Source organism: Agrobacterium sp. CNPSo 2736, assembly GCF_004005385.1.
GTDB lineage: Bacteria > Pseudomonadota > Alphaproteobacteria > Rhizobiales > Rhizobiaceae > Agrobacterium > Agrobacterium leguminum.
The window spans coordinates 114054-222890 of sequence record NZ_RZTX01000007.1; the positions used below are offsets into that span (position 1 = coordinate 114054).

General features: G+C 57.8%; 128 protein-coding genes and 3 tRNA genes (2 of these 131 running past the window's edge). 65 read left to right on the forward strand and 66 right to left on the reverse strand.

Annotation, left to right across the window (positions count from 1 at the left end; translation table 11 throughout):
- Positions 1-188 carry the beginning of an L-serine ammonia-lyase gene (locus tag EM858_RS14060; protein WP_059760254.1) on the reverse strand. 1216 nt of this gene lie to the left of the window's left edge, so the window shows 188 of its 1404 coding nt (coding positions 1-188); the start codon lies at positions 186-188; the stop codon falls past the left edge of the window.
- Between EM858_RS14060 and EM858_RS27120 the strand changes: the two genes are divergently transcribed.
- Both EM858_RS27120 and EM858_RS14070 read left to right on the forward strand, forming a co-directional pair.
- Positions 187-453 (forward strand): hypothetical protein, encoded by a 267-nt coding sequence (locus tag EM858_RS27120; RefSeq protein ID WP_162935857.1) that lies wholly within the window; start codon positions 187-189, stop codon positions 451-453. The genes EM858_RS14060 and EM858_RS27120 overlap by 2 nt on opposite strands.
- A 392-nt stretch (positions 454-845) precedes the next feature.
- Positions 846-1196, forward strand: coding sequence for a hypothetical protein (locus tag EM858_RS14070; protein WP_127756956.1), 351 nt, complete (start codon positions 846-848; stop codon positions 1194-1196).
- Positions 1197-1205: 9 nt separating this feature from the next.
- On the opposite strand, the gene EM858_RS14075 is transcribed toward EM858_RS14070, so the two are convergent.
- Together EM858_RS14075 and EM858_RS14080 are read right to left on the reverse strand one after the other, a co-directional pair.
- A complete protein-coding gene (locus EM858_RS14075) occupies positions 1206-1970 on the reverse strand; it encodes a phosphodiester glycosidase family protein (protein ID WP_127756957.1) in 765 nt (254 codons plus the stop codon).
- A gap of 106 nt (positions 1971-2076) precedes the next feature.
- Complete coding sequence (locus EM858_RS14080; RefSeq protein WP_003495552.1) at positions 2077-2238, reverse strand: entericidin A/B family lipoprotein; 162 nt, start codon at positions 2236-2238, stop codon at positions 2077-2079.
- A 192-nt stretch (positions 2239-2430) separates the two neighbouring features.
- Here EM858_RS14080 and EM858_RS14085 point away from each other — a divergent pair, with 192 nt between their 5' ends.
- Entirely contained in the window at positions 2431-3207 is a 777-nt protein-coding gene (locus EM858_RS14085) for a formyl transferase (protein WP_127757060.1), read from the forward strand.
- Positions 3208-3298: 91 nt separating this feature from the next.
- The gene (locus EM858_RS14090) at positions 3299-4219 is read left to right on the forward strand and encodes a methylenetetrahydrofolate reductase (protein WP_127756958.1); all 921 of its coding nucleotides are present in this window, start codon (positions 3299-3301) and stop codon (positions 4217-4219) included.
- Between the two features lie 54 nt (positions 4220-4273).
- On the opposite strand, the gene EM858_RS14095 is transcribed toward EM858_RS14090, so the two are convergent.
- Complete coding sequence (locus EM858_RS14095) at positions 4274-5212, reverse strand: LysR family transcriptional regulator (RefSeq protein ID WP_020810641.1); 939 nt, start codon at positions 5210-5212, stop codon at positions 4274-4276.
- 126 nt (positions 5213-5338) lie between these two features.
- Between EM858_RS14095 and EM858_RS14100 the strand changes: the two genes are divergently transcribed.
- Complete coding sequence (locus tag EM858_RS14100; protein WP_127756959.1) at positions 5339-5557, forward strand: hypothetical protein; 219 nt, start codon at positions 5339-5341, stop codon at positions 5555-5557.
- A gap of 271 nt (positions 5558-5828) precedes the next feature.
- The gene (locus EM858_RS14105; protein ID WP_020810639.1) at positions 5829-6869 is read left to right on the forward strand and encodes a GlxA family transcriptional regulator; all 1041 of its coding nucleotides are present in this window, start codon (positions 5829-5831) and stop codon (positions 6867-6869) included.
- 241 nt (positions 6870-7110) lie between these two features.
- Here EM858_RS14105 and EM858_RS14110 read toward each other — a convergent pair whose 3' ends face one another.
- Positions 7111-8586 (reverse strand): NAD(P)H-hydrate dehydratase, encoded by a 1476-nt coding sequence (locus EM858_RS14110; RefSeq protein ID WP_127756960.1) that lies wholly within the window; start codon positions 8584-8586, stop codon positions 7111-7113.
- Positions 8587-8944: 358 nt separating this feature from the next.
- Here EM858_RS14110 and EM858_RS14120 point away from each other — a divergent pair, with 358 nt between their 5' ends.
- From EM858_RS14120 to hspQ, 4 genes are all read left to right on the forward strand, one after another.
- Positions 8945-9283: a P-II family nitrogen regulator gene (locus EM858_RS14120; protein ID WP_003515720.1), complete on the forward strand. Its 339-nt coding sequence runs from the start codon at positions 8945-8947 to the stop codon at positions 9281-9283.
- A 71-nt stretch (positions 9284-9354) separates the two neighbouring features.
- On the forward strand, positions 9355-10764 hold the full coding sequence (gene glnA / locus EM858_RS14125) for a type I glutamate--ammonia ligase (RefSeq protein ID WP_003523416.1): 1410 nt from the start codon (positions 9355-9357) through the stop codon (positions 10762-10764).
- A gap of 95 nt (positions 10765-10859) precedes the next feature.
- Positions 10860-11780, forward strand: coding sequence for a DMT family transporter (locus tag EM858_RS14130; protein ID WP_127756962.1), 921 nt, complete (start codon positions 10860-10862; stop codon positions 11778-11780).
- A gap of 89 nt (positions 11781-11869) precedes the next feature.
- Positions 11870-12199, forward strand: coding sequence for a heat shock protein HspQ (gene hspQ / locus EM858_RS14135; protein ID WP_003523419.1), 330 nt, complete (start codon positions 11870-11872; stop codon positions 12197-12199).
- Positions 12200-12291: 92 nt separating this feature from the next.
- Here hspQ and EM858_RS14140 read toward each other — a convergent pair whose 3' ends face one another.
- A complete protein-coding gene (locus EM858_RS14140; RefSeq protein WP_003523420.1) occupies positions 12292-12948 on the reverse strand; it encodes an invasion associated locus B family protein in 657 nt (218 codons plus the stop codon).
- Between the two features lie 307 nt (positions 12949-13255).
- On the opposite strand from EM858_RS14140, the gene EM858_RS14145 reads away from it, so the two are divergent.
- From EM858_RS14145 to EM858_RS14165, 5 genes are all read left to right on the forward strand, one after another.
- Positions 13256-15103: an extracellular solute-binding protein gene (locus EM858_RS14145; RefSeq protein ID WP_127756963.1), complete on the forward strand. Its 1848-nt coding sequence runs from the start codon at positions 13256-13258 to the stop codon at positions 15101-15103.
- Positions 15104-15148: 45 nt separating this feature from the next.
- The gene (locus EM858_RS14150) at positions 15149-15817 is read left to right on the forward strand and encodes a DsbA family protein (protein WP_127756964.1); all 669 of its coding nucleotides are present in this window, start codon (positions 15149-15151) and stop codon (positions 15815-15817) included.
- Positions 15818-15868: 51 nt separating this feature from the next.
- A complete protein-coding gene (locus tag EM858_RS14155; RefSeq protein ID WP_127756965.1) occupies positions 15869-16801 on the forward strand; it encodes a DMT family transporter in 933 nt (310 codons plus the stop codon).
- 126 nt (positions 16802-16927) lie between these two features.
- Entirely contained in the window at positions 16928-17755 is an 828-nt protein-coding gene (locus EM858_RS14160) for an oxidoreductase (RefSeq protein ID WP_127756966.1), read from the forward strand.
- Between the two features lie 85 nt (positions 17756-17840).
- Complete coding sequence (locus EM858_RS14165; RefSeq protein WP_127757061.1) at positions 17841-18779, forward strand: AraC family transcriptional regulator; 939 nt, start codon at positions 17841-17843, stop codon at positions 18777-18779.
- A gap of 97 nt (positions 18780-18876) precedes the next feature.
- Here the strand turns inward: EM858_RS14165 and EM858_RS14170 are convergent, their stop codons facing one another.
- The 3 genes from EM858_RS14170 to EM858_RS14180 all read right to left on the reverse strand — a co-directional run bounded on the left by EM858_RS14170 (position 18877) and on the right by EM858_RS14180 (position 23472).
- Positions 18877-19215 carry a hypothetical protein gene (locus EM858_RS14170; RefSeq protein WP_127756967.1) on the reverse strand — a complete coding sequence of 113 codons (339 nt, stop codon included), beginning with the start codon at positions 19213-19215 and terminating at the stop codon, positions 18877-18879.
- Between the two features lie 443 nt (positions 19216-19658).
- On the reverse strand, positions 19659-23156 hold the full coding sequence (gene mfd / locus EM858_RS14175; RefSeq protein WP_127756968.1) for a transcription-repair coupling factor: 3498 nt from the start codon (positions 23154-23156) through the stop codon (positions 19659-19661).
- Between the two features lie 4 nt (positions 23157-23160).
- Positions 23161-23472 (reverse strand): succinate dehydrogenase assembly factor 2, encoded by a 312-nt coding sequence (locus EM858_RS14180; RefSeq protein WP_065115898.1) that lies wholly within the window; start codon positions 23470-23472, stop codon positions 23161-23163.
- A 189-nt stretch (positions 23473-23661) separates the two neighbouring features.
- On the opposite strand from EM858_RS14180, the gene recG reads away from it, so the two are divergent.
- Positions 23662-25767, forward strand: a complete 2106-nt coding sequence (recG, locus tag EM858_RS14185; RefSeq protein WP_127756969.1) for an ATP-dependent DNA helicase RecG — start codon at positions 23662-23664, stop codon at positions 25765-25767.
- Between the two features lie 12 nt (positions 25768-25779).
- The gene (locus EM858_RS14190; RefSeq protein WP_046798274.1) at positions 25780-26052 is read left to right on the forward strand and encodes a hypothetical protein; all 273 of its coding nucleotides are present in this window, start codon (positions 25780-25782) and stop codon (positions 26050-26052) included.
- A 23-nt stretch (positions 26053-26075) separates the two neighbouring features.
- On the opposite strand, the gene EM858_RS14195 is transcribed toward EM858_RS14190, so the two are convergent.
- The 12 genes from EM858_RS14195 to pcsA form a co-directional block, all read right to left on the reverse strand.
- Positions 26076-26366, reverse strand: coding sequence for a type II toxin-antitoxin system RelE/ParE family toxin (locus EM858_RS14195; RefSeq protein ID WP_127756970.1), 291 nt, complete (start codon positions 26364-26366; stop codon positions 26076-26078).
- The gene (locus EM858_RS14200) at positions 26363-26608 is read right to left on the reverse strand and encodes a CopG family ribbon-helix-helix protein (RefSeq protein ID WP_080818693.1); all 246 of its coding nucleotides are present in this window, start codon (positions 26606-26608) and stop codon (positions 26363-26365) included. The genes EM858_RS14195 and EM858_RS14200 overlap by 4 nt, the downstream gene beginning before the upstream one ends.
- Before the next feature lie 118 nt (positions 26609-26726).
- Positions 26727-27395 carry a DUF502 domain-containing protein gene (locus tag EM858_RS14205; protein ID WP_059760288.1) on the reverse strand — a complete coding sequence of 223 codons (669 nt, stop codon included), beginning with the start codon at positions 27393-27395 and terminating at the stop codon, positions 26727-26729.
- A gap of 13 nt (positions 27396-27408) precedes the next feature.
- Entirely contained in the window at positions 27409-27912 is a 504-nt protein-coding gene (locus EM858_RS14210; RefSeq protein ID WP_127756971.1) for an N-acetyltransferase, read from the reverse strand.
- Entirely contained in the window at positions 27909-29735 is a 1827-nt protein-coding gene (glmS, locus tag EM858_RS14215) for a glutamine--fructose-6-phosphate transaminase (isomerizing) (protein ID WP_127756972.1), read from the reverse strand. The genes EM858_RS14210 and glmS overlap by 4 nt, the downstream gene beginning before the upstream one ends.
- 101 nt (positions 29736-29836) lie before the next feature.
- Entirely contained in the window at positions 29837-31198 is a 1362-nt protein-coding gene (gene glmU, locus EM858_RS14220) for a bifunctional UDP-N-acetylglucosamine diphosphorylase/glucosamine-1-phosphate N-acetyltransferase GlmU (protein ID WP_127756973.1), read from the reverse strand.
- 223 nt (positions 31199-31421) lie between these two features.
- Positions 31422-32159: a FadR/GntR family transcriptional regulator gene (locus tag EM858_RS14225; protein WP_059760295.1), complete on the reverse strand. Its 738-nt coding sequence runs from the start codon at positions 32157-32159 to the stop codon at positions 31422-31424.
- A 211-nt stretch (positions 32160-32370) separates the two neighbouring features.
- Positions 32371-33444, reverse strand: coding sequence for a BMP family ABC transporter substrate-binding protein (locus EM858_RS14230; protein ID WP_080816796.1), 1074 nt, complete (start codon positions 33442-33444; stop codon positions 32371-32373).
- Positions 33445-33479: 35 nt separating this feature from the next.
- The gene (locus EM858_RS14235) at positions 33480-34400 is read right to left on the reverse strand and encodes an ABC transporter permease (protein ID WP_164865439.1); all 921 of its coding nucleotides are present in this window, start codon (positions 34398-34400) and stop codon (positions 33480-33482) included.
- The gene (locus EM858_RS14240) at positions 34400-35491 is read right to left on the reverse strand and encodes an ABC transporter permease (protein WP_003523441.1); all 1092 of its coding nucleotides are present in this window, start codon (positions 35489-35491) and stop codon (positions 34400-34402) included. The genes EM858_RS14235 and EM858_RS14240 overlap by 1 nt, the downstream gene beginning before the upstream one ends.
- Positions 35481-37040 (reverse strand): ABC transporter ATP-binding protein, encoded by a 1560-nt coding sequence (locus tag EM858_RS14245; protein ID WP_164865440.1) that lies wholly within the window; start codon positions 37038-37040, stop codon positions 35481-35483. The genes EM858_RS14240 and EM858_RS14245 overlap by 11 nt, the downstream gene beginning before the upstream one ends.
- Positions 37041-37251: 211 nt before the next feature.
- Complete coding sequence (pcsA, locus tag EM858_RS14250; RefSeq protein WP_035263562.1) at positions 37252-37977, reverse strand: phosphatidylcholine synthase; 726 nt, start codon at positions 37975-37977, stop codon at positions 37252-37254.
- Positions 37978-38186: 209 nt separating this feature from the next.
- Here pcsA and EM858_RS14255 point away from each other — a divergent pair, with 209 nt between their 5' ends.
- Positions 38187-39395, forward strand: a complete 1209-nt coding sequence (locus tag EM858_RS14255; protein WP_127756975.1) for a UbiH/UbiF family hydroxylase — start codon at positions 38187-38189, stop codon at positions 39393-39395.
- Here EM858_RS14255 and EM858_RS14260 read toward each other — a convergent pair.
- Both EM858_RS14260 and EM858_RS14265 read right to left on the reverse strand, forming a co-directional pair.
- On the reverse strand, positions 39379-40317 hold the full coding sequence (locus EM858_RS14260; protein WP_035263560.1) for an AEC family transporter: 939 nt from the start codon (positions 40315-40317) through the stop codon (positions 39379-39381). The genes EM858_RS14255 and EM858_RS14260 overlap by 17 nt on opposite strands.
- A gap of 35 nt (positions 40318-40352) precedes the next feature.
- Entirely contained in the window at positions 40353-41099 is a 747-nt protein-coding gene (locus tag EM858_RS14265; protein ID WP_003523449.1) for a cytochrome c biogenesis CcdA family protein, read from the reverse strand.
- Between the two features lie 282 nt (positions 41100-41381).
- Here EM858_RS14265 and EM858_RS14270 point away from each other — a divergent pair.
- A tRNA-Lys gene (locus EM858_RS14270) sits at positions 41382-41457 on the forward strand.
- 284 nt (positions 41458-41741) lie between these two features.
- On the opposite strand, the gene EM858_RS14275 is transcribed toward EM858_RS14270, so the two are convergent.
- Entirely contained in the window at positions 41742-43007 is a 1266-nt protein-coding gene (locus tag EM858_RS14275) for a YcbK family protein (protein ID WP_164865428.1), read from the reverse strand.
- A 156-nt stretch (positions 43008-43163) separates the two neighbouring features.
- Positions 43164-43604 carry a VOC family protein gene (locus tag EM858_RS14285; RefSeq protein WP_078052802.1) on the reverse strand — a complete coding sequence of 147 codons (441 nt, stop codon included), beginning with the start codon at positions 43602-43604 and terminating at the stop codon, positions 43164-43166.
- Between the two features lie 192 nt (positions 43605-43796).
- Between EM858_RS14285 and EM858_RS14290 the strand changes: the two genes are divergently transcribed.
- Entirely contained in the window at positions 43797-44375 is a 579-nt protein-coding gene (locus EM858_RS14290; RefSeq protein WP_004442353.1) for a cold-shock protein, read from the forward strand.
- On the forward strand, positions 44375-44857 hold the full coding sequence (locus EM858_RS14295; protein WP_164865429.1) for a DUF192 domain-containing protein: 483 nt from the start codon (positions 44375-44377) through the stop codon (positions 44855-44857). Before EM858_RS14290 ends, EM858_RS14295 begins: the two co-directional genes overlap by 1 nt.
- Before the next feature lie 60 nt (positions 44858-44917).
- Here the strand turns inward: EM858_RS14295 and EM858_RS14300 are convergent, their stop codons facing one another.
- Positions 44918-45166 (reverse strand): BON domain-containing protein, encoded by a 249-nt coding sequence (locus tag EM858_RS14300; RefSeq protein ID WP_003522642.1) that lies wholly within the window; start codon positions 45164-45166, stop codon positions 44918-44920.
- Positions 45167-45379: 213 nt separating this feature from the next.
- Between EM858_RS14300 and EM858_RS14305 the strand changes: the two genes are divergently transcribed.
- Positions 45380-45649: a DUF982 domain-containing protein gene (locus EM858_RS14305; RefSeq protein WP_003522644.1), complete on the forward strand. Its 270-nt coding sequence runs from the start codon at positions 45380-45382 to the stop codon at positions 45647-45649.
- A gap of 214 nt (positions 45650-45863) precedes the next feature.
- Complete coding sequence (locus EM858_RS14315; protein ID WP_127756977.1) at positions 45864-47006, forward strand: ceramide glucosyltransferase; 1143 nt, start codon at positions 45864-45866, stop codon at positions 47004-47006.
- Positions 47007-47059: 53 nt separating this feature from the next.
- On the opposite strand, the gene EM858_RS14320 is transcribed toward EM858_RS14315, so the two are convergent.
- Positions 47060-47136: transfer RNA gene (locus tag EM858_RS14320), tRNA-Pro, on the reverse strand.
- Between the two features lie 266 nt (positions 47137-47402).
- On the opposite strand from EM858_RS14320, the gene EM858_RS14325 reads away from it, so the two are divergent.
- Together EM858_RS14325 and EM858_RS14330 are read left to right on the forward strand one after the other, a co-directional pair.
- A complete protein-coding gene (locus tag EM858_RS14325; RefSeq protein WP_003507982.1) occupies positions 47403-47708 on the forward strand; it encodes an ETC complex I subunit in 306 nt (101 codons plus the stop codon).
- 48 nt (positions 47709-47756) lie between these two features.
- Positions 47757-47833, forward strand: a tRNA-Arg gene (locus EM858_RS14330).
- Positions 47834-47991: 158 nt separating this feature from the next.
- Here the strand turns inward: EM858_RS14330 and EM858_RS14335 are convergent.
- The 8 genes from EM858_RS14335 to EM858_RS14375 all read right to left on the reverse strand — a co-directional run bounded on the left by EM858_RS14335 (position 47992) and on the right by EM858_RS14375 (position 55366).
- Complete coding sequence (locus tag EM858_RS14335; protein ID WP_127756978.1) at positions 47992-48672, reverse strand: hypothetical protein; 681 nt, start codon at positions 48670-48672, stop codon at positions 47992-47994.
- Positions 48673-48752: 80 nt separating this feature from the next.
- Entirely contained in the window at positions 48753-50159 is a 1407-nt protein-coding gene (locus EM858_RS14340; RefSeq protein ID WP_127756979.1) for an SNF2-related protein, read from the reverse strand.
- Positions 50159-50794, reverse strand: a complete 636-nt coding sequence (locus EM858_RS14345; protein ID WP_127756980.1) for a 3'-5' exonuclease — start codon at positions 50792-50794, stop codon at positions 50159-50161. The genes EM858_RS14340 and EM858_RS14345 overlap by 1 nt, the downstream gene beginning before the upstream one ends.
- Positions 50791-52416 carry a DNA cytosine methyltransferase gene (locus EM858_RS27395; RefSeq protein ID WP_348628176.1) on the reverse strand — a complete coding sequence of 542 codons (1626 nt, stop codon included), beginning with the start codon at positions 52414-52416 and terminating at the stop codon, positions 50791-50793. Before EM858_RS27395 ends, EM858_RS14345 begins: the two co-directional genes overlap by 4 nt.
- A 63-nt stretch (positions 52417-52479) precedes the next feature.
- Positions 52480-53202, reverse strand: a complete 723-nt coding sequence (locus EM858_RS14360; protein WP_127756981.1) for an ssDNA-binding protein — start codon at positions 53200-53202, stop codon at positions 52480-52482.
- A 46-nt stretch (positions 53203-53248) separates the two neighbouring features.
- Positions 53249-54547 carry a DUF2800 domain-containing protein gene (locus EM858_RS14365; protein WP_127756982.1) on the reverse strand — a complete coding sequence of 433 codons (1299 nt, stop codon included), beginning with the start codon at positions 54545-54547 and terminating at the stop codon, positions 53249-53251.
- Between the two features lie 3 nt (positions 54548-54550).
- The gene (locus tag EM858_RS14370) at positions 54551-54742 is read right to left on the reverse strand and encodes a hypothetical protein (RefSeq protein ID WP_127756983.1); all 192 of its coding nucleotides are present in this window, start codon (positions 54740-54742) and stop codon (positions 54551-54553) included.
- Between the two features lie 150 nt (positions 54743-54892).
- The gene (locus tag EM858_RS14375) at positions 54893-55366 is read right to left on the reverse strand and encodes a hypothetical protein (RefSeq protein ID WP_127756984.1); all 474 of its coding nucleotides are present in this window, start codon (positions 55364-55366) and stop codon (positions 54893-54895) included.
- A gap of 168 nt (positions 55367-55534) precedes the next feature.
- Between EM858_RS14375 and EM858_RS14380 the strand changes: the two genes are divergently transcribed.
- The 22 genes from EM858_RS14380 (at position 55535) to EM858_RS27140 (ending at position 70087) form a co-directional block, all read left to right on the forward strand.
- A complete protein-coding gene (locus tag EM858_RS14380; RefSeq protein ID WP_127756985.1) occupies positions 55535-55819 on the forward strand; it encodes a hypothetical protein in 285 nt (94 codons plus the stop codon).
- 19 nt (positions 55820-55838) lie between these two features.
- Complete coding sequence (locus tag EM858_RS14385; protein ID WP_127756986.1) at positions 55839-58259, forward strand: VapE domain-containing protein; 2421 nt, start codon at positions 55839-55841, stop codon at positions 58257-58259.
- 972 nt (positions 58260-59231) lie between these two features.
- A complete protein-coding gene (locus EM858_RS14390) occupies positions 59232-59849 on the forward strand; it encodes a hypothetical protein (protein WP_127756987.1) in 618 nt (205 codons plus the stop codon).
- A 133-nt stretch (positions 59850-59982) separates the two neighbouring features.
- Positions 59983-60924 (forward strand): hypothetical protein, encoded by a 942-nt coding sequence (locus EM858_RS14395; protein WP_127756988.1) that lies wholly within the window; start codon positions 59983-59985, stop codon positions 60922-60924.
- A gap of 28 nt (positions 60925-60952) precedes the next feature.
- Complete coding sequence (locus tag EM858_RS14400) at positions 60953-61546, forward strand: hypothetical protein (protein WP_127756989.1); 594 nt, start codon at positions 60953-60955, stop codon at positions 61544-61546.
- Positions 61547-61583: 37 nt separating this feature from the next.
- The gene (locus EM858_RS14405; protein WP_127756990.1) at positions 61584-62051 is read left to right on the forward strand and encodes a hypothetical protein; all 468 of its coding nucleotides are present in this window, start codon (positions 61584-61586) and stop codon (positions 62049-62051) included.
- Positions 62052-62056: 5 nt separating this feature from the next.
- Positions 62057-62284: a hypothetical protein gene (locus EM858_RS14410; RefSeq protein ID WP_127756991.1), complete on the forward strand. Its 228-nt coding sequence runs from the start codon at positions 62057-62059 to the stop codon at positions 62282-62284.
- 3 nt (positions 62285-62287) lie between these two features.
- On the forward strand, positions 62288-62509 hold the full coding sequence (locus EM858_RS14415) for a hypothetical protein (RefSeq protein ID WP_127756992.1): 222 nt from the start codon (positions 62288-62290) through the stop codon (positions 62507-62509).
- Between the two features lie 62 nt (positions 62510-62571).
- On the forward strand, positions 62572-62748 hold the full coding sequence (locus EM858_RS27125; protein WP_164865432.1) for a hypothetical protein: 177 nt from the start codon (positions 62572-62574) through the stop codon (positions 62746-62748).
- Positions 62745-63920, forward strand: a complete 1176-nt coding sequence (locus EM858_RS14420) for a helicase HerA-like domain-containing protein (RefSeq protein WP_127756993.1) — start codon at positions 62745-62747, stop codon at positions 63918-63920. Before EM858_RS27125 ends, EM858_RS14420 begins: the two co-directional genes overlap by 4 nt.
- Before the next feature lie 342 nt (positions 63921-64262).
- A complete protein-coding gene (locus tag EM858_RS14425) occupies positions 64263-64628 on the forward strand; it encodes a hypothetical protein (protein ID WP_127756994.1) in 366 nt (121 codons plus the stop codon).
- 376 nt (positions 64629-65004) lie between these two features.
- A complete protein-coding gene (locus EM858_RS27130; RefSeq protein ID WP_164865433.1) occupies positions 65005-65175 on the forward strand; it encodes a hypothetical protein in 171 nt (56 codons plus the stop codon).
- 6 nt (positions 65176-65181) lie between these two features.
- The gene (locus EM858_RS14430) at positions 65182-65706 is read left to right on the forward strand and encodes a hypothetical protein (RefSeq protein WP_127756995.1); all 525 of its coding nucleotides are present in this window, start codon (positions 65182-65184) and stop codon (positions 65704-65706) included.
- A 457-nt stretch (positions 65707-66163) separates the two neighbouring features.
- Positions 66164-66340 carry a hypothetical protein gene (locus tag EM858_RS27135; protein ID WP_164865434.1) on the forward strand — a complete coding sequence of 59 codons (177 nt, stop codon included), beginning with the start codon at positions 66164-66166 and terminating at the stop codon, positions 66338-66340.
- Positions 66337-66741 (forward strand): helix-turn-helix domain-containing protein, encoded by a 405-nt coding sequence (locus tag EM858_RS14435; protein WP_127756996.1) that lies wholly within the window; start codon positions 66337-66339, stop codon positions 66739-66741. The genes EM858_RS27135 and EM858_RS14435 overlap by 4 nt, the downstream gene beginning before the upstream one ends.
- A 35-nt stretch (positions 66742-66776) precedes the next feature.
- Entirely contained in the window at positions 66777-67643 is an 867-nt protein-coding gene (locus tag EM858_RS14440; protein ID WP_127756997.1) for a TAXI family TRAP transporter solute-binding subunit, read from the forward strand.
- A gap of 171 nt (positions 67644-67814) precedes the next feature.
- Positions 67815-68081, forward strand: a complete 267-nt coding sequence (locus EM858_RS14445) for a hypothetical protein (protein ID WP_127756998.1) — start codon at positions 67815-67817, stop codon at positions 68079-68081.
- A complete protein-coding gene (locus tag EM858_RS27320) occupies positions 68044-68601 on the forward strand; it encodes a hypothetical protein (protein ID WP_205649548.1) in 558 nt (185 codons plus the stop codon). The genes EM858_RS14445 and EM858_RS27320 overlap by 38 nt, the downstream gene beginning before the upstream one ends.
- Positions 68598-68801 (forward strand): hypothetical protein, encoded by a 204-nt coding sequence (locus EM858_RS14455; RefSeq protein WP_127756999.1) that lies wholly within the window; start codon positions 68598-68600, stop codon positions 68799-68801. Before EM858_RS27320 ends, EM858_RS14455 begins: the two co-directional genes overlap by 4 nt.
- Entirely contained in the window at positions 68798-69604 is an 807-nt protein-coding gene (locus EM858_RS14460) for a hypothetical protein (RefSeq protein WP_127757000.1), read from the forward strand. Before EM858_RS14455 ends, EM858_RS14460 begins: the two co-directional genes overlap by 4 nt.
- Positions 69601-69864 (forward strand): hypothetical protein, encoded by a 264-nt coding sequence (locus EM858_RS14465; RefSeq protein ID WP_127757001.1) that lies wholly within the window; start codon positions 69601-69603, stop codon positions 69862-69864. The genes EM858_RS14460 and EM858_RS14465 overlap by 4 nt, the downstream gene beginning before the upstream one ends.
- Before the next feature lie 67 nt (positions 69865-69931).
- Entirely contained in the window at positions 69932-70087 is a 156-nt protein-coding gene (locus EM858_RS27140; RefSeq protein WP_164865435.1) for a hypothetical protein, read from the forward strand.
- A gap of 1 nt (position 70088) precedes the next feature.
- Here the strand turns inward: EM858_RS27140 and EM858_RS14470 are convergent, their stop codons facing one another.
- Entirely contained in the window at positions 70089-70376 is a 288-nt protein-coding gene (locus EM858_RS14470; protein ID WP_127757002.1) for a hypothetical protein, read from the reverse strand.
- A 47-nt stretch (positions 70377-70423) separates the two neighbouring features.
- Between EM858_RS14470 and EM858_RS14475 the strand changes: the two genes are divergently transcribed.
- The 17 genes from EM858_RS14475 (at position 70424) to EM858_RS14560 (ending at position 79362) form a co-directional block, all read left to right on the forward strand.
- Complete coding sequence (locus EM858_RS14475) at positions 70424-70627, forward strand: hypothetical protein (protein ID WP_127757003.1); 204 nt, start codon at positions 70424-70426, stop codon at positions 70625-70627.
- Between the two features lie 81 nt (positions 70628-70708).
- Positions 70709-71278, forward strand: coding sequence for a hypothetical protein (locus EM858_RS14480; RefSeq protein WP_127757004.1), 570 nt, complete (start codon positions 70709-70711; stop codon positions 71276-71278).
- Between the two features lie 493 nt (positions 71279-71771).
- The gene (locus tag EM858_RS14490; protein ID WP_127757006.1) at positions 71772-72014 is read left to right on the forward strand and encodes a hypothetical protein; all 243 of its coding nucleotides are present in this window, start codon (positions 71772-71774) and stop codon (positions 72012-72014) included.
- Positions 72015-72106: 92 nt separating this feature from the next.
- Entirely contained in the window at positions 72107-72385 is a 279-nt protein-coding gene (locus tag EM858_RS14495; RefSeq protein ID WP_127757007.1) for a hypothetical protein, read from the forward strand.
- Between the two features lie 10 nt (positions 72386-72395).
- Positions 72396-72620, forward strand: a complete 225-nt coding sequence (locus EM858_RS14500; RefSeq protein WP_127757008.1) for a nucleoside hydrolase — start codon at positions 72396-72398, stop codon at positions 72618-72620.
- A 62-nt stretch (positions 72621-72682) separates the two neighbouring features.
- Positions 72683-73522: a ParB N-terminal domain-containing protein gene (locus EM858_RS14505; RefSeq protein WP_245482996.1), complete on the forward strand. Its 840-nt coding sequence runs from the start codon at positions 72683-72685 to the stop codon at positions 73520-73522.
- Positions 73519-74487, forward strand: coding sequence for an FAD-dependent thymidylate synthase (locus tag EM858_RS14510; protein ID WP_127757009.1), 969 nt, complete (start codon positions 73519-73521; stop codon positions 74485-74487). Before EM858_RS14505 ends, EM858_RS14510 begins: the two co-directional genes overlap by 4 nt.
- Positions 74484-75083, forward strand: a complete 600-nt coding sequence (locus EM858_RS14515; protein ID WP_127757010.1) for a hypothetical protein — start codon at positions 74484-74486, stop codon at positions 75081-75083. The genes EM858_RS14510 and EM858_RS14515 overlap by 4 nt, the downstream gene beginning before the upstream one ends.
- A 204-nt stretch (positions 75084-75287) precedes the next feature.
- Positions 75288-75827 carry a hypothetical protein gene (locus tag EM858_RS14520; protein ID WP_127757011.1) on the forward strand — a complete coding sequence of 180 codons (540 nt, stop codon included), beginning with the start codon at positions 75288-75290 and terminating at the stop codon, positions 75825-75827.
- Between the two features lie 6 nt (positions 75828-75833).
- On the forward strand, positions 75834-76034 hold the full coding sequence (locus tag EM858_RS14525) for a hypothetical protein (RefSeq protein ID WP_127757012.1): 201 nt from the start codon (positions 75834-75836) through the stop codon (positions 76032-76034).
- Positions 76031-76537 carry a dATP/dGTP diphosphohydrolase domain-containing protein gene (locus tag EM858_RS14530; protein WP_127757013.1) on the forward strand — a complete coding sequence of 169 codons (507 nt, stop codon included), beginning with the start codon at positions 76031-76033 and terminating at the stop codon, positions 76535-76537. Before EM858_RS14525 ends, EM858_RS14530 begins: the two co-directional genes overlap by 4 nt.
- Before the next feature lie 49 nt (positions 76538-76586).
- Positions 76587-76865, forward strand: a complete 279-nt coding sequence (locus tag EM858_RS14535) for a DUF2312 domain-containing protein (protein ID WP_127757014.1) — start codon at positions 76587-76589, stop codon at positions 76863-76865.
- A 21-nt stretch (positions 76866-76886) separates the two neighbouring features.
- The gene (locus EM858_RS14540; protein WP_127757015.1) at positions 76887-77228 is read left to right on the forward strand and encodes a hypothetical protein; all 342 of its coding nucleotides are present in this window, start codon (positions 76887-76889) and stop codon (positions 77226-77228) included.
- A 3-nt stretch (positions 77229-77231) separates the two neighbouring features.
- A complete protein-coding gene (locus EM858_RS14545) occupies positions 77232-77477 on the forward strand; it encodes a hypothetical protein (protein ID WP_127757016.1) in 246 nt (81 codons plus the stop codon).
- Positions 77474-77725, forward strand: coding sequence for a hypothetical protein (locus tag EM858_RS14550; RefSeq protein ID WP_127757017.1), 252 nt, complete (start codon positions 77474-77476; stop codon positions 77723-77725). The genes EM858_RS14545 and EM858_RS14550 overlap by 4 nt, the downstream gene beginning before the upstream one ends.
- A 10-nt stretch (positions 77726-77735) precedes the next feature.
- Positions 77736-79085 carry a site-specific DNA-methyltransferase gene (locus EM858_RS14555; RefSeq protein ID WP_127757018.1) on the forward strand — a complete coding sequence of 450 codons (1350 nt, stop codon included), beginning with the start codon at positions 77736-77738 and terminating at the stop codon, positions 79083-79085.
- A 10-nt stretch (positions 79086-79095) separates the two neighbouring features.
- Entirely contained in the window at positions 79096-79362 is a 267-nt protein-coding gene (locus EM858_RS14560) for a hypothetical protein (RefSeq protein ID WP_127757019.1), read from the forward strand.
- 24 nt (positions 79363-79386) lie between these two features.
- On the opposite strand, the gene EM858_RS14565 is transcribed toward EM858_RS14560, so the two are convergent.
- The 6 genes from EM858_RS14565 to EM858_RS27145 all read right to left on the reverse strand — a co-directional run bounded on the left by EM858_RS14565 (position 79387) and on the right by EM858_RS27145 (position 83245).
- Positions 79387-80778, reverse strand: coding sequence for an SGNH/GDSL hydrolase family protein (locus tag EM858_RS14565; RefSeq protein ID WP_127757020.1), 1392 nt, complete (start codon positions 80776-80778; stop codon positions 79387-79389).
- Between the two features lie 12 nt (positions 80779-80790).
- On the reverse strand, positions 80791-81120 hold the full coding sequence (locus EM858_RS14570) for a hypothetical protein (protein WP_127757021.1): 330 nt from the start codon (positions 81118-81120) through the stop codon (positions 80791-80793).
- Positions 81104-81556 carry a hypothetical protein gene (locus tag EM858_RS14575; RefSeq protein ID WP_127757022.1) on the reverse strand — a complete coding sequence of 151 codons (453 nt, stop codon included), beginning with the start codon at positions 81554-81556 and terminating at the stop codon, positions 81104-81106. Before EM858_RS14575 ends, EM858_RS14570 begins: the two co-directional genes overlap by 17 nt.
- A gap of 143 nt (positions 81557-81699) precedes the next feature.
- Positions 81700-81957, reverse strand: coding sequence for a hypothetical protein (locus EM858_RS14580; RefSeq protein WP_245482997.1), 258 nt, complete (start codon positions 81955-81957; stop codon positions 81700-81702).
- Positions 81957-82250, reverse strand: coding sequence for a DUF6527 family protein (locus EM858_RS14585; protein WP_127757024.1), 294 nt, complete (start codon positions 82248-82250; stop codon positions 81957-81959). Before EM858_RS14585 ends, EM858_RS14580 begins: the two co-directional genes overlap by 1 nt.
- On the reverse strand, positions 82250-83245 hold the full coding sequence (locus tag EM858_RS27145; protein WP_164865436.1) for a glycoside hydrolase family 19 protein: 996 nt from the start codon (positions 83243-83245) through the stop codon (positions 82250-82252). The genes EM858_RS14585 and EM858_RS27145 overlap by 1 nt, the downstream gene beginning before the upstream one ends.
- An 85-nt stretch (positions 83246-83330) precedes the next feature.
- Between EM858_RS27145 and EM858_RS27150 the strand changes: the two genes are divergently transcribed.
- Positions 83331-83507 carry a hypothetical protein gene (locus tag EM858_RS27150; RefSeq protein WP_164865437.1) on the forward strand — a complete coding sequence of 59 codons (177 nt, stop codon included), beginning with the start codon at positions 83331-83333 and terminating at the stop codon, positions 83505-83507.
- A gap of 19 nt (positions 83508-83526) precedes the next feature.
- Here the strand turns inward: EM858_RS27150 and EM858_RS14590 are convergent, their stop codons facing one another.
- The 24 genes from EM858_RS14590 to EM858_RS14705 form a co-directional block, all read right to left on the reverse strand.
- Positions 83527-83862 carry a hypothetical protein gene (locus tag EM858_RS14590; RefSeq protein WP_127757025.1) on the reverse strand — a complete coding sequence of 112 codons (336 nt, stop codon included), beginning with the start codon at positions 83860-83862 and terminating at the stop codon, positions 83527-83529.
- The gene (locus EM858_RS14595) at positions 83859-85655 is read right to left on the reverse strand and encodes a pyocin knob domain-containing protein (RefSeq protein ID WP_127757026.1); all 1797 of its coding nucleotides are present in this window, start codon (positions 85653-85655) and stop codon (positions 83859-83861) included. The genes EM858_RS14590 and EM858_RS14595 overlap by 4 nt, the downstream gene beginning before the upstream one ends.
- Entirely contained in the window at positions 85655-88021 is a 2367-nt protein-coding gene (locus EM858_RS14600; protein WP_127757027.1) for a phage tail protein, read from the reverse strand. The genes EM858_RS14595 and EM858_RS14600 overlap by 1 nt, the downstream gene beginning before the upstream one ends.
- A 201-nt stretch (positions 88022-88222) precedes the next feature.
- A complete protein-coding gene (locus EM858_RS14605) occupies positions 88223-88462 on the reverse strand; it encodes a hypothetical protein (protein WP_127757028.1) in 240 nt (79 codons plus the stop codon).
- Between the two features lie 38 nt (positions 88463-88500).
- Positions 88501-89394: a phage BR0599 family protein gene (locus tag EM858_RS14610; protein WP_127757029.1), complete on the reverse strand. Its 894-nt coding sequence runs from the start codon at positions 89392-89394 to the stop codon at positions 88501-88503.
- 16 nt (positions 89395-89410) lie between these two features.
- Positions 89411-91732 (reverse strand): hypothetical protein, encoded by a 2322-nt coding sequence (locus EM858_RS14615; RefSeq protein ID WP_127757030.1) that lies wholly within the window; start codon positions 91730-91732, stop codon positions 89411-89413.
- 1 nt (position 91733) lies between these two features.
- Positions 91734-93035: a hypothetical protein gene (locus tag EM858_RS14620; RefSeq protein ID WP_127757031.1), complete on the reverse strand. Its 1302-nt coding sequence runs from the start codon at positions 93033-93035 to the stop codon at positions 91734-91736.
- Positions 93036-93095: 60 nt separating this feature from the next.
- Positions 93096-96617: a phage tail length tape measure family protein gene (locus EM858_RS14625; RefSeq protein WP_127757032.1), complete on the reverse strand. Its 3522-nt coding sequence runs from the start codon at positions 96615-96617 to the stop codon at positions 93096-93098.
- Positions 96604-96831 carry a hypothetical protein gene (locus tag EM858_RS14630; RefSeq protein WP_127757033.1) on the reverse strand — a complete coding sequence of 76 codons (228 nt, stop codon included), beginning with the start codon at positions 96829-96831 and terminating at the stop codon, positions 96604-96606. Before EM858_RS14630 ends, EM858_RS14625 begins: the two co-directional genes overlap by 14 nt.
- A gap of 38 nt (positions 96832-96869) precedes the next feature.
- Positions 96870-97286 (reverse strand): hypothetical protein, encoded by a 417-nt coding sequence (locus EM858_RS14635; RefSeq protein WP_127757034.1) that lies wholly within the window; start codon positions 97284-97286, stop codon positions 96870-96872.
- Positions 97287-97295: 9 nt separating this feature from the next.
- Positions 97296-98090, reverse strand: a complete 795-nt coding sequence (locus EM858_RS14640) for a hypothetical protein (protein WP_127757035.1) — start codon at positions 98088-98090, stop codon at positions 97296-97298.
- Between the two features lie 46 nt (positions 98091-98136).
- Positions 98137-98664 carry a hypothetical protein gene (locus tag EM858_RS14645; protein WP_127757036.1) on the reverse strand — a complete coding sequence of 176 codons (528 nt, stop codon included), beginning with the start codon at positions 98662-98664 and terminating at the stop codon, positions 98137-98139.
- Positions 98657-99268, reverse strand: coding sequence for a hypothetical protein (locus EM858_RS14650; RefSeq protein ID WP_127757037.1), 612 nt, complete (start codon positions 99266-99268; stop codon positions 98657-98659). Before EM858_RS14650 ends, EM858_RS14645 begins: the two co-directional genes overlap by 8 nt.
- The gene (locus tag EM858_RS14655) at positions 99253-99663 is read right to left on the reverse strand and encodes a hypothetical protein (RefSeq protein ID WP_127757038.1); all 411 of its coding nucleotides are present in this window, start codon (positions 99661-99663) and stop codon (positions 99253-99255) included. Before EM858_RS14655 ends, EM858_RS14650 begins: the two co-directional genes overlap by 16 nt.
- Entirely contained in the window at positions 99663-99923 is a 261-nt protein-coding gene (locus tag EM858_RS14660; protein WP_127757039.1) for a hypothetical protein, read from the reverse strand. The genes EM858_RS14655 and EM858_RS14660 overlap by 1 nt, the downstream gene beginning before the upstream one ends.
- Positions 99923-100258, reverse strand: a complete 336-nt coding sequence (locus EM858_RS14665; RefSeq protein ID WP_127757040.1) for a hypothetical protein — start codon at positions 100256-100258, stop codon at positions 99923-99925. The genes EM858_RS14660 and EM858_RS14665 overlap by 1 nt, the downstream gene beginning before the upstream one ends.
- Positions 100259-100340: 82 nt before the next feature.
- Entirely contained in the window at positions 100341-101438 is a 1098-nt protein-coding gene (locus EM858_RS14670; protein WP_127757041.1) for a major capsid protein, read from the reverse strand.
- A gap of 12 nt (positions 101439-101450) precedes the next feature.
- On the reverse strand, positions 101451-101882 hold the full coding sequence (locus EM858_RS14675) for a head decoration protein (RefSeq protein WP_127757042.1): 432 nt from the start codon (positions 101880-101882) through the stop codon (positions 101451-101453).
- 6 nt (positions 101883-101888) lie between these two features.
- Positions 101889-103181 carry a S49 family peptidase gene (locus tag EM858_RS14680; protein WP_127757043.1) on the reverse strand — a complete coding sequence of 431 codons (1293 nt, stop codon included), beginning with the start codon at positions 103179-103181 and terminating at the stop codon, positions 101889-101891.
- Positions 103178-104869, reverse strand: a complete 1692-nt coding sequence (locus tag EM858_RS14685; RefSeq protein WP_127757044.1) for a phage portal protein — start codon at positions 104867-104869, stop codon at positions 103178-103180. Before EM858_RS14685 ends, EM858_RS14680 begins: the two co-directional genes overlap by 4 nt.
- Entirely contained in the window at positions 104866-105093 is a 228-nt protein-coding gene (gene gpW / locus EM858_RS14690; protein WP_127757045.1) for a gpW family head-tail joining protein, read from the reverse strand. Before gpW ends, EM858_RS14685 begins: the two co-directional genes overlap by 4 nt.
- 264 nt (positions 105094-105357) lie before the next feature.
- On the reverse strand, positions 105358-107541 hold the full coding sequence (locus EM858_RS14695) for a terminase gpA endonuclease subunit (RefSeq protein ID WP_164865438.1): 2184 nt from the start codon (positions 107539-107541) through the stop codon (positions 105358-105360).
- Positions 107538-108350, reverse strand: coding sequence for a hypothetical protein (locus EM858_RS14700; RefSeq protein WP_127757047.1), 813 nt, complete (start codon positions 108348-108350; stop codon positions 107538-107540). Before EM858_RS14700 ends, EM858_RS14695 begins: the two co-directional genes overlap by 4 nt.
- On the reverse strand, positions 108347-108837 hold the 3' portion of the coding sequence (locus EM858_RS14705) for a hypothetical protein (RefSeq protein ID WP_127757048.1). 211 nt of this gene lie beyond the right edge of the window; 491 of the gene's 702 nt are visible here — the last part of the coding sequence; its start codon lies beyond the right edge, outside the window; it ends in the stop codon at positions 108347-108349. Before EM858_RS14705 ends, EM858_RS14700 begins: the two co-directional genes overlap by 4 nt.

Below are 108837 nucleotides of genomic sequence, written 5' to 3' on the forward strand. Positions count from 1 at the left end.
ATGCCGGTAAAGGCGAGCGAGCCATGCAGACTGACCTTCAGTTGCGCAACGGCCGCGCCTGCCGGCCGCGGCCACTCATCGCTGAGGATCAGCGCCAGAAAGCGGTTGGCTGCCGTCATCGGCCCCATCGTATGGGAGCTCGAAGGACCGATACCGATCTTGAAGACGTCAAAGACCGAAAGAAACATGAAGTTCGCCTTGAATAAGAATGGATTCCACCACCATCATATCCAAAGCCGAAACGGATCGCCACAAAAGAGCGTCAGCGGTTTGCGCAGCTGCGACATAATTGCCTTCAAACGAAAACAGCACGGTTTCCAAAGGAAAACCGCGCCGTTTCAAAACCCGTCATTCAGGAGAGATGCTTATGGGCTGCCAAAAATGTACGTCAATGCGAGAAAAGCGGCAAAGCCTGCAAGTGCGCGCAAGGTGACGCCCCAGCAGGATTTCTGAGCGGTTTCTTCCATGATTACTCCAGCTATTCACTCTCCGGGGGATCTTCAAGACCCGGCCCGTTGAGGCAAGCATTTATTAAAATCCGGCGGCGAAGGCAAATGCAAAAAGCGGCTAAATGAAGGCGTTTTCGACAGGCTGCCATTCGCCCCGTGCATAGGTATGTGAAAAAACAAGGTGTTAGCGTGAGGCCCGCATAAGCGCCATTTTAGGCTTCGCCGCAATTTAGGCTAAAGTGTAACCGTTATTTAAAGCTTTCCTACAAACACCTGTTGAAAACCCCGCCAGCCAAACACCTTGCGGTCGAATTTCTTGCGCTAAAGCGCCGCGCCTTGAAAGGCTGCCAGTGCTGCTTTATCCACGATGACAACGGCAACGATGCGAGTCACCCCATGCAGCAGGCATCCTCCTTTCCTGATCGCGAAACGGTCGCGTCGAAACTCACTTCGCTTGCAAGCGAGGATAAAGCCTGGGTGCTGCTGTTGATGGAAAACGCCCTGCAGGACGAGAACCTGCTGGCTGGCCTCAATCTTTATCTCGACCAGCAGACCAATGCCCGCTTCCTCAACAGCCTGAAGCTGGAAACGACCGGCGAATGGCTTGGCGGCAATGCCCCTGCCCGGCTGCAGATCCGCATCACGGAAACCGCAAGGGCGAGCCAGCACCCCGCTTTTCTCGCCTTCCGCAAGGGGCTGACGGCATCGGCCGGTCTCGAAAAAGCCTATCCCAAGGCGTCGATCTGATCGTTCAGGTTAATCCGGCACCCTGTCGACAACGGCGATGATCGGCCCCATCGGAAACAGCGAGTCCCGCCTTTTCATTGCGGGAATATCGACGCTGGATATGGTGCCGTCGAGATAGAGCGCATTCGGCGCGTCCAGCACATCCCTGAACAGCGTGGCGAAATCGTAAAAGCGCACGGTATTTTCCGAAATGGCGAAATGCACCATGCCATCGCGGGAAACGCCGACGCCGTTACGCCGCTTCAGGCTGTCGCTATCGGGCAGAAAACGCGGATGCAGCTTGCCATCGATGACGAGCATCGGCCCGGATTGCGTGGCGAAATCCGGTTTTACGCCGGCCGCCAGATAGGCCTGCGTTTCCAGCACGCCGGCCGCAGTCCCCTTCAGATAAAACACGCCATTGGGCAGAAGATGAAAATTGCCCCAGCCGCCGCCGGTGCTGATCGGCGAGCGTTCGATGCCATTTTCGATAAAGAGCCCGACGGGGGAATAGTCCGAATGGTACATGCCGCCATTCATGGCAAAGACGCTGAACATGTGCTGCCGCCACAGCGCCGAGGAGAGAGCGGCAAAGGAGCCATATCCCTGGCCGGAGACATGATCGCGGTCGTAAATACGGATGGTGCTTTTTGCCGGATCGAAACTGCAGACGGTATAACGACCGCCCGCATGGTCCATGATCCTGCAGAAATCCGCCTGCCCGCCGGCCTGAGCCGAAAACGGCAACAGCAATGGCAACAGTAGCTTGGCCAGTCTTTTCATCGATCCGTTCATGCCCGCCCCGTGATTCTCGTCCGGGCACATTCGCAGGAAAATTCGGACAAAGAAAAGGCGTCACCCGTGTTTCAGGATGACGCCGGACCTTTAAGGGGAGATGTTGTCAGCGACGTGCGGCGCGGTCCACATTGCGGCCGGCATCCTGCGTCGCGTCGACGGCGTTCGCCGTGTCCCGACCCATGCCGCGAATGGTGTTACCGCAGGAGCTCAGGGTGACAACGGTCAACAAAGCCACGAAAACGGTCGAAAGAATGCGTGTGATCATGTGAAACTACTCCCCTATGACTTGCCGTCCAAAGGCAAGTACCGATGTGATATGCGTCACAATAACGTGAGTCCCAAAAATCCGTTCCAGCGGCATTTCAAAAAATCCTGTCGATGAAAATTAACATGGTTTTGAAGTTCACGCGTGAAACTCGGCGTCTGGATCATGGCTTAGGAAAATCCCGTGGGTGATATGACTGACATCAACAATCGGCTTCTGGTGATGACGGCTGGCGGGGTGAACCCCAATGTCATGATCAATGCGCTGGCGGCCCGATTTCCCGACATCCATGTTTTCATGGAGCAGCCGGAAAGCAAGTCGGTCATTCTCAGGCGGCGCGCGCGAAGGCTCGGCTGGATTGTCGCTGCGGGCCAGATGGCGACGATGATCGCCTCGCGGCTCGGCAAACGCTTCACGGTTCGCAGAAGCGATGCGATCATCGCCGAACACGGCCTTTCTCCCGATCTCCATCACAGCCTCCCCGTCACCCAATTCGCCTCGCTCAACGATGAGGAATGCCGCAAGGCCGCCAATCTGCTGAAACCGGCGGCGATCTTCACCATTTCCTGCCGCCTGCTGACGCCGACCACGCTTCAGGCCCTGCAATGCCCGGTCATCAATTTCCACGCCGGCATCAACCCCGCCTATCGTGGGCAGATGGGCGGATACTGGGCGCTGGTGGAAAAAGACCGCGGCAATTTCGGCGCGACCGTGCATATGGTCGACAAGGGCGTGGATACCGGCGCCACGCTCTACGAGAAGCGGCTGAAACCATCCCCTTCCGACACGATCGCCACCTATCCGCTGCTTTTGACCGCCGCTTCGGTGGATATCGCCGTCAGCGCCATCGAGGACGCCCTTTCCGGCAGCCTCGCGCCGCAGCCGCCCTCACCCGGCAAATCGGTACTGCGCTTCCCGCCGACCATCTGGACATGGCTTTGGAACGGCCTGACGAAACGGATATGGTGAAACCGCGCGTCAGGGGATTGGGGCCGAGCTTCGTCGCAGATGCAAGCCTGTCTTGCCGCAACAGGCACAGACTTCGCGATAAAATAGGTGCATGATAATAAAAAGGATCACGCACAAATTGCCCGATATTTCCACCGCTTCCATCATTCCCGCCTCCATCGAAGCCTCGCCCGCGCAGGTGCTTGGCTCGACCGACCTTGCCGGTCTCTTTCCGCAGGGTGTGCGCGTCTATCTCACCGACACTGGAGCGGCCTCGCAGGAAAGGGTCGTCGAAGCCGCAGGACATTTGCGCGACCTCGGTTACGAGCCGGTGCCGCATCTTGCAGCGCGGCGCATCCCCTCCCGCGCAGCGTTTGAGGAACAGGTAAAACGCCTTGCCGGAGAAGCGGGCGTAACCGATGTTCTGGTTGTCGGCGGCGGCGTGGACCGGCCGGCCGGCTCCTTCGCATCCAGCATGGACATGCTGTCCACCGGCATTTTCGACCGTTGCGGCATAAGACAGATCGCCATCGCCGGCCACCCGGAAGGCAGCCCGGATTTCAACGACGAAACGGCGATGGCCGCACTCAGGCTGAAACGCGATTTTGCCGAAAGAAGCGATGCCGCAATGCGCATCGTCACCCAGTTCGGTTTCGATCCCGCGCGTTTCATCGCCTGGGCGGAAGGGTTAGCGGCGTCAGGCATCGAGCTTCCGGTGCATATCGGCGTTTCCGGCCCGGCCAAGATCACGACGCTTCTGAAATATGCCGCGCTCTGCGGCGTCGGCAATTCCATCGCCTACCTCAAGAAGAACGCGCTTTCGCTGACGACGCTCGCCAAGGGCCATTCACCGGAAAGCATCGTCGGACCCATCGAGCGGCACTGGCAGGCCAATCCGCAAGGGCCGATCCGGCAAATTCACGTCTTCCCCTTCGGCGGATTGCAGAATTCGGCTGACTGGCTGGTCAAGCGTGGAAGCTGGCAAACCGGCGCGGTGGACCGTTCGGCATCGCCGGATTCGATGGCGGGCTAAAAACCGCGATTCTAACGGCGCGACGGGCCACGGCCGCCGCGCACTGCCAAGTTCTCAGGCCGCCTTGGCGACTTCGACAAAAGCGTTTCGAATGCTTTCAGCCACGGCAAGAACAGGGCGGGACGCCTTGTCACCCATGATCAGGCGGATATCGAAACAGCCGAGTTCCGGCAGGCCTTCCTTGTCGCCCAGAATGACCATGTCGTTCTGCACATAGGATCGCGGCAGCGGCGCAATGGCGAGATCGGCGGCAATCGCCGCGCGCTGCGCCATGGTATGGCCGCTGAGATAGGCCACGCGGAAATTGCGGCCGCGCTTTTCCAGCGAATGGATCGCTTCCGAGCGCCAGATGCAACCCTCTTCCCAGATGGAGATCGGCAGCGGATCGCGCAGATAGGCCGTGCCGCATTTGGCGCCCGCCCAGACCAGACGCTCGCGCATCAGCACCTCGCCCGTATCCCGAAGGGGATGGGAGGCGCAGTTGACGAGGGCAAGATCGAGCCTCTGCTCATCCATGCGCTTATAGAGATTGGAGCTGGAATCGATGGTGACATCGATCATGATGCCGGGGAAAGCTTCGGCAAAACGCTTGAGAATGCCCGGCAGCAAGCCACGCTCGCCAATATCCTCCGGCGCGCCGAGACGGACGACGCCGGAAAGCTCGGGCATGACGAAACGCGACACGGCCTCGTTGGACAGCGCAATCATGCGCCGCGCATAGGTCAGAAGCGTCTCCCCATGCGCCGTCAATGTCACCGAGCGGGCATCGCGCAGGAAAAGCGTCGTTTTCAACTGCTCTTCAAGCTTCTTGATCTGCATGGAAACGGCGGAGGGCGTTCTGAACACCACTTCTGCGGCGGTGGAGAAATTTCCCGTTTCCGCGATGGCGACGAAGGTTCTCAATATGTCGTTATCCAGCAACGGCAGCGGTTGGCGGAAAGTCACGGTCATGGCACGCACCTTCAAATATTTTGATTTATAGATGGATATCATTTCGTTTGATTGAATGTCAACAAGCGCGCACCATCCGGGACATCGATTGACGGGGCGGATTTAGCCTCGTCGGCAAGCGCATACCGAAGTCGCAAACAGGATCGTGGTTCAGGAAAGGATCAAGACATGACCATGATACATTATCTCCCCGTGGCGAACCGTTCCTCGCACCGCCCGTCATCCACCGGCTGGCTCCATCGCCTGTCCGACCATGTTGCCGCCCGTTACGCCGCATGGCGCCGCGAAAAAATGCTTCGCGCACTGGAGGCATTGCCGCCTGAAACATTGAAGGATATCGGATGGCCGACGACGGACAACAGCCGCATAAACGTCATCCGCAGATGATATTCACCCGGTGGCTCGCAACGTTTCCAGACGTGCGAGCCATCCCTGCCCGTCCTTCGAATGGAAGGACAAGGGCGCAAAATAGCCTGCCTGTTTTACATGCGACACACCGCCTTTTTTAAAGGCTTGTCGCAAAATTTGCATATTTCAAAAGCTATTTTTTGACAGCCCCGATTCCACGGCGTATTTTTCGTTAAAGATGTCGTAAACAGGACATCCAGAAGACCAATTCCAAGGGAGGAATTGCGTATTCGCAACGGAGCACGGGCAAATGAGCAGAAACTCCCAGAAGAAGCGCTCAATCGTCTTTTTTCTCATTCCGCAATTTACCATGCTGCCATTCGCCGCAGCGGTTGAAACGCTTCGCATCGCCAACCGAATGTTGGGCTATCAGGCCTATGAGTGGCGCCTATCCTCGCTCGATGGCCAGAAGGTCATGTCGTCAAGCGGCATCTGTCTTGAGCCCGATACCTGTCTTGCCGATGAGCGGCGCTACGTCAGCGGCGAAAACCGCCCGGAAATGGCGATCATCTGTTCGGGCATCGATGTGGATCAACACATCAACAAATCCGTCAATGCCTGGCTGCGCGAAGCCTATAATCGCGGCATCGCCATCGGCAGCCTCTGTACCGCCGCCCATATTCTCGCACAGGCGGGCCTTTTGAACGGCAAGCGCTGCGCGATCCACTGGGAAAACCTGCCCGGTTTTTCCGAAGCCTTCCCGCAGGTGGAAGTATATGCCGATCTCTTCGAAGTCGACAGCAACATCTATACCTGCGCCGGCGGCACGGCCTCGCTCGACATGATGCTGAGCCTGATCGGCCAGGATTTCGGCGAAAACCTCGTCAACCGCGTCTGCGAACAGCAATTGACCGACCGGGTGCGCAGCCCCAATGACCGCCAGCGCCTGCCGCTGCGCGCGCGCCTCGGCGTGCAGAACAGCAAGGTTCTGTCGATCATCGAATTGATGGAAGGCAATCTTGCCGAACCGTTGTCGCTGCTCGATATCGCCGATGCCGCCGATCTGTCGCGCCGGCAGGTGGAACGCCTCTTCCGCCAAGAAATGGGCCGCTCGCCCGCCCGCTATTATCTCGAAATCCGCCTCGACCGCGCCCGCCACCTGCTGGTGCAATCGGCCATGCCGGTGGTCGAAGTCGCCGTCGCCTGCGGTTTCGTCTCCGCCTCGCATTTTTCCAAGTGTTATCGCGAAATCTACAATCGCACGCCGCAGCAGGAACGCGCCGAGCGCAAGCTGCTGATCAGCGCCTCGCGGATGGCGATGGCGAGCCAGGCAGGCAAGGCCGCGCATTGAATGCGTGGTAAAGGCTACAAACACGACGGAGCTTGTTTCAGGATAAAAAAACTCTCCTCCGTCATGCCGGACTTGATCCGGCATCCAGTCACGGCGCGTCTGCGCCGTGAGAAGAGTCTTTCGCGATCAAGGACTTGATCGCGCTGGACCCCGGATCAAGTCCGGGGTGACGGAGTGGGGATGATGGAACTTTGCTAAACCACCGAATCTGTCAGCGGCTAGCAAACACAATCAGACCAATTCACCCAAACGGCCGGACCGCATGGGCAAGGTCCTCCGCCGTCAAGCCGTCTCCCGCCCGGTGGCCGGCCTCGCCATGCAGCCAGACCCCGGCCGCAGCCGCCTCGAAGGCAGGCGTGCCCTGCGCCAGCAGCGCGCCGATGATACCGGCCAGCACATCCCCTGATCCAGCCGTCGCGAGGCTCGCGGGAGCATTGGTGTTGACCAGCGCCCACCCATCCGGCGCGGCAATCACCGTGTCCGCGCCCTTATAGACCAGCACGGCGCCGCTGCGGGCCGAGGCGGCCTGCGCCTTCTCGATCTTGCTCAGCATCCTGTCGGCGGCAAGATCGGGAAAAAGTCGCGCAAACTCGCCCTCATGCGGCGTCAGCACGAATTTGCCCGTGCCTGACGTGACAAGGGCAAACAGGGCCTCCTTGTGATCCCTGAAAGCCGTGATCGCATCGGCATCCAGCACCACAGCCCTGTCTCCAAGCAAGGACACGAATTGCCGCGCCTTTTCGAGGTCGCCGAAACCCGGGCCGAGAACGAAGGTGCCATGACGCCCATCCTCCAGCCACGACTGCAGATCGTCGGCATCGTCCACCTGTGCGTTCATCACCGCCGTCAGCGTAACGGACAGCACGTCGAGCGCTTGCCTCGGAGCAGCGATGGTGACGATCCCCGCCCCCGCCTTCAGTGCCGAAAGCGCGGTCATGCGGCTTGCGCCCGTCGCATGGGCCGGACCGGAAAAGACGGTCAGATGCCCGCGACGGAATTTGTGGGTTTCCATATCGGCAGGAGGCAAGGCATCCCGCCAGATCAGGGGACTATTTTCCGCCACTGACCCCGCATGGGCGTCAAGGATGCGGGACGGAATGCCGATATCGAACACCTCGAGAGTTCCACATAGCTCCCGCCCCGGCATCAGCAGATGACCCGGCTTGCGCGCCATGAAGGTCACCGTCCGCTCAGCCCTGAACGATGCGCCGAGAGGCACGCCCCGCCTGCCGCAGAGGCCCGAGGGCAGGTCGACGGCGAGAACCGGCACCTTCGCCCGCGTGACCGCCTCGATCACTCGAATAAGCTCCTGCGGAACATCGCGGGACAGTCCGGCCCCGAACACCGCATCGATCACCACGTCGCCGGCAATAGGGGAATACCCGTCAAGCGGCAGCGGCGTCACGCCGCTCCGCTCGAATGCCGTCCGTGCATCGCCCCTGAGCGCACCGACATCGCCGAGATGATGAACCGCAACGACCGCCCCGCTCTGCAAAAGCGCCCGCGCCGCCACATAACCATCGCCGCCATTGTTGCCGCCACCACAGAGCACGACGAAACGCTGCGCCCGCGGATAGTGACGCAGCACCGAGGCCGCAACCGCCTGCCCCGCCCGCTCCATCAGGTCATAAAGAGGAATGCCGGATTGCCCGGCCGCCGCATCGATGCGGGCCATGACAACAGGGTCGATCAGGAAGAGGCGCGGAAGGGATTTCATGTCCCGATCATCCCTTCAAAACGCCGGAAAGGCAATCGATACAAAAATAAGCAAATAGCCATGTCTAAATAATAGACAAATGCATAAAATATAAACAAACAGCCATTGCTCCGCTCGCACTTTTCCAAATATTCAAAAAAACTAAAATAATACAAATTCACAGAAATGCTGATGGATTTTTCGGGTTTCCGCGAGAAATTGGCTGGAAAAGCGCAAAAAGCGAATGCATTTTGTGTCGGAAAGCCGGGGGATCGAAGTTTTTTCTTCAAGCCCGCTTCCGATCTGGCACAATACGTGCATTCTTGTGGCAGAGCGGGAGTTACCTGCTTTAACGGGAGAAGCGGAGAGATATTTTCTCATGAAAAAGATCGAAGCGATCATTAAGCCTTTCAAGCTCGATGAAGTGAAGGAAGCCCTTCAGGAAGTCGGACTTCAGGGAATCACGGTCACGGAAGCAAAAGGCTTTGGTCGTCAGAAGGGCCACACGGAACTCTACCGCGGAGCGGAGTACGTCGTGGACTTTTTGCCGAAAGTGAAAGTCGAAGTCGTATTGGCGGATGAGAATGCGGAAGCCGTCATCGAGGCGATCCGCAATGCGGCGCAGACAGGACGTATCGGCGACGGAAAGATTTTCGTTTCCAATGTCGAGGAAGTCATCCGCATCCGTACCGGTGAAACAGGCGTGGACGCCATATAATCAAGAACGTCCCGAGCCGGGGAGGCTTGGGTTTTCACCTCGTCATCATCACACTCAAGGAAAACGTTTAAATGACGACCGCAAACGATATCTTGAAGCAGATCAAGGATAACGACATCAAGTTCGTGGACCTGCGCTTTACCGACCCCAAGGGCAAGCTGCAGCACGTCACCATGGATGTTGTCTGTGTGGACGAAGACATGTTCGCCGATGGCGTCATGTTCGACGGCTCCTCGATCGCCGGCTGGAAGGCCATCAACGAGTCCGACATGGTGCTGATGCCCGATCCGGCCACCGCCCATATCGACCCGTTCTTCGCCCAGTCCACCCTGGTCGTCCTTTGCGACATTCTCGACCCGGTCTCGGGCGAAGCCTATAACCGCGACCCGCGCGGCACCGCCAAGAAGGCCGAAGCCTATCTCAAGGCATCCGGTATCGGCGACACCGTCTTCGTCGGCCCCGAGCCGGAATTCTTCGTCTTCGACGACGTGAAGTACAAGGCCGATCCCTACAACACCGGCTTCAAGCTGGATTCGTCGGAACTGCCGTCCAACGACGACACGGATTACGAGACCGGCAACCTCGGCCACCGTCCGCGCGTCAAGGGCGGTTATTTCCCGGTTCCGCCGATCGACAGCCTGCAGGACATGCGCTCCGAAATGCTGACGGTTCTGGCCGAAATGGGCGTCGTCGTTGAAAAGCACCACCACGAAGTGGCTGCCGCGCAGCACGAGCTGGGCGTAAAGTTCGACACGCTGGTCTCCAGCGCCGACAAGATGCAGATCTACAAGTACGTCGTGCACCAGGTCGCCAATGCCTATGGCAAGACGGCAACCTTCATGCCGAAGCCGATCTTCGGCGACAACGGCTCGGGCATGCACGTTCACCAGTCGATCTGGAAGGGCGGCAAGCCGACCTTCGCAGGCGACGAATATGCCGGCCTCTCCGAGACCTGCCTCTATTACATCGGCGGCATCATCAAGCACGCCAAGGCGATCAACGCCTTCACCAACCCCACCACCAACTCCTACAAGCGTCTGGTGCCGGGTTATGAAGCGCCGGTTCTGCTCGCCTACTCCGCGCGCAACCGTTCCGCCTCCTGCCGTATTCCCTTCGGCTCCAACCCGAAGGCAAAGCGCGTCGAAGTCCGCTTCCCGGATCCGACCCAGAACCCCTATCTCGGTTTTGCGGCCATGCTGATGGCCGGCCTTGACGGCATCAAGAACAAGATCCATCCCGGCAAGCCGATGGACAAGGACCTTTACGACCTTCCCGCCAAGGAACTGAAGAAGATCCCGACCGTCTGCGGCTCGCTGCGCGAAGCGCTGGAAAGCCTCGACAAGGATCGCAAGTTCCTGACCGCCGGCGGCGTATTCGACGACGACCAGATCGACTCGTTCATCGAGCTGAAGATGCAGGAAGTCATGCGTTTCGAAATGACCCCGCATCCGGTCGAATTCGACATGTACTACTCGGCCTAAGTCGTAATCCGGACGCTTTGCAAGGTGTCCACTCCAGTCTGGCGGCCTCTCCGGAGGCCGCCGTTTTCTTTTGAAGCCCAGCCATATCGCGAAAAATGTCGAACAAGCCAGCCTCTCAGCAAACCCGCCTTACGGACTGGCTCATCTTTCTGGCTGTGCCGTTCTTTTTCTCCAGCAACGTCATTTTCGGCCGTGGCGTCGTCGGTGAGGTCTCACCCTTCATCGCCGCCTTCATCCGCTGGATCGGCTCGACCCTCATCATCGCCCCCTTCATGATCGCCGACTGGCGCAATTGCCTGGCGTTCCTGCGCCACAAAACGCTGCTGTGGCTCGTTCTCGGCATTCTCGGCATGGGTATCTGTGGCGGCGTGGTCTATTGGGGCCTCACCATGACGACGGCTGCCAACGGCACGCTGATCTACACGACATCGTCGCTGTTCATCATCCTGTTCCAGCGCGTCTTCCAGGGCCGCCGCATCAGAAAGCTCGAAGTCGCGGGCATGGTCATCGCCTTTGCCGGCGTGGCGGCCATCGTGCTCAAGGGCGATATGTCCGCTCTCTGGCACATGAATTTCAACATCGGCGATTTCGCCATATTGACGGCAGCCATCGCCTTTGCGGTCTATTCGCTGCTGCTGCGCGACCCGGCAGCCCGGCAGATGGCCTCCTTCAGCCTCTTCGGCCTGATTGCGCTGTCAGGCGCGCTGGTGCTGCTGCCGCCAGCGGCCCTCGAACTGGCGCAGGGCGGAATGCTGCCGGCGACACTGATCGCCTGGGCGAAGATCGGCGGCATCATTCTTTTCGCCTCGCTGCTCGCCTTTTATTGCTTCACACATACAGTGCGCGTTTTCGGCCCGGCCACAGCCGGCATCACGCTTTATATGATGCCGCCGGTCTCGATCATCATGGCAACGTTTTTCCTTGGGGAGAGCTTCGAGACCTATCACGCCATCGGCATCGTGCTGGTCACCGGCGGTGTGGTCATCGCCACCGCGCCAATCGGCCGAAGGGCCTGAGTGAAGAATGGCAATTGGGCGGGATACCCCCTAGCCCTTGATATTTCGCATTCCGCCCCCAACTATTAGTGGGAAAGGAAGTACATGCCATGAAACAAAGAAACGCAAAATTCACGCTTGGCGAAATCGTCCGCCACAAGGTGTTTCCGTTCCGCGGTGTGGTGATCGACGTGGACCCGGAATATGCCAATACCGAGGAATGGTGGAACGCCATCCCTGCGGAAATCAGGCCGGATCGCGACCAGCCCTTCTATCATCTTCTGGCCGAAAACGAGGAGACGGAATATGTCGCCTATGTTTCCGAACAGAACCTCGTCCACGACGAAAACGAGACGCCGCTCAGAAACCCCAATATCGGCCGCATCTTCGACAAGGCGCCGAACGGCGAATGGCGCCCGAAAATGTCGACGGCGCATTGACGCCCGCCAAATTTCTTCCCTCCCTCCCAGGGGCATAAAAAAACCGGTCTGTCGCCAGACCGGTTTTCCTGTTTTTGGAGCTTACGCTGTAATCAGGGCTTCGGCGCGCCCTTGGCAGCGTCCTGTGCGGCTTCCAGCTTCTTGCGGGCTTCTTCAGCCTTCTTCTGCATGCCTTCCTGCAGGCTGCGCTGGCTTTCGGCAAGCTGCGACTGGGTGATCGCCGGGCCGTCATAGGCGCCGGTGAAGCCGGAGAGTGCGATCTTGATGGGGTTCGGCGCGCGGCGGAAGTTGATGGAGGTGAAGACCACCTCGCTACCCTTCTTCAGGGAAGCGATCATGGCGTCCGTCAGCGGCACTTCGGCCGTGCACTTGTCGGGAAGGCAAACGGCGTAATCGAGCTTCTGGCCCTTGCCGCCGTCGATCTGCATCATCACGCCCGGAGGAACGAGACGCGCGGTCGGAACGGAGACCTGCAGCAGCTTGCGGTTGACCTTGCCTTCAACGGTGATGAGGCCGACAGCGGTGATCATCTGGCCGTTCTGGGCAAGAACCACGTTCTGCACGACGCAGACATCGTTGTCTTCCTGCTTGGAGCAGGTCTTGAACCAGCCGAGCGGCGGAGCGCCGGCGCCCTGGGCGGCGGGAGCAGCATCCTGTGCCTGCGAGATGGCCGGAGCGGACATTGCGCCGAGAGAAAGGACCAGAGCGGACAGAGCCGTCCGAGTGAATGTGTTTGCCTTGTGCATCATAAGAGTTCCGTCTCCTGAATGTCTGCCAGAACAGAACCGCAAGATCCTGTTCGCCGATGGCGGTATCCTTCTGCCCGTTCAACTGTCGTTTAAATGAGGCAAATGCGTGACCCGTCTCTTCCGGTCCCCCTGTTACATGCCGATCGCGGCGATATCCAGCACTTCTTTAACTTTTTCTTGAGCTGACCCAAGATTTCCCGCCGTTGCATGGGTCATGCAATGTCCGTGTGCTACATATCTGCCAGAATCATGACGATAAACCGGTCAGGTCCACATATCGGACTGACCGTTGAGACAGGATAGTGACATGCGCAACCTTGCGGCCCTCATCCCCGCATTGTTCCTTCTGGGATCATCCCTGCTTCCCGCCGGAACCGCCCTGGCACAGCCGCTTCACGGCATTTCCATGCATGGCACCCCCGCCCTGCCGGCAGATTTCCGCCACCTCCCTTACGTCAATCCCGACGTGAAGAAAGGCGGCCGCATCTCCTATGGCGTCGTCGGCACCTTCGACAGCCTCAATCCCTTCGTTCTCAAGGGAATGCGCACCACCGCACGCGGCGTCTGGGACCCGGAATTCGGCAATCTTCTTTACGAACCGCTGATGCTGCGCTCCAGCGACGAGCCTTTCAGCCTTTACGGCCTGCTGGCCGAAACCGCGGAGTGGGATGAGGAACGCAGCTTCGTCCAGTTCAACCTCAACCCGAAGGCAAAATGGTCCGACGGCGAGCCGGTGACCGCAGATGACATCATCTTCACCTTCAACCTCCTGAAGGAAAAAGGCCGCCCGCCCTTCAACACCCGTCTGGACGGCGTGGCGAAGCTGGAAAAAATCGGCGATCGCAGCGTGCGTTTCACCTTCAATGACAAGGCGAACCGCGAAACGCCGCTCATTCTCGCCTCCTCCACCCCGATCCTGCCGAAACATGCGATCGATCCGGAAAAATTCGAGCAGGCGGGCCTCGGCGCGGTCGTCGGCTCGGGTCCATACCGAATCAAAACCCTGCGGCCGGGCGAACGAATCATCTGGGAGCGGAACCCGGATTATTGGGGCAAGGATATTCCCGGCAAGGTCGGCTTCGACAATTACGACGAGATCAGCGTCACCTATTTCCTTCAGGTTACCACCATGTTCGAGGCCTTCAAGAAGGGCGATATCGACATTTATCCTGAAGGCGACGCCATCAACGGCACTTCCGATACCTCCCACTGGGGACAGGCTTACAATTTCCCGGCCGTCCATCGCGGCGATATCGTCAAGGACGTCTTCCAGCCGCGCCTGCCCACCGGCATGTTCGGCCTCGTTTTCAACACCCGCCGCGCCGTCTTCGCCGACGAAAAGGTGCGCGAGGGCCTGTCCTATGCGCTCGATTTCGAATGGATGAACAAGAACATCCTTGGCGGCTCCTTCAAGCGCACGCAGAGTTACTGGCAGAACTCACCGCTCGGCGCCTATGGCAATGCCGCCGACGAGCGTGAGCTTGCCCTGCTTGGCGACGCGGCGAAAACCATGCCGCCGGAACTGCTGGCGGGAACCTATGCCATGCCGACCACCGATAGCACCGGCGCAGACCGCAAGGTTCTGAAAATGGCCGTCGACAAGCTGAAAGAGGCTGGCTACAGCATCAAGAACGGCAGGATGTCCGACGCCAACGGCCGTCAGCTTGCCTTCGAAATCATGACGCAGAACCCGGCGCAGGAGCGCATCGCGCTCGCCTATCAGCGTTCGCTCAACCTGATCGGCGTCGCCATGGGCATCCGCTCGGTCGATGACGGGCAATATCAGGCCCGCTCGAACAGCTTCGACTATGATATGATCATCCGCTCCCTGCCCTCCTCGCTCTCACCGGGGATGGAACAGCTCAACCGCTGGAGTTCGCTCTCGCGGGATGCGCAGGGCAGCTTCAACTATGCCGGTGCCGCAAATCCCGATATAGACCGCATGATCGAGGCCCTGCTGCAGGCAAGGTCGACGGAGGATTTTCAGGCGGCGGTGCGCGGTTACGACCGCCTTCTCGTTGCCGGCCACTATGTCATTCCGCTCTATTATATCGGCGCGCAATGGGTGGCCCGCTGGAAATATATCGACCGCCCGGATATGACGCCGATATCCGGCAATCAGAAACAGACCTGGTGGGATGCGCGGGCGCAATAAACCGCACCGCCCCCATCCCCGGCAGAGAAAAGGGAAGATAAAGCCATGGAACGCATCGTTATCGACGTCGTATCGGATATGGTCTGCCCGTGGTGTTATCTCGGCAAGGCAAGGCTCGATCTCGCCATTGCCGAGGTGCAGGACGAAATCAGCGTCGACGTGAACTGGCGTCCTTACCGCCTCAACCCGGATTATCCGCCTGAAGGCGTCGATCAGAAAGCCGCTCTCGAGGAAAAGCTCGGCAAGGAACGCCTGGAACAGGCGCATGCCACGCTGGTGCAGCTCGGCAGGGAAGTCGGCATCAATTACGATTTCGATGCGATCAAGATCGGCCCGAACACGCTCGACGCCCATCGGCTGTCGCTCTGGGCGCATTCCGAAGGCCGCGACGTCCAGGAGAAGGTCGTCACCGCCCTGTTCAAGGCCAATTTCGAGGAAGGGCGCAACATCGGCGATCACGCGGTGCTGACCGATGTGGCCGAAAAATCCGGCATGGACGCCAAGGTCGTAGCCCGGCTTCTGGCCTCAGACGCCGACAGGGACACCGTCATCGCCGAAATTGATGCGGCGCAGCAAATGGGCGTCGCCGGCGTGCCCTTCTTCATCATCGACCAGAAATACGCCATAAGCGGTGCACAAACGCCGGATGTATTGATTGCTGCACTGCGGGATATTGCAAAAATCAAGGCGGACGAGCATAGATCGATGAACTGACGGTCAAACCACCGGCGGTTTTCATCAACTCGATTTTTCGCCGGTGTTTCCGTGTCCGACCAGACCCTGAAAGGCATTCTGCTCGCCTTTGCCGCCTTCGCTGCCTACGCCTGGAGCGATGCAAGCGTTAAACTCATAGAAGGCCAGATTTCGCCGATCGAATCGGCCTTCTTCGGCGCCCTTTTCGGCTTTGCCGCCCTGCCCTTCATCCGCAAGCGCAACGACCGCTGGGTGGATATCGTCAGAACGACGAACCGCCCTTTATGGATCATCCGCTTTTTTGCCGCCGGCACCGGCGCAGTCGGCAGCGTGACCGCCTTCACCCATCTTTCCATGGCGGAAGCCTTCGCGTTGATCTTCCTGCTCCCTTCCTTCGTCACCATCATGTCGGTGGTGTTCCTGAAGGAACAGGTGGGCATCAAGCGCTGGTCGGCCGTCATCATCGGTTTCCTCGGCGTGCTGGTCATCCTGCGGCCGGGCTTCCGCGACCTGGGCGTCGGCCACCTCGGCGCCATCATCGGCGGCTTCAGCGGTGCGCTCAGCATCGTCATCTTCCGCGCCATGGGACCGTCGGAAAAGAACGTCTCGCTTTATGGGGCTGGTGTGCTCGGCTGTCTCACCATAAGCGGCATCGCCATGGTGCCGACCTTCATTATGCCAGCCGGCGAGCAATGGCTGCTGCTGGCGGGATATGGTCTGCTCGGCGCGCTTGGCAACGTACTGGTCATGTATGCCGCCCAATATGCGCCCGCCGCCATGATCGGCCCAACGCAATATAGCCAGATGCTCTGGGCCATCCTGTTCGGTTACCTGATTTTCGGCGACCGTATCGACGGATGGATGCTGGTCGGCATCGCCCTCATCGTCGGCTCCGGCCTGCTGACGCTGATCCGCGAGAAACAGAGAAAAGTGCCGCTGCCCGCTTCGATCGCCGCCACCGACCAGAACGTGGCCGTCGGCATCACGCCGGAAAACCCCTCATAAGGTTGCCCCTCATAAGGTTGAAAGACGAGACCTGGCGGCTTGCACCATAAATATGGCGTGTTCCGCCACTGCGATGGCACGATGCGCGACCTATGTTGGCCCTATCCAAGAGCAAGAGGTGCCAACATGAACATACGAACCCAACCGACCGCCCTCGTTACCGGCGCGTCATCCGGCATGGGCAAAAGCATCGCCAAACGCCTGATCGCCGATGGCTATCTCGTCTATGTCGCCGCGCGCAGCATCGACAGGATGACGGACCTGGAAAAGCTCGGCGCGATTGCGCTGCGCATGGACATCTCAAGCGACGAGGACATCGTCGCCACCGTTGCCGCGATTACCGCACGATCCGGTGGCGTCGACGTGCTGGTGAACAACGCCGGCTACGGGCTCTACGGCCCGGTCGAGGAGATTCCGCTCGATGAGGCGCGCTACCAGTTCGAGGTCAACGTTTTCGGCACCGCCCGCCTGACCCAACTCCTTATGCCGGCCATGCGCGCAAGGGGCGAAGGCACCATCGTCAACATCACCTCGATGGGCGGCAAGATCTACACCGTTCTGGGTGCCTGGTATCATGCGACCAAACACGCGCTGGAAGGCTGGTCGGACAGTCTACGGCTGGAAGCTGAGCCATTTGGCATCCGCGTCGTGGTGATCGAACCGGGCCTGATCGAGACCGGTTTCGGCGCGGCCGCAGCGCAGGGTCTCCTCGAACGCTCGGCAAACGGCCCTTATGCGAAGATGGCGCAGAGCGTTGCGGCTTCCATGGACCGAAGCTACGGTAAGGGTATGGGCACCGATCCCGAGGTCATTGCCGACGTGGTGAGCAAGGCGGTCAGGTCCGCCCGCCCGAAGACACGTTATGCGGCCGGCAAATACGCCCGGCTGATGATCGGCGTGCGCAAATGGTTCGGCGACCGGGCCTTCGACAGGCTGATCAGAAGCCAGATGTAGAAAGAAGGCCGGAGGTCGGATCATGAGCAGGGATTTGAGCGACAGGTGCAGGCTGCCTCAGGCTTTCTGGCGGGCGGCGGAGCGTATGGGGCTGCCCGCCCCGGCCCTGCTGCGGCAGGCGAAGCTTCCCGCAACGCTGCACATCACCCCGGACGCATGGTTGACCACGGCACAATATTTCGCCCTGTGGCGGGCGGTCGAGGACCTGTCGCAGGATTCGGCCATCGGCCTCCGGATGACGGTCGAGACAGACACGGCGATGCATCCACCCGCCACCATGTCAGCCTTCTTCGCCCGCGACTATCGCGACGGGCTGCACCGGCTGGCCCGCTTCAAGCGGCTATGCACTCCGGAAGAGCTTTCGGTAACGGAAAGCGGCGGCGAAGCCCGGATCTCCGTAAGATGGTTACATACTGGCGAGGCCGAGCCGGATGCTGTGGCCGACGTCACTTTCGCCGCCCTTCTCGAACTGGGGCGGCGGGGCACCGGCAGACATGTAACCCCGGTTCGGGTGGAGATGATTCGCCGTGGACCTGTTTCCGACGTTCATCGGAGTTATTTCAACGCACCCATCCACACCGGCTGCCCGCAGAATACCATGGTGCTGAAATGCAACGATCTCGATCTCCCCTTCGCCGGGCATAATCCCGAACTGCTGGCTATACTGGAGCCCGCGCTTGCAACCTCCCTTGGGGAGATCGAGGCGCAATCCTCGCTGCCGGAGCAGGTCAAAATTCTGATCAAACGCCGCATCGCAAGCGGCAAGCCGGAGATTTCCGAGGTGGCGCGTGAACTCGGCATGAGCGAAAGAACCCTGCAACGTCGTATCACCGAACAGGGATCGAACTATCGAGCGCTCATTGAGCAGGCGCGGCAGGAACTCGGCCGCGACCTGCTTTCAGACAAACGCAATGGAATTGAAGAGATAGCCTTCCTGCTGGGTTTCCAGGACACCGGCTCGTTCTATCGGGCGTTTCGATCCTGGGAAGGCGTGACGCCAGCCCAATGGCGAGGGATGCACTGACATTGAACAGAGCGCCGCCAGCAGCTACCGGCCAAAGGCCGGAAGCTGCGTTTCGCTTTCCGCGTCGCGGATCATTGCGCCTGTTGGATTTCATGACCTAGTCGCAAACCCTGACCCGATACATGTCGCCCCAGCCATTCTGTCGCCAGACGACGTGGCAGCGCGGATAGGCCGGCTGATAGATCACCGGCGGGCCATAAACGGGCGGGCCGTAAAAAGGCTCTCCATAATAGGGGCCGCCATAGGAATGCCGCGCCCCGGCGATGATGGCGCCGCTGATAATTGCTCCGGCGATACCTGCGGCAATGCCACCGCCGCCATGCCCGTGTCCAAAGTGGTTGCGTGCTTCCGCCTGGTTGGTGGTGGCAATTGTGGTGCCCGCAATTGTCAAAGCAACCAGACCTGCGGAGACGAACCTGTTCATCCTGGTCCACATTGTCTTGCTCCTTCGTCTTCCCGCTCGCGCGTCATATTGGGCGCAGTGCAGGAGATGGGAGCAAGACTACGCCCGTCGAGGCTACCGGCGCATGTCCGTTTCGTTACATACCGGTAATGTTTGCAGAGCCTTGGGGACTGGGAGGTCCGGTAAAGCAAACGGATGTCGGACCCTTCCGTTTTCGTTTGTCCGGACGTGCTTCAGGTTTTGGCTTTCGGAAGTGGAGGTGGGTGGGGCTTTACCCCCCTCTGCCCTGCCGGGCATCTCCCCCTCAAGGGGGGAGATCGATATGCGGCTAGGTTTCGACTATCTCAACGGTCGAGGATGAAGTGGCGAAAGCGCGTCTTGTCGATCTCCCCCCTTGAGGGGGAGATGCCCGGCAGGGCAGAGGGGGGTAAAGCCCCATCCACCTTCGGAAAACTCGCAATGCCCCAACGCTCCCGTCAGGAACGCGCCAGCTCCGCCAGCTGTGTCATGATCATCGCCGCCCCCGCCAGCCGCTTTTCCGGCGTCGGCAGGTCGCGGGTCAGGAACAGGCTGTGATCGGGGCGTATCTTCGCCATCGTGCCCTGCTTGCCGATATAGGCGACAAGTGCCGCCGGATTGGGGAATTCCTTGTTGCGGAACTGCACGACCACGCCCTTCGGCCCGGCATCCACCTTCTCGACATTGGCGGTGCGGCAGAGCGACTTGATGTAGACGATCTTGAGGAGATGCTGCACCTCTTTCGGCAGCGGGCCGAAACGGTCGATCATTTCCGCACCGAAACCATCGATCTCGCTGATATCCGCAAGCTCGCCGAGACGGCGGTAAAGACCCATGCGCAGATGCAGATCCGGAACATAATCCTCCGGGATCATGACAGACGTGCCGACAGAAATTTGCGGCGACCAGCCGCTATCCTGCACCTGCTCGTCGCCCTTCACTTCGGCGACCGCCTCTTCCAGCATCTGCTGGTAAAGCTCGAAGCCGACTTCCTTGATATGGCCGGACTGTTCCTCGCCGAGCAGATTGCCCGCGCCGCGAATATCGAGGTCGTGGCTCGCAAGCTGGAAGCCGGCGCCCAGCGTATCGAGCGATTGCAGCACCTTCAGCCGCCGCTCCGCCATCGTCGTCAGCACCTTGTTGACCGGCAGGGTGAAAAGCGCGAAGGCGCGCACCTTGGAGCGTCCGACACGGCCGCGCAGCTGGTAAAGCTGCGCGAGGCCGAACATGTCGGCGCGGTGCACGATCAGCGTATTGGCGGTCGGCACGTCGAGGCCGGATTCGACGATGGTGGTCGACAGCAGCACATCATATTTGCCGTCATAAAAGGCGTTCATGATGTCTTCGAGTTCGCCCGCCGGCATCTGGCCGTGCGCCACCGCAACCTTCAACTCCGGTACATCCGATTGCAGGAAAGCGTGAATATCGGCAAGATCGGCAAGGCGCGGGCAGACATAGAAGCTCTGGCCACCGCGATAATGTTCGCGCATCAGCGTCTCGCGGATCACCAGCGGATCAAACGGCGAGATGAAGGTGCGCACCGCCATGCGGTCCACCGGCGGTGTGGTGATGAGCGATAGTTCGCGCACGCCTGTCATGGCCAGCTGCAGGGTGCGCGGAATGGGCGTCGCAGAAAGCGTCAGCACATGCACGTCGCTCTTCAGCTCCTTCAACCGTTCCTTGTGCTTCACCCCGAAATGCTGCTCTTCATCGATGATCAGCAGACCGAGATTGGCGAAGCTGATGCCCGCGCCGAGCAGCGCATGGGTACCAACGACGATATCCGTCTTGCCATCAGCCACTTCCTTTTTCGTCAGCGTCAATTCCTTGGAGCCGACGAGGCGCGAAGCCTGCTGCACCCGGATCGGCAACCCACGGAAACGTTCCGAGAAGGTGCGGAAATGCTGGCGGGAAAGCAGCGTGGTCGGAACCACGACCGCCACCTGCACACCATTCATGGCGGCGAGGAACGCGGCGCGCAGCGCCACTTCCGTTTTGCCGAAACCGACATCGCCGCAGATGAGGCGATCCATCGGCCGGCCGGCGCCAAGATCTTCGCGGATGGACTCAATCGCGTTCAGCTGATCTTCCGTCTCATCATAGGGGAAACGGGCGGCGAATTCGTCGTAAAGCCCGTCGGGAGCCGTCAGCACCGGCGCATGGCGCACCAGGCGCGCGGCCGCGATGCGGATAAGCTCGTCTGCCATGTCCAGCAGGCGTTTCTTGAGCTTGGCCTTGCGCATCTGCCATGCGCCGCCGCCAAGCTTGTCCAGCTGCGCTTCCGCCGCATCCGAACCGTAACGGGACAGAAGATCGATGTTTTCAACGGGCAGGAACAGCTTGGCGTCATCGGCATAATGCAGTTCGAGACAGGCGCGCGGCGCACCCGCCGCCTCGATGGTCCGCAGGCCGACGAAGCGGCCGATGCCATGTTCGGCATGGACGACCAGCGAGCCCTCATCCAGCCCCGCCACTTCCGAGATGAAATCCGCGCCGCGCTTGCGGCGCTTGGAGCGGCGCACCATGCGGTCGCCGAGAATATCCTGCTCGCCGATAACGGCCAGCGTTCCGGTTTCGAAACCCGCCTCAAGGCTGAGAACCGCCGAGGCCGCCTCGCCCTTGCCGAGCTTCTCCACCTCTTTCAGCGAGGTAACCGGCTTGATCTTCTCAAGCCCGTGCTCGTTCAGCACCTGCAACAGCCGGTCGAGCGAACCTTCTGACCAGCCGGTGATCAGCACCTTCCAGCCCTTGGCGCGGCGCTCGGCAATGTGCTTCACCGCCAGATCGAAAACATTGACCCGCTCTTCGCTCTCGCCTTCGGTTGGCGGGCGCGCCCAGCGCGGCCCGACATGGGCGTCAAGCGTGGCGACCGGGCGGCCTTCGCTGTCCTGCTCGTTGAAGGGCGTGAGACGCACCGCATTGACGGCAGCAAGCGCGGCATCGAAGCTCTTTCCATCGAGATAGAGCTGGCCGGGCGAAACCGGCTTGTAGGGCGCACCCTGCGTCGAGCCCTTGGTTTCGCCGGAGCTGCGGCGCGCATCGTAATAATCGAGCACCAGCTTGGAGCGCTCTTTCGCCGCCTCCCGCGCCGTATGGTCGGTGACGATGCGGAAATCCTTCAGATAATCGAAGGCGGTCTCCAGCTGCTCGTAAAACAGCGGCAGCCAATGCTCCATGCCGGCATAACGGCGGCCTTCGGAGACGGCCTGATAAAGCGCATCGTCGCGGGTCGCCGCGCCGAACAGCGACAGGTAATTCTTGCGGAAACGGCTGATCGTGTCGGGCGTCAGCGTCACTTCGCTCATCGGGTTCAGATCGAGCGAGCGCGCCTGCCCGATGGTGCGCTGGCTGGCAGGATCGAAAGTACGAATGCTTTCCAGCGTATCGCCGAAGAAATCGAGCCGCACCGGCTCTTCCGTGCCCGGCACGAAGACATCGAGAATACCGCCACGCACGGCGAATTCACCCACTTCGCGCACCGTCGCCACCCGGTCGAAACCGTTGCGCTCCAGCCGCGCGGCAATCTCTTCCATGCGGATCTGGTTGCCGGGGCGGGCCGAAAAGCCGAGGCTTTCGATAATGTCGCGCGGCGCCATCTTCTGCAGCATGGCGTTGACGGTGACCAGCACGATGGCCGGATGCGGTTTCTTCGCATGGGCGATGAGACCGGAGAGCGCCGCCAGTCGGCGCGCCGAAGTGTCAGCGCTCGGTGACACGCGGTCATAGGGCAGGCAGTCCCAGGCCGGCAGCGTCATCACCGGAATATCAGGTGCGACGAAACCGAGAATCTGTTCGAGATCGGCGACCCGCTGGCCATCCGACATCACATAGGCGACCGACGTGCCGGCCCGCGCCATATCGGCAAGCAAAAGGGCTTCCATGCCGGAAGGCACGTTTCCGATGGTCAGCGGCGTATCGGCCGACGACACCAGCTTTGCATCGAATCCGGCTATCATATTCTCAGGCTTTCAGGGTGTCAGTGGTGACGAGATCGAAATCGGGACGGTAGGAGGCGATCTTCTCAAACAGCGGGGTCTGGAATTTTTCCGGTATGGCAAGAGCGCCGGTCACCATCTTGACGAGGTCGTTATCCTCTTCCGCCATGATGATCTCAAGCTCATCCAGCTGATCGTCGGAAAGCCCGGCAATATTGTCTTCCGCGAATTGCCCGAGCACCAGATCCATCTCGCGAATGCCCCGATGCCAGCAGCGGTAAAGAATCCGCCGGCGTCTCGGATCGAGGTCGGCACTCGTGCGCACCAGTCCAGTCATCGCATTCACCTTTCGGTTGGCTATTCAACAGGATGTTGACTGCGACCTCCTATAGAACAGGAGGCGAACGCTTGGGAACCGGTTTTTATCGAAATAATGCCACGGCGGTGAAAATCTGCCGGTGATAACCCGCCTTTGTGATCAGCGAAGTCTTGCATAAGCCGCCCCCTTCCCCGATTTTGCTGACCCATGCGCCCGGCCATTCTCGATCCGCTGTTTGCCTCCGTTTCCACCCTTGCCGGTGTGGGGCCGAAGCTTGCCGATCTTCTGGCCAAGCTGCTCAGCCGGGAAAGCGCCGACGACACCCGCGTGATCGATCTTCTATTCCACGCGCCATCCAACGTCATCGACCGCCGCAACCGCCCCGGCATTGCGCTGGCCGCACCCGGCGCCATTGTCACCATTCAGGGACGCGTCGACCGCCACCAGCCGCCACCGCCAGGAAACCGCAACGCGCCCTATCGCGTCTTCCTGCATGACGAGACCGGCGAACTGGCGCTGACCTTCTTCCGCGCCAAGGGCGACTGGCTGTCCAAGGCCCTGCCTGTCGATGAAGAGGTTCTCGTCAGCGGCAAGGTGGACTGGTTCAACGGCCGCGCTTCCATGGTGCATCCGGATTTCATGGTGAAACTATCAGAGGCGGAAAACCTGCCTTTGGTGGAAGCGGTCTATCCCATGACCGCCGGACTATCGCCCAAGGTGCTGCGCCGCGCCATCGAGGGCGGGCTGTCGAAACTGCCGGCCTTCCCGGAATGGATCGATGAAACACTCAAGACCCGGCAGGGTTTCGGCGATGTCGCCTCAAGCTTCCGCGAATTGCATGACCCGCGCGACAGCGCCGATATCGAACCGCAGGCTCCGGCGCGCAGACGGCTCGCCTATGACGAATTCCTCGCCGGGCAGCTGTCACTGGCGCTGGTGCGCCAGCGGCTGCGCAAGGTGGCGGGCCAGCCGATCCGCGCCAAGGGTGATGTCGCCGCCAAAATCCTGTCGCAGCTGCCCTTCTCGCTGACGGCAAGCCAAAGCGCTGCGGTGAAGGATATCCTGACAGATATGGCCGGCGAAGACCGCATGTTGCGGCTGCTGCAGGGCGATGTCGGCGCGGGCAAGACGCTGGTGGCGCTGATGGCCATGGCAACGGCAGTGGAGGCCGGCGGACAGGCGGTGCTGATGGCCCCGACCGAAATCCTTGCCCGGCAGCACTACGCCACCATCTCCAAACTCGCTCAAGCAGCGGGCATCACCGTCGAGGTCCTGACCGGCCGCACCAAGGGCAAGGAGCGCCGCGAGATCGAGGAGCGCGTCGCCTCCGGCGAAGCGCAGATCGTCATCGGCACCCATGCGCTGTTTCAGGACAGCGTCAGCTATAAAAACCTCGTGCTTGCGGTGGTGGACGAACAGCACCGTTTCGGCGTTCACCAACGCCTGCGCCTCACCGCCAAGGGCATCACGCCGCATATGCTGGTCATGACCGCCACGCCCATTCCGCGCACACTGGTTCTGGCCGCCTTCGGGGACATGGATGTCTCCAAGCTCACCGAAAAACCGGCGGGCCGCAAACCCATCCAGACGGTGACGATCCCCACCGAACGGATCGGCGACATCGTGGAGCGACTGCGCGCCGCGTTGAAGGAGGGCAAGAAGGCCTACTGGATCTGCCCGCTGGTGGAGGAAACGGAAGAATCCGACCTGATGTCGGCGGAGGAGCGGCACGCGGTTCTTTCGCAGATGCTCGGCGCCAATATTGGCCTGATCCATGGACGCATGAGCGGCCCGGAGAAGGACGCCGCCATGCTCGCCTTCAAGAACGGCGAAACTCGGCTGCTGGTGGCGACGACCGTGGTGGAAGTCGGTGTCGATGTGCCGGATGCGACGATCATGGTCATCGAACATGCCGAGCGTTTCGGCCTCGCCCAGCTTCACCAGCTGCGCGGCCGTGTGGGACGCGGCGACGAGGCTTCCACCTGCATCCTGCTCTATAAAGGCCCGCTCAGCGAAAACGGCCGTGCCCGGCTCTCCATTCTGCGTGACAGCGAGGATGGCTTCCTGATCGCCGAGGAGGATTTAAAGCTTCGCGGCGAAGGCGAGCTGCTCGGCACCCGCCAGTCCGGCACACCGGGCTTCCGCATCGCCAGCCTCGAAGCCCATGCCGATCTTCTGGAAATCGCCCGCAAGGACGCGGCTTACGTCATCGAGCGCGATCCCGAACTGACAGGCCCGCGCGGCAATGCGCTGCGCACCCTGCTCTACCTGCACCGCCGCGACGAAGCGATCCGCTTCCTGCACGCCGGCTGAAAGTGAACGCCCATGAACATGATCGACCCGCGCCGCCCGCCACCCGCCTTCCGCAAAGGGTATGCACTGTGCTCGCCGCAGAATATCCTGCAACCCGAGACATTTGCGAAAAGCGAAAAAAAGGCGATCGGCAAGGCGTTCAAAAAACCCGGACGCAAGAAGGCGTGGAGCCAGGCGCTGGAAGAAGGCTGGAGCGTGCGGCTGGTCTATATGCGGCTTTTCGTTCCCGTTTTCCACGCGACAACCACCGGCACGGAAGTGGATGATCTGGATGACGAGGATTGACTATGAAATCCGGAGACTGTTGGCTAAAGCGCCGAAGGCCACCGCTGCGATGTGTGGATGATCGTCAAAATTTCGATATCCCCGCCCACGCGATAGGCAATGATGTAGGAAATGTCGGGAAGCACGGCTTCCCGTGTTCCTCTAATGCGTCCGACCCGCCCCATGGCTGGCTGCTCCACCAACATATCAACGGCCGAGACAATGCGGGAAATCACCCGTGCCGCAGCCGCTGGATTATCCTTTTCGATATGCACACCAATTTCATCGAGCCGTCGCAGCGCCCGTAAGGTCCAACGAATTCGCCGGTCACTCATGACGGCCGGGCGGACTTGACGTATTTTCCGACAATGTTTGCGAGATCTTCGGGTGTACCAAACTCGCCGCGATCCGCTTCCGCCAAACCGGCCTCGATCTCGGCTAGCTGCCACTCCTCACGGGCAACATAGTCCTCAATCGCCCGCGCCGCCATGTAGGACCGCGAGCGTTCAAGCTTCTCAGCAAGCTGATCGAGCTTGTCAGTAACCTCGTCCGGCAAACGCACCGTGAATGCAGTCATGATCGCAACCCTTGTTGGTTCACTGTGATTATTGGTGAACCACATTGGTTCGTCAACCGTATTGCTTTACATCCCTCCGTGAGAATGGAGGAAGGAATCTAGCGCCTTGCGAATGCGTTCAAACCGGCGCAATCATCTTCGGCGGCTTGAAATCCGGGGCCACCAGACCGCCGGATATCAACAGTTTCGCCGCATCTTCCGGCGTCATGTCCAGCATCACGATCTTGTCTTTCGGCACGAACAGCAGGAAACCGGCCGTCGGCACCGGTGTCGGCGGCAGGAAGACGGCGACCATCTGCTGGCCCATTTCATTGAAACGATGGGCAAGCTCGCCCTTGGCCTCGGAGGCGACGAAGACCATCGCCCAGGTGCCGGATGACGGAAACTCGATCAGGCCGACCTTCTTGAAGGAGTTCGAATGCTCCTTCAGAACGGATTCGAACAGCTGCTTGATGCTCTTGTAGATCGGCCGCACCAGCGGCATGCGGTTGAGGATGGATTCGCCAACGCCGAAAATCCATTTGCCGATGAGGTTATTACCCAGAAAACCGATGAGCGTGATGCCGATGACGGCGATCAGCAGGCCGAAACCGGGAATAGCCACATCGAAATATTGCTCGGGATCGTAACGGGCCGGAATATAGGGCTTCACCCAGCTATCGGCCCATTGCAGGAAACTCCACACCAGCCACATGGTGATGGTGACGGGCGCGAGGATCAGAACGCCCGTGAGGAAACTATTGCGCAGGCGGGCTGCGAATGAAATTTTGACAGGAATATCGGTCATTTACCGTTCGGAATTAAGCGTTGTCGCCATCGAAACCCGGATGAAAACCGACAATGCCGGATGGAGTTCCACCATGCAAGCGCAAGGCCAACAAATATTTGTCAGGAATGCCATTACTGTGCAGGCCATCGAAACGCTCGAATCCGAGCCGGCCGTAATAGGCAGGACTGCCGGCCAGAACGCAGCCGGCAGCCCCAAGCCGTTCCAGCATTGCAAGTCCCTCATGCACCAGCTGCGCCCCGATGCCCTGACTTTGCCTTTCGGGAGAAACCGAAATCGGCCCGAGCGCGAACCAGCGGCCTTCCGCGCCGGAAATCGTGGCCGGCGAAAAGGCGACATGGCCAACGATGTCCCCGGCCTCCTCCGCCACCAGAGAAATGGTGAGCACACCTGCCTTGCGCAGCCTGTCGACGATCAGATGTTCCGTCTGGTCGCTGAAGGGCATGTCCCGGAACGCCGCTTCCGTCAGCGCTCCGATCGCCTCTTCATCGCCCTGACGCTCTGGTCGGATGATCATTCCACCGTTACCGATTTCGCCAGATTGCGCGGCTGGTCCACATCCGTGCCCATGAAGACGGCGGTGTGATAAGCGAGCAGCTGGATCGGCAGCGAGAAGACCATCGGCGCAATCAGCTCATCGACATTGGGCAGCGTGATCGTCGCCATGGTGTCGAGCTTGGAAGCGGCCGCCCCCTTCTCATCGGTGATGAAGATGATGCGGCCGCCGCGCGCGGCGACCTCCTGCATGTTCGAAACCGTCTTTTCAAAGAAACGATCATGCGGCGCGATGACGATGACCGGCATGTTCTCGTCGATCAGTGCGATAGGCCCATGCTTCAGCTCGCCGGCGGCATAACCCTCGGCGTGGATATAGGAGATTTCCTTGAGCTTCAGCGCGCCTTCCAGCGCCAGCGGGAAGCTGGTGCCTCGGCCGAGATAAAGCACGTCCTTGAAACGCGACAGATCGCGCGACAGCGCTTCGATCTGCGGCTGGATGCTGTTGAGAACCTTGCTCATGATGCGCGGCATCTCGGTGAGATGGCGAACCAGTTCGGTTTCCTGCTGGGGCGTGATCGTACCGCGCGCTTTTCCGGCGGCAACGGCAAGCGAAGCGAGCACTGCAAGCTGGCAGGTGAAGGCCTTGGTGGAGGCGACGCCGATTTCCGGACCGGCAAGGATCGGGAAGATCGCATCGGATTCGCGCGCCATGGTGGATTCACGCGTATTGACCACCGCGCCGATCTTCAGCCCCTCCTGCTGGCAATAACGCAGGGCCGCCAGCGTATCGGCGGTTTCGCCCGATTGCGAGATGAACAGTGCGGCCTGCGTGGGAACGAGCGGGATTTCACGGTAACGGAATTCCGAGGCGACATCGATTTCCACCGGCAGACGCGCATAACGCTCGAACCAGTATTTGCCGATCAGGCCGGACAGATAGGCCGTACCGCAGGCGGAAATGGCAAGGCCGGAAAGCTTGGCGAAGTCGATGGCCGTGTCGGCCTGCTTCACGGTCTTGGAAGCGAAATCCACATAGTTGCTCAGCGCATGGGAAATGACTTCCGGCTGCTCGTAGATTTCCTTTTCCATGAAGTGGCGATGGTTGCCCTTGTCGACCACATAGGCCGTCGCCTGCGAAATCTGCCGCTCGCGCTTCACCGGTTTGCCGGAGAAATCGATGATTTCCGCACCCTGCCGGGTCACGATGGCGCAATCGCCATCCACCAGATAGGTGATCTCGTTGGTGAAGGGCGACAGCGCGATGGCGTCGGACCCGAGGAACATTTCGCCCCGACCGTAACCGACGGCAAGCGGCGGGCCGGAGCGGGCCGAAAGCAGCGTGCCGGGATCGTCCTTGAACATAACGACCAGCGCATAGGCGCCCGTCACGCGGTTCAGCATCTTCAGCATCGCCTCGCGATGGCCGAGACCCTCGCGGGTATATTTCGCCAGAAGCTGCGCCACCACTTCGGTATCGGTCTGGGTGGTGAAGCTCGCGCCCCCGACGGTCAGCTCTTCGCGCAGTTCGGCGAAGTTTTCGATGATGCCATTATGGACGACGGCGACGCCGTCGACAAAATGCGGATGGGCATTGGTTTCGTTCGGAACGCCATGGGTCGCCCAGCGGGTGTGAGCGATGCCGACCACGCCCGGCAGCGGCTCTTCCGAAAGTCTCTTCTCCAGGTTGAAGAGCTTTCCTTCCGCCCGGCGACGGTCCATCGCGCCATTGTCGATGGTGGCGACACCAGCCGAATCGTAACCGCGATATTCGAGACGCTTCAGCGCATCGACAAGCCGTTCAGCAACGGGCTGGGTTCCGACAATTCCGACAATTCCGCACATATATTTCTCCAGCGGCGATCTCTTCGCCGAAACTACTAACCGTTCCCGAACAATCCGCAATTATGGCGCCGGTCACTTTCGGTATCGTTTGGTAACGTCCGTCAGGACGACTTTTTCTTCGCTTCCTTCAGCGCCTTCGCCCGCTCGCGCACCACCGTCGCGCGACCGGGTTTCACCTCCTGGCGCGCGCGCCCAAAAGCCAGCGCATCATCAGGCACGTCATCGGTAATTACGCTGCCGGAAGCGATATAGGCCCCCTCTCCAATGGTGATAGGAGCGACCAGCGACGAGTTCGAACCAATAAAACTGTTCGCACCGATCCGCGTTTCGGCCTTGTTGTAGCCGTCGTAATTGCAGGTGATGGTGCCAGCGCCGATATTGCTGCCCGCGCCGATGAATGCATCGCCGATATAGGTCAGATGGTTGACCTTGGCGCCCTCGCCGATCTCCGCCTTCTTGACCTCGCAGAAATTGCCCACCTTGGCATTGGCGTGCAGGTTCGCGCCCGGACGCAGCCGCGCATAGGGGCCGACAGTCGCACCTTCGGCGACATGCGCCCCTTCCAGATGCGAAAACGCATGGATGACGGCGCCCGGCTCGATGGTGACGCCGGGACCGATGACGACATTCGGTTCGATCAAAACGTCTTGGCCGATCTTCGTGTCATAGGAGAGAAAGACGGTTTCAGGCGCAATCATCGAAACGCCGTCCACCATCAGTTCGTGGCGGCGACGTTCCTGCCAGAGCTTCTCGATAAAGGCCAGTTCGGCGCGGTTGTTGCAGCCGACCAGTTCCGTTTCGGGCGCATCGATGGCGACGGCGCGGCGGCCGAGGGAACGGGCGATCTCGACCACATCGGTCAGATAATATTCGCCCTTCACATTGCTGTTGCCGATCCGGTCGAGCAGGTCCAGCGCGTTGCGGCCGTTGATGGCCATCAATCCGCTATTGCACCAGGTGACCTTACGCTCCGCATCGGTCGCGTCCTTCTCCTCGCGGATAGCGACAAGTTCGCCATCCTTGACCAGAAGCCGGCCGTAACCGGTCGGGCGGTCGGTATGGAAACCGATGACGGCGACATCGGCGCCGGCGGCAATCGCCTCACGCGCCCGGTCGAGCGTTGCGGAAGTGATGAGCGGTACATCGCCATAGGCAACGATGAGATCGTCAAAACCGCGTTCGATGGCCGCGCGTGCGGCAAGAACCGCATGGCCGGTGCCCTTGCGTTCCGTCTGCAGGAAAGCTTCGACCTGAAGGCCCTTCATGCCTGCGGCAGCAGCGACATTGTCGGCATCGCGCCCGACCACCAGCGCCACCGTGCCGACGCCGGATCCAGCCACCGCCTCAACCACATGGCTGATCATCGGACGCCCGGCGACCGGATGCAGCACCTTGGATTTCGACGATTTCATGCGCGTGCTGTCGCCCGCTGCGAGAATAACGGCTAGAGAGCTGCGCTCCATAAGACCTCCAACACCCAGTCACCGGCCGCAGGGCGGCCAGGACGGCGGCATATGTTTGACTTCACGCCGTCCGGCAAAACGAACGGGCGCATCGGTAATTTCATTCCGGAATTGCTATAACGGCGGCCCACTTAAGAAACCATGCAAATCTGCACCAAATTTCCGCACCGATTTTCATCAAACGTGATTGGAACGGGATCGAATCCCGCTCCCGCGGTGTGATTTATCGCCGGGGGTTGCGGGCAGTGAATTCCAGCACCTGCTGGCGGCCGTTTTCGATCAGCCTTTCCATCTCGCGGCGCGCTGCGGCCTCATCGCGCAGGCGAAACGCCTCCACGAGCCGCAGGTGGGAGGCGGACACGTCGGAAATCTCATTGGGGTCGGTTTCCGGGTTGCTCATCCGGAAAATGCCCACCAGAGCCGCCTTTATCAGCGAACCGACGGTGCGCATGAACGGATTGCCGGACATTTCGGTGATGAGGACATGGAAATTCATATCCGCAAGCGCGCGCTTTTCCTTGGAATAGGCCGTATTGCCCATCTCGTTGGCGTAAGCGGCGAGCTTGGCGATATCGGCGTCCTTTGCCCTGATGGCGGCAAGCCCCGCGCCATAGGGCTCGAAAGCCTGACGGATATCGTAAAGATGCAGCAGAAACTCGTCGCTGACCCCCGCCTCGAAATGCCAGAGCAGCACTTCGCTGTCGAACATGTTCCAGCTTTCGCGCTCCGTCACCCGGGTGCCGATACGCGCCTTGGGGGAAATCATGCCTTTGGCGGTCAGCGTCTTCATCGCTTCCCGCAGCACTGTGCGCGACACTTTCAGCCGCTCCATCAGCTCGGCATCGCCGGGTAAGATATCACCCGTCTTGAAGGTGCCGGACACGATATCGAGACCGAGCTTGTGAACGACCTGTGCATGATTTGTCCGCAGCTTTCGAAAACCGATAGCCGCATCGAGCATTCCGCGCTGCAAGTGCCATGTCCTTCCGTTCGGTTGGCGATCTTAAAAATCGCGCCAGACGTGTATACTTCAAGTCAGAATATAGTGAAAAACATCAAGTCGTCTGAAAAGCAAAGGCAAACTTCGTCCACGGCGTAAAACATATGAAAATAACAAAGGCCGCACATGAATTTCATGTGCGGCCCGTTATCAGCGGGAATAAAAAGTCCCGTTATTGCGGCAGCTTGTCGTCCACGCCGGCGACGTAGAAGTTGAGGCCGAGCAGAACGCCGTCCTCGGCCTTTTCACCCGCCTTCAGCCATTCCGAACCGTCCTGCTTCTTCACCGGGCCGGTGAAGGGGTGCAACTCGCCCGACTTGATCTTGGCTTCGGTGTCCTCGGCCATCTTCTTCACATCATCAGGCATGTTGGTATAGGGCGCCATGGTCAGGATGCCGTCCTTCAGGCCGTCCCAGATCGATTCGGACTTCCAGGTACCATCGAGAAGGGCCTGCGTGCGCTTGATGTAATAGGCGCCCCAGGTGTCCTTGATGGCGGTAAGCTGCGTCTTCGGACCGGCCGCAATCATGTCGGAAGCCTGACCGAAGGCCTTGATGCCGCGTTCTGCGGCAACCTGCATCGGCGCGGTGGTGTCGGTGTGCTGGGTCAGAATGTCGACGCCCTGGTCGATCAGCGCCTTGGCGGCATCGGCTTCCTTGCCGGGGTCGAACCAGGTGTTGGCCCAGACGACCTTCACCTTGAAGTCGGGATTGACGGACTGCGCGCCGAGCACGAAGGCGTCGATGCCCATCACCACTTCCGGGATCGGGAAGGAGGCGATGTAACCGGCGAGACCCTTCTGCGACATCTTCGCGGCGATCTGGCCCTGAATGTAGCGGCCTTCATAGAAGCGCGAATTGTAGGTCGCGACGTTTTCGGCGGTCTTGAAGCCGGTGGCGTGTTCGAACTTCACCTTGGGGAACTTCTGGGCGACCTTCACGGTCGCATCCATGAAGCCGAAGGAGGTGGTGAACACCAGTTCGCAGCCCGAACGGGCCATGCGCTCGATGGCGCGTTCGGCATCCGGACCTTCCGGAACGCTTTCGAGGAACGGCGTTTCGATCTTGTCGCCGAAATGCGCCTGCAGTTCCTGACGGCCGATATCATGCGCCTGCGTCCAGCCGCCGTCGGTCTTTGAACCGACATAGATGAAGCAGACCTTCTTGGCGTCGGCGGCTTCCGCCGAAGAAACGACGCCGCCGAGAGCCGCAACCGAAGCGGCGAGTGCGATGACCAGTTTTTTCATTTTTACCCCTGTTGGTTTGGAGACGTGAGAATGCTTCACCTGTCCGGCACGAAGGATTTGCCAAGCGAGGCCGGCGTGTTGATCAAGGTCGTGCGGCGATTATGCGAGATGATGACCAGCACGACAATAGTTGCAAGGTAAGGTAGTGCCGAAAGCAGTTGCGATGGCACCCCGATGCCGAAGGCCTGCGCGTGCAATTGGCCGATGGTGACGGCGCCGAACAGATAGCCGCCCGCCAGCACCCGCCATGGGCGCCAGGAGGCGAAGACGACGAGCGCCAGCGCAATCCACCCGCGCCCGGCCGACATGTTTTCCACCCATTGCGGCGTATAGACCAGCGACAGCTGCGCCCCGGCAAGCCCGGCACAGGCGCCGCCGAACATGACGGCGAGATAACGGGTGCGGATGACATTGATGCCGAGCGCATGGGCCGAAGCGTGACTGTCGCCGATGGCGCGGATTTTGAGGCCCGTGCGGCTCTTGAACAGAAACCGGCCAATGCCGGCGACAAGCGCGATGGAGAGGTAGAAGATCAAATCCTGCCGGAACAGCAGCGGACCGAAGAAGGGAATATCCGACAGCAGCGGAAAGACGATGGGCTGCAGTTTCACACCCGGCAGGCCGACGAAACTTTCACCCAGCATACCCGAGACGCCGAGGCCGAGAATGGTGAGCGCAAGGCCCGTCGCCACCTGATTGGTAACGAGCGTCAGCGTCAGGAAACCGAAGAGCAGCGAGAAAACCGCACCCGAGGCAATGCCGGCCAGAATGCCGAGATAGGGAGACCCGGTCATATGCGCGGCCGCGAAAGCACAGACCGCACCCATGATCATCATGCCCTCGACACCGAGATTGAGGACGCCTGAGCGCTCCGTCACCAGCTCGCCGGAAGCGGCGATGACGAGCGGCGTGGCGGCGGTGATGACGGTGAGGAGAATGGCCTGAAGCATATCCATCATGCCGCTCCTTCTTTACGATGCGCCTTGCCGGAAAAGACGACCCTGATGCGATAGAAAATCAGCGTATCGCAGGACAGCACGAAGAACAGCATCAGCCCCTGAAACACGCGCGTCACCTTATCGGAGACGCCAATCGACAGCTGCGCCGCCTCGCCGCCCAGATAGGTCAGCGCCAGCACCAGCCCGGAAAGGATGATGCCGAGCGGATTGAGACGGCCGAGAAAGGCGACGATGATGGCGGTAAAGCCGTAACCCGGCGAAATGCTGGGCTGGAGATGGCCAATGGAACCGGAAGCCTCCGATATGCCCGCAAGCCCCGCCAGCGCACCGGAGAGCAGCAGCGAAAACCACACCATGCGGCTGGAGGAAAAACCGGCGAAGCGCCCTGCCCGCGCCGACTGGCCGAGCACGGTGACCTCGAAGCCCTTCAGCATGTAGCGCATCATGAACCACAGCGCGATGGCCGCGACGATGGCGAAAACGAAACCCCAATGCGCACGGCCCGATGCCAGCATTTCCGGCAGAACGGCGCTGTCGTTGAACGGCTTGGTCTGCGGGAAGTTGTAACCGCCCGGATCGCGCCAGATGCCGCGTGTCAGCCAGTCGAGGAAAAGCTGCGCGACATAGACCAACATGAGGCTGACGAGTATTTCGTTAGTGTTGAACTTCGTCTTCAAAAGTGCGGGAATACCGGCATAAAGCGCGCCGCCCACGGCGCCCATCACCAGCATCAAAGGCAAAAGCAGCGGCGAATGCCAGTCGGGATAAAGCACCGGCAGGATGGAGCCGGTGATCGCGCCGATGGTGAACTGCCCCTCCGCGCCAATATTCCAGTTATTGGAGCGATAACAGATCGACAGGCCGACTCCGATCAGGATCAGCGGCGCGGCCTTGATCGCCAGCTCGTGCAGCGACCAGACTTCCAGCAGCGGCTCGACGAAAAAGGCGTAAAGCGCGTGAGCCGGATTTTTGCCGAGCATGGCGAACATGACGGCGCCGACAAGCAGCGTCAGCGTGAGCGCCAGAAGCGGGGAAAGCAGGGTGAAGAGCTTCGAGACCCCCGCGCGTTTTTCAAGCTCAATGCGCATGCTGGGCGGCTCCCGAATGTGACGTGTGAATGCCGCCCATCAAAAGGCCGATCTTTTCAAGCGTCATCTTTTCCACCGGATGGGCATCGGAGAGCTTGCCGTCGGAAATGACCGCGATATTGGTGGCGACTTCGAATATTTCATCGAGATCCTGGCTGATGACGATGACGGCCGAACCCGCCTTGGCAAGATCGACAAGCGCCTGGCGAATGCGGCTTGCCGCACCCGCATCCACGCCCCACGTCGGCTGATTGACCACCAGCACGGCAGGCTGGCGGTCAAGCTCGCGCCCGACGATGAATTTCTGCAGGTTGCCGCCGGATAGCGACCCGGCCAGCGGATCGGCCCCGCTTTTGCGCACATCCATGGTTTCCGAAATACGCCGCGCCGCCGCCTTAATGACTGAGCCACGCACGATACGCAGGAAACCGCCGGTCAGAAACGCCTTGCGGTCGGAGCGCGCCCGCGCCAGCAGCAGATTGTCGGAAAGGCTCATGCCGGGAACGGCGGCGTGGCCATGGCGCTCTTCCGGCACAAAACCCGCGCCCATCAGCCGGCGACCATTGATGCCGATACGGCCGACCGGCTTGCCGCGCAGATGGATCGCATCGTTATTATAGACCGGATATTCGCCGGAAAGCGCATCGAACAGCTCGCCCTGCCCGTTTCCGGCAACGCCGGCAATCGCCAGCACCTCGCCGGCGCGTACGGTCATGGAAATCGATTTCAACGCCACGGCAAAAGGCGTGCGCGGCGCGACCGAAAGCCCCATGACCTCGATCTGCGGCGCACCCAACGCCTCGCCCGTGGCCCGCGAAACGCTTGCGACATCGCTGCCCACCATCATGCGCGCCAGCGATGCAGGCGTTTCCCTGCGCGGATCGCAGGCGCCCGTCACCTTGCCGTGACGCAGAACGGTGGCGCGGTCGCAGATGCGCTGCACCTCTTCGAGACGATGGCTGATATAAAGCACGGAACGGCCTTCGGCTTTCAGCTTCTCCAGCGTCTCGAACAGCTTGTCGGCCTCCTGCGGCGTCAGCACCGAGGTCGGCTCGTCGAGAATGATCAGGCGCGGATTCTGTAGAAGCGCTCGGACGATTTCGATGCGCTGGCGCTCGCCGACCGAAAGATCGGCCACATGCGCATTGGGATCGAGCGGCAGACCATAGGCGCGCGACAGTTTTTCCGCTTGCCCGGCGATTTCCTTCAATGAAATTTTCGGATCGAGCGACAGGGCGATATTTTCAGCAACCGTCAGCGCCTCGAACAGCGAAAAATGCTGGAACACCATGCCGATGCCGAGCCGGCGGGCCTCACTGGGTGAGCCTACGGAAACCGGCTGGCCCTGCCAGATGATATCGCCCTCGGTCGGTGCGAGAACGCCGAACAGCATCTTGACGAGCGTGGATTTGCCCGCGCCGTTTTCACCCAGAAGCGCGTGGATTTCGCCCCGCGCAATATCGAGATCGATGCCGTTGCAGGCGGCGAAATTGCCGAACAGCTTGGTCAGCTTGCGAACGGACAGGAGAGGCACGGCCTCCGGCGCCAAAGTTCCAGTCACGAGTTCCCTCTCTCACCAACCGTCATGCCTTCTTCGAGGCGTTTCAAACGGTTGCGGTCATTGTTCCCAATCCCGCACCAAAAAGTATGCAATGATACGCGATCAGAACTTATTGATAACGGTTTTGCTGCTGCGCACAACTGAAAAAGAAGCCGCTTAAATGCAATTTGCACAAGCAATAAACGGCTTTACCCTTTTTTCATTTCGCGCCGAGCGAGGGGAAAAACTGCAATATTCCACCGATGCAATAAAGATAGATGCCGCTCGCCACGAAGCCGATCACGGCCCAGGTCGGGGTTTCGAAATGCATCAGCAGCGAATAACCGCCAAGCGCGCACCAGATGAAGACCACGGCGAGATTGAGCGGCCGCAATCGCTTCACCCGCACTGGATGCAGGAAGTTGATCGGCAGGAATGTCAAAAACACCGAAACGGTAACGACAATCATCGCCGTGGTGGCGCTGGCGTCCATGACGAACAGGGTGAACACCACCATGTTCCACACTACCGGAAAGCCGGAGAAGAAATATTCGTCCGTCTTCATGCCCATGTCGGCATAATAAATGGCGCTCGACACCACGATCATGCCGGCGGCCACGAAGGACAGCGGCTCGCCGATCATGCCTTTCTGGTAAAGTGCAAAGGCGGGCAGCAGCACATAGGTAACATAGTCGATGATATTATCGAGCGTATCGCCAGACCAGTTGGGCAGCACTTCCTTAACCCTGACCTTGCGGGCGATGGGACCGTCGATGCCATCCACCAGAAGCGCAAGCCCCAGCCACCAGAACATGTCGACGAAACGGTGTTCGGCTGCGGCGACCACACCGAGAAAAGCCAGGAACGAGCCGGAGGCCGTGAGCATATGGACCGAAAAGGCGCGGATTTCCGCGTAGGGAACACGCTTATAGTTGAAAATTTTCATAGTCAGCGTCTGTGCCCCGTTTTTTCATCCGCCTGTTCATTCCGGTATGCGGCCATTCACCACGCTTTGCAACCGGCTCAATCCGCTTATCCTAGGACTAATATCGCGGCACAACCAACGAATCTTCGCAACCGGATGTTCCGGGAGCGAAGTGGATTTACCCGACCAAAGCCTTTATGATGCTTTGGAAATAACAACGGATCAGGACCATGAGACACTTCGATATCGCCATCACCGGTGCGGGACTTGCGGGCCAGATCGCGGCCATCGCGCTGGCGCGGGCGGGCCGCCACGTGGCGCTCATCGCACCGTCCAGCGACAGGAAGGACCAGCGCACCACGGCGCTGATGGACCAGTCGATCCGCTTCATGGACCGGCTCGGCCTGTGGTCGCGCATCGCGCCTTCGGCCGCACGCCTTTCCACCATGCAGATCATCGACGGCACCGACCGCCTGCTGCGTGCACCCACCGTGCAGTTCCGTTCCTCCGAAATCGGGCTGGACGCCTTTGGCTGGAACATCCCCAACGAGGCGCTGCTCGGCGTTCTGAGCGAAGCGGTCGGGCAGGAACACAATATTACCCGCCTCGATGCCACAGCCGAGACGATCGACATCGGCAACGACCGTGTATCGGTGACGCTTGGCGACGGCGAAACACTCTCGGCCGATTTCCTCATCGGTGCGGATGGCCGCAAATCCATGGTGCGGGATGCAGCCGGCATCGGCGTCAAATCCTGGTCCTATCCGCAGACGGCCATTGTTTTGAACTTCGGCCATAACCGCTCGCATGGCAATGTCTCGACGGAATTTCATACCCCCACCGGCCCTTTCACCCAGATTCCCCTGCCCGGCAACCGCTCCAGCCTCGTCTGGGTCGTCACCCCGCAACAGGCGGAGGAATTGACCGCGCTGCCGCTGGAAGCGCTCAGCCTGCGGATCGAGGAGCGCATGCAATCCATGCTGGGAGCCGTCACCGTCGAGGACAGCGTGCAGGCATGGCCGCTCTCTTCCATGACGGCACATCGCTTCGGCAAGGGCCGCGTCGCCCTGATCGGCGAGGCCGCACATGGTTTTCCGCCCATTGGCGCGCAGGGGCTGAACCTCAGCCTGCGCGACATCATCGCGCTGACGGAATTGCTGAGCGCCGTCGCCGACCGGCCGATTGCGGCCGATGCCGGCAGCAGCTTCGACCGCCGGCGGCGGGCGGATGTCTACAGCCGCACGCTGAGCGTCGATCTCCTGAACCGCTCGCTGCTTTCCGATCTCCTGCCGGTGCAGATGGCGCGCGCGGCGGGCCTTCACGTGCTTTCCGGCATCGGCACGCTTAGAAGCATGGTCATGCGCGAAGGCATCGAACCGGGCCGTGGGCTGAAGGCCCTGCCCTCGCTGCTGTTCGGCAGCTTCAAAAAGGCTGGATGAAATACACCACGCCGGTCAGCGTAAGGACCGACAGCACCGTCGAGATCAGGATCGTTGCCGACGCCCGCTCCTGCCAGACGTGATATTGCTGGCCGATGACGAAAACATTCGTCGCGGTCGGCAGCGCGGCCAAAAGCACGGCCGAATAAATCCACACCGGCTCGAACCGCCCGAGCGACGAGAGCACGAGATAAGCGGCAAGCGGATGCAGGATCAGCTTGGCCGGCACGATATAGCTGATTTCCACCGGCACCCGTTTCATTGGCCGAAGCGCCAGCGTCACACCCATGGCAAACAATGCGCAGGGCGCTGCCGATTGCGCCAGATAATCCACCAGCCGCTGCACCGCCTCCGGCGGCTGCCATGACAGCGAGGCGGCGAGAAAGCCGGCGATGACGGAGACGATGAAGGGATGGGTGATGACCTTGCGCGCCACATCCAGCGCAAGCTTCGCCGGGGAGCGCTTGTCACCGCCCGCAACCGCCATCATCGCAGGCGCGACGATGAAATGAGCGGCATTTTCCAGACAGACGATCAGCGCCACCGGCACCGCCGCCTTTTCGCCAAGCGCCAGAAGCGCAAGCCCCGGCCCCATATAACCGATATTGCCGTAGCTTGCCGCGAAACTCTGGATCGTGGTTTCGGCAAGGCTATTTTTCCGTACGAACCGGCCGATCAGGAACACAGCCAAGAAAATGCCATAGGTGCAGGCGAGACTGGCCGCGACGAAATCCATCCGCGCCAGTTCTTCCACCGGCGTTTTCGATACCAGCTTGAAAAACAGCGCCGGAAGCGCCGCATAGATGATGAAGGTGTTCAGCCAGCCCATCGCCTCGACCGGCTGCTTCGTAATGCGCGCCGCCCCGTAGCCGATGAAGATCAGGCCGAAAAACGGTAACAGCAATCCGACGATATCCGTCACTATGTTTCCCCCCGCAAGCAACTCCAGCGGGAGGCTTAGCCGATTTGCATCAGGATCGGAAAGGTCTCCTGGAACCAGATCGCCACATTGGTGATAAAACCGGACATGAAAGCGAGACCGGTCAGCACCAGCAATACACCGAGCAGCTTTTCCACGAGGCCGAGATGGCGGCGGAAGCGGACGAGGAAACGCATGAAGGAGCCGGAAAACGCCGCCGCGATCCAGAACGGCACCGCAAGGCCAAGAGAATAGACCGCAAGCAGCGCCGCACCGTCGCCAACCGTATCGCGCGCGGCGGCGACGCCGAGAATAGCCCCCAGAACCGGGCCAATGCAGGGCGTCCAGCCGAAGGCGAAGGCAAGACCCATGACATAGGCCCCCGACAGCGTGGCAGGCTTGCCCGCCCCCTGAAACCGCGCCTCGCGCGAAAACAGGCCGATACGGAACACGCCGAGAAAATTCAGACCCATCAGAATGATGATGAAACCGCCGATCTTGGCGAGAATATCGAGATTCTGACGCAGAAGCGTGCCGATCGTCGAGGCGCCTGCCCCCAGCGCCACGAAGACCGTGGCGAAACCGAGCGTGAAGAAGAAGGCTGAAAACAGCACGGCCCTGCGAATCTCCGGCCGCGGCGCGGTATCTTCCGTCCTGAACTGCTCGACCGAAACACCCGCCATATAACAGAGATAAGGCGGCACCAGCGGCAGAACGCAGGGCGACAGAAACGAAAGAGCGCCGGCCAGAAGCGCGCTGAACAGGGAAATATCGGCAATCGACAAGAAAGAACTCCGCATTCCGCAAAGCCGCCGCGATTCTCGAGTTTCGCTGGCACTTCACGCTTCATTTTCGTGCATGTCATTGCTGCAAAAGGATTTCGCCCGTTCGGCCGACATGTCTGAAGCCGGTTTTATCCCCAGCCGCCCCCTCTCTCCAATCACCTTTTCGGGGGTGCGACAAAAAAAACCGGATTGATTGTCGAAACCGCTTTTTTTGGGTTGACCGAACGGATCGCTCTACATATGTTCCGCGCACTTCCGAAGGGCAGCCAAGCCCCGACACGGGAGAGCGTAGCTCAGCCGGTAGAGCAACTGACTTTTAATCAGTAGGTCCAGGGTTCGAATCCCTGCGCTCTCACCACCTTCAAATACAATTTTCTGATATTTCACAAAGAGTTAGCGCCGAAGGTGACCGAACTCCGGCGGGAATTGAAAAGATTCGCCCGCAGTCCTCGGGCGTAAAATAGCGATATCCGCCGCAAGCCCGGGTTTAAGAACGGCCGCTGCGATAAAGGTCACCGGCTCACGTGCCAGCGCCCCGGCATGACCGGACAGTCGTTTCAATCGCTCGGGATAGTTCCTCAGGCCGAAGTCTCAGCCCCGGAAATCACCAGATTTAATATTCCGACAAATCCAATCAGGAGATCACTTGCGCGCGGCAGTACGGCGGCAGCGCCAGTTCCAGTCTCTTGGCTCACCCGTGTCCATATGGACCGATTCGGTGTGGCAATAGGTGCCGACACCGCCGCGTTCCGGCAGGGAACGCAGATAGGTGGCAAGCTCCCATTTGGAGACGCCCTTGATCTGTATGTCGGCGGCATCGCAGGTATAGTGCTTTGAGCCCTGCCTTATGCCCTTCGGCGGACGATAACCCGAGGTGACGATCGCCGGGCTGTTATAGTGGCGTTCCACATCCTTGATCATCCGCACCAGTTCCGGCTTGAAACAGCCGACTTCGACACGGTCCGTCTGCAGGAAAAGCCCGTTCGGGGCGACACGGGTGAGGCCGGAGAGCGAAGCGAGCTTCATCAGGCCGGTCGGCTGGTCATCCTCTTCATCGAGATGGGCGTCGTCGAATTCGTCGGACATCATCGAGCGGCCGGAAAGGGCAATGCCCATCGTCCCGTCCGAAACTCCGGGCAATGCGGCGACCTGCGTATTGCCGGCCGTGCCGCTTTCAATCATTTTCGGCAGGCGCTTTTTTGCCGCACCGGCGAAAAATGCCGCAAGCGTTACGCCCTTACCCTCGCTTTCCTGCCCCTCGCCCGCCGCCCTGGCGTCCACGGCTGGTTGCGCGGCAACAGCCGCGAGCTGTTCCGATGCCGATTGCGGCACGGCTACGGGAACCGGCTGACGATTTTCGCTGTGCTGTTCCGCCGGCGCCTGTGCGGCTGGCGGGACCTGAGCCGGAACCGCCACCGGTTGCGGCTGCGCCGGCGCCGAATAGACGCTGCTGACGGCGGGAACGATTCTCTGGGCAGGAGCGCCCGCAGCAGTAGCGGTGCCCGGCGCCCCTGCAACACCGGCGGACGCTGCTGCTGCGGATGCGGTGGAATAAATGCTTGTCGTCCCTGCGGAGATCGCCGTTGGCTGCGTCGTCAATCCGCCGATATCGGGGGCGGCGCCATAGGCCTGCGCCGGGCCGCCCGATGCCTGCGGCTGGGCTGGCACAGCTGCTCCGGCCGCCGATGCCACGGCCGGATCCACATAATGTCCCTGTTGCGCGCCGGCGGCAGCAGTTGAAGCGGCGTTCTGCGGCTTCTGTTGTGCGGAAATTTCCGGCTTTTTGGTAGCGGCGGCCATCTCATCGTCGGTCACCGCCGAAACGCATCCGGAAAGCCCGAGCAGCGAAACCGCGATGACGAGACGCTGACGGACCAGACGTCCTTTCGCGCTCTCGACAGTTGTCATGGGTGGCCTCCGTATCTTGCATTTCCAACAGCAGCACGGGAACGGGCGCGTGTGCTTCCCCAAAACGGGACTGGCCGTTTCGATTCGCGGACTATGCCTCATCCCCTCGGGACAAGGCAAGAGCACCCGAAAACGCCGCTGCTCGCCGGAAAATCCCTACCAGGAACCGGTATTCTGCATAGATATCCACGGTTCGGCTGGTGCGAGGCTTTCGCCCTTCTGCAGAATTTCGAAGGAAATACCATCCGGCGAGCGCACGAAGGCCATGTGTCCGTCGCGCGGCGGCCGGTTGATGACGATGCCGTTCTGCTGAAGCCGGGCGCAGAAATCGTAGATATTGTCGACCTCATAAGCCAGATGACCGAAGTTGCGGCCGCCGGTATAATCCTCTGTGTCCCAGTTATAGGTGAGTTCGAGGCACGGCGCCTTGTTTTCCTTCGCCGCAGCAATGTCGTCGCGCGCCGCAAGAAACACCAGAGTGAATCGGCCTTTTTCGTTCTCGATTCGGCGTATTTCCTCAAGACCCAGCAGGTCGCGATAGAATTTCAGTGATTCGCCAAGGTCTTTGACGCGAACCATTGTGTGCAGATACCGCATTTTCTTCCTCTCCATTACACGGGTCCGGAGCCGTTAAACGCATGATGGCAAGCCCCGGACAAGGACGGCGACATAAAAGCAGCTGCGTAAATCAAAAACTAGGGCTTGCGTGAAACCGTTACCAAGATGTTAATCTGGCGCACAGGAATCAGTTGACCGGTGTATGGCGCGTAATCGAGGGGTTGGCAGGATATGGCTGATAGGATGTCATCGAAAACGATAGTCGATGTCGAGGACCTTTCGGGCGATGCCGTGGACCTGACCGAAATTACCGGCGTCGTGAAGTGGTTCGATGTCGCCAAGGGTTTCGGCTTCATCGTGCCCGACAACGGCACGCAGGATGTGCTGCTGCACGTCTCCTGCCTGCGCCGCGACGGTTACCAGACAATTCTTGAAGGAACGCGCATCGTCGCCCTCATCCAGCGGCGCGACCGCGGTTTCCAGGCGTTCCGCATCCTGTCCATGGACCAGTCGACCGCCGTTCACCCCTCGCAGCTGCCGCCGGTGCGCACGCATGTGCAGGTAACGCCTTCGAGCGGGCTTGAGCGCGCCATCGTCAAGTGGTTCAACCGCACCAAGGGTTTCGGCTTCCTGACGCGCGGCGAAGGAACGGAAGATATTTTCGTGCACATGGAAACCCTGCGCCGTTTCGGCCTGACGGAGCTTCGCCCCGGCCAGGTGGTTCTGGTGCGTTACGGCGATGGCGACAAGGGCCTGATGGCGGCGGAAATCCACCCCGATAACCCGGTTTCCATCGGGATGTCGCATTGATGTCCGCCCTGCCCCATATGGTGAAAAGCGCCGTTATGGCGCTTCTTTTTTTCATGCTCGCCGCCGCCGCGCAGGCCCAGCAACAGCAGACATTCACCTCCGAACCGCTGCGGATTGAAACCGCCGGGGGAAAGAGCCACGATTTCACGGCCGAACTGGCGCTGAACAACGCCCAGCGTGAACAGGGCCTGATGTTCCGCAAGAGCATGCCGCCTGAAAACGGCATGCTGTTCGATTTCGGTGAACCGCGTGACGTCGCCATGTGGATGCGGAACACGCTTATTCCGCTCGACATGCTTTTCATTGGCCGTGACGGCCGCATTACCCATATTCATGAAAACGCGGTTCCGCATTCGGAAGTGATCATCAGCTCCCGCGGGCCAGTAAAATTCGTTCTTGAACTGAATGGCGGCACTGCGAAACGCTATGGCATCAAGCCGGGCGATTTGGTTCGCAGCGCGCAAATCGGCAACCGGAAATGACGTTGCCGCGTTATTGCGTCTGAAGGAGCCGGACGAGGTTTCGCCCGGCTGGCGCAATATTCAGTAAACCGGCTCGATATGGCTCAGAATCCGGCAATTGGAAATGGAAGCGGCAAGGTTGATGGCGATGTCGATCGCTTCGACCGAATCGGCCGTGCCTTCCAGATAGATCACATCATTTTCGACAGTTGCGGAAATGCGCGACTTTTCGAGACCCGATTCGAAGGCCAGAGCCGACGTGATTGCCTGGCATACGCCGGCCATGCGGTCTCCAAAGAAGCTTTCCTGAATGCCTGACAAATTGAACATATGCGTTCTCCTTCTTATGGACATAACAACGCCCTGAGGGCGGTTTTGTTCATCTCCGGTTCATCTATTTGTTCATCTTCCATTCATCTTGGAAAATTGGAACCCCCTGATCGATCACATTTTAGGTGATCGGGAACCATTTCGTGAGGCGGGCATTTCGCGCATGGGAGTGTGAAAGGCCTTCAAGGCAGGTAAAACAGGGAGGAAAATGACATGCTGATTAACAGAACGGAGCCGTGTCACCACGCCTCGTGGATGAAGCCGGTGGCGATCCACCTGCCGCTGTGCGTCGCCGTTGAAATCTACAGCCCGCTGGTGGCGCTGGACATGCTGATGTACCGTTGGCCCGAGGAACACGGGCCGGAATATGAAGAGGCGCGCAGGAACTGCCTCGATGCCATCGCCGGCAGATGCGACATCGAGAAAGCACGGGAATCGTTTCTCATCGCAAGCAGTCATGCCCATATCCTGAACGTCCACTAAAATTCATCGACCGTCATGACGATTGGGCCCTTCTATGCGGAGGGCTTTTTCTCTTGCGCGGCAGTTTCTGCGACGCCTCCATGCACGGCGCAGCCTGCACACCGGCCGATGATGACATGTAACTGTCACGCAAACGTTATAATCGGCAGAGACGAATTCCATGGAATCGATTGGCGCACAGACCGCCAAAAGCTTGGGAGTGGAACTGGCCAGCATGGAAACTGTCTTTGCCCTTTGCGCAATTCTGCTCCTCGGCTTCAATCTTCTCGGCATCGTTCTGGCCGGCTGGCGACTGACGAGACGGGACGCGGAAAACGATCTTGTCCGGCAAAAGCCGCCTGTCTCGCTCGTGGTGCCGCTGCGCGGCGTGGAGAACTTCACGCCCCTGACGCTGTCGCGCGCCTTCGAACTCAACTGGCCCGATTATGAGCTGCTGTTCTGCATCGCCGATGAATTCGATCCGGTGATCGAGGAAGTTCGCAAAGCGCAAGCCGCCTTCCCCTCGGTTTCCATGCAATTGCTCATCGGCGATGACCGCATCAGCGCCAATCCGAAACTGAACAATTGCGTCAAGGGCTGGCGGGCCGCCCGGCATGAATGGGCGATATTGGCCGATTCGAACGTGCTGATGCCAAAATCCTATATTGCGACCATGATGTCGGCCTGGCGGCAGGATAGCGGGCTCGTCTGCTCGCCGCCGCTCGGCTCAAGGCCTGCGGGTTTCTGGGCGCATGTGGAATGCGCCTTTCTCAACGGCTCGCAGGGCCGCTGGCAATATGCGGCGGAAGCCATCGGCATGGGTTTCGCACAGGGCAAATCGATGTTGTGGAACAAGCCGTTCCTGGAGGACAATGGCGGCATTCGCGCGCTGGCCGCTGAAATCGCCGAAGACGCCGCTTCGACGAAGCTGGTGCGAAACGCCGGCCGCAAGGTGCATCTGGTCTGCGCCCCCTTCGAACAGCCGCTCGGCCAGCGCCATGCCGGCGAGATCTGGTCGCGCCAAACCCGCTGGGCGCGGCTACGGCGCGTGACCTTCCCGCAATATTTCGCGCCGGAAATCCTCACTGGCGCGCTTCCCCCGCTTCTCTTCGCGCTCGCCGCCGCCGCCATGATGGATATAAACCTCGCCGCAACCGCCTTTGCCGTCCTCGCCCTCATGTACGTGCCGGAACTTGCCCTTGCAGCCCTCAACCGCTGGCCGGTATCGCTCCATACGCTGCCGGCGATGATCGCCCGGGACATGATCATGCCCGTCGTCTGGGCGCGAAGCTGGATCGGCAGCGCGGTGGCATGGCGCGGTAATGTCATGACGATCGGCACGGCAGAGAGCACCCTGGCTGGTCCATCCGCGGAATAAATCACAGCTATTTGGAAGAAGTTACGCCGGAAAGCTGATGTTTTGCTTTAAAATGGTCGGAGTGGAGAGATTCGAACTCCCGACCCTCTGGTCCCAAACCAGATGCGCTACCAGACTGCGCTACACTCCGCCGAGGCGATGGCTGGGGAATACACGGTTCACCCGCAGTCCGCAACAGGGAAATTCATCTTTGTTCAGCCACAGCCCCGATGAGCAAAACGTAACCTCGAAACGGCAGCGCGTGATCGGACGGCAAGGGGATAATCGTCTTGACTCTCACCTGAAGTCAGTCCATTTCAAATTCAACGTTCCTGACACGATTTGGTTATTCTATTCAGGTACGTGATGAATAATTCGGGGCGTTTCGCCCCGCTGTCCAACCGGAGCAGTTTCGACATGTCTGCGAAGATTTACCGCCCTGCAAAAACCGCCATGCAATCCGGCAAGGCGAAGACCAATGTCTGGGTTCTGGAATTCGACGCCGAGGTTCCGCGCAAGATCGATCCGATCATGGGCTACACCTCCAGTTCCGACATGAAGCAGCAGCTCAAGCTGACATTCGAGACGCAGGAACAGGCAGAAGCCTATGCCCAGCGCAAGGGCATCGAATACCGCGTCATCCAGCCGAAGGAAGCGACCCGCAAGGTGGTTTCCTACACCGACAACTTCCGTTTCAACCGCACCCAGCCCTGGACGCACTGAAACACGACGATCAAAGTTTTTGCCGGAGTATCGATTGCCCGGCATGACGGCCCCTTAGCTCAACTGGATAGAGCAACTGCCTTCTAAGCAGTAGGTCGCAGGTTCGAGTCCTGCAGGGGTCGCCACTCTCTCTTCCTCATACTTCTTGATGGGTCTCAGGAAACCAACAAGCCCTTGGGTTTCCGGCACTTTACGTATCTATGCGTCTCGATGTGTTTCGATACGTATCCGGCGGTAATGTGGTACGGTTCGTGGTACTACAAACCTGATACCACGTCCGCAGTCAGAGCCTCTCGCTGAAGGACTTTACTTCACGCCAAACGGAAAGATCGTCGTCCAGAATGACGGCCCCGTTCTCCATCTTCCCGAGTTTGGTGGCCTCTTCCCATTCGATTTCCAGAATCTTCACGCCGAAGCCGGGAGCCGGTTCGCGCGCAACCGCGAGAATGATATTCTCGGCAGCGGTGACCGGAATTTTGAACCGCCCCTGAACCAGCGTCGTGACAGTGATGTCATATTTTGCGCCGCGGATGATCGCGTGCATGTCTATCGACTTGTCACGGGCATCTTTGTCGTCAGGGGACGGGAATGCGGCCTGCCCGCCATCCATCTGGATGAAGCCCGCCACAACATTAGCTGCGCCCTGTTCGGACAGGACGTTTGCACGCTGCTGCGCACCGGCAGGCTTTCCGGGCGTCCCGGCTGCCAGCCAACCGGCGTCCACTTTGAGAATTTCGGCAAGCGGCACGAACATTTTCTGGCGCGGAACGGTCAGGCCAGAGAGCCATTTGCGCACGGTCTCCATCGAAACCTTGTGACCCCGTTGCTCAAGCTGCTCTACAAACCAGCGAAGGCGACCTTCATTTGGCGCCGGCACCTGATAATTGCTGTCGGACGCCTGAAGCAGTCGTCGTGCAAACTCAGGGTGCACCTGTTTCTCAGGTGTCCGGAACGGAACGCTCACTGTGAATCCTTTCAAAACGGAATATCAAGACGCCGAGCGCCGCGATTCACCGTCATGAAATGTCACATCTAATGTGAAAGTCAAGGCTTCATTGAAAACGTTCGAATGATGTGGTCTTGAGTTGCATCCTTACGATCGAGCACTTTCAACGCTCTTTCGTCATACGTCCCACGGGCGATAATCGGGTAAATCAAGACCTGATTCCTCTGTCCCGGCCGTGGGAGACGCATGTTCGCCTGCTGCCAAAGCTCGAGCGAAAACGTGAGACCGTACCAAGCGGCGATATGTCCACCATACTGTAGATTTGTGCCGTGTCCAATTGACGCCGGATGCGCCAGCAGCTTTTTAATTTTACCCTTATTCCAGTCTCCGACAAGATCGCCCTTGTAGTCGTTGGCTACCACAGCGTCTGGATATCGGGTCTTTATTTTATCCTTGTCGAATTTGAAGCTGTAGAAAATCAGAAGATTTTCACCATGTGCGGTGTCTACGAGTTCTTCCAATGCAGCCAGTTTGGCGTCATGAATTTCAACGACGCTCCGGTCCTCACGGTACAGGCTCCCGTTCGCGAATTGGAGTAGTTTGTTCGCCAATACACCGCTCGAAACTGCTTCCACGTCATAGGGTTCGGTGTAAAGCGTCGCCTCAAATTCCTTGTATTCCTCGAACGCCTTCTTAGGCAGGTCGACCGGCATCGGAATGAACTGCGGATCGTCAACCACTTTCTCTTGCGGGATAGTGACAACCAGGTGTTCAATTTTCGAGAGGATTTTTTCCTCAGCGCCCGGCTTGATAGTGATCGTGTGATTGAAACGATCCCGGTCGAAAAATTCCTTTTCGAAATCCGACTTGCTACGGCCGAGGGCCTTACCCTGGTCCAGCAAGTAAGTTTGCGCCCAAAGATCAATTACGCCCTGAGGCGCAGGTGTGCCTGTGAGGAGGAATATGCGCTCGATCTTCCGGCGCGCGGTCGTCATGATGCCGAACCGGGTCATGTTGCCACCTTTGGAAGCTCGCACGGTCCCGTCGGTTCGTTTGATCTTGGTGGCTTTGGTCCGCGCCTCCCCCGCCTTGAAGCGGCTGGACTCGTCGATAATGACCGTGTCCCAAATCCAGTTTTCGACCGTTCGGATGTGCTTGGACAGCCAAGGAAGGTTTTCCGGATTAATGGTGGTGATCTCGGCACGACGTGCGATCGCCGCAGCCCGCTCATCGGCATCACCAACAGCGATGGCGCATGAAAGTGCCTGCGTGTGTGCCCACGCCTTAACTTCATCGTGCCAAGTGTTCAGCGCGACATACCGGGGCGCAATGACCAGGACATGATCGGTGTCAAAACGGTTCAACAGATGGGTTAATCCATCAAGGGTGGCTCCGGTTTTACCGGAACCCATGCCGCTGATGATCAGCTTCGCCTTTTCCGTGCGAACAATACGGCTGATCACCTGCTGGCCGGCGCGAAGTTCGGAACGAGTTCGAAGGGACATCACAGGCCGTCGAGCAGGTCCAGTTCGCGCGCCGCAGGAGTAGACCAACCTGCCGACGATGTGGATAAGGCTTCAGTGGACGTTGGACGGGCTGCTCGACGGCGCAAACCCTGCCAGTAAACGGAAACCCACCTCGCCTGATGCATTGCGTCGTCCAAAGCGGTGTGTGCGGTGCCTTCAAGCTTGCCGTCGAAGTCGACAAGGCCGTCAGCGAGTCGTTTGATCGTGCGGCAATCGCACACGTTCCAGAATTTCCACGGGGCCTGGCGCTCGATGATGCGCCCGAAAGCGTATTCGAGGATCGAGATATCGAAGGACGCCCCGTTACCCCACGGCTTCACGCTATCGCCATGTCGCAGACAAAAGTCATGAAACTTCGTGAATACGAGATGGGCTGGATGCTTCCCGCGCACGACCTTCTGCCTAGCCGCCTCCCCCTGCCCGAGCCACCAGCGGATGGTCGAGCCTGAGGCTTTTCCGTATCGCATCGCATCTTCGATATCGATCGCCGCATCGAACGTCTCGCCGAGTTCCCCGGTCTCCGGATTGAAGAAGACGGCGCCAATCGCGACGACGGGTGCGTTCACCGCAGTGCCAAGGGTTTCCAAGTCGATCATCAGGTCGGTGAATTTCATAGTAAGTCTCCGATCAATTCCGCCTTCACGCGGCGAGCATCCAAATCAGCAAAGAAGTCGGCACAGGCTTCGACGAAGACGCGCGTCGCTTCCGCGTCGATCGCGTTTCCGTAACCTTTGAGCATCCCTTGGCGCGACTTGCCTTCAAAGGCGCTGCCAGATCCCACACGGAAGGCAGACCCATCAACCAGCGGGAATGTGCAGGGCTCAACTGGCCGCCACTTTCCATCTCGGCAAAAGAGCCAATCAGCATCTCGCCAAAAGCCGTTAGTCGGGCCGGCCCGTTCAAATCGGCCAACAAAGACACCTTCGTCCAGTCGACCAGTTCCTGCGGGCCCAACTCGTCGCTCCGGTTGCCGCCTCTCTTCCTGAAATTGTCCAGTGTCGGGGTCTGCCAAGCAGCCAGTTGAGCTTGTTCGCAGTGATAGAGCGGAACCGTCGTCTGCCCGTGCTTTTCGAGACGCTCTCGCGCAATCTTCTCGATTACCTCCGGACTTCTCTCTCGCTCGGCGACTGTCGGCGTCGACCAACCGGTCAAGCTCGTCGCATCCGCTAGGTTCAGACCGAAGCCCTTCGCCTGACGTGCCTCCGGTGTTTCGCCTTTGCCGTTGTTGGTCGTCGTCGTCGTGGGCCAGCCGCTCAAGATCATCGAGTCTGCATACGGCTGCCGGCCGCTCTCGTTGCCCGCCTTCAACGCCTGCGCGATGTCCTGTTCCGTCATCATCGAGGCGGTCACTGTCGGCCAGCCAGCCAAGTTCGCCTGCCTCGGAAGCTGATCCAACCGCTCTTTCCCGTTGTCCGGTCTCGGAGCTATATCGGCACCCGAGTCCTTCCAGTCCCGCGCCGAAGCTGTCGTCCAGCCCGCCAATGGTGCTTGATGCGCTAACATCGTTGGCGCTAGGTTGCCCGTCTTTTCGATCGATCGAGCAACGTAACCCTCGGCCGTTCCGCCCGGTTCCGTCGCCGTCGGAGTCCCCCAATTCGACAACTGCGCTGTCGTCGGGAGAGACAATCCTCCGGCGTTCTCCCGGTTCAGCACTGCGAAGTCTGGACCAGAGGTGCCGTCCGAAGATCGGCAGGTCGGCCAGCCGACCTGAGACAGATCGAATATCGTAGGCACTGAAACGGAGTCTTTGCCGGATGTGCGGTGCGCCACTGCCCGCAGAGCAGGTATCAACCGCCCCGATGGCGTAGCTCGCCGCTTCCAGGTCAGTTTGTACAAGGTCGAGCCAACCGAGGCCGTCAGCGCTTGCAACCTGCTCTCCAAGAACGATGTCAGGGCGGCACTCTCCGATGAGATGGAGGAACGCAGGCCATAAATGCCGCTCGTCATCCATCCCTGCTCCTTTGCCTGCCGCGGAGAAAGGTTGGCAGGGGCAGCTTCCAGTCCAAACTGCAGTATCATCCGAGATGCCAGCGCAACGGAGGGAGTAACTCCACACTCCGATGCCAGCGAAAAGATGAACTTGTCGAAATCCTCTAAGGTCATCCCCACGCAGATCTTCGATGCTTCGTCGATCGACAATGCCCGGCGCAATGACTCCGAGGGCAATAAGGTTTTCGAGCCAGTCTGCGGCGTGGTCGTCGTTTTCGTTGTAGAGGGCATACGGCTTCGCACCCATGGCTCAAGAATTCCTCTCAAAAGTTGAAACTGGCGACAAAGAAATGCCGCCAGTTTCCTCGGATCAGAAGTCGAAGTCGTCAGACGCCGAAGTCTTGCTTTCCGATCCCGTGGAGGGTCCGTTGTCGAAGCTGTCGTCTTCCTCTAGATCGTCAAAGTCGTCAGCGTCAACGTAGATGCCGCCGCCCATGCGCTCGCCTTCCTCGTGCGACCGGATAGCTTCGACCGACGCGAAAATACCGCGAGAGCCTTTGTCCGTGCCGAAGAATGAAACGATCACGTCGGCGTAGACGCCACCGTAGAAGATATCGAGGATTTCGCTTTCCTCGAACACCTTGCCGGCTTTCAGTTGCTCCGCAGACACCTGATCTCGCAAGCCCCGCTTACGGCGATCAAGGAGCTTCGGACGCTTCTGGCCTCCGGAAGGACCAGACGCGGAAAATGCGTGGTTACCCTCGTAACCGGCATAAACTTTGCCCTCTTTGTTCTTGAACTTTTCACCCTTACGAAAGCAAACTCGCTTCGGGTTGTCTTCGAGGATATCCTTATAGGCGTCGGCGTTCTTCCACTGTTTTTCACCGGCAGCGCGGATCGCCGACATGATCTTTTTCTGGTTCTCCTCGTAGTGAGGGGAATCCTTTTCATTGATCACGTTCAAACCGTGCTTCGGCACGGCGTTCGGATCATCGCTCGTCTTCTTTTTGTCCTTGAGGGAGTCGGTGAAGGAGAGACGTACCCGCTTCAGTTGGACAGTGCGGCCATCGGTGGCCTTATCTTCAATAGCCATTTTCTCAGTTTCCTGTTGTTCGGTAGTTCGGTTGCAGCGGCTGTAGTTAGTCGAGGTCGTCAAATTGATCCGCAATCGGCGTGACCTCTAACGCCGGTTTCGGGTGGTCAACGGGAACCAGCTTCGGCTTCCCGTCTGGTCGATCGACCAGTTCCTGCAGAGCGTCCCACGGTTCGGGCATGCCCTTTTTTCGCTTGCCCGGCTTCATGAGCCTGTCGATATCGGTGAAACCGATAAGCTGCTTGGGCTTGTAAGCTTTGTCTCCCAGTGCGCCGACCAGAATGGCCTCTGCCTCCGCAGGCACAGTGAAATACCTATTACCAAGGGCGCCATCGATGGCCTTGGAACCGGGGTCGGGGTCGCCATCCAGCGCCGCCTGAAGCGACTGCTGGTGTAGTTCGGTGAGCCAGGCACGTGCGGCCTTGGAATGATTGACGATGTAGAAGCGCAGCGCACGCGGCATCTGCGCGGGGTCTTTGAACTTGGGCTCAGGCTCGCTAGGGTCGAGCAGCGCGCTGCCAAACATCTGCACGAGCCACTGATTGCGCGCCGCACAACCGCGCTTCGTCTTGCGAACCGGGCACCAACGGCAGCCCTTTGTCGACGGAACGAATTCCACGTCGCCGCGCTCGATCCGCGAGAATACCCGTTTCACTTCCTCGCCAAACTCCAGCAACTCCGCGATCGTGATTTCCCAAAACTTCATTCCACCCGCGCGAGGCTGGTCGATATTGAGAACGACATCCTCGATCTGCGGGCGACCAAAGTATTCCCAAGCGCCGAGGGCATAGAGACGGAGCTGCCTGGTGCCGACAACCTCGACAGGCTCCCCTGCTCCATCCTTGTAGTCGCTGACGCCAAGCATCTTTCGGTACAGGAATGCAGTGTCGCAGGTTCCAAATTGACCGGGTAACCAGTGCGACAGGTCAACACGTATCTCAACGAGCGGATTGCTGGTGTGCTGGCGGATCCAGTCGATACCGGCAACAAGACGATCGGCCATATGGTCGTCAATCTCGAACGAATGACCGTCGGCTGTAAGCGTAGCACCGACGAAGTGATGCGGATCGCATCCGAGATCAAGGCAATGCTCCCTGATCTCATGCATAACTGTCCCTTCGGCCGAATAGGCGGTGGAATCCCGGCTGAGATCAAGCGTTTCGCCTTCATACGCGGAGTATTCCTGCTCATCGTCATCATCGACGATAGGCGCGTCGCAATCCTCATCGAGATCGCTCTCGCTCAGTTCACCCTTGGCGACCAAATGGTCGATCAGCGCGACCGAAGCCGTGCAGGTCATCCACCGATCAGCCGATGAGGGCGATAATCGAGCGTGCGCCTTCATAGGTCAGTCCATCCGAGCGCGGACGAAGCAATCCTTCGCCTCAAGAAGATGGCGCAGGCCGGCAGACTTCTCCGGGCCGTCGGGCAGTTCTTCTTCCATCGCACGTGCCAACGACGCGCACTGACGCGAGACTTCCTTGAGACCGGGGTCGCGAAGGTGCTCAAACGTGAAATACTTCATAATGGGGGAAGGCATGTCTTTCTCCTGAAGGCGTTTGGGGAGGAAGCGCAGAGGTGGGAGGCGGTGGAACCTGGACCACTTTGTCGGGAGGAGGAGAACATTGCAGTCCTACTCTGCGCTTCCCGCCGAAACGCCCCCGACCGAAGTCGGAGAGCGTCGTCGGTGTCAAACGAGATCGTCGTCGACCGTCTTGGGCGTGGTGATGTCGCCCTTTTCCTTGAGCTTCGCGATCTGTGACTTGAAGAGATCGTGAGCTTCGGGCTGGATTGTGCTGAAGAGGCCTTTGCCGGCTTCGACCTTGGGGTCGCGGATTTTCTCGTGATTGAGAAGCGCCTTGACCTTTTCCTTGCGGGCGGCCCGCTCTTCTTCACGATCACTGGCGCCGATATAGTCGCTCGCCGCATCGGTCAGCGCCTCGATCGGATTAACGCGGTTTTCGGGGGATTCGGAGATGGCCGCCTTCTTGTCTTCGGCAGGCTTGTCGTCCTTGGTGGCCTTCGTTGAAGCCTTCGACCCGGTAGCGGCGGCAGCCGTGGTCTTCTCGATCGCGTCTGCGCGCAGATCGTGCAGTGCCTGGGTGATATTGGTGAGTTTCGTAACTGCGGCTGTCAGTTCGGTAAGCTGTGCTTCTAAGCTCAATGTCGTCTCCATCGGTCAGCGTTGAATTACACTTCCTTCGTGTAATTTCAATTTTTATGGCACAAGCTCGATATCGTTGCAACACTTTGTTGGAATTATTTCTCACCTATGTTGAAATTATGAAATCACACGACTAAGGTGCGTCCAGATTTCATAAGAGGTTCGAATATGGATCAGCCCGAGAATAACAAAGAGCTGTACGAGGGGGAGCTTTACGGCTTGCTTCGCGACAAACTACCGTCGGAATATGTCCACGACGGCAAGGTGAACACCCGTCTTTTAAGCGAAGCAACTGAAAATGCTCGCTTTACGATCTATCGCTGGTTCCACGAGAACAAGTTATCACCGAAGGCTATCAAATCCCTTCTGGCAGTTTCCGCCAAGGCCGCTCGACCGGACGAAAAGGACCGACTCACTAAGAATGATCTGATTCCGTTCCTTCCCATCCCCTGATCGAACGGGACAGTAATCCATGCTCACCGAAAACCTCGCTCTCATCGAAGCGGGCGCCGCGCTGCATTGGCTGCGACCTCGCGACAAGATGCCGATCGAAGAACACTGGTCTTCCGCACCGCGCTATACGGCCGAGCAGCTTCGCAATAGCTATCGCCAAGGTAACAATGTCGGTCTGCGAACCGGGGAACCTTCCTCGGTCGACGGCTTGTACCTGCATGTCATCGACCTTGACATCCGCAAGTCCGAGAAAGCAGACGAGGCATGGTGTGCCCTGATCGAAATGATGCCGGCCGCCAGAAACCTGCCACGGGTCATCTCAGGTTCGGGTGGTGAAAGCCGCCATATCTACTTCCTCTCAAGAGAGCCGCTCGCCAGCAAGAAGCTGCGTAAATCCGACGGTTGGGAAATGGTATTCGACCCCAAGAAGGGGCGTGACGTAAAGAAAAACGACTGGGAAGTCGACCTGAAAGGCACAGGCACGCAAGTCGCCATACCGCCGTCGATCCACCCTGACACCGGCAAGCCCTATCGGTGGGAACGCCCGCTCGATCTGGATTTCGCAGAGCTTATGGTCGCGAAGATCAGCGGCGCGCGTGCTGCAGCCGCCGAAGCTGATGACGATGACGATGACCTGTTTGCAATCGTGCGGGCCGACCCGCTCGACATCGACGAAGACGAAATTCAGGCAATCCTAGACGACCTTCCGGAAGACTGGGTAGACGATCGCGACTACTGGCTTACCGTCGGGATGGCGTTCCATCATCAGTTCCGTGGTGAGGATGAAGGGTTTGAAGCTTGGTGCGACTGGTCCGAGCAGTCGGCGAAGTTTGACCGCAAATATTCCGAGGTCAGGTGGAATTCCTTCAAGGGTAAGCCACACCCGGTTACGTTCAGAACGCTGATCCAGGCCGCCAACAGCAATCGTATGTCGCAGGATCTCGATCTCGATATCGAGACTGATTTCGACAAGCCTGTGATCGATTTATCAGACCTTTTAGGCGATGCGCCCTCCCCAGTTCCCGCGAAAGCGGAGATCGTCGACGAGATCGACCCCAACTGGATGCAGCGTTTCCATCGTAACGAAGAAGGCGAGTTAAAAACCACCCTTCCAAACATCAATCTGATCGTCGAGAACGATCTGCGCGTCCGCGGGATCGCCCATTTCAACGAATTCGCACAGGAAGTGGTGCTCCGTGCGTCACCGAAACGCGCAAAAAAGAAGCGTGACGCGGCCTATGAGCCGGTCAATCTGGACAGTTCCATCTGGAAGGTGAAGGACGAGCTGAACGGCGACAACTGGACCGATAGCCATGATATCGCCGTCCGGTCGCTAATCGAGACCAAAACGCAGCTTCAAGGCTACGGCATCAAGGTTGCGGACCGCGATTTACGTGGTGCGATCGATATGGCAGCCCATAAGCGCTCATTCCATCCGGTCAAGGAAGTGATCACGTCTGTCACCTGGGACGGTGTGCCGCGCGCGGAAACTATGTTCATCGATTATCTCGGGTGCGAGGACAACACCTATAACCGACAGGCTGCCCTCCTCACTCTCGTCGGCGCCGTTGCCCGCATCTTCCAACCCGGTCACAAGTTCGACTTCGTGCCGATCCTTGAAGGAGCGCAGGGCAAAGGTAAATCAACCTTCGTCGAGGTTCTCGGACTGGAATGGTACGGCGAATTGACCGGCGATGTAGGCGACCCCAAGCAGATGATCGAAGTCATGCAGGGAAAGTGGATCCTTGAACTGGGCGAACTTTCAGCGATGCAGCGTTCGGAGGTCAACGACCTTAAAGCGTTCGTAAGCCGCACCCACGACAAGGCTCGTCTCGCATGGGAAAAGCGCGCCAAGGAGTTCGGCCGCCAGTGTATTTTCATCGGCTCCACCAATGATCGGGAATACCTGCGCGACCAGACCGGTAACCGGCGCTTCTGGCCGATTATTTGCCACCTCCCCGACGGTCAATTGATCGACAACCTGAAATTCAAAAAGAACGTCATGCAGATTTGGGCCGAGGCCGTCTCGATCTATCACGAGATGTGCAAGACCTACGCCTACCTGCCGGCGCTTCCGCTTTACATGAAGGATGAGGCCGCTCAGATTGCCCTCGAGATGCAGGAAAGCCGGCGCGTTGAGACCTCCGAAGAGATGCTGGCGGGCGAGATCATTGCATGGCTCGACACTGCACTCGGGGCCGAATTCGACGACTTGGACGACGACATTCCGAAGATCTACCGCAATGAAACATGCATAGCGCAGGTCTGGCACGAGATGATGGGCCGCGACGGCTCTATCCCGCACACCGAGGCGATGAAGCTCGGAAAGGCGCTACAGCTCGTCGGATGGGATCGCTCAAAGGGTCCAGTTGCATCGTCAGAATTGAACCGAAAATACGGAAAATGCCGCGTCTACACGCGTCCTGACGAAATTGAATAGGATCGAACTTCGATTGTGTTGCATTTGACCCCGCTACGGCGGGGTTTTTGCTGAGATGCGATATGTCCTATTTGCCCGAAAGTGGGATGTATCTTAACTGACACGAGATCGATCTGAGCGCATTTTCTGCGGAAATTGCCTACATTCAAACTGAAAAACATCTCCGCTCACCCTCTCACCCTCTCTCACCCTCCCAAGGCGGTGACAAAAACCTAGGGTGAGCGAGAATAATTGTTTAATTACAATAATTTAGGCTGGTGCGCTCACCCTCTCACCCAAATCACCCTGATCCCCTATTCTTTCTCGTATTTACCCCTTTTCACTACATCCACTGTCTCGTGCTTCGCACTGATTTCACCCCTCTATATTTATCTTACTATACTTTTAGGGTGAGAAGGGTGAGAGGGTGAGACTCCATTGAAATCATTGAGGTTTTTCCGCTCACCCTGCCGCTCACCCTGTCTGATAGGGTGAGAGCGGTTTCTCTGATCGATTTCAACCCATTTTCCCGTCCGAATATTACTATATTACGCCTCAAAAGTCGTTTCGCTGCCGAAATATTCAAATTGCGCGTGAATCGCGGTCGGTGTCTCCCGCCCCCTCGGCGCCACCCCCAGGAAGGACCCAAAGCCACTATGTCATTGTTTTAATTGATCTTTTCGCGATAATCGAACCTATCGCATGATACGATACAGCCCATTTGCACGCTATTGAGACGCATTGAGACAGTGACGCCAGCTCAACAGACGCACGGACGCATTGAGACGCACACGCCTAGTTGCCGTGTATCGTCGATGCACAGTAAAACGTATCATTGATGAGGTAAGCAGGAAGGCGGGCTGCAATGGCCCTCATTGTATCCGGCTGCAGCAAACCAGGCCCAACGGACTAACTTTCACTTTTAATGTGAATTACTCTTGCGCTTCGTATGTTTCACGTTTAGATTGGAATTATCGAAACGGAGACGCACCAATGACCGATTTCTGGACACGCTTTAATGAAATGGCCGCTGCAGCCGAATTGACGGATACAGGCAAGCTGTTTGCCGCTTCCAATTTCCATGTCGGCCACAATGGTGGCGGCACGTCCGCATGGGAACGGCAGGTAGGCGAAACCGGCTGGAAAGTGCTTATCACTGACATAGGTGGTTGCGACCATGTATCAGAGGACGGCACATGGATTGTCGGCGCGCATAATGACAATGGTGACTATGTGGATCGTTGTGTAGAGGCGGCAACTGTTGCCGAAGCCTTGGCAGCGGCGGACGCATTCGATCTTGCTCTAGGCGGTCACGTCGTGACACCTGCCGCCACAATCGGCGACAAGATTATCCTAGCCCGCGCGTTCGGCAGCAATGTGCAAGAGGAACTAAGCCGCGCCGACTTTCGCGCCGTTCTAGAGCTAAACCGGAACGACTCCGCTACCTGTCACACACATGACTTTTGCGACGCCAACATGCTCATGCTTGACGCGTTCAAAGTCACTTTCGAGCGGGAACCGGCATTTCTGACCAATCCCGATGACGGCGAAGATTTGGCCCTCTGGAATGACGCTTGGCAGATTGCCAAGGCTGCAGAATTCTTCGCCTAGGTGTCGCTATGATCCATCCGCTTTTATTACCGTTCGCCCTCCCTGCCGTGCTGTTAGTCGGGCTTCACACAGGCCAGCTAGTCGCACCGCTTTTTCTGTAACCTAAGTTTCAACTTAAAAGAGGAATTCAACCATGAACGAGTTATTACTTTCGGCGTACCGCTATCATCGCGCCACGGCGCTTTCGCGTTGGAACCCTACCCGCCACGGGCTTAAGGGTATTCCGACGACGTTTGCGCTTGCTGCCTTTGCCAAGGCTCGCCGTGACGTTGTGACTTCGGTACGCCGTTATGCATCAAGCCCATGGGCAAAGCCCGTCACCAATGGCAGCACGGAAAGCGGTTGCAGGTGGATTGAGAACCCGGCCGCCATGGGCCTCCGTTTCGTCGGATATTGTGACGTTATCAGCGACACTATCCGCCATACGGGGTGGTTCACGGACCCGCATCAAGAGGGCAAGATTCGCGGCTGCGTCTATCAACTGCCCGGACGCGGCGGCAAGGCGCGCTTTGTGGCCGCCCATGACAATGAGGACAACGGCGCGGCAGATTGCGGCGGTCCTGCATATGTCGACTTTTCGACCATCTACCGGTCCGACTTCGTAGCAGAAATGCGTTCCGCTTTGCGCGATATAGGCAAGCGTCATCAGACTCCCGCCATGCTGAACCCCGGCTATTGGGCTGAATCCGCTCATGCGACGGCGAAGAAAGAAGCCGCAATCGGCGCCGACATTTTTGCAGAGTCGGCAGCGGAAAAGGAACGCGAATATGCGACCGCATGGCAAGCCGGTTCCCAATATGCCGGTTGCCTTCAGGAACTGGCCGCTATCCGTGAGTCGGTTCGCCAGACTATCCGCGACATGAAAGGGGCTTGTGCCACGTTGCGCGCCCTGCCCGATAGCCTGAAAGCCCGGCTGCGTTCATCCATCAAAGCTGAATTGAGCGAACGGGAAACCATTTTCCAGCGCATGGAACGCCTTAAAGACGGCGAAGCGGACTCGCTTTGTTTTTGGCCGGGCGACAAACACCTTCGGGCAGCATTCAACGAAGGCGCGGGCTGCGTCGTTTTGCGCTAACTTTCACGTTTTAAGAGGAATTATTGACATGGTCAAATACGTATCTGACACAAAAGCGGGCAAGAGCATTTCCGCTTACATCATCCTCAATAAAAAGGGTGAACATGTTGCAACCGTTAAGGCGCATTTCAGCGACGGCGGCACGTGCCTTGTAAATGTTCATGACGACAAGGCCGGTTTCCAGCGCGGGACAGCCAGCGGCTTCGGCTATGACAAATTCACAAGTGCGTTGTCCGGCCTTACGATTGACGGCCACGAATTGACCGGCCATTGCAGCCGCGACGGCGCGCCTAAGCCTCCAAAAGGTCGCAAGACATTCCCGCACGATGTAAAGCCGCGCAAAGGGTACTCTTTCGCCAATTATACCACTATCAGCCGTGAAACCGGCAATACGATCTACCGGGATGAATGGATCAAGCGGGCATATGAGGAACTTGGAATTGCCGACGCCAGCAACGACGAGAAGAACGCACGCTGGAATGAAGTTGCCGAAAAGGCGCACGACTTAGAAACTACGTGGCGCAAGTCGGAAGATTGTGAAGCCGGTTATTCAAGTTGCTTTCGACTCTCCGGTCTCGATTATCTGAAAGCCCTTAGTTATCGCGTCATTCAGGCAATTTAGTTCCGCCTTGCTTTTCACGTTTTAAGAGGAATTCACTATGCAGACTATTCGAGTCTATACCGGCGCCATGCCTGAAACGCCGCTCTTTTCCGTTTACCTTTGCGCCTTGCGCGGTGCGAAAGCCTTAAAGGTCCTCATTCAGGCGGAACCCGGCAAGCCGCATCGGCATGCCAGTGACAACGCCATGGCATTGGCCCTCAAAACACAAGACGCGCCAGAAAGCGCATTTGTCGCCGTCTACCATGAGAACGTAACGCCAGACGCTTCCAGCCGTTACGGCGCACCCATGGGCAGGATATCGGGCAACTTGGATCATTCCGATTATTCGCTATGGCGGGCGAAAGCAGTTCCACTCAATAGCGGCGGATATGATCGCGGCGGCGCGTACTGGGGGCTTAGACCGCGTGGGCAGCGGCTGTTTTCCGTTCAAGACGGCATGGGAAATGTTGCTTTCGTTGATGCACGCGACGGCAAAGCCGCAATCGAAATTGCCAAGGGGGAATGACGCACATGTTTGACAATTCCACCCGTGCCGCATGGGCAAGCGGTTGTATTCAAACCCATGCATTCGCCACGCGCTCACAAGGCGAGAACTCCGCAACACAAGCCCGCGACCTTGTCGGCAACGTCTGGCACTTCTTGCGGCTTGAATGCGGAATGACACCTGAAGCCGCAACCGCTCAAATTGAAATGGCGCTCGAAATGGCCCGGCAAGAATACCAGGAAGACAAGGATTGAGCCATGAAACATGTAACTTGGCATATCGCAAACTTCGCTATCACCTCATACGGCAACGGGCTGGCCTATGCCGTCACCAATGAAGCGGACGGACGCGAATTCTTTTTGCAGGGCGACGACGCCACCACATGGCGCGACCAATATGACGCAGCGGACGAGTCGAGCGACGAAACAGCCCTGCCCGCCTTCCTTCACCAAAGCATGAGCGACTACGCCACGGCGTGACGTTCCTTGAACGGCTGGCGCAATCCGGCCGTTGCGGGAATTTCACGACAAGGAGTCCCATCATGACAGAAAAACCGAAGGGTGAAGACTGGAAACAATATGTTTGCGTCAACGCCACAGCCGCCCCTTATCTAAAAGCCGGTGAAACCTATTGGCTTAGAAAGGTTCGAAACGGCTGGCTCGAGGATACCGGACTTTCGCGGTTCGCTACCTTTCGTTTTGAAGAGGTGCCCGCATGACTTATGCACTCCCTATCGGACCCGGCGCACAGATTCCCTATCGGTATCTGTCGCGCCATGTCGGCATTTTCGGCGCCACGGGCACGGGTAAAACCACGACGCTAGGAGCGATCGCGGAACGCTGCCCGTGTCCGGTTTTGGTGCTGGATGCGAAAGGCGACTTGGAGTCGCTAGGCTCATCTCTCATATGCCCGCAAATGCGCATCGATGATTTGGGGGCGGACTTGATTGCACGCGCCTTGAACCTGTCGGAAGCGCAAGCGGGCGCATTGGCTATTGCTCTTGCATGGGCTGAAGATACAGGTCGCGCCGTTGCCACGTTGCAGGACTTGCGCCAGCTCTTGAACGACGCCACACGGGCGAACCTTTCCGATTCCTATGGCCTGATATCACCTGTTTCCGTTGCTGCCGTTCAACGCGCCATGTTGCGACTCGAGCGCGGGGCGGGATGGGCTTTCGGCGGTGCACGACACGATCCAAGGGACACGGCAGGCATAACCGTTTATGCCGCGTCAGAGCTAACCCACCTGCCCGGCCTCTATGGCGCGTTTGTCGCTCATGTGCTGGATTCGCTTTACCGTGGACTCGGTGAAATTGGCGACGCTGGCACACCTGGACTCATGGTCTTGATAGATGAGGCCCATCTAGTTTTCGACGGCGCAAGCCCTGCCATTGTGCAACGTATCGAACAAATCACGCGGCTTATTCGATCCAAGGGAGTCGGCCTGATTTATGTCACGCAAGCGCCGTCCGATTTGCCGCATGTGATTAGCGGACAATTGGCGACCCGGATCCAGCACGCCTTGCGCGGGGCGACTCCAGTTCACCAAAAGGCATTGAAGGCAGCGGCTGATACCATGCCGGGCAATATCACGGCTGCCGACATTGCAGGACTCGCAACAGGGCAAGCAATCGTTTCGGTTCCGAACGCCAGCGGCGCACCAATGCCGGCTCGCAAGGTTGCCGTGTCGCGCGGCTCCAAACCGCTGCATAGCGTGGGTGTCGCGCGGCCTGCCGTTCAACTGGCAACCGTGCCGACTGTCTCGAGCGAAGCCGTCTATGCTCCGGACGTTGGACGATGGGATAGGTTGCGCGGCAAGTGGTATTTCTGGCCGTCGGCAATCGCCATTGCTTTGTACGGTTTTGCGGCGATATCTAACGCAATGAGTTAGGAGTCGGCACGGCTAGGACCAACATTGCTTTGATTGAACCCGCCCACCGTGGCGGGTTTTTTGTTGCCTGCCGCCCTGCCGCCCTGCCGCCCTGCCGCCCTGCCGCCGAGTGTGGCTATGCGTAATGTTATTACATATCAAGCGAAAATCAGACCAATCCCGTAGATTTTCAGTCGATCCGCTGGTCGAGGTCGACCTATACCCCCTCGGAGAAAATCAGACCCCGGAGAAATCTCAACAGGTGCCGGCCTCGGAGAAATCTATACGTCGGAGAAATAGAGCTTCCAGCCAAAAACCAAATCGAATACGTTGCGCGCTCGATCCGTGGACGTGGGGGTGAGGATGTTTTTGCGCAGCACTACGGTCATTTTCCTGGCGTTGAATGCGACTGCTTACGCAGCTGAGATCGATAGTGAGCAGGAGCAACAGATCAAGCAGGCTGTGAAGGGTGTCTTGAAGGATCCGGATTCCGCGCAGTTCAAGGATTTTCAGCGCGGCCGGCATCGCGGATACGCCAGCGAGGATCGCAATGCAGCGAGCTATGTGTGCGGCTTCGTGAATGCGAAGAACTCGCTTGGCGGTTATACCGGATACGCACCATTCTCCTACGACACTCGCTCAGGTGCGGTTGAAATCTACCAGGTTAACGGTTTCGGCACGTGGGAAGGTAAAACTGGAAACTGCGATTATACACTTGGGCTGCTTTGAAGGACGTCCCAGAAAAATCGGGACGTGTTCGCAAATCCACAATTGGAATAGCTATTAGTAATCGCTTATTATCCTGAGCTGCGATTGGGTTCTCTCGGTTGCATTCCAGATTGTTGTCCCATCGCAACAATAATAAAGATTTCGTCCGCACTTCAACCTTTGAGATAGCGCAATCGCTCGAAATGCGTTGGAAACATTGGAGTTCGCGTTAAACCGTTAATGATCAGCGTTACATTTTGGAATTGCATAACAATCAACAAAAAGTTGACTGGGTCGGCGTTTTGAATTACATAATTGGCATGCAAATGAGCAAAGGCGTTTGCGGAACCATAATTGTAGGTTCCCGTTTGCTCGTGGAAATGCAAGGAGAAGCATCATGGTAGCACTGCTGAAGGAAGATGGCGAGTTCACTCCCATGCCCGTCGTGCGCGACACCACCATGCTTAAGCAGTTGTTGGACTCTATGGAATCGAAAACGGCTGCTCCATCGGGACTCGTATCTGCTATTCGTACAGCTAGAATAAAGTACGCTGTCGTTTCTAAGTAAGCATTTATGTCGCAAATCGTTATCAATTTCGAGCCTCTCGATGGTCACCCGCGAGAGGCTTTTGCTTGCAAGTTTCGTCCAATCCAACATTTCTTTCGAAAACACGCTGAGGAAAATCATACTTCCTATACGCAGCGTGTTTTTGTGGCGTGCCAAGATGGCCAGAACGAACCTCTCGGTTTTTATAGCCTTACCCTTATGACGTTTCAGGCCGGCATGACGGAAGAAACTGAGAAGCGCTACAAGGAACGTCACGTTCCGACCATCTACCTTGGAGCCATTGCACGCGACAAGAACCTGTCCGATCCGGGTTTTGGAGCCCTCTTGATCGAAGATGTTTTGAAGCGTTGCCTCCTCGTGCGCGAGAACGTTGGCGTCTATGCGTTAACGCTACATGCGGCTAACAAGGAAGTCGCCGCGATTTACGAAGCTTACGGATTCATTCGATTTGCCAACGGTGAGAGCAAAGACGACATGCCCGCGATGTTCTTTCCGCTGGACAACGCTGCAGCGGCCCTAAGCGAAGCCTGACTCGTTACCACGGGAGGTAACCACCTCAGAGAAATCTCAATAAATTTCACTTCTCAGTTGACTTACGTTTAATTCGTGCAATATTGCTCACTAAACGTGAAACACAAAGGAGACGTGACTACGATGAGACGATTGATGTTTTCCGCAGCAACTGCCCTGCTTGCATCCATAGGTTCCGCTATCGACCTCGCACGCAGTCTTCCGATAGTCCCGCTGCACCGGACGGCTGATTTCCGCCGACCGAAGACTCGTCGCACCGGACGGAAGTACCCGCATTCTTCCAAACGTCAGAACACTCGTATTGCTCGTCAGCTCGCGGCTGGCCAGCTCCGCTTTACGTCCTGATTTTCAACTTTTAAGAGGAATTCGCAATGAGCATGCTTCTGTACATCTTCGCAACCAGTGCTCTGACCGCATTCCTCTTCAGCGTGCTCGTCGGTCGTTTCGAGAGGGATAAATGATGACTTTCTCCCGTGATGTCGAAATTGCGAGATTATCTCACGACCGAGCCACCGCGAATTTCGAGCTGCAATGCGTTGAAGTCGACCGCATCACTGCCGCGATCAACAGCACGGTGAGTTTACTCCTATCCCTCTCGATCACAGCGGCGGCCTCGCTTTTGGGGCTGCTATGAGACCTGAGCCCAAGACCGCCGAAGAATTGCTGGCCCACTATGCTGCTGTGCGTCGTCGCATCTACGGCGCACCGAAAGTTGTGAATATCGCCGCAAAGCCGAAGCCAGCGCCAGCGAGACCGAGCGGGCTGACATCGAAGGAACGAGTGTTGGCACTGTTTTGCCGGCGCACCGGCCTTTCGGAAGAGGTGATCGTCTCGCAAAGCACGCAGCAGCGCATCGTTCTCATTCGACAGGCCTGCTTCTACTGGATGGTGCGCAGAACCTCGTCCAGCCTCGTCGAGATCGGAAGATTCATCGGAGGCCGGGATCACACAACCGTTCGCCACGGCATTCGTCAGTACCCGGCGAAGCGCAAGGCCGTTGGCCGCAACCTCAGACCGGTGCGGAGCATACGATGACTTCCAACCGACAATTCAACCCAACAGGAGACAACATGAAGAAGCTTTTCATCGGAGCGGCGCTCGCGTTCGCTTGCATGTTCACCAGTCCCGCTGCGGCTCTCACACTTTGCACAGGTGCCGCAGACCAGCCCTACGCCGCAGCAGGTGAAATGATCCGCGCAGAAGCGAAAGGAGCAGGCCTGACCGTTGACGTTGTCAAAGACACGGGCGGCACCTGGGGCAACATCCAGCTCAGCCTTCAGGGTAAATGCGATGCGTTCGTGGGGCAGCCTGACGGACTGGCCTATCTCAAGCGCACCGAGCCTGCCAATGCCGCCAAGTTCGTACCCGTCGCCGATCTGCATCGCGAATATCTGCACGCGCTCTGCGGCAAGAACTCAGGAGTCGACGACATCGGCGACCTCGAGAGCGACCCGAAGAAGTATTCGATTGCACTCGGCGAACGTGGGTCGGGCGCTTGGCTCATCTGGCAGAACTTCATTTCGGAAGACGCTGATTATGCTCCGGTCCGTCAGACTGACGAGTCCGGTGATATTGCACTATCCTCGGTGAGCAACGAGCAGACGACCTGCACGTTGGTGCCGGCCGCGCTCGGCAACACGCTGGTTCGATCGGCCGACGAGTTCTACGGCGAGAGTCTGGCACTGGTCGGCGTCAATGACCGCGACTTCGACGACGCTGTCGATCCGCAGGGCAAGCCGCTCTACTCCTACGCGGAAATCCCGAGCAAGACCTACAAGAAGAACCTGCAGGGATGGTTCTCCGACAAGTCGACCCTGACATGGCTGGCGAAGGTCTACGTCAACAAGGACGCTGTCGCGGACCAGGCTGAACTGAAGACATTCATCCGCTCGGTCATGAAGGCGCGCGGCGGAATCGTCTCCAACTTCGGGAGCTGACCGTGGTCATCGCCATCCTCAACAATCTACCCGATCTGATCCTCGGATTCTGCTGGAGCAGCGTCCTCTTCTATGTCGGCCGGCGCTTCGAGCGCTGGAAGTCGAACTGAGCCTATTCGGTTTCCGGCAGGTCAGAGATGCCGGTTTCCCAACAGGTTCGCGGAGCAAGCGATGATCCCCGACAATCTCGTCAACGCCAAGGAATTCGACGACGTGCCACGGGGCTATCGTGGCCTCGGGCAATGCCTTCACGAGACGCATCGAGCGTACCTTTTTCAGTACTACGGCCACGAGGTTTGGATTCCGAAAAAGGTGCTCGTGAAGGCTGAAGGCGGCTTTTGGGCGCCAGCGTGGTCGATCGAGAGCAGCAAGAAACATCAATCAGGATCAACGGTAGACTATGACAAACAGAGACGAAATCTCGAAAGACGTGGATGAACTGCTGGCAGGTTGGTTTGATGGCGAACGCTATGCTGTCGACAAGAATGACATCGTCGAGCTGGTGTTGAAGCATAGCGCACAGGCTGCAGCACTGGTAATTATGGCGCTGAATCCGCCGATCGCAACACATCGTCACAAGAAGCGCGGCACGGAATACGTGTTGATCGGCGTCGGCAAAATGCAGGCTGAGAACTGGAAGTTTCCTCACACCTACCGCGACATGGGTGAAAGCGAGACCGACATGCTCTCAGTGGATATGCGCGAAGTCGCGATCTACCGCTCAATCGACGATGATTCCCTTTGGGTTCGTCCACGTGAGGAATTTGAGGACGGTCGCTTTGAAGCCCTCGGCTCGCTCCTCCCAACCGTCTGGATCATGAAAACGGTTGCCGGCGAGTTTTATCCAATCCAGCCGAGCGATAAATGCAAACCTGAGGACCATGGCAGGCTGAACGACCACGTCGTCAGCATCGAAGACCTGGAAGGCAATGTTCTTTGGAAAAGGAGCGCGCTATGAACCGCAACAAGCTACAGATTGCCGTTGCAGAAGCTCGCCGATTTATCGCACGCGCTGAAGCATTGCCGCCGCCCAAACCTTATGAGTGCGGTATCTCCACGATAATGTATGACAATTTCCCGCGTGAACAGGGTGCAATCAAACGGGCGAGCATGGACCTGACGCGGGCGCTCGCAGATTTGCGGAGACCGGAACGATGATGACCACCGAAACGCAAGCATCGGAAACGACCGTTGACGATCATCTTCGAAACCTCATTCAGCTTATGAAGCGTGGCGCGCGCCTAAAGCTATCAGATCTCCCTGACGATCCATCGTTTCTTAGCTCAAATATCGGTGGCGGTATGTCGCAGGCCATTGCCGAGCGCCTCGAAGCCGCCCTGTCCGCTGCGTACCCAGTCGATCTGCAATATCATTGCGACGTGTGCAGCGTGCCCGGATATGGTGATGCAAAATGTTCACCATTGTGCGACAGGTCGGCGGCGGCCGTTGGTGCTATGGACCGCGCTTTCGGAATGAGTGCCGCCGAAGCCCACGACCTGTTGCGGGTGAACGCAGGAGCGAAGCGCATCTACGATTGCGCGATTTCTGCCCTCTCCGCACAGGTACAGGACGCCCGCGAACCTATCCCGCAGAACAAAGAAACTCTGGATCAGGTTGCCGCAATCATGCTGCAACACGGCACGCCTGCACAGAGGGCCGAGGCTATCGCCTACGCGTCCGCCGCAGAGGTGCAGGACGTGGCGGGGTGGAAGCTTGTACCGACAGATGATGAAACCCGCTGCGTTGCAGACAGCGCATTGCCGCACGAAATGATCGAAGCCGGTATCCGCGTTCAAGAACAGGTGAACGACGACAACTGCAATTATGTCGCCGGGGAAACGACAGATTGGGATTGTGGTATGGTCGCCGTCGCCATTTACCGCGCCATGCTCGCCGCAGCACCCGCAAAGCAGGAGGACCGCATTCTCCACAAACACACAAATATCAGGAGTGGCGAATGAAGTTTCACCCTGATGTCCTGAAGGTACACGCGCAATTCGGCGGCGATTTGGAATCGATGCAAAAGTGTTACGAGCATTCCGATCTCGTCGCGGAAGTGAAGTTACTTCGGGAAGCATTGAGGCCTATGGCAGCGGTCGCGACCGATATTCCTGCTTCTTGGGATGACGACCATCAATGCGTTACCGCTTGCGGGCATTTCCGCCGCGCAGCGAGCGCCCTCGAAGAGTCAGTTTTGAGGGGAACATGCCTTGACCTTTAAGCTGACGCCGGAAGCGCAGGCGCGAGCGCAACAATACGAGGATTGGTCAAGCAGGAAACGAGGTGAAATGCGCGCGCTGTCAGACGAGAACCTGGTTGCGACTGCGAAATTCTACATGTCGCATATGGCGCCGATGCAATTCGCACCAGGTGAACCGGTCTACGACGCCACCATGTGGCACATCATCTTGCCTGAGATGATGGCCCGTGTCACCGGCAGGTAAGTTAATCCCTCGCCATCTTCCCGATGATCCAGTTGTTGTTTCCCTTGTTGCCGCACTTCATGCACCGCAGCATAGGCCTCAACTGGTTCAGGAAGACGTTGGTGCCAAAGCGCCGGATGAGTTGCTGGCGGTCCAACCACCCTTCCCGCTCACAACGGGAGCATCGTCCGCCGAACACATACCACTCCGGATACGCATTCAGCGTCGGATACAAGTCGCGACTCACCGTCCCTTCGTAGATCACGCGAAAGGAATCCGGAACGAGGTTTATGCCGCGACGGTGCTTCATGTTCTTATTTTGTTCACGTTGAATGTGACAGTCAAGAGGTGCCTCACATGAGCCCACAGAAACAGTTCTGGTTTGCTGTCGGTCGAAGTCAGAAGGTGTTCGAGGTGACTGCTCCCAGTGCATATGCAGCCAAAAGCATCATGTCGAAATTCATCGCCGACCCAAAGAATGGTTATGGGTGGAATACGCAGTTCGAACTGCTGCCCGCCTGCCCCGTGCGAAAACCGAAGAAGCTCACTTCCTGCGACTAGAATTTCACTTTTAGTGAGAATTTCTATTGACGCAATTTAATTTCACTTTTATCGTGCAATTCTGTTTAGGAGAAATCGTTTATGACTGAGATTTTGCTGGATGCCCGCACAGTCAATGTAATCTTGAAAGCGCTGAATGTGCCTGTGCGCAACGCTACCGAGGCATGCACGATCGTCCGTGTCCTCGCTCGCGATACCGGGTTGAAGCAGTCCGACGACCACGATCTGACGGGCGGAGATTATTCCCCGTTCATGGATCGTGGGGCGCTGATGAAGCGTGCTTTGCAGTCGCTGACCGACTTGGAAGACTGGTGCCATCAGAATGAGGCCCAGTGGTCCGGTTACGGCGAGATGACTGTGCCTGATGGCGCCGAACGCTGGACCGCCCAGGCGAAATTCGCGCAGGAACTCGTGAAAGACAATGTCGATCCCGGTCCCATTCCTGAGCTTTTGAAATATGAAGCGCCGCAAATCAGCGATAGCGACGGCCATCTGATCGAGGCCGTGCTACAGGCCGGCGCTCACATGCTCAACGACGACGGCACCGTTTACGCCTTCACTGAGGAGCAACTGCTTCGCTTCACCAAGTGCGCGCTCGAACGCGACTTCTCACCGCTATGGGACAAGCCGGCAGAAGGCGGTGACGCATGACCGACAGTTTCCTCGGCATTCAAACCATTCACGGTGACGAAGGGGAGCGGCGAACCCCGTACATGACGAGGGTTTGGTTTGGGAGGCTCCGCTTTCACATTTTTCATCGCGGCGATGCGGACCCCGATTGCCACGACCATCCGTGGGATTTCTGGACATTTCCGCTCACCAGCTACGTCGAAGAGGTGGCGGAGCACGTCTGGATGAGCGGCCCGCTTCCGATGCAATATCACCTCCGTCGCCACGTAGTCAGAGCTTTCCGCCTCCACTATCGACCTGCATCGCATTGTCACCGAGTTATCGGGCGATGGTCAGGGTGCGGCGAAGAAACGCAAGCCGGACGCATCTATACTCTGGTGCGGCGAGGACGATCTAATCACCATTGGGGCTTTCTTAAAAACCGCGAAGGACAATGGTGTTGGACGCCGTGGCGCGACTACATACTAGGCGGGGGAAAAACCACTCCGTGTACGCCGCGCGAAGGCGGTGATGCATGATGACCGAAGCCGACATCGCTCGTAGTGCTCGAGATATTTCCATCCATTGCAGACGTAGTCCCGCTTATCGCCAGTGGATATACGAGACCGCTGCATGGATGCGGGATGAAGTCGCGCCTGGCACACCTCTGTCCGAGTTCCGCGGCGAACTCCTCGAGCGCTTCGTCGACGACAGCATTCGCTGTTTAGTCGAAGAGACCGGTTTACGCGGCAACATGCTGTCGAGGTACGCACGATGAGGACGATTTTCATCCTCGCCGTCCTCGGTGTTGCAGCTTGGTTTCTCCTCCTGTCGACGCTGAGAATCCTTTTACTCGCGGGGGTTCTTTAAATGGCAGCCGAGAACCGCCCCAACACACTTTGGCCCGTCGGTACGAAGGTCGCCTACCTGAACGCGTACGGCCTCGAACCAGTAGATGGCACGGTCATCAAACACTACGGCGACTTCAATGTACTCGTCGAAGATGGTCTAGGCGTCCGACATTTCGGTGCAACGTGGCGGATTTCCACGGCACCTCCATCTCCTAAATCAGCAGTCGATCTGGACGACCTGATCGTCTCTACCCCTGTCAAACCGAAGCCTGTCGATATCGACGACCTGCTTGTGTGAGGAACATTGCATGACTGATTATCCAGAGAGATGGTCGCAGGTCGAAGTCACTTTCACCGACGGCACAATCGAGACTTATGAAATCAAAGCTGGTTCCAGCTTCGGCAGACATCTCGCCAAGCAGGCCGGTGAGGACAACGTTCTTACACTCCTCTGTGGCCCCAAAGTTCACTCATTTCCGCTCGCCAGTGTTCGTTCGTGGACGCTCAGCGAACTCGAAGGGAAACCGGAATGACCGCAACATCAAACCAGGGTGTTATCAAGTCGCTCGCCGTCGGACGTTCCGACATCTACCGCATGGATCCGCGCGATCTGAATGTGAAAGCCGACTGGAATTGTCGCACCATCAATTTCAATGCAGATGATCCTGAAGACTTGGCGCTGGCGGAATCCATCTCGCAGGTCGGCGTCAAACAGCCCCTCACCGTCTATACGGAAGATGGCAAGGCGTTCATCTCCGACGGACATCGCCGCCACGGTGCGACCATGTATGCGATCGAGCGCCTCAGAGCCGAAATCAAGAGCGTTCCCGTGCAAACGGAAGATCGCTATTCGAGCGAGGCTGATCGCGTTTTCAGCCAGATCGTCCGCAACTCGGGGAAACCTCTGACGCCGATCGAACAGGCGCGTGTCTTCAAGCGTCTTATCGACCTCGGCTGGACCGAGAAAGATATTCAGCAAAAGACCGGCCTCGCTCGCCAGTGGATCGTCGAGCTTCTCGAACTGCAGGCCGCGCCGGCTGCCGTCACCAATCTCGTTGCCACGGGACAGGTTGCCGCCACGCTCGCCATGTCCACGTTGAAAAAGCACGGCGGTGACGGTGCCAAGGCGGCTGGCGACCTGACGCGCGCTGTCGATAAAGCTCAGGCGGAGGGGAAAAAGCGCGCCACCGCCAAACACCTCGATGTCAGCGAGAAGCCGAAGCCCGTTCATCCCGACACCGCGCGACTGGACGCATTGCGCGAACTCGCCGGTTACGTGGAAAACGGCACGGACACTTCCGTTTCGATCTCACAGGAGGACGATGCAACGCGCGACTGGGTCGTGCGAGTGGGCAAAAACTATTGGACCGGAAACTCGTTCAGAGACGCGATCGACAGCGCCGCTGCAAGCCTAGCAAGGGAGTCGGGAGAATGACAACAATCAGCGCCAAAACCATACTCCGATCGCGCAATGTCAGTGCCCCGAACAAGGTGCTCTCGACGCTCCTGTTGCGCTATCCACGGTTCATCCATTCGGAGTTCATGACGCACCGCGTGTTCAGCCGGAATGCCGCCAGTAGCCGTGCTATCCCGGTCAAAAAGATGATCGACGACATCCTCGCCGACACCGCCATGCCGATCCATTGGGGAGCTGCACAAAAGGGGATGCAGGCTGATCAGGAGTGCGATGCAATGGTCAACATTTGGCTTCCTATTGCTGAAAGGCAGACCCGTGCATCACTCGTATCTCGCGAAAATGCTTGGCTCAGCGCTCGCGATCACGCCATTGAAGTTGCACTCGAATTCAACTCGGCCGGCTACCACAAGCAGGTAATTAATCGTCTTCTCGAGCCGTTCCTGCATATCACGGTACTGGTGTCGTCGACTGAGTGGGACAACTTTCTCGAGCTTCGCGATCACAAGGATGCCGAGCCTCACATTCAGATGCTGGCTCGCGAAATCCGGAAGTGCCTCGAAGACGAGTCCGCGGTGCAGACGCTCGAACCTGGTCAATGGCATCTGCCTTTTGTCAGCGAGTGGGAGAAATCCGAAATCGTCAAGGAAGCTACGGGCACAACATGGCAAGAACCTTGGGGGGACGCTGAAAGGCTTTCACTGATCAAGCTCTCTGTCGCCCGCTGCGCCAGCACGTCCTACAAGACGACGGACGGCTTCGACATGACGCTCGAACGCGCCGTGGCGATCTACGACAAGCTGCACAGCAAGCCTTTCCATGCCAGTCCGTTCGAGCATGTCGCGCAAGCTGATGATTTCGAAGACTTGGCTTACCATTTTGAGCGACCGGCATTCAAAACCGCGGCTTGCTGGAAGCACAGCGAAGAACACGGCAATTTCGTCGGCTTCCGCCAGCTTCGTCGTCAATTGGAGCTTCGGACGTGATCGACTTCCATCGCCTCAACCGCAACCTTCACATCATCCTCGACTGCGACGACGTGCTCTTAGACTGGCTCGACGGCTTCAAGAACTTCGTATCTGCCGTTGAGTGCCGGCCGATCGAAGGTCTACCATCTTCGTGGGACATGAGCACGTGGCTCGGGTTAACTCCCTCGGCTTCTCGTGAGATGATCGCCCAATTCAACCACAGCTCCCGTTTCGCCTCGCTCAAAGCGTGCCCGAACGTCGTTGAAAATCTCACCATACTCAAAGACATGGGTCACCGTCTCACGGTGCTCACCAGTTGCTCTGACAGCGCAGTTGTCGTTGCGCGGCGGAAGATCAATCTCGAGCAGATCTTCGGCGACATATTCGAGCAGGTGATCTGCCTCCCACTCGGCGAAAGCAAGAAGAAGTGGCTCGGGATCCTTGAACGCGGGCTGTGGATCGAAGACAACTATGGTCACGCGGTCTCAGGTCATGACTGCGGACACAAGTCGTTTATGGTTCGACGATCACACAATCGATCCCACGAAAAACCGGGCGATCCTCTCGTCACATGGATCGACGATCTGCGGCCAATAGTTTCACTTTTATCTTGACTTTCACTTTAAAGGTGGAATTATGAACGAAGGTAAAGGCACGCTTTGGGAGTCGTCCTGCCAGGGGAAAGAGCAGTTCACCGCAAATGTAGTCGCGTCGGTTCGGAAACGTTATCCGAAGGCAACTCCCTACAAATGTAAGTTCTGCGGCTTTTTCCATCTCGGCCGGCGCACAGTTAAACGCAAGATAAGGAACAAATGGAAATGACAGACTTAAACCTGCTTGCCGCCGAAATCCACGCCGCCAATGAGCGCTGGTGGCGCAACCCCGCAACAGCCGAGCGCCTCGATCGCAATAAGGGTGAAATGCTGATGCTGGTCGTCAGCGAACTTTCCGAAGCCATGGAAGGTGAACGGAAAGACCTGATGGACGACCACTTGTCTCATCGCAAAATGGCAGAGGTTGAACTTGCAGACGCCAAGATCAGGCTTTTCGATTTTGCGGGCGGCTGCGGATATAAGCTCCTTCATCCGCAAGGGCTTGCCATCGATCTTAGCGACAACCGGGCCGAAGCGCTGTTTGCGATCACCCGCCTCGTGACAGGTGTGGGCAATTTGATAGAGTCGAACTGGAATGTCCGCACGGGCATCGAAATCACGCGCGTCCTCGCGACGATCGATGCTTACGCTGCCAAGTTCGGCTACGATGTCGACGGCGCCATGGTCGAAAAGCGCGCCTATAATCTCGTGCGCGCTGACCACAAGGATGAGGCCCGGCTGGCTGCCAATGGCAAGAAGTGGTGATCATTCATGGCACTTGTCGAGATCACGAAAACCACCAGCGTCAACCCGCATTTAGTGCAGAGCGTTCAGTGCTATTACGACTCCAGTTGCGTGGGCGTCCGTATGCACGATGGACGAGAGTACAGCGTACAGCCGATTCATAACGAAACCACTTGGGAGGCTTATGATCGTGTTCGTGCGTCTTTGGGCTACGAGGTGAAGCCGTGAGCACCAAGGAAACAAACCCCAAGGACGGAATCGGCATCAAGAAATGGCGCCAGTTCGCCACGCTCCCGATGACCGTCATGTGCGAAGTCGGCGTTGCTATGCTGGAAGGCGCAGCAAAATATGGTCGGCATAATTATCGCGTCTCTGGCGTCAAAGCCTCGGTTTATGTCGACGCTGCTGTCGGTCACATCATGCAGTGGTGGGAAGGAGAGGACATCGATGCCGACAGCCAGCTCTCCCACATCACCAAAGCGATCAGCAGTCTCATCGTTCTGCGTGATGCGATGATCCAGAAGCAGTTGAACGACGACCGGCCGCCTAAAGCGAACCTGGACGCTGTTCGCGACGAGCTTCAGCGCGTCGTTGACACGATGTTCGAGAAGTACCCGGAAGGCGTCGCCCCGTACACCGAGAGCGGGAAGAACCATCTTAGACCCACCCATCTGACTGACGCGACATCGTTCGTTGCAGGTGGACTGGTGGACAAACCGGTTCGTTCTTGACGCGTCTTTATTTCACGTTTAACGTGACTTTCAATTATTAGGAGAGAGAATGTCAATCGGACATAATAGCGGCGAAACGACGGAAACAGTAGCCGCAGCGGAGCTTCGCCAGTTTGTCGAACGTGTCGAGCGTCTCGAAGAAGAAAAGGCGGCAATCCAGGACGACATCAAGGATGTCATGGGTGAGGCGAAGGGCCGCGGCTACGACACCAAGGCGATCCGCACCATCATCCGCCTGCGCAAGAAGGACGCCAACGAGCGCATCGAAGAAGAAACCATCTTGCAGACCTACATGGCCGCGCTCGGCATGACGATGCTCGATCCCTGATCCCAAAAACGGAGACTTGAAATGAAACTCGGCGAACTGCGCGGTGCGATCCGCAAGACGAAGGGTAGCCCCTTCACCATCGTGACCATCGGCGGCGAGGCTGTTACGCTTGTGCTGCAAAAGACCCCTCTCCTCGAAGAACTGGACCGCGTGTTTCCGGGTGGCAAGGCTACCGAAACCGGCCTGACGTTCGACGCAGCCGATGGCAAGCTGGAAGGCTTTGACACTGCTGGCGCTGCAACGGCCACCGAGGTTGTTGTCGATGATGACATCAACCTCGACATTAGCGATATCGCACACGGAACACTGGTTGTCTCCGATGCAATTCTGCGTAACGCAGATCCAGACGACCTTTTGGTGTGAACCATGGCCGCCAGCGACAACTATATCCAAGTTGCGTTCCTGCGCGGCCAACTCGACGCCGCTTACGACGCGATCGCCTGCCTGTGGGCGATCTCTCAGGACACATCGCAGACTAACGCCCAACATGCCGCCGATCTCGATCAAGCGATCTTCGAAGCCATCAAGCTGCTTCCGCCGAGCCATCGAACGAACGACATGCCGGCCTTCGTTGCACCCGCCAACCCACCAGAGGAAGAGTTGCTCGTATGACCGAGGAAATGTCTCTCGAAGACCTTATCGACCTCGCCATGTCCAACGGTGATTGGCACTCGATCCGCATCTTCAACGGCAAAATGAGCGGCGGCGGCAACACGGTCAGCATGGGGCGCGACCACAGCAGCTTCGTTGTCGACCAGCTCGTTCCCGAAGCCTCGCCATCGCAAAAACTGCGACACGTTTTGCTTCAGGTTCTGAAAGCCACGCCAGCGGCCGGCTCCTCCGACGATCTTCTGGTCTGAAAGTATTCCTATGACGAGCATCACCCTGCATCCTGGCGACAACCGCGCCTCGTTACGACGCCTGATTGCAAGGGGCGTGCGCGTCCATTCTGTAGTGACAGATCCTCCCTATGGACTGGTGTCCATCCAGAAGCGTTTCGGGAAGGAAGGCGCGGCCCCTGCCCGCCGCGAGAAGAACGACGGCAGCTTTGCTCGGCTGTCAGGTGGCTTCATGGGGCGCAAGTGGGACGGCACCGGCATCGAGCGCGACCCGGAATTCTGGAAGCTGATCTACGACATCCTCTTACCTGGCGGATACGTTTTTGCTTTCAGCGGCAGTCGCACCGGACACTGGCAGGCTTGCGCGATGGAAATGGCTGGCTTCGTCATGCACCCGATGCACGGATGGTGCTTCGGCAGCGGATTTCCGAAGGCGAGCAACGCTGAACGGGCGATAGACGCTCATAGATGTGTCCGGCCAGGTCGTCACTACGAGTCCGCGCTTCCAAGGGATCCGCGACCGGATGATCACGTTTGCGACTCATGTGAGGAAGGTGATTATTGGGAAGGATGGGGTTACGGCACACAGACACAGAAGCCTGCGCTCGAACCGATTTACCTTGGGCAGAAACCATTTAGCGAGAAGAATGGCGCCGCCAACCTCCTGAAACATGGAGTTGGTGCGATGAACATCGATGGATGCCGCGTGAACGGTCGGAACGGTCGTCACCCGTCCAATTTAATCCTCGATGGATCGCCTGACGTGGTTGCGTTGTTTCCTTATACAAAAAGTGGCTCACCGGGTGTTATGCGGAAAGGTGTGAATGACGGTGCTTGTTATGGTGCAGAGTCGCGAGCTGCCGGAACACAGATGACCGGTTTCGGTGACGAAGGTTCTGCTGCTCGTTTCTTTCACCAATTTCCACTTACCGACGAAGATTATGCGCACGCGATAGCGGCAGGTGTGATCGGCGAAGACCGTGGCGCCCCCCTCATCTACCACGGCAAGGCGGGGAAGCTCGACCGCGCTGGCGGTGCTCATCCCACTGTAAAACCCATCGCCCTCATGCAGAACCTGATCCGCCACATTACGCCTCCGGGCGGCATCGTGCTCGATCCATTCGCTGGCTCCGGAACAACTGCGGAGGCTGCGCGCCGTGAAGGCTTTGACTGTATCCTCATGGAAGCGGAAACTGAGTACGTCGAATTTTTAGAACGCAGGTTTCCAGAAATTAACGAACACAACCAAAAAATGTTGCTTTCCGATGAACAACTTGGCGATTATTCGTTCACGGTATGTTCCATTTCTAAAAGAAAAGGATTAAATTCCTACCTGTCAGATTTGATCGGTGAAAACGTCGACCTGAGCGACCTAATGTGAGAGTGAGAAAATGAGTATTGTGAGTTTTGATCAGCTTCCCTTCGTCGTCACGGTAGCGGGACGTTTGCAACCATGGACACCCTTCCGGACGAATGATTACCAGGTGGATTGCAACACTGGGCGCTTATATTTCTCGCAGCTCCACTCGCTTATGACCGCCACAGACAACCCCGTTCACTTATCGCGCGTTTTACAGGCGCAGGTCGAGGTTGGCCGTTGGGAGGGAATCGAGATCGGCTTCGCTCAGGCGATGAGTGAAGCCTTGCTGGCGAATTGAATCTGGCTCTTCCATCACCGAAAATTAGGCCTGTGGTCGCACCAGTCCAAGACGTGGCACAGCACCGTCGATGATAACGCACCGTTGCAGCCAGTTGACATCGGCAGTGGGCGCGGCTGCGCCGCCAAATGCCGGCGCAAATCCATATGACGAATTGGCGTCATCGTTGATGGGATCGCATGGAATGGAGCCGTAAACGATTGGCATCCATCCGCCTGCGCCAGATAGTGCTCCCCACATGAGACCTCCGCCAGTGTAGGTTCTCAGACCACTGTTAGCCCTCGTCACGAAACTGGTGACCGGGGTGCGCTGCAAGGGATTAGCCTTGGCGAGCATGATTGCTGTGACGTTTTTGCCGGCCATTGACGCACGCTCGGTGGCGTCGAAAGAGTTCTGCAACTTGGAAAAATGGCCGTTGGCATCGGCTGGCTTGCATCTCGCTGAATAGGCCGCACCCGTCCCGAGAAAGATGTTTTCGGGGTCTGTATCTTTGGTGACTGTGTGGCTGGCAACGTTGCTAAAATTCACAGGGGCCGCGCCGGTCCAGTTTAAAAGGTCTCCGTTTACGAACAGGTTTGTCGCAATCGGCAATTCCATCCAGCTAACCGTCGAGAATAGAGCCCTCTTTGTTTTCTTGAACGTCGCCATGAGCGCATCCGCAACTTTTTGAGCCCCGTCCGAATTGGCTTGAGTGTCGGATGGATGAACAACGGGAGCCCCCTCCCCAGTCCGATAGAGATTTGCTGTTTTTCCCGCATCGACGAAGAGCTTGTGGCTGTCGACGACGGTTAAGGTTGGGAAAACGGAGGCTACGCCCCGTATCGCATCATAAACCTTGTCGTATCCGGCTGTGTCTCTCCACGGATTTTGCGTCGTCATTACCTGGGCGACGCCTTGCCACTGCCAACTGATCAGACCGATAATCGACCAGATGAGACCGCGCCCAATAGCGAGGTCTCCACCTGGCGTTTCAAACGTCGACATATTGTGCCCGTGGTGAGTGATGGCAACGTCGGGTTTCGGAATCGCGTCGATCGCAGCCGGCTTGCGAGAGGTCTCAAACATACATCCTGCGACCTGCCCCGGCAGCGCAGCCAAATAGACCGACATTGTTCCGCGCGTACCCGTCCGCAGCGTGACAGGCGCGGAATACTGCTTCGGCCCTGTTGGCGCGCTGGTGACCCACTCCGCCCAACGATACATGACAACCGTGTAATCGTAGAGATTGCCGAGGGCGACGGCGAACTTGTAATAGGGTCCGTATTCGGAATAGGCAGTGCTGTCCCCATTCACAAACATGACAGCGTTCTGGCCGCCCTCTAACTTTTGAAGTAATGGGCCGAACGCTGTATCGATCCGAGGCGAAATGATGGGCGAGGCTGCGGCCCCGACGGGCGAAAGCGAGATTCCTAACATCGACTGACCTTTCTAAGTGCGCCTAGCCAGCTCCCGCTGGATCCGGAGTTCTTCTCTTATGCGATCCATTTCAATAGCCATGTGCGACCAGTGGCGGCCTGAATCCTTCATCGTCTCGATCATCTCCAACACAGCGGCGGTATGGGCCTCGAGAGCTTTCGTCGCGTTGTTGAGTGCGGTGGGATCGACGATGACAGCAGCCACCTGGGCCGACGACTGGCTCTTCTGCGGTGAAGCGTTGGTGCCGGCCGAAATTCCGAAGTGACGAACCGCGAAAATGACCGCCAGCGTCGCTCCAAAAACCACGAGCGCGAGCGGGGGAAGTTCAGTCAGTTTTTCCATTGCGAACCTCTCCCTGATCATGCGCAGCACGATGGATGTTGACCAGCTCACTCACAGCAAAGAGCGGATAGATGGAAATCCACGTACTGATGACCCCGGAAGATGCAAAAGCGTAAGCTATGCCTGACCAGATCACGCACCCGGCTGCTGCCGAAAACTGCCGTATCTGTGGTGTGACGTTTTTCTTGGCGCCGTTGATCACGAGGCCGATGACGCGGAGACATCCGACGACAAACATGATCCAGCCGAGGAAGTCTTCTGACGGTACAATTTCGTTAAAACCTTGGAAGGCCGGCTGATTGAAGGTTTGGGAGGGAAGAAGCAGCACCCATCCGAATGCGATAAGGTGGCCCGCCATGAACCATTCCATCATGCGCGGCCCGAAGCGATGCTGTATCCTCACCCACATTCCGGTGCCTTGATACCCTGGTTCCATTCCGGCTCCCCTGCCCTTACTTTCGGCAGGCAGCGTCTTGGCTGCACTGGCGGTTGTTGGAATAGATCGCGGGACCGGCTGTCGGATCCTGTGAGGCGAGCCGTGCGGCTTCAGCATCGGAGAAGCTGATATGTTGATACCCGCTACCGTTCATCGCAGGTGCTGTCTGGCAGCCCACTATCGCGCACGATAGCAAGGCAACGCTCGCGAGACGGAAGCTTGCGGAACGAAGCATCGTTTTTCTCCATTTTGGTGATACGACCGAGGGCTTCTTTCGCAGCCTCGACCTTTGCCGACTCCCGCTCCCGGAACGTGCCATAGCTGCACGCAGGAACGGCCATCAGGGCTGCGCCAGCGACGGCGCCGATACCGATCTTGAAGTAGTCGGTGAGACCGAACATTAGCATGATCTCCAAACGCCGTCGGTGAGGAACCCATGCCAGTGACCGACATGATGGACACTCGGGAGAAGGGTCGGCTTCTCTCGGTCGCCGTTCCATTCCCAGGAAGGCGACGGGTGTGGACGGAAATTCAGCGCACCGGTTCGACCGCAACCACACGGACACGAGTAAACCATCCCGGCGATCTTCTCGTCGCGATCGACGAAGAACTCGAAGGCGCCTGCTTTGGCTTTAACGTCTTCGATATCCTCGCAATAGGTGGCCTCGACAGGTTCCGTTCTCACTTCAGCCATCAGGCCATCTCCCTCACCTGCTCGGAAACGGCTTTCGCATCGGCCTTCTTCCGCCAAAGCAGAAAAGCGCCAGCGAGACCGAGTGCGACCAGGATGATGGCAAGGTTCTGCCAAGGGATGCTACCAACGGCAGCAAGCGACGAGGTGACCGTGCCACCAGTGAAGGCCGGAACAAGAACTTCCTTCGACTTCCACCAGGGTGCATCGAGACTGGGAGGTGTAACCGCGACCGGCTTTTCCTCGGTGACCGGTGCGGCCTTCACCTGCAATGTCTGTGTCTGTGGTGAAAGGTCGACGAGCATGAGATGAATTGCAGAACGTGTCTGTGGTCCATCAAGTCCGTCGAGCCTGCCCTTGTAGTAACCTGCTTTCTGCCCGGCATTTTGGAGACCGATGATATCAGTGACCTTGAAACCGAGCACTGCGAGTCCTAGTCGCGTGTAATAGTCCAAGCGATCCGCGTAGCCGTTCAGCCCACCGTTGATACGGCGGGTGATCATTTCCATGTCGTTGCGATCGGCGTATCGGTTGAGGCTTTTCTTGTCAGGATTGCCTTCGTCCCAGTACCAGATTGCAGAGAGGCCTTCCCACGGGTCCGTGTTGATCAGATCGGGATTTCGGACGAAGTCGGGAGGATTGAGACCTTTCCGTTTGCACCACTCGTAGAAGGCGCGAATGTTATAACCGCCAGTCACCTGGATCGGCCCGCGACCACGGTTCTTATACCCGTCCCCGTCTTTTGCAGGAGTGTTGCCGAGATCAGTGCGCGTGTCGTAGCGCTCTTGAGCGGGCGTCGGTCCCCAAATCTCCCGATCATAACGGAACGACCCGCTCTCATGCATCAGCTCTGCAAGATACGGAACAGCGCGATGCGGGAGATTGAGGCCGACGCCTGCGCCATATTTCGAAAGCGCCATCATGACAGAATTCAGGTTGCTTTCGTCAACGCGCCCCTTTGCTGCGGCACGGACCTGAACTGCGGACACTGCTGTCATGATATATTCCTCGGGAACGAATGTGGACCCGATGAGAATTACACAACATTATTCAAAATTACAACTTTTATGAGGAATTCTGGGGATGATCAAGTGGCTGGTCGTCGCCGGCTTCGAGTTCCTGAAGACGCTTCAGCAGTTCATCGCGTTGCGATGTCACGATCATCAGGTCTTCGGCCAGTTTGTCGACGCTGTTGGCATGCGCCTTGTTCTGCGCTTGAAGGAACGCGAGCTGATTTTCGAGCGAGTTGGCGTAGGATGACATTTGGACAGCCTCTTGTTTAAGGTTGCGATGGCGCAAGGATTTGTGCCGCACGTTCTTCTCCGAAAAGCGCTGTGGCGATCTGTATCAAGAGCGGCCAAAGTTCATGGTCGCTGCGGTATGAGTTGGCGGACTCAAAAATTCTTCGAATCCTCACCGGTTGTTCGGCCATCTGCGCAAGAACCTCTTCCGCCTCTGGGTTGGTCATTCGCGTCCACAGATCAACCTGATAAACGACAACAACTGGTTCAGGAATTGGGTCCGGGGTCGGAGGTGGTTCTCCCATCTCTTCATCGGTCAGTGTGACTTCGATAAATTCTCCGGACTCAGCGTCAAAAACGATGCCGTTATTCATCCCCTTATTCCTTCTAAGAAAAGTGTGCCAAACTGGAAGCTCGGACCTCCGGTTATGTAACGAAGAGCGTTCTGCGCTGTAGCCCGAGAATGAGCGTTTGCCATCGTCCTGACGTATCGTGCGCTTGTGGTGCTAAGCCGCGCCATGTGAACGGAAGCCGCATTTCTAGCCTTGTTAAAATTATGAATTGTCCCGTCCGATACGAAAGGCCAACCAGTGTCCCCACCGTGGTCTCCGAATGGCAACCATGTTGAACTTACTTCGCCTACATCTCCAACGGCGGAACCTGGATTAAGGTCAAATCTACCGTCGAGATATGTAGCTCTAAATTCGGTCGCTGAGGCGTTGAACGTTGCGCCATTGTCCTCAGAAAATCTTAGCCCAGTCGAACCAGCCGCATTTAGGACTCCGAACACTGATATTTTTAACGATAGAAAAGCTCCAAGACCTATCACGTCCACAAACGTTTTCCCGGCAAGGTCGAACGCGCCGATGAATTCCCAACCGCCAAGAATCTGCCTACCTTGAGCCGCCGTAAGCCTTTCTACGGCACCCGTACCGGCCGACACTCGACCAAGCAGCGCAGGGCTTCCGATTGTTGCTGGACCCAAGTTTCCGGAGGAATCAGAAAATTGCGCCAGATCGCCTGCAACAGTTGTTCCGGGCACGGAATTTTCTATCCGAGCCCAAGCACTGAACGTAAAAGGGTCTGTTCCTGAACTTCTGGTCCCGACGCGTCTGTAGGTAAACCCAAGGGTGGCAGTGATATAGCTTCTGTATATCTGCGTAATGCCCGTTTGATATCGCGTGTAAACTTCTAGAGTTCCCGCGTGTGTAGCCGGGTTTCCATGTGGTCCATTGGCGTATGAGCCTGTCGTCGTGTATAGGCCGCCGACCGTTATTGTGTCGAAATCGCCATCCGAAAGACCGACGCCAGCAGCAGATGGAACGGGAGGATTTCCACCGAACACTGGTCCAAGGGCGGAAAGTGCCTCCGTGACCATTAACTGGCTGATGGCTTGACCACTTGTACCTGCGAATCCCGCGATTGATCGACTTGTTACAGCGGCTCCAGGACCAGAAACGTCACCGTAGGTGCGGCGATACCACGCGCTCCAAACGTCATTTACTAGCTGGCGCTCAAAAAAAATGTTGTTTGCTGGATTTGAAATACCAAGCGCGGTTAGACGCTGCACACAATAGGTAGACGACTGAGCAATAACCTCCCCGACGAATGAGTACGGCTGCACAGGAGTGTTAACCGTAGTCGATCCACCAAAATAGAAGCCGCTTGCCTTGGCGTCATTCCAGTCAGAAGTGAATGTTGGGAATTCCCTTAGGCGTGCAGGAAGTGCGGTGTCCGCAACCACCCCCGCACTATCAGCCGCAGCCAGACGCGACCAAGAACCCCACGATCCGGAAACCCTAATCCTGTACCAAACATCGGGATTAGCCACGGAAGTTCTTGTGTAAGTCTGAACGCCTGTGCCTGATGTGCTGTACATTTTGGCGTCAAGAACTCCAGCGGCAGCAACTGGAATGCCAGTCGTTGACGCTGATACAGAATAAACGCCCGTTTCAAGAACGGCGTTAGCATCGGTGACCGGAGTCGACAACGCCCTCAATCGCGTCGGTAACTGCGAGTTGAAAATCTCACCGAAGTTTATCTTGACGAAATCAGCAATCTGCTGCGCCGTCACCTTGCGGCTGTTCCCGTCCTGGACACCGTGGAAGAGCGCGGCAGCGAGCAACGCGCTGATTGCCGGCAAGGCTCCTAGTTCTTTGTCAGCCATCAATTATCTCCTGAAAGTAGAATGCGTCCGCTCTGGTCGCCCGACAGGCGGAGATAGCCGCTCTGGTCGCCCGACATCCTGATTGCGTCGCGTGGTGTGATTTGAACTGCCAACGTGTGAGCCTGCAGCGAGCGATAGCCGTCACGCTCGGCAGCTACGCTGATCGTCGAGTCGACGTTGGTCCCAAGGTCGGCCAACGGAATCGTAAATGAGTTGCCTGTGAGCCCTGCGTAGCTCGTGATCAAAACACCTGCTGGCGTTCGCACGTCGATGCGCGTCGTCTGGCCCGCTTCGCCACCAACGTCAGCTTCATTCCATTTGAGAGCCTGCGTGGATTCGAGGATGCGATTTCTGTTCGCCCACGTCACCTGAAGCTGTGACGCCGACGTGGCGTTCACGGCGCCAAAACTTACCCCGTTGATCTTTACGTTCGCTGGACGGTTCGGACGATACGGACGCGGGGAGATTGAGATGTTCAGTTGCGGTGCGTTCTCGAGCGGAAGCGCTCCCGCCGTGGTCCTGGTGAGCAGCCAATATGACGTGCTCTCGAACACCGAACGCACCGTTGGATCAACGACGATTGCGTCGGCAGGGATGATGAAGCAGCGCGTACCCACGGGCCACGCCTTCGGAACAGTGTCGAGCATGCCACGGTTCAACAGATAACCGAGCGCGTCAGCATTCTGCACCGTGCAGATTTCCGTGTATTCGTCGTTGCCTGTGCCGATGAGGATGAAATCGCCCGCGGATGGCACACCGCCACGTAGCCCCGGCAACGTGGTCAACTGGCTTTGTGACTCGGCGACGAGCGGCGTCGTGACCGCAAACGTGCCGAAGAACGGTCGGGTGCCGATCGATGCCCGTTTCGTCGTGCCGTTCACGTCGGTGACATAGGTCACGAGATCGTAATTCACGTCGTCATCACTGTCGGCACCGACAGTGACAGCCGCCAGTGCTTCCGGATATTCAAGTTCCGAGGGATCGTTGAGCTTCAGGGCTGCTGCGGCCATAAAGGCCGGAGCCGTGCCAATCTGGTAAAAAGATGCCGGTGTAGGCGGCTGAGATGGATTGACCCATGAAGTGTCATCTGACTCGAGATAGCTGGCGAGATCCAGACCGAAGATGTCCTCATACAGATCAAGCGTGACAACGTTGGCGTCTTTCTGAACCTCGGAGACGCGGAAGACGATACGCTCAATGTCGTATTCGGGCCACGACAACACGACGACATCACTGCTCACCGAGTCCCAAAACTGGCGCGTGACCTGTGCTTGGCAGGTGGCGATCGGGTTGACAGACGCGGCAAGGTCGCGTTCGGCTACATACTGCGCCGCAGCTTTCGAAGTGAAACCGTAGTAGTTTCTGGACGAGGTGACGATCCCGCCTTCGGCCGCGATGGCCGCAAGATCCTGAACCGCGATCGTCTCTGTTTTACCGGTCTCGGCATTCGTCATCGTGACGACGATTTCGTTTGCCAGTTCACCCCATGCCTTGCGAGCGAAATTCGAGAGATCGGCGTTACTCGGATCGACGACAGGTAGAAGGTCGACATCATAGTCACCACGTAGTGGCTTGATGGTGTGCTTACCCGTCGACGGCTTGACGAAAACAGCAGCCTGCACGTGATTACAGACTTCGCCGATGAACTTTTGAATCTCGCTCTGACGCGTCCAGACGAGGCTCATTCCGAGCTTTTCGCCGTGGAAGAGTTGGGCGGCAGCTTCAAACGAAGCCTTGTCGATCACCCCTTCCGACTCCCCCATCCCCCAGTCCTGGTTCGTCAGGCACTCGTAAATGATGTGCGCAGGATTGGCTGCATATTGAGCGTTTCCGAGAGAATCGTTGTCGACCTGAATTAGTGCTATCGCCGGATTGAGACCCACAGGAGCGCGCCGCACCCGGAACGAAAATGCTCGCAGATATGGATTGTTGGCGGCGAGATAGAAGCCGCGTTTGAAAGCCGACGGCTGGTTGTTAAGCGCGCTCACAAGCCCCTGATAGGCACCTTCCCAAACGTCGGCGACGCCGGTCAAAAAGACGCTGGCGAAACCTCTGAAACCGGGGCAAGTCTCGCTGGTCAAGCCAAGTCGCGCTGCAAGCGATTGCGGCATCACCTGTGTTGCTTTGCCTGGTAGCCACCAGAGAAGGCCCTTGACGCCGCCCTCCTTCTTCACGTCGCCGAACAGGTCGGGACGGTTCACAGCGACCGTGTCTTGATCCACCAGTCCGCCGCGCCAGATTTCTTTTCCATTGTATTTCGCTGCGACGAGGGTGATCCCATCACCGTATGCGCAAATGCCCATATGAAGACCCATCGTGTATTCGTGGATCTCAACTTTACCTTCGCCTTTACCGCTTGAGCCCATGTCAGGATGACCTCGCCCTGATGGCGTCCAGGACGCGGTCTAACTGCGCGTCGAATCCTTTGCCGCGTAGCTCAGATGCGCGCGCACCGTGCTCGAGGAAATAAGCGAAATCTCCGCCTCCCGTGGCGAACGCCTTTCGAACCCCGTGCACGCAAAAGAATGGGCGCATGTCACTGATCGTAACGACTGGGTCCCATTCGCTCACGATGAGACCTTTCTGCTCGTGGTCGCCTTGTCGCCCCACCAAAGGATGTTCGGGGCGACATCCAGTTCCCCGAACACGACCGGGATAGGCCGGCTTTCGGCCGTCGGCTCATCCATGTCGGTCACTTCTTCGGGCTGCGATGTCGCGGCCTTCGGCATCATGAGATAGCCGATCACCATCGACCCGACGCCAATCAGAAGCTGAACCAGCAATGATGCTAGAAAAGGAAGGGGCATGGCTCACTTTTCGTGTATTTCACGTTTAGTGAGTAATTCTAGTAGAATTGGTTCTTGGAGGAAAGGGGATTCTCAAGGGGGATGAACGGTTGACCGCCATAGTTCAAAATGTTGCCATGCTGGTGACAGCCGCTCATCTGGCGATTGCACCCTCGTATGACGGAGAGCGGAGTGCCTACCGCCAAGCCACGGGCAACACCGCGGATCACAATGACACTTGTTCCGCTGTCGTTCAGCACACCAGCAATGGTACGAAGTTCCCGAACGCCGGTATCAGAATTGATCCATTCGAGCAGCCCTCCGACGTATAAACCGAACTGCGCCCCCAACCATGCATCGACCATAATTCTGTTTCGAGACACACTCGCGACCGCCCTGGTAACCGTTGCTGCGGCTCGGTTAGCCTTACATTGAGGGCCGTATAGAACATGGGGGCAACCGATCTGATAGTTCCGCCGCAGCCCCGGTCGCTTAAGTGAAGTCGACACCGGTTGGCAGGAAAGCTCCATCTCGTTTTTCTTATAGGTGCTGCCGAGAATCCGACCGAGCCACAGCGCCGGGAAATTCTCCTCCGTCACCGGATCGCCGACATGCCCCTCAAAGATAGTCAAGTTCACCACTTGTGACGGCGGATAGGCCAAGAAAAGCTGATCGATTTCACTGCCTAGTGACATGGTTACCGTGACATCGGATTTGTCCAGTGTGCCATCGTGCGAAAGCGTGCTGTTTTTGATCGGCCAAGGGTGAAACGGAAGGATGATATCCTGACCCAGTTCATCGGTGCCGATTTTTCGATTGATAATCTCTTCACCGTTGTTGAAACCGAATGGGCCGATCTGCTCCGCCCCATCTGAATTCTCTGCACCTTGAATGAGATACAGGGAGACTGGTGTGCCGCTATAACGGCTGATTTCATGTTGGTCGAATGACATTGGCTAAAGTCCTCGTTCACCGCTTGAAAGCTTGCGCGACGATAATTTTGTTGCTGACGAGGACACCCGCAACATCGGGTGCTTCGAAACGAAAACTAGTTTGGGCACGATTGGCTGGTGGTGTGTAGAGATAGGTCCGAGAAGCCGGTACGGTCGTGCCGCTCGCATTCTGAATTCGGAAAGTCTCAACTCTGTTGCCGTCGCTATCGATCCAGAATTCATAGATGGTGTAATTCGTCGAATTGGTGGGTGTTTGAACCACGCAAGACGTGTCGATCTTGATTGTAGGGGACCCAAGTCCATGGTTGATCGTAAGCGAATTCCCACCAGTCGCCACTGCCGTTACGGCGCCCGCTTGAATATTTGACGTTCCAACGGTCAGTCTGGAGATATTCGCGTCGCCGATATCCACATACCCCAAAACGGCAGATATTGCCGAAAGCGAACCTACGTTCATCTTGTTCGCGGTCACAGCACCTGCAGCGAGTTTATCTGTCGAGATGATACCAGCGGCGATGTGCTGTGCCTGAATTTCATTGGCTGCAATATGCTGCGCCCGGATAGCGTTAGCGGCGACTTGGTCAACCCCGATTGTCCCGGTCTTGATCCCCTGCCCGTCAATGATTGTGCGACCGTAGTCTGTCGTGAGATTGAGGCCGCCGTTATATGTAGCAAGGACGATATTGTTCGAGGAAAATGCGGTGGACGCGAGCGTTGTCGACGACAGCGAAGTCGCGCCTTTGGCCCAGTAAATATAAATGACAGAGTCGGTCCATAGTGCGCCGATCGGGTTTTCCGAGATCGTAACGGTTACAGTCACCCCTTCGTCGTTGATGTAGGTGATGGTGCCGCCTGTCCAACTGACGCGGTTTGCTGTCGGCGTGTTGCCGGAAAAAGCGATTCCAGCGCTGGAAACGCCCCGCGCACCGATCTCCAGTGAATTGGCTTTCACCGAGTTGGTGGACAGGTTGCCGCCATCAATCTTCGTGCTGTCCCCGCCTGACCGCCAGTCTGCGAGGGACGTTCCACCAGAAATCAAAATCTTGCCGGGGTCGATCTGTGTCACGGCCTGATTGATACGGGCGGCAGGATCGTTGGAGTTGGAGGCAACAGTGCCAAGGGCCTGACCGCTCACGGTTATGGATGCAGCGAGGGCTGTGCCAGCGATAAGCTTCGCGGCACTTAATTCGACAATGTGGGCGTTTTCAATGATGGCTGCGGCAATCTGCGCTGAGCCTGTGATAACCGCCTGATCGACCACAAGCTGGTTAGCGCCGATAGTCTGAGCGAGAATGGTGCTGCCATCGATGTAAGCCCTACCCTCAACGAGCTGATAGTCATTGAAACCTCGGTAGACCCCGATCAGGATGGAGTCTTGCGAGTAGAGGGTCACCAGTGAAGTGGTTGTGGAGAACCTATCGTTACCGAGAACGTAGTAGATGTAGACCGTCTGCCCGCTGAAATCCGCACTTCCAGCCGGGATGGCCTGGGTCGCTGGAACACTGCCATCTGTGCCATAGGTGATTTGACCAGCCGTCCATGTGAGGCGGTTGGAGGCCGGCTGATTTCCGGGCTTGAACATGATCCCGACAAGCGTGGCCTTGATTTCGCTTCGGATCTTCGAAGTTGTCGCCGATGCGCGCGCTGACCAAGGGGAGACGTTTCCGGAGGTGTCGACAGCTCTAACCCAGTACCATCGCGTCACTTCTGGATCTTGGCCTGCAACAACGAATGTGCTCGTCTGCGACGTATATGACGGGGTCGAGTTCTCGAGAGGTGCCGGGAACTCATCGAGCGCTTCGAAGATATCGTAGCGAGCAAGATCGGCTTCTTCATTCGGAGACCACTTCAACCATGTAGAATTGATCCCACCGAGAGCGGTCAAGTTGACGGGCATTGCAGGAGGGATTTCATCGAGCACAGTGGTGTGCGTATCCTCGGCGCTCGGTTCCGATTTGTTGCCAGACTTGTCGACCGCATAAACACGGCCGGTGTAAGTCGTATTCGGTATCATCGGAACCTGATAGAGCGTGGAGCTGGTCTGGTAGGAAATCCAGCTACCCGAGCCCTCTTTCAGATGCAGCTCGTAATACGCAAAATCGTCCTCGAGCGACGGCGCCCACGTTGCAATCAACAAGTTGGACGGGACTAGGGTCGAAGACAGATGGAAGTCTTTCGGCCGATCCGGAGGAATGGTGTCAACCAGGTGATCGAGGTCTTCCGGCGTAACGGAGCCGAGCGTGCCGTCGATCGCGCCCTGCAAAAGCAGGTTCAACTTCGCTCGAACACTGGCGCCGGATTCTCCGTTCTTGATAGGCTCGACTGGACCGATAGGCATCTCAGTCCTCCCACACGGCAGAATCGACCCATTGACCGCGATCACGCCAATAGCCGGTGGCTAGAATCCAGTTGCTACCGTATGAGCTTTCGGCGGCGAGATTTTCGAGCGTCACAAACGAAAGGCTGATGTTGGCGACGGTGTTTGTGACCCATTCGATCGTCAGGCTATCCTGCGCGAAACGGGAGACGAACATCCACGAGATTTGCTCGATCTCAGTCGCGCTGACACCAACATCCTCGTGAAACTCGATGAAAGTGTTTCCGCCGCTTGCTGCCATGATATTTATTTCGCGCGGTAGCAGTGTGCCGGATTTTGTGCGAATGAGGACTGCGCTGTGCGCCCGATCTTCATTGTATGTCTCGTAGAAGTCCGTGCCGGCAACCTGCACAATTTTGTCGGCAACGTTCATGACCGGTGGGAAATCGCTACCCCAGGTCGGCACGTAAATCTCACCAGCCCTACCCTTGCAGCGCATGAAAATATCGAGGACCGCCATGGCCTCGGCATGGTTTACGGCCATGTAGGTTGCGGTGAGCGTCCGAGACACAATAGGAACCGGCGTGAAAGTCTTCACAACACCGCGGCTATAGTCGACGGTCTCGAACTTCAAATTGAACTGGACCTGCGGGCGATTGAGGAAGTTGGGCTTCCGCAACAGCACGTAGCGTCCGAAAAGAACCGCAGCCGGGCCAAACGACTGGACACTGTCACCTTCGGCGCTTTCGTCAAACGGCAAGGCATCCGGCGTCCGCACGACGAAACCTGGCTCCACGTCGAACTGGAGTGGAGCCGTGGCAACTTGGTTCGTGTATAAAGAAAGCGTATTCGAGTTGGCAATTTGAGCAGGTAGCATCGGCAGTATGCATGCGCCAGCGCCAACCGATTTCGTCAGCGGATTGACCAGGATCACCGTGTTGTTGTCGACGAAATCAACATTTATTTTTGAGGTCGTTCGCCCGGTCATCAGGACGTACGTCCCTCCGTTCGTCATCCATGAAGGCGTGCTATCGATCGTCAGGACTGTCGCACCACTCGAAGCCGTCGTCGCTACGAGAGCAGGCACTGCCGAGAAGTCTGCGATCTCAACCTTGCCGTCCTTTGCCCGGTTCACAGCATCCGCAAAACCGCGCATACGCTCGCCGTCAAGAAGGACGTTGACCTCTAGCGCGCGTCGCGGATTGATACGAGTAGCCCGACGCTGCTCACTCCCGTTGCGGGTCGTGAACACGTCCGTTTTGAACTCGTAGGTATCCCTGATTCCGTTTCGCCAGTTAGGCACGAATGGGAGGAAGACTGCCATGGGTCGATACGATCCTCGTTTTGCGAGAATTTCTCACAATAAGAGTAATTTTGCAACGCGCTAACGACCGAGTGCACCGTTCAGCTTGTTCTGATTTCGCGTAATAAAGTTGGTCATGACGCGCTCACCCGCCACCGACGACAAGGCTGCCTCCATTACCTCCACGGGATCAAAGGCGTTGACGACCTTCAGGTTAACCGCCTTGCCCCCGCCACCGTTCGCAGAATGACGCGGATCGTTCTCCGTCAGAACCTCCTCGCCCTCAAGGGCAACGATGGGAACCTCACCCTGTCGCAACCCGTCAGAGACAATGCCTCCGCCGTGATAGCGCTGTGCGCCGGCAAAAACCATTGGATTGACGCGACGAGACTGCGTGGTATTGCCAACAATGCCGCCCGAGTGTTTCGCACCGAAGACCTTGGAAATTGCGCCTGCGATTGTCCCGCCGATGCCGCCGTTGGCGTCTTTGCCTCCAGTCAGCGCGTTGAACAAAGCCTGCTTCACGATCGCTTTGCCGATGTCGATAAGGAATTCGGCAATACCTTGCTGCAACGCTCTGAAGAAAGCGTCTGCTGCGTTCTCACCTTTCGCGATAGCCTCTGCGAACGAACTCCACGCCGTACTGCCGATGTCAGCAAGTTCCCGGTTGATGTCTTCTGCGGTCGGCAGAAACTGCGAACGCATCCTCTGAGTAGATTGTCCAATGGCTATTTCGATGTTTTGCAGGTTGGCTATCGCATTGACGGAACCTTCTCCCCCCATAGCCTGCCAAAACGCGATGGCAGACGCGATAGCCTCGTTCAGCTTACCGTTGACGGCATCCAGTTCATTATAGGTTGTAGCGTACAGCGATTGGTCGCCGCTCTGCTGCGCCAAGTCCATTCGTTCCATCAACGCAGAACGTTTTTCAAGAAGTTCGTTGACTTTCTGATTGACATTGTTTCGGTCAAACTCAAGTGCCGCGAGGCGTTCGGTTTCGGCTCGCTGCTCTTTGGTGAGGTCTTTGCCGGCTTCTCTGGCCTTGAGTTCTTCATCGCGCAACGCTTTTGCGACTGCAGCTTCCTTGGCGGATTTAGACAGGAGGTTCAGTTCGAACTGTTGCTGCTCAACGCGCTTCCTATAGTCGACGAGGTATTCTCGACCCATTTCGGTCAAACGCGCCTGTGCCTCCACCTCCACGGGTGAGGTTCCTGCCTTTTGGTTCGCCCAACTCGCAACTTCACCCGCAGTTTTACCTTCGAGGATGTTGCGGTTCGACTTAATCGCATCACTCGACAGTAGCTTGCTGACAGGGGTATCGGCTTGGGCAGTAAGGACGGCTACGGCACCGGTCGGCCCAAGAAAATGTGCAAGATAAACCGAAGCCTCGTTAACAGCGACACCGGCTTTCTGCAAGATTGCGGCATTCTCACGGGCATAAAGCTCGATCATGCTGCGCGAAACGTCAGCATTCTCTCGCAATGCCAGGATGGTGCTGTCAGTCATGTTCTTCGCACGATCCGGAAAATACTGCTTGAACATTCGGAGCCACGTCGACTCGATGAACTGGCCAAGCCCGGTGGCTGTGGAATTCGGATTCTTTGCATTCGGATTCCCGCCGCTCTCGATACCGGCGATACGATCGGCCACGGAGTTGTAACCGGCACCGCTCGTGCCGAAACGTTGCGCATCATACGCAGCGCCTGCGGAAGAGCGAACTTTTTTCAGTTCGGCGTCGATCTCCTCCTGACGAAGCCTTACCCCTTCCGCGAGAAGCTTGTTTTTCGCCTCGAGGGCTTTCTGTTCAATATATTGTTGCCGTTCCGTGAGTTGCGCCAGTCGCGTTTCCTGGCTCATCTGCTCCTGTAATTGGTAGACCGCTTCTCTGGCAGCTACTTTCTTTTGCTCAGTTGCGGCAACGGTCTTTTTCGTAGCCTCATAGGCCTTCTCCGAATACAATGACTCGTCTTTTACATGTTCGACGAGTTCTCGACGCTGGCTCACCAAGGTTGCCAGTTCAGATTTCATCTTTGAAAGATTGTCCTCACCGAGCACGCCAGCGGCACCGGAGTTGAAACCGGTTGACCGAAGGGATTCCTCAATTTGGATGCTGGTGCGAAGATCGCGGATGCGGTCCTCTAGATCAGTAGTAAAAACATCCTTAAGCGCTTTTGCACCTGCTCGGGCATCGCGCGTCATGTTGCGTATATCGCGCCCGAAATACTGAATCTCCCGCGAAACGAACTGGATCACACCTGTGTCTTGGAGCGCCTGAACGAAGTCGTTCCATGCGCCCTTCGCTTCGACGAGTGTTTTCCCCCATTCGCTGGTTTCCACTTTGCTCGCAGCCGCACGTGCCTTAAGAGCGTCCAGTGCAAAGGCCATGGCGCCGGCTTCATCACCGGAAGCTTTCATCGCGCGCACCTGATCGTACTGCGCAAGGGTTAGAAAATTCAGTTCCTTGTTGAGTTCAAGGACCGACTCGACGTTGCCGCCAAAGGCCTGCGACAGCCTCTGACCGGCGTCGACCACGCCTTCACCGGTAGCGTCGCTTATACTCTTCGCAATTTTCGCGAACTGCGCAAACTGGCCGGTCGGCAAGCCGTCGGCCGCAAATCCTGCAGCCAACGACCGTGCGTCATCGATGGAAATACCGAGATTCTTGATTTCGTCGCTGACGCCAGCAAGCCCCTGCGCCGTATTGCGATAACCGTCAGCGGATAAAGCCAGCCTTCTCTGGAAATACTCAACAGAGTCGCCAGCCTCTTTCAGCCGCATTGCGACCGCTATGAACGGCGCCAGCACGCCTCCCAACAGAACAAGCTGCGGAATCGACCGCGCAACGCTCACCATGACGTTCGGCCAGATCTGCGCGAATTGCCCGGCCTGTTGTGCGAGCACCTGCAACGGTGCCTGCCCCATAGCGAGGCCCGAAACAACATCGTTTACCTGATAGCCGAGGTTGGTGAGCTGCCATGGTCGCAAGCCGTAGACGAGGATGTCTTCCGGGTCCTCGCCATTGGAAGAACCCTTTTTCTTACCGCGTCCACCGGCACCGCTAACCGAATCCATCCGATCGCCAAGCGCACCTTGCGCTGTTGTGGCCTTTTTGGAAGCTGTCGTGAGCTTGTTAAGTTCGGCTGTGGTGTTGCCGAGTGCAACGCTCTCATTCGTCGAGGCAACCGCGCCGCGCTGCATCTCGGTCGCGAGGCGACTAAAACTGGAAAAACCGACGCGCGCTTCGCCGTTGATTTGCTGAAGGGCGGCTCGCTTCTGCTGCAAGGCTCCCATGGCCTCACGAGAGCGATCCCGCACCAACTTGATCGTTTCGCCAAGTTCGCGCATTTCTGAGGCGGAAAGCGAGCCGGTGCGAGCAGCATTGGCCTGCACTGCACGATAACGATCAACCTCCGCGCTCAGTCGTTTGTAGTTGGCGACAGCCGACTCGATCTCGCCTTTAGCAACACCGACGACGGCACGACGGTTGGACGATTGAGCAGCAGCAGAAATGCGCTTCTGCTGCTGCTCAAGGTTCTTCAGGACTTTAGAATACTCGTCGCGAGCCTTAACGGCAAATTCTACGACTCTTTCACGGCTCGCCATTGTTCAGCACCTTCAATTGCTTCCGGAAGTCCTCTTGGGCTTTCTTGGTCGAAGCTTTCTTCACGCTTTGGTTTGGAATTGTGGAGATCGCCATTTGCAGAAGGGCCGCTTCACTCGCCATCTGAGCGTTGATCCTGTCGACCACGAAGCGAGCCTCTACAAAAACCTTACAGACAGGATAGAACCAGGCTGATGGGTGTCCGTGGTCGAGCAACAAGCTCACCTGGCGGTGGACACCCTCTACCCAGTCTGTCAGGCTTTCAGGGATGTCAGGCTTGCCGCGCCCGCCATCGCCCGAACGACGATCTCCATGAGTTTTTCCAAGCCACCCTCCGCCACCAGTGTGAGGTTGATGATCTTCTCGAGCGCATCAACCTGTACGCTGAGCGGAAGACGCGAAGCCTTGTCGGCAGCTTTCGGGTTACCTGAACCGCATGCGATCACCATCGCTGCAAGAGGGGCAAAATCATCGGCCATGCCCAAAGCGATTTCCTCAACGCTGCCCGTCAACTCTCCACCAATGGCCTTGGTGTAAAGCTCGGCACAGACGCTGCGATGCTCGCGGATGATGCGGGTGATGTGCGCGAGGGCGAGACCTTGGACTTCGAAAGATTGCTCTCCGACTTTCACGGTCTCGCTCGGCAGTACCAGTGTCTCCAACTGATCCATGTCGATCCCTTACGCTACGGGCCGGCTGTCGCGATAAGCAAGCGCCAGATTACCCTTCTTCATGACGCTGATCGACAGCGGCAACTGCTGCCACTCACTCGACTCAGGGTCCATGATGAGAGCAAGGTCACCGTTCGGAGACAGGCGAACGCGAGGGAACGTGATGTCGAACTGCGGCCCGATCGGATTATTCGAGATGAACTTGAGCGCACCTTCGACCTGCGTTTCACCGGCTGCGATCTGCTCACGTGTCGAGGCTGAAACGCCATAGGCGACTTTCACATCGCCACCGATCGCATTGCTGCCGGCAGGGATGTAGACCGTGCCAAGGTCGGCGTCGAGAATGTAATCCTCATCGAGAACGAAAGTGGCCGGAGACGTCGTGGCTCCATCGGTGACGACAACCGTTGACACCTTCCTGGCGCCGGAGGGATTGGTGTCGCTAAAACCGAGTTGATAAAGGTCGCCAGCTTTGACTTCCTCGAAGGTTTCTACGAGGCTCGAGCTGGCGGTGACTGTGATCGTCTTCACCTCGTTCATGAAGAAGAAAGCAACGTTTTCGCTCTTCATGTCGTCGGTGGTAACAGAACCCGTCAGAGTCGCTTCGATCGCCACCTCTTCATCAAGGGTTCGAAAACCAACACGAGAAGAATAATGCGGCAACGTTTCGGCTTCACGAGCGAGTGTGAACTCAGGCGTGTTTCCCAGTTCGCGAAATGGACCCGGAATCTGCGTTCCGGACTTGTATTTGGCGAACAAAGCGGTTCCGCGCGGAACAGTGAGATTGCGGGATTGCAGGTCCATAGAATTTCTCTCCTTGTGAGAATTGCGAGTATAACGTGATTTTCTGCTATGCGAAAGGCGTCTCAAGGTTTTCGGCGAGACCGAGGGTGACGGGTATAAGGAAGAAGGCAACGCTCGAAACTTCATCGTCTGGCGGGCGGTGGACGGGCTGGCCGACCGAAAGCGTCAGCACGCACGGAGCTACTTTACCGAGACCGAGAATATCGAAACGGTTGGACTTTGCTTCCACCAGTGCTTTGACAACTTCCGCTGACAGCCGGTAGGCCGGATCGAGCGGGTGATCGCGATCGTCCTCGACGAAACCTTGTACGAGGACGCGAAACTGGTTCACGGCCATAGGTGAAGTGGACGTGCCGTTCGTCGCCTCGGGCGGACGGGGATCTTCGAGCAGAACGACCATCGGGCGCGGGTCGTTGTCGCCAAACACTGTCCGCCCACGGAAGACGCGTTCCGCAAGTCGACCGGCCGCGTCCTGGAAATCCGACAGGTCAAATTCGTAATCATTCGTTGGATTGACGCGTTTGATTTGAGCACTCAGTGCCTTCATGACACGCAGGCGAAAAGGATCAGCCATTCAACAACTCCAACTGTCTGAAAAACTCTTTCTCGAGGAAGTCGAGTGACTCCGGTGTCATTTCTTCATAAATACCACCGCCGTCCGAGGCCGACCGCAGCGCCTGGTCGACCGAAGGGCCGTAAAGCAGCCACAGGTTTTTCCCCAACGATCGAGGCTTGTATGCACCTTTGGGCATCGATCCGTCCGTTCGGACAGCGAGACCGATATTATTGTTCTTGAGGCGCATAAGGAATGCGCGGCGAATGGATCGGGTCTGACCCGGTTTCACCGTGACATTGAGCTTTCCGCCTTTGTGACGCTGCCCGCCTGCCAATGGTTTCTGTTTGGTGAAGCGAGCCAGTGAAGTGGCCGCACCCCTGCCCTCGATTACCGTTTCAAGCGCGCTGCGTTTCGCCTTCGTCTTCAGCCAAAGTCGTTTGCTGGAAGGAGAAACGTAGGACGCGGGGAATGCAACCTGATCACGAGCAGCACGCGCAAACTTGGTACGATCACGGGTCGCCGTCGTATTCAACGCCCGCACAAGCGCCAACTCGGTCGAGTTCGTCATTTCGTCGACGAACGCAAGCTGGTCAAATTCGATAGCGATTACTGCTGCGACCATGGTGGGATTCCCTTCCATTCGTCGCCGGATGTGTCCACCTGAGAAAGAAGTGCAGCCAGTTGCGTTTTGCTCACGGTGCTGACTTCGACCCAAACGAACCCTTCTCGTTCAGGCCGGCTCGGACCCGTCACGTAAGCTTCACTATCGCTGAAGATGACGTATGCGTTCGTCATCACAGGATCCACTTCCGAGATGTCGAAAATAACGCGATCGACGATGTCAGTAAGCTGGCCTGCTCCATCTTCCCCCTGCGCTTCGATCACAGCAGGTCGTTGGTGTAAACGAACGTTGACAGGAACAGGAGTTCCCGCGGCGTGTGTGAGATACACCGCGGGAATCGAGAATGTCTGGTGGACGGGAAGCAAGTTTTCACGCTTCCTTTCTCGCCAGTTCATCAGAGCCACCCGTAGTAGGAGCCGGTCGTACCGGCTGCCTTCACCTTCAAGGCTCGGACGGGTAAAATCTGCCCCTGCTTCATCGCATAAGGCAGATCAACGCCAGACTCGTCAGTGATCACGATCGTTCCGTCCGCCTGGCAATAAATCGCTTTCGGCTGAACCGAGAGCGCTGCCGTGTCGGACGGAACGATCAGGAAATGTTGCCGAGCTGGCGTGATGGAAGCAGCATCGCTCAAACGCAGCGGGTTCTTCGCCATTAGACGAGCGCTCCGCCTTCACCTTCGCCGCCTTCACCGCCCTCGCCGGCACCGGTAGCGTCAGCCTTTCCGTTGGCGGGGTTTTTGGGCGTCGAGCCTTTGCCTTTACCCTTCCCCGAAGACTTGCCACCGGCATCGTCGTCTGCGTGTTCTTCGGCGACTGGCTCATCCGGATGAGCGAGCTTGTAAAGCTTCATCTCGTCATCGGTGGGCTCACGAATCGCGCCGAGACGGATCATGTCCTTATAGTCGGCGTTGGTGAATTCTTCGACCGATCCGACCGGAAGATCATCACCCTTACGACGAATGCTGTGAAGCGTATAACCGTATTCCATTTTCTCAATCTCCTGTTGATGGGAAAAAGCATCCCCACAGAGGGGATGCTGCAAGCTCTAAGGAACGAAGACCGAAAGCCGGTTACGGCGCGGTGACGTTCGCCAGCAGCGTTGCGTTCGGATTGATCGGAACGAACAGCGGAGCCGACTTGTGGGTGATGTATTCGACTTCGAGATCGCCAGGCATTTCCCAGTTCTTCGGGAAGATCGGAAGAGCTTCGTAGCCGGCCTTCTTGTCGATGATCCGCCCGAACGCGCGCGTGCCGCTGATCGCTTCCGCAGTGCTGGTGAAGAGCATCTGATGATTGCCGATGTAACGCTCAGCAGCACCAGTAGCCGGATTGATGAAAGTCGAATTATCGACCCACAGCTCAATCGACTGACCGGAACCGCCGCCGATGGTCATTTCGCCCACTTTGAAAACGGGCTCGCCGGTAACCAGGCCGCGTTCGTAGACGATGTTGCCGCCCTTGATGTTGATGTCCATGTGCGCCTTGAACTCTTCATCCTTGCGCATGATGGCCCAAACGCCGCCGCCCATCGTCACGCGGACAGGAACGCCGCCGAAGTCCGCTGTCGCCATCCGGTCGATGACCAACTGGATGAAATCGACAATGGAAACGCCCGCATCACCGAAACGATCGCCCGCGCCGAGCGTGATGGTGTGGGTTGCGGCACGTTTGAAGTCGACAAGCGTCGTCGGATAGTTTTCACCGGTAATCGTGACCTTGCCGTCGCGAAGCGCGGTTGCTGCCATCCAGTTCCAGCGGCGATTGATCGCCCGGACGTGGCTCTCGGCGATAGCCGCGCGAATGAGCGTCAGACGCTGCATCGGAGTAAGCTGCACCGGCATCTGCGACATGTTCGAGTCGATGCCAACACGGCGACGAAGCGGCATCAGCGGATCGACCTGGTCTTCCAGCTTGATATACGCAGGCTTGAAACGGAAACCGGTCCCGGTGTCTTCATAGACGGATTCACCGCGCGCCAACGGCATGACGAACGGAGCGAGCTTGCGACCCTGCACCGGCATTTTTTCGAAATCGATCCACTCGTTATTCGAGCGCAGTTCGTATGGGAACCACTGCGTCCAGTAGAGTGGATCGGGTTTCATGTCGCGGAACACGCCGAGGAAGCGGCTGGTGTCCCACAGTTCGAGATGTTGGGTCTGAGCGACCATGGAAGCCTCCTGTTACGCGCGCTTCGCGACGATGATGTTGGTGGGAGTGGGAGCGCCTCGGAACGCCGCCTGCTTATGTGCGTCCGTGGAGAAAGATGCGCCCCAAACAAGTGCATCCTGGTTGAAGCAACCAGAGTAGAACACCTGTCCGTTGACGGCAGCCGAGCCTGCACCGCCGCGAGAAACCGCGTGCGCGAGCACGCCGATGGCTTTCACGTCGTTGGCGGGGTCGGCACTGCCGCGAACAGCCGGGACGAGTTCGCCGTTGACATTGAGTCCGAGAACGGTGAACTGCGCGTAGTTCGCATTCAACGGAATTGGGAAGGAATAGGCAGGTGCCAGTTCCGGGTGAGAGCCTGCCAGCAGATGGTTCTGCAGGTAGGTGTCGAGTTCCTCGAACGCTGCGCGGCCGGGATCTGCATATGGAGGCGTAATGTTCACCATCGCGGGTTACTCCTTGTTGTCAGAGAAGCCAGCGAGGCCGTAGCTGCGGATCAGCGCGCGGTCCTTGTCTGCTTCGGTTGCCTTGTTGTCGTCATCACCGCCACCTGCAGCGATGTTCGGCTGGTTGGTGCCATCCATGGCAGCCGCGAACATGCCAGCAGGTGCACCGGCACCGGGCTGCGCCACGGTTGAACCAGCTTCCGACTTCTCTTCCGGCAGCGATGCCAGAAACGCCGTTGCTTCGTCCGCCGCCATCGATGTCTTCAGCGCGGCGTTCAGGGCTGCATTTGGACGGGCTTTGCCGGCGTCGGAGCCAAGGATGGTATTGATGCGGGCAAGCGCATTGGTAGCGCCTGTCTTTTCACCTTCCGCGACGCCTTCGGCGCGTGCGGCAGCGATCGCAGCTTCGTGTTCGGCCTGAGAATTTTCGGCCATTGGTGCTTCTCCTTCTTCTGAGAAAGTGGCCTCAAGGGCCGTTACAGCGTCGTCGAGAGTTCCGATGGCATCGGCCAATCCAATCTTGACGGCTTGACGAGCCATGAAAGTCTGAGCGTCGGTGTCATCGACAGCCTCTTCATCCATGCCTCGACCCCTCGCCACCATGGCGACGAATTGTTTGTGGAGTTCATCCACTTCCGCTTTCCACTTCTTGCGAGCCTCTTCGGAGAGAGGCTCAAGCGAGTTGCCCTGCGCTTTGCCGGGCTTCGAGCGGATGATGTTGACCTTGATGCCAGCGCTTTTCAGGTATTCTGAATATTCGAAGTGGGTGATGATAACCCCGACCGAACCAACACCCCCGGTGCGAGCAACCGTGATGTGGCTGGTGGCAGCGGCAATGTTGTAGGCAGCAGAATATGCGTGCTCGGCCGCAACGGCGCGGATCGGCTTGATCTCGCGAGTCTCGTAGATGTAGTCGACGAGGTCCCAATTGCCGGAAACCATGCCGCCACCGGAATCGATGACGAGCACGATACCTTTGACATCGCTGTCATCACGGCCGCGTTTGATCGCCTGGTGGATGTACTCGTAGCCTGTGATCCAACTGCCGATCGTCCACGGGAAATTGTTGACGAGCACACCCTGAACCGGGATGTATAGAATGCCGTTTTTGACGTTGTAAGGTCGATAGCGTGCTCGCCAGTCGTCTTCGCTGAACCAAAAATCGTTGTCGTTTGCCGCAGACTTATCGATTTCGGCAAGGTGGTCGGCGGCCATGTGAGCACAAGCTTCCAGCCACGAACCACGTGTCTCGGCTACCAGTGCTGTGCTATCCTGAAAGCGTGCGAGGATTGCGTTCACGCCGCCTCTCCTTCTCTTGGGGTGGCGGACAATGAATTTTCCATGTCCTTGGTGTCTGTGCTGTCGTAAATCGACGGGTTGCCGTAGAAGGCGTCGAGTTCGCGTTCGCGTTGGATCTGGCGCGCGATACGGCGATAGTCGCCGCCGCTCATTTTCGCTATCTCGGCTTCCTTCGTGGAAAAACCGCTCTTGACCCTGAGAACCGCAGCCTGCGTTTCCTTCAGCGGGTCAATCTGTCCTTGGCCGGCACCAATCCACTCGCACGCGCTGTAAGCTTCCGCGTTCAAGCGCTCATAGAAGAGCGGTACGTTCTTGCGCTTCAAGCACTCGAGATCGTTGTTGTTGATGGCCTCTTCGAGCCAGAGGCGGTAGACGAAATTGGCAACGCCGTCGGCAGCAATCGCCTTCTTCGCGTTCATCGTCTTCTGCGTTTCACCGATCGACGCGCGTGCAGACGAATAGTTGGTTTGCGTGAAGTCGCGTGAAAACTGCTCGTAGGACAGCCCGAGAGCTGCCGCGATATATCTTAGTAGGCTCTGCTCGTATTTGTCGCCGAGCGGGCCGACAGCACCCGTGTTCTGCAACTTCAGCTTTGTGCCGGGCGCAAACACGGGGATTTTGGCGCCATCCATGTGCAGATTTGTAGCCGAAGCATTGTACGCGTCGATCGCTGCCAGATACGCCGTCATCCACTCGACGGTTGCGTTATCTTTCGGGTCTTGCCCGCCGAGAGCCGCGAGAACATCGTCCGGAATTTCCGACTCGATGGACGCAGCGTAGCTTGCTGCCACCACGGCGCGCTCAAGCTCGGTACGGCGAAAGTGCTTCGTCATCCGCATTTCGGATAGAGCGGACACGAGTTTCGATATACCTCGCGACTGGTCGGGACGGTCCTGCTCATAAATATGCAGGATCATTTGCCGACCCCAACGATTCTGAGCAGGCACCCTCGTCCACTGCATTTGCGACAGGTCGCTGAAATCGTGATACGGCCCGTCGTTCGGATGCGAATTCCTGATATGATAAGCGACAGGTGCGCCGCGACGATCTCGCTCAACGCCGCTGCGGATGCGAGACCAATCCTGCATCATTTTATCCATCGGCGTCGAAAGCCGATCGGTATCGATCATTTGAACCGCAGTTCGATATGGGCGACCATCGGCCGGCATCCATTCGGCGCTGGCAAGAATCTCTGCGCCGCCGAAGAAGCTGCATACGCCAAGGCGCACCATTGCTGTCAGGGTGTTAATTCGTGCGGCGTCGGGCCATTTGCGCGAGCTTTCCGCCCACAGCATGAACTTGGTTTCAACCTCTTCCTGGTACTCGGTTTCCCATTTCGCGTCTTCCTTGCCCCACAGGACCTTTGTCTCAGGCCGAGCATTCAACTGGTAACGAGAGCCAACGACCGAGTCGCGATACGTGTCAGAGCCGCCTGAGACGAACGCATCGTTTCGAATCGTATCGCGCGCACGCGCGTCAAGGTTTTGCTTCTCAGGAAGGATTTCCGCGTCCGCCGAGCGGATGGCCGGTTGCCAACGCGCAAGACGATCAACTTTCGATGCGCCGTCATAGGCTACACCGCCCGATACTGCCGCCGTAGCACCGGGCGGTTGCACCGCATCGGTCGTCGCTGTGGAGACATCAGCAACGGTTCCGATCAGGTCTGAAAGATCAACAGCAGCGTTCATCCCCACGTCGGCCTCATGACACGATGCGGGGTTGTGGGCTGTCCAGCGATTTGAGCTTTGAGTTCTGCAATGTACTGGCGCAGGCGGGACATATTCGCCATCGAGTAGCGAACGGACTCACCGTTGCTGTCTCGGACTTCTACGACGCTTTTTCCGGTCAACAGATCGCGATAGGCTTTCTCAGCCTCTCGTAACCAAATCTGTAGTTCGGCGATGCTCGCCATCTGTCACCCCGCAATGCGCTCTTGCAGGGTGAGTAATACCGCCGTTCGTTCTTAATTACAATATAAAGTTGGAATTTTATAAACCATTCCATCGATCGCCCTTCTATGGGCGACGTAATAACCGCAATGGGAGAAAGTGCTTAAAGACAGCAATTTCAGCCACATTAACGAGCAAGTTCATTTCATACCTCCTTTCGGTGCGAGCGTTGCCGATAAGTGACAATTATGCACTCAAAAGGTGAAAGTCAATCCTAACGTGAGTTTCTAGCCCAATTTTTTTCCGAGTTGTGCCAGAGCCGCGAGTCCTGACGGTTTAACGGGCGGAGGATCGTCTTCAGTTTGCCCGCCTATCACAAGGTCGTTCTGGTCCCATTCTTCAGCCCACGCTGGCGGGTTTTTCCAGTCTATCCGGTCAAATCCGAAATGCGTGTACGGGACGTTTTTCTCAATCGGGCGAAGCGAGATACCCTCGGCGTAGTAGGTCAAGTCGAACGCTTCGTTTCTCTTCTTCCTCGTGTTCAGCCACCCTTTCGCGGTCCGCGTTTCGGACGTTAGCTGAACGAAGTACCAGTCTTCCGCCCAGTCAGGGAATCGCAACATGCCTCCATCGACGCCTTCTTCGGCGATTCGCCTCGACATCAGGAGCGAGACGGCGTCTTTCAGTTTGTTCGAATTCAACATGACCACTGGCACGTCGCCTCGAGCAATGGCGAGCGGTCCCTTCTGAGAAGAATCAGGCCATTCAGTTCGGGCCAGCGGTTTCGATTTCGAGGCCTCGCCCTTCACAAGAATGAAGCGACGATGCGAGCCGTCCTGTTTGGCTTTCAAGCGGCGCCAGAAATTGTATGCGTGAGCCGTGACCCCCTCGGCACCGCCAGAGTCAGACGCCGTCGCGCGGATTTTCATGCGTCGACCGCTGTTGTCCCCCAGTTCGTAGGTTTTCTCCATCACCTCGGAGATCAGGGTGTCCCAATCTTCGCCGAAGGCTGCCGGGTCGATCGGCATACGATCGCCGTTCGCGTTCCGGCGATTCGAAAGGCGTACCTTGAACATGTCGACGACAACACGATCACCGTCAGCCGTGTAGCCCAAAACCTGGACGACAAACGCTCGCTTCTGGATGTCGACTGTGGCGATGAGATACCGGACACCTTGTGGAACGAGCGGCTCCTCTGGTGTCGACCCCCAGTCCTCACCCTTGGCTTTCAACAGGTCAGGCGCGAAATCGGATAGGCGAGCCTGCGGGATGTAGTAGGTCCCTTGGTCAGTTGTTCTCGTTTTGCGTAGCGCGCTATCATCACCTGTTTCCTCAAGCTCCTTGAGCGCATTGAGTTCCAGCATCACGAGGTCGCCCCACTCGCGATAACCAGCGGCAGGGCCCTTCAGCCAGAACGAGGCAATTGTTGACCGTGTGACTCGCATGCCCGGTCGCACAAGGGTTTTGCCGTTGAGGCCGGGTTCGATCATCTCCCCTTCGCGAATCCAACGACCGTTGCGGTTGAGTTCGTGTTTTTGGTGAGGTTTAATCACGCAGCCGTGACACGGGCAGATCATAACCGTAGCATCACGCGCTTCCATCGGATCGGTAAGCCCGCCCCAATCAAGCAGTTTGAAATCTGGCTCGAACCATTCCTCGCACTGGGGGCAACACCATTGCCATCTGCGACGGTCACCGCGATTGTAGAGCGCAAAGATGCCGCGGATGGGAGGCGCTTCATGAGGCGTTTTCGGCATCCAGCGAGGGTCTTGGATTTCCTTATTTGGGTTTGGTGACGACTCGGCGACTGTCATTCCGAAGCGCTTGAACGTCGTCGTTCGCATCGACAGAAGGTCGTAAAGATTGCCTTCGCCGCCGATATCATCCTCGGAGCGATCGTAGTCGATCGAGGCTCCAATCCTCACGGTGATACCCGACAGGTTCGCTGGCGTTGGGTAGGTGACCAACACTCGCATTCCGCTCTTAAACGTTTTGTCGAACGTGTTGTCATACTGACGGGCGGTAAGCTGCTCGGCATGGATTTTTGTCGACGCTTTCAGATATCGACTTAAATCGCCGTTTGACCATTTCCTCGCGTTTTCGCGGTCCATGTGGACCAGCAACATGTCTGTCGGATCGGTCTTCACGGTGTGACTGATCATGTTCAGGACCATGACGGTCTTGCCGGTTCGCGCTGGACCTAAGAAAACCATACCGGTGAAATCGAGCGATGTCGTCTCATCCTGGGGCTCCTTGAGATACGGCGTCCTATCTTCTGACCACGGTTGGCTGTGCCCTCCTCCTGTCCCGATCTTCGTGTATGTCTTTGCAGCGTCAGTCACCGTCATGCGGTTCGCTGGCTTCATCTCGCCGAAGGCCGATGCAACAATGTCCTCTAGCGTCTTGAACCGGACAGCACTGATCAGCTCATCTATAGTAGGCGGACGGATTTGGCGGAGCGGTGAATTCATGCGGCCAGCAACCATTCTGTGAGATTAAAGTATTCGTCGCGATCACCCATCGGATCCTCTTCGCATACGATTCCGCATTCAATGCGCATCGCTTTAAGGGGGCGACCGACAGCATCGGCAGGAAGTTCGTCGAGGAAAATTCGTTCACCTTTGTAGCGAACTAGCCGAACGCCGAGGCGTCGAGATTGCTGAGCGCGAGCGGCGAAAACGTCAGGAAAGACGCGGCGAACGAGGTTCCAATACGTAGGGCTAGTAGCCTTCACACAGCCAATGCAGTTGGCATTAGGAAAACCAAGGCTATATATCCGAGGCAGCGCTATTCGAAAGAAATGCAGCAGCGAAGCACAATCATCTTTAGTGTAATTCGCCTCAATCAGGACCGGTAAAACGTTCTCGCGCTCAGTCAGTATAAAGCGCTCATGCCGGTCCCTTTCGTCTGCAGTGAAGCCAAAGACATGCCAATCAACTCTATTGTGCTGTTCGTAGTCTTGTCTGGCCTCTTTTTTCCCGTGAACGGTACATGGTGCCCCTTTTGGGAACACCATTGCTTTCCGTTTCTCCCATATATCGACCGCTGAATTCGACGGATACTCAGGGTTTCCGTGCAGGATGATCGGCTGCTCGAGCCAGCGTGACACGTCGGTCTGGAATCGAAGATTATCCTCGTCCTCTTCGATTATCGGGTTATTTACAATCCGAACGTCGCAAATCGCACCATACCGACGAACAGTCTCCCACGCGGCAACAGCACTAGCTGCACCATTCGAAAACCAAACAACGATCGTGTCGCCAGGAAGCGGAGAGGTCACTCATCATCTCCCACGGGACGGTCGGCATCATCGACCATGCGACCGCTGCTATCGAGTTCACTCTTGATGTGAGCTGTCATCGAAAGCGTTTCGCGGGGCATCTCGACGAGGGTTTTGCGGATATCGTCAACAAGGCGGCTGGTGGCATCGACAAGAGCGCCGTATTGCTTGTTGCTGAGCAACTCCTTCTCTGGCAGGTCTTCGATCCACATCTTCACGTCTTGGCGGATCATCATCGCAACGCGCCCTAGAACGAGCATCACATCCTCCGTGTGCCAGAGATCGCCCGAGGCCAGCATCACGCGGTTCCGCTGATGGGCAGAATCCCACCACATCTTGTTGACGTAGGGCGGCAGGCTCGCAGCATTCTGCTGAGCAAACCAGTCCTCAATGCTCCCGCGCGGCGGCACGAGATAGGACATGGCGGTCATGAAATCGTAGAATGGAACCTGTTTGCCGCCGTGGGTGGCCCACTTCGAAACAGGGC

What these genes read in the sequence shown, in the direction of transcription:
- EM858_RS27120 (WP_162935857.1), top strand. Translation starts at nt 187, where the DNA reads ATGAAGTTCGCCTTGAATAAGAATGGATTCCACCACCATCATATCCAA.
- EM858_RS14070 (WP_127756956.1), top strand. Translation starts at nt 846, where the DNA reads ATGCAGCAGGCATCCTCCTTTCCTGATCGCGAAACGGTCGCGTCGAAA.
- EM858_RS14075 (WP_127756957.1), bottom strand. Translation starts at nt 1,970, where the DNA reads ATGAACGGATCGATGAAAAGACTGGCCAAGCTACTGTTGCCATTGCTG.
- EM858_RS14080 (WP_003495552.1), bottom strand. Translation starts at nt 2,238, where the DNA reads ATGATCACACGCATTCTTTCGACCGTTTTCGTGGCTTTGTTGACCGTT.
- EM858_RS14085 (WP_127757060.1), top strand. Translation starts at nt 2,431, where the DNA reads ATGACTGACATCAACAATCGGCTTCTGGTGATGACGGCTGGCGGGGTG.
- EM858_RS14090 (WP_127756958.1), top strand. Translation starts at nt 3,299, where the DNA reads ATGATAATAAAAAGGATCACGCACAAATTGCCCGATATTTCCACCGCT.
- EM858_RS14095 (WP_020810641.1), bottom strand. Translation starts at nt 5,212, where the DNA reads ATGATATCCATCTATAAATCAAAATATTTGAAGGTGCGTGCCATGACC.
- EM858_RS14100 (WP_127756959.1), top strand. Translation starts at nt 5,339, where the DNA reads ATGACCATGATACATTATCTCCCCGTGGCGAACCGTTCCTCGCACCGC.
- EM858_RS14105 (WP_020810639.1), top strand. Translation starts at nt 5,829, where the DNA reads ATGAGCAGAAACTCCCAGAAGAAGCGCTCAATCGTCTTTTTTCTCATT.
- EM858_RS14110 (WP_127756960.1), bottom strand. Translation starts at nt 8,586, where the DNA reads ATGAAATCCCTTCCGCGCCTCTTCCTGATCGACCCTGTTGTCATGGCC.
- EM858_RS14120 (WP_003515720.1), top strand. Translation starts at nt 8,945, where the DNA reads ATGAAAAAGATCGAAGCGATCATTAAGCCTTTCAAGCTCGATGAAGTG.
- glnA (WP_003523416.1), top strand. Translation starts at nt 9,355, where the DNA reads ATGACGACCGCAAACGATATCTTGAAGCAGATCAAGGATAACGACATC.
- EM858_RS14130 (WP_127756962.1), top strand. Translation starts at nt 10,860, where the DNA reads ATGTCGAACAAGCCAGCCTCTCAGCAAACCCGCCTTACGGACTGGCTC.
- hspQ (WP_003523419.1), top strand. Translation starts at nt 11,870, where the DNA reads ATGAAACAAAGAAACGCAAAATTCACGCTTGGCGAAATCGTCCGCCAC.
- EM858_RS14140 (WP_003523420.1), bottom strand. Translation starts at nt 12,948, where the DNA reads ATGATGCACAAGGCAAACACATTCACTCGGACGGCTCTGTCCGCTCTG.
- EM858_RS14145 (WP_127756963.1), top strand. Translation starts at nt 13,256, where the DNA reads ATGCGCAACCTTGCGGCCCTCATCCCCGCATTGTTCCTTCTGGGATCA.
- EM858_RS14150 (WP_127756964.1), top strand. Translation starts at nt 15,149, where the DNA reads ATGGAACGCATCGTTATCGACGTCGTATCGGATATGGTCTGCCCGTGG.
- EM858_RS14160 (WP_127756966.1), top strand. Translation starts at nt 16,928, where the DNA reads ATGAACATACGAACCCAACCGACCGCCCTCGTTACCGGCGCGTCATCC.
- EM858_RS14165 (WP_127757061.1), top strand. Translation starts at nt 17,841, where the DNA reads ATGGGGCTGCCCGCCCCGGCCCTGCTGCGGCAGGCGAAGCTTCCCGCA.
- EM858_RS14170 (WP_127756967.1), bottom strand. Translation starts at nt 19,215, where the DNA reads ATGTGGACCAGGATGAACAGGTTCGTCTCCGCAGGTCTGGTTGCTTTG.
- mfd (WP_127756968.1), bottom strand. Translation starts at nt 23,156, where the DNA reads ATGATAGCCGGATTCGATGCAAAGCTGGTGTCGTCGGCCGATACGCCG.
- EM858_RS14180 (WP_065115898.1), bottom strand. Translation starts at nt 23,472, where the DNA reads ATGACTGGACTGGTGCGCACGAGTGCCGACCTCGATCCGAGACGCCGG.
- recG (WP_127756969.1), top strand. Translation starts at nt 23,662, where the DNA reads ATGCGCCCGGCCATTCTCGATCCGCTGTTTGCCTCCGTTTCCACCCTT.
- EM858_RS14190 (WP_046798274.1), top strand. Translation starts at nt 25,780, where the DNA reads ATGAACATGATCGACCCGCGCCGCCCGCCACCCGCCTTCCGCAAAGGG.
- EM858_RS14195 (WP_127756970.1), bottom strand. Translation starts at nt 26,366, where the DNA reads ATGAGTGACCGGCGAATTCGTTGGACCTTACGGGCGCTGCGACGGCTC.
- EM858_RS14200 (WP_080818693.1), bottom strand. Translation starts at nt 26,608, where the DNA reads ATGACTGCATTCACGGTGCGTTTGCCGGACGAGGTTACTGACAAGCTC.
- EM858_RS14205 (WP_059760288.1), bottom strand. Translation starts at nt 27,395, where the DNA reads ATGACCGATATTCCTGTCAAAATTTCATTCGCAGCCCGCCTGCGCAAT.
- EM858_RS14210 (WP_127756971.1), bottom strand. Translation starts at nt 27,912, where the DNA reads ATGATCATCCGACCAGAGCGTCAGGGCGATGAAGAGGCGATCGGAGCG.
- glmS (WP_127756972.1), bottom strand. Translation starts at nt 29,735, where the DNA reads ATGTGCGGAATTGTCGGAATTGTCGGAACCCAGCCCGTTGCTGAACGG.
- glmU (WP_127756973.1), bottom strand. Translation starts at nt 31,198, where the DNA reads ATGGAGCGCAGCTCTCTAGCCGTTATTCTCGCAGCGGGCGACAGCACG.
- EM858_RS14225 (WP_059760295.1), bottom strand. Translation starts at nt 32,159, where the DNA reads ATGCTCGATGCGGCTATCGGTTTTCGAAAGCTGCGGACAAATCATGCA.
- EM858_RS14230 (WP_080816796.1), bottom strand. Translation starts at nt 33,444, where the DNA reads ATGAAAAAACTGGTCATCGCACTCGCCGCTTCGGTTGCGGCTCTCGGC.
- EM858_RS14235 (WP_164865439.1), bottom strand. Translation starts at nt 34,400, where the DNA reads ATGGATATGCTTCAGGCCATTCTCCTCACCGTCATCACCGCCGCCACG.
- EM858_RS14240 (WP_003523441.1), bottom strand. Translation starts at nt 35,491, where the DNA reads ATGCGCATTGAGCTTGAAAAACGCGCGGGGGTCTCGAAGCTCTTCACC.
- pcsA (WP_035263562.1), bottom strand. Translation starts at nt 37,977, where the DNA reads ATGAAAATTTTCAACTATAAGCGTGTTCCCTACGCGGAAATCCGCGCC.
- EM858_RS14255 (WP_127756975.1), top strand. Translation starts at nt 38,187, where the DNA reads ATGAGACACTTCGATATCGCCATCACCGGTGCGGGACTTGCGGGCCAG.
- EM858_RS14275 (WP_164865428.1), bottom strand. Translation starts at nt 43,007, where the DNA reads ATGACAACTGTCGAGAGCGCGAAAGGACGTCTGGTCCGTCAGCGTCTC.
- EM858_RS14285 (WP_078052802.1), bottom strand. Translation starts at nt 43,604, where the DNA reads ATGCGGTATCTGCACACAATGGTTCGCGTCAAAGACCTTGGCGAATCA.
- EM858_RS14290 (WP_004442353.1), top strand. Translation starts at nt 43,797, where the DNA reads ATGGCTGATAGGATGTCATCGAAAACGATAGTCGATGTCGAGGACCTT.
- EM858_RS14295 (WP_164865429.1), top strand. Translation starts at nt 44,375, where the DNA reads ATGTCCGCCCTGCCCCATATGGTGAAAAGCGCCGTTATGGCGCTTCTT.
- EM858_RS14300 (WP_003522642.1), bottom strand. Translation starts at nt 45,166, where the DNA reads ATGTTCAATTTGTCAGGCATTCAGGAAAGCTTCTTTGGAGACCGCATG.
- EM858_RS14305 (WP_003522644.1), top strand. Translation starts at nt 45,380, where the DNA reads ATGCTGATTAACAGAACGGAGCCGTGTCACCACGCCTCGTGGATGAAG.
- EM858_RS14315 (WP_127756977.1), top strand. Translation starts at nt 45,864, where the DNA reads ATGGAAACTGTCTTTGCCCTTTGCGCAATTCTGCTCCTCGGCTTCAAT.
- EM858_RS14325 (WP_003507982.1), top strand. Translation starts at nt 47,403, where the DNA reads ATGTCTGCGAAGATTTACCGCCCTGCAAAAACCGCCATGCAATCCGGC.
- EM858_RS14340 (WP_127756979.1), bottom strand. Translation starts at nt 50,159, where the DNA reads ATGTCCCTTCGAACTCGTTCCGAACTTCGCGCCGGCCAGCAGGTGATC.
- EM858_RS14345 (WP_127756980.1), bottom strand. Translation starts at nt 50,794, where the DNA reads ATGAAATTCACCGACCTGATGATCGACTTGGAAACCCTTGGCACTGCG.
- EM858_RS27395 (WP_348628176.1), bottom strand. Translation starts at nt 52,416, where the DNA reads ATGGGTGCGAAGCCGTATGCCCTCTACAACGAAAACGACGACCACGCC.
- EM858_RS14360 (WP_127756981.1), bottom strand. Translation starts at nt 53,202, where the DNA reads ATGGCTATTGAAGATAAGGCCACCGATGGCCGCACTGTCCAACTGAAG.
- EM858_RS14365 (WP_127756982.1), bottom strand. Translation starts at nt 54,547, where the DNA reads ATGAAGGCGCACGCTCGATTATCGCCCTCATCGGCTGATCGGTGGATG.
- EM858_RS14370 (WP_127756983.1), bottom strand. Translation starts at nt 54,742, where the DNA reads ATGCCTTCCCCCATTATGAAGTATTTCACGTTTGAGCACCTTCGCGAC.
- EM858_RS14380 (WP_127756985.1), top strand. Translation starts at nt 55,535, where the DNA reads ATGGATCAGCCCGAGAATAACAAAGAGCTGTACGAGGGGGAGCTTTAC.
- EM858_RS14385 (WP_127756986.1), top strand. Translation starts at nt 55,839, where the DNA reads ATGCTCACCGAAAACCTCGCTCTCATCGAAGCGGGCGCCGCGCTGCAT.
- EM858_RS14390 (WP_127756987.1), top strand. Translation starts at nt 59,232, where the DNA reads ATGACCGATTTCTGGACACGCTTTAATGAAATGGCCGCTGCAGCCGAA.
- EM858_RS14395 (WP_127756988.1), top strand. Translation starts at nt 59,983, where the DNA reads ATGAACGAGTTATTACTTTCGGCGTACCGCTATCATCGCGCCACGGCG.
- EM858_RS14400 (WP_127756989.1), top strand. Translation starts at nt 60,953, where the DNA reads ATGGTCAAATACGTATCTGACACAAAAGCGGGCAAGAGCATTTCCGCT.
- EM858_RS14405 (WP_127756990.1), top strand. Translation starts at nt 61,584, where the DNA reads ATGCAGACTATTCGAGTCTATACCGGCGCCATGCCTGAAACGCCGCTC.
- EM858_RS14410 (WP_127756991.1), top strand. Translation starts at nt 62,057, where the DNA reads ATGTTTGACAATTCCACCCGTGCCGCATGGGCAAGCGGTTGTATTCAA.
- EM858_RS14415 (WP_127756992.1), top strand. Translation starts at nt 62,288, where the DNA reads ATGAAACATGTAACTTGGCATATCGCAAACTTCGCTATCACCTCATAC.
- EM858_RS27125 (WP_164865432.1), top strand. Translation starts at nt 62,572, where the DNA reads ATGACAGAAAAACCGAAGGGTGAAGACTGGAAACAATATGTTTGCGTC.
- EM858_RS14420 (WP_127756993.1), top strand. Translation starts at nt 62,745, where the DNA reads ATGACTTATGCACTCCCTATCGGACCCGGCGCACAGATTCCCTATCGG.
- EM858_RS14425 (WP_127756994.1), top strand. Translation starts at nt 64,263, where the DNA reads ATGTTTTTGCGCAGCACTACGGTCATTTTCCTGGCGTTGAATGCGACT.
- EM858_RS27130 (WP_164865433.1), top strand. Translation starts at nt 65,005, where the DNA reads ATGGTAGCACTGCTGAAGGAAGATGGCGAGTTCACTCCCATGCCCGTC.
- EM858_RS14430 (WP_127756995.1), top strand. Translation starts at nt 65,182, where the DNA reads ATGTCGCAAATCGTTATCAATTTCGAGCCTCTCGATGGTCACCCGCGA.
- EM858_RS27135 (WP_164865434.1), top strand. Translation starts at nt 66,164, where the DNA reads ATGATGACTTTCTCCCGTGATGTCGAAATTGCGAGATTATCTCACGAC.
- EM858_RS14435 (WP_127756996.1), top strand. Translation starts at nt 66,337, where the DNA reads ATGAGACCTGAGCCCAAGACCGCCGAAGAATTGCTGGCCCACTATGCT.
- EM858_RS14440 (WP_127756997.1), top strand. Translation starts at nt 66,777, where the DNA reads ATGAAGAAGCTTTTCATCGGAGCGGCGCTCGCGTTCGCTTGCATGTTC.
- EM858_RS14445 (WP_127756998.1), top strand. Translation starts at nt 67,815, where the DNA reads ATGATCCCCGACAATCTCGTCAACGCCAAGGAATTCGACGACGTGCCA.
- EM858_RS27320 (WP_205649548.1), top strand. Translation starts at nt 68,044, where the DNA reads ATGACAAACAGAGACGAAATCTCGAAAGACGTGGATGAACTGCTGGCA.
- EM858_RS14455 (WP_127756999.1), top strand. Translation starts at nt 68,598, where the DNA reads ATGAACCGCAACAAGCTACAGATTGCCGTTGCAGAAGCTCGCCGATTT.
- EM858_RS14460 (WP_127757000.1), top strand. Translation starts at nt 68,798, where the DNA reads ATGATGACCACCGAAACGCAAGCATCGGAAACGACCGTTGACGATCAT.
- EM858_RS14465 (WP_127757001.1), top strand. Translation starts at nt 69,601, where the DNA reads ATGAAGTTTCACCCTGATGTCCTGAAGGTACACGCGCAATTCGGCGGC.
- EM858_RS27140 (WP_164865435.1), top strand. Translation starts at nt 69,932, where the DNA reads ATGCGCGCGCTGTCAGACGAGAACCTGGTTGCGACTGCGAAATTCTAC.
- EM858_RS14470 (WP_127757002.1), bottom strand. Translation starts at nt 70,376, where the DNA reads ATGAAGCACCGTCGCGGCATAAACCTCGTTCCGGATTCCTTTCGCGTG.
- EM858_RS14475 (WP_127757003.1), top strand. Translation starts at nt 70,424, where the DNA reads ATGAGCCCACAGAAACAGTTCTGGTTTGCTGTCGGTCGAAGTCAGAAG.
- EM858_RS14480 (WP_127757004.1), top strand. Translation starts at nt 70,709, where the DNA reads ATGACTGAGATTTTGCTGGATGCCCGCACAGTCAATGTAATCTTGAAA.
- EM858_RS14490 (WP_127757006.1), top strand. Translation starts at nt 71,772, where the DNA reads ATGATGACCGAAGCCGACATCGCTCGTAGTGCTCGAGATATTTCCATC.
- EM858_RS14495 (WP_127757007.1), top strand. Translation starts at nt 72,107, where the DNA reads ATGGCAGCCGAGAACCGCCCCAACACACTTTGGCCCGTCGGTACGAAG.
- EM858_RS14500 (WP_127757008.1), top strand. Translation starts at nt 72,396, where the DNA reads ATGACTGATTATCCAGAGAGATGGTCGCAGGTCGAAGTCACTTTCACC.
- EM858_RS14505 (WP_245482996.1), top strand. Translation starts at nt 72,683, where the DNA reads ATGGATCCGCGCGATCTGAATGTGAAAGCCGACTGGAATTGTCGCACC.
- EM858_RS14510 (WP_127757009.1), top strand. Translation starts at nt 73,519, where the DNA reads ATGACAACAATCAGCGCCAAAACCATACTCCGATCGCGCAATGTCAGT.
- EM858_RS14520 (WP_127757011.1), top strand. Translation starts at nt 75,288, where the DNA reads ATGACAGACTTAAACCTGCTTGCCGCCGAAATCCACGCCGCCAATGAG.
- EM858_RS14525 (WP_127757012.1), top strand. Translation starts at nt 75,834, where the DNA reads ATGGCACTTGTCGAGATCACGAAAACCACCAGCGTCAACCCGCATTTA.
- EM858_RS14535 (WP_127757014.1), top strand. Translation starts at nt 76,587, where the DNA reads ATGTCAATCGGACATAATAGCGGCGAAACGACGGAAACAGTAGCCGCA.
- EM858_RS14540 (WP_127757015.1), top strand. Translation starts at nt 76,887, where the DNA reads ATGAAACTCGGCGAACTGCGCGGTGCGATCCGCAAGACGAAGGGTAGC.
- EM858_RS14545 (WP_127757016.1), top strand. Translation starts at nt 77,232, where the DNA reads ATGGCCGCCAGCGACAACTATATCCAAGTTGCGTTCCTGCGCGGCCAA.
- EM858_RS14550 (WP_127757017.1), top strand. Translation starts at nt 77,474, where the DNA reads ATGACCGAGGAAATGTCTCTCGAAGACCTTATCGACCTCGCCATGTCC.
- EM858_RS14555 (WP_127757018.1), top strand. Translation starts at nt 77,736, where the DNA reads ATGACGAGCATCACCCTGCATCCTGGCGACAACCGCGCCTCGTTACGA.
- EM858_RS14560 (WP_127757019.1), top strand. Translation starts at nt 79,096, where the DNA reads ATGAGTATTGTGAGTTTTGATCAGCTTCCCTTCGTCGTCACGGTAGCG.
- EM858_RS14565 (WP_127757020.1), bottom strand. Translation starts at nt 80,778, where the DNA reads ATGTTAGGAATCTCGCTTTCGCCCGTCGGGGCCGCAGCCTCGCCCATC.
- EM858_RS14570 (WP_127757021.1), bottom strand. Translation starts at nt 81,120, where the DNA reads ATGGAAAAACTGACTGAACTTCCCCCGCTCGCGCTCGTGGTTTTTGGA.
- EM858_RS14575 (WP_127757022.1), bottom strand. Translation starts at nt 81,556, where the DNA reads ATGGAACCAGGGTATCAAGGCACCGGAATGTGGGTGAGGATACAGCAT.
- EM858_RS14580 (WP_245482997.1), bottom strand. Translation starts at nt 81,957, where the DNA reads ATGTTCGGTCTCACCGACTACTTCAAGATCGGTATCGGCGCCGTCGCT.
- EM858_RS14585 (WP_127757024.1), bottom strand. Translation starts at nt 82,250, where the DNA reads ATGGCTGAAGTGAGAACGGAACCTGTCGAGGCCACCTATTGCGAGGAT.
- EM858_RS27145 (WP_164865436.1), bottom strand. Translation starts at nt 83,245, where the DNA reads ATGACAGCAGTGTCCGCAGTTCAGGTCCGTGCCGCAGCAAAGGGGCGC.
- EM858_RS27150 (WP_164865437.1), top strand. Translation starts at nt 83,331, where the DNA reads ATGATCAAGTGGCTGGTCGTCGCCGGCTTCGAGTTCCTGAAGACGCTT.
- EM858_RS14590 (WP_127757025.1), bottom strand. Translation starts at nt 83,862, where the DNA reads ATGAATAACGGCATCGTTTTTGACGCTGAGTCCGGAGAATTTATCGAA.
- EM858_RS14595 (WP_127757026.1), bottom strand. Translation starts at nt 85,655, where the DNA reads ATGGCTGACAAAGAACTAGGAGCCTTGCCGGCAATCAGCGCGTTGCTC.
- EM858_RS14600 (WP_127757027.1), bottom strand. Translation starts at nt 88,021, where the DNA reads ATGGGCTCAAGCGGTAAAGGCGAAGGTAAAGTTGAGATCCACGAATAC.
- EM858_RS14605 (WP_127757028.1), bottom strand. Translation starts at nt 88,462, where the DNA reads ATGCCCCTTCCTTTTCTAGCATCATTGCTGGTTCAGCTTCTGATTGGC.
- EM858_RS14610 (WP_127757029.1), bottom strand. Translation starts at nt 89,394, where the DNA reads ATGTCATTCGACCAACATGAAATCAGCCGTTATAGCGGCACACCAGTC.
- EM858_RS14615 (WP_127757030.1), bottom strand. Translation starts at nt 91,732, where the DNA reads ATGCCTATCGGTCCAGTCGAGCCTATCAAGAACGGAGAATCCGGCGCC.
- EM858_RS14620 (WP_127757031.1), bottom strand. Translation starts at nt 93,035, where the DNA reads ATGGCAGTCTTCCTCCCATTCGTGCCTAACTGGCGAAACGGAATCAGG.
- EM858_RS14625 (WP_127757032.1), bottom strand. Translation starts at nt 96,617, where the DNA reads ATGGCGAGCCGTGAAAGAGTCGTAGAATTTGCCGTTAAGGCTCGCGAC.
- EM858_RS14635 (WP_127757034.1), bottom strand. Translation starts at nt 97,286, where the DNA reads ATGGATCAGTTGGAGACACTGGTACTGCCGAGCGAGACCGTGAAAGTC.
- EM858_RS14640 (WP_127757035.1), bottom strand. Translation starts at nt 98,090, where the DNA reads ATGGACCTGCAATCCCGCAATCTCACTGTTCCGCGCGGAACCGCTTTG.
- EM858_RS14645 (WP_127757036.1), bottom strand. Translation starts at nt 98,664, where the DNA reads ATGGCTGATCCTTTTCGCCTGCGTGTCATGAAGGCACTGAGTGCTCAA.
- EM858_RS14650 (WP_127757037.1), bottom strand. Translation starts at nt 99,268, where the DNA reads ATGGTCGCAGCAGTAATCGCTATCGAATTTGACCAGCTTGCGTTCGTC.
- EM858_RS14655 (WP_127757038.1), bottom strand. Translation starts at nt 99,663, where the DNA reads ATGAACTGGCGAGAAAGGAAGCGTGAAAACTTGCTTCCCGTCCACCAG.
- EM858_RS14660 (WP_127757039.1), bottom strand. Translation starts at nt 99,923, where the DNA reads ATGGCGAAGAACCCGCTGCGTTTGAGCGATGCTGCTTCCATCACGCCA.
- EM858_RS14665 (WP_127757040.1), bottom strand. Translation starts at nt 100,258, where the DNA reads ATGGAATACGGTTATACGCTTCACAGCATTCGTCGTAAGGGTGATGAT.
- EM858_RS14670 (WP_127757041.1), bottom strand. Translation starts at nt 101,438, where the DNA reads ATGGTCGCTCAGACCCAACATCTCGAACTGTGGGACACCAGCCGCTTC.
- EM858_RS14675 (WP_127757042.1), bottom strand. Translation starts at nt 101,882, where the DNA reads ATGGTGAACATTACGCCTCCATATGCAGATCCCGGCCGCGCAGCGTTC.
- EM858_RS14685 (WP_127757044.1), bottom strand. Translation starts at nt 104,869, where the DNA reads ATGAACGCTGCTGTTGATCTTTCAGACCTGATCGGAACCGTTGCTGAT.
- gpW (WP_127757045.1), bottom strand. Translation starts at nt 105,093, where the DNA reads ATGGCGAGCATCGCCGAACTACAGATTTGGTTACGAGAGGCTGAGAAA.
- EM858_RS14695 (WP_164865438.1), bottom strand. Translation starts at nt 107,541, where the DNA reads ATGAATTCACCGCTCCGCCAAATCCGTCCGCCTACTATAGATGAGCTG.